This is a genomic window from Mesorhizobium sp. M1334, from assembly GCF_040317995.1.
In the GTDB taxonomy this organism is placed as follows: Bacteria; Pseudomonadota; Alphaproteobacteria; order Rhizobiales; family Rhizobiaceae; genus Mesorhizobium.
On the sequence record NZ_JAMYLM010000001.1, the window covers coordinates 622,522 to 731,170 of the forward strand.

At 63.2% G+C, this 108,649-nt stretch carries 94 protein-coding genes, 1 tRNA gene and 2 pseudogenes; 50 read left to right on the forward strand and 47 right to left on the reverse strand.

Annotation, left to right across the window (positions count from 1 at the left end):
* The first annotated feature begins 66 nt into the window (after positions 1–66).
* Together NKH17_RS02995 and NKH17_RS03000 are read left to right on the forward strand one after the other, a co-directional pair.
* Complete coding sequence (locus tag NKH17_RS02995; protein WP_352702454.1) at positions 67–657, forward strand: TetR/AcrR family transcriptional regulator; 591 nt, start codon at positions 67–69, stop codon at positions 655–657.
* A gap of 4 nt (positions 658–661) precedes the next feature.
* Complete coding sequence (locus tag NKH17_RS03000) at positions 662–1,579, forward strand: haloalkane dehalogenase (RefSeq protein WP_352897397.1); 918 nt, start codon at positions 662–664, stop codon at positions 1,577–1,579.
* A 23-nt stretch (positions 1,580–1,602) separates the two neighbouring features.
* Here the strand turns inward: NKH17_RS03000 and NKH17_RS03005 are convergent, their stop codons facing one another.
* On the reverse strand, positions 1,603–2,988 hold the full coding sequence (locus NKH17_RS03005; RefSeq protein WP_352970130.1) for an ATP-binding protein: 1,386 nt from the start codon (positions 2,986–2,988) through the stop codon (positions 1,603–1,605).
* A gap of 147 nt (positions 2,989–3,135) precedes the next feature.
* Positions 3,136–3,420, reverse strand: a pseudogene (locus NKH17_RS03010) (winged helix-turn-helix domain-containing protein); the annotation flags it as partial.
* 189 nt (positions 3,421–3,609) lie between these two features.
* Between NKH17_RS03010 and NKH17_RS03015 the strand changes: the two are divergent.
* From NKH17_RS03015 to NKH17_RS03030, 4 genes are all read left to right on the forward strand, one after another.
* On the forward strand, positions 3,610–3,891 hold the full coding sequence (locus tag NKH17_RS03015) for a DUF4242 domain-containing protein (RefSeq protein WP_254816139.1): 282 nt from the start codon (positions 3,610–3,612) through the stop codon (positions 3,889–3,891).
* 16 nt (positions 3,892–3,907) lie between these two features.
* Positions 3,908–4,423, forward strand: a complete 516-nt coding sequence (locus tag NKH17_RS03020; protein WP_352897401.1) for a hypothetical protein — start codon at positions 3,908–3,910, stop codon at positions 4,421–4,423.
* A gap of 108 nt (positions 4,424–4,531) precedes the next feature.
* Positions 4,532–4,834, forward strand: a complete 303-nt coding sequence (locus NKH17_RS03025; protein WP_352479869.1) for a YjiS-like domain-containing protein — start codon at positions 4,532–4,534, stop codon at positions 4,832–4,834.
* A 152-nt stretch (positions 4,835–4,986) separates the two neighbouring features.
* A complete protein-coding gene (locus tag NKH17_RS03030; protein WP_502901893.1) occupies positions 4,987–6,585 on the forward strand; it encodes a peptide chain release factor 3 in 1,599 nt (532 codons plus the stop codon).
* A 168-nt stretch (positions 6,586–6,753) separates the two neighbouring features.
* Here the strand turns inward: NKH17_RS03030 and NKH17_RS03035 are convergent, their stop codons facing one another.
* The gene (locus tag NKH17_RS03035; protein ID WP_254816135.1) at positions 6,754–7,227 is read right to left on the reverse strand and encodes a VOC family protein; all 474 of its coding nucleotides are present in this window, start codon (positions 7,225–7,227) and stop codon (positions 6,754–6,756) included.
* A gap of 289 nt (positions 7,228–7,516) precedes the next feature.
* Between NKH17_RS03035 and ilvD the strand changes: the two genes are divergently transcribed.
* From ilvD to NKH17_RS03050, 3 genes are all read left to right on the forward strand, one after another.
* Positions 7,517–9,361 (forward strand): dihydroxy-acid dehydratase, encoded by a 1,845-nt coding sequence (ilvD, locus tag NKH17_RS03040; RefSeq protein ID WP_352479867.1) that lies wholly within the window; start codon positions 7,517–7,519, stop codon positions 9,359–9,361.
* Positions 9,362–9,593: 232 nt separating this feature from the next.
* Positions 9,594–10,868 (forward strand): amidohydrolase family protein, encoded by a 1,275-nt coding sequence (locus NKH17_RS03045; RefSeq protein WP_352897405.1) that lies wholly within the window; start codon positions 9,594–9,596, stop codon positions 10,866–10,868.
* Between the two features lie 115 nt (positions 10,869–10,983).
* The gene (locus NKH17_RS03050) at positions 10,984–11,904 is read left to right on the forward strand and encodes a DMT family transporter (RefSeq protein ID WP_352479865.1); all 921 of its coding nucleotides are present in this window, start codon (positions 10,984–10,986) and stop codon (positions 11,902–11,904) included.
* Here the strand turns inward: NKH17_RS03050 and NKH17_RS03055 are convergent.
* The gene (locus NKH17_RS03055) at positions 11,901–12,803 is read right to left on the reverse strand and encodes a phosphotransferase (RefSeq protein WP_352479864.1); all 903 of its coding nucleotides are present in this window, start codon (positions 12,801–12,803) and stop codon (positions 11,901–11,903) included. The genes NKH17_RS03050 and NKH17_RS03055 overlap by 4 nt on opposite strands.
* Before the next feature lie 105 nt (positions 12,804–12,908).
* Between NKH17_RS03055 and NKH17_RS03060 the strand changes: the two genes are divergently transcribed.
* Entirely contained in the window at positions 12,909–13,541 is a 633-nt protein-coding gene (locus NKH17_RS03060; protein WP_352479863.1) for a class I SAM-dependent DNA methyltransferase, read from the forward strand.
* Positions 13,542–13,559: 18 nt separating this feature from the next.
* Here the strand turns inward: NKH17_RS03060 and NKH17_RS03065 are convergent, their stop codons facing one another.
* Complete coding sequence (locus NKH17_RS03065) at positions 13,560–16,013, reverse strand: GcvT family protein (RefSeq protein WP_352479862.1); 2,454 nt, start codon at positions 16,011–16,013, stop codon at positions 13,560–13,562.
* The gene (locus tag NKH17_RS03070; RefSeq protein WP_352479885.1) at positions 16,010–16,894 is read right to left on the reverse strand and encodes a phosphotransferase; all 885 of its coding nucleotides are present in this window, start codon (positions 16,892–16,894) and stop codon (positions 16,010–16,012) included. Before NKH17_RS03070 ends, NKH17_RS03065 begins: the two co-directional genes overlap by 4 nt.
* A 435-nt stretch (positions 16,895–17,329) precedes the next feature.
* Between NKH17_RS03070 and NKH17_RS03075 the strand changes: the two genes are divergently transcribed.
* The 7 genes from NKH17_RS03075 (at position 17,330) to NKH17_RS03105 (ending at position 24,867) form a co-directional block, all read left to right on the forward strand.
* Positions 17,330–18,106, forward strand: a complete 777-nt coding sequence (locus tag NKH17_RS03075) for a DeoR/GlpR family DNA-binding transcription regulator (RefSeq protein WP_352479861.1) — start codon at positions 17,330–17,332, stop codon at positions 18,104–18,106.
* Positions 18,107–18,172: 66 nt separating this feature from the next.
* On the forward strand, positions 18,173–19,099 hold the full coding sequence (locus NKH17_RS03080) for a LysR family transcriptional regulator (protein WP_254816127.1): 927 nt from the start codon (positions 18,173–18,175) through the stop codon (positions 19,097–19,099).
* 201 nt (positions 19,100–19,300) lie between these two features.
* The gene (locus NKH17_RS03085; RefSeq protein WP_352479860.1) at positions 19,301–20,455 is read left to right on the forward strand and encodes an ABC transporter substrate-binding protein; all 1,155 of its coding nucleotides are present in this window, start codon (positions 19,301–19,303) and stop codon (positions 20,453–20,455) included.
* A 190-nt stretch (positions 20,456–20,645) separates the two neighbouring features.
* Positions 20,646–21,644, forward strand: a complete 999-nt coding sequence (locus NKH17_RS03090; RefSeq protein WP_254816125.1) for an ABC transporter ATP-binding protein — start codon at positions 20,646–20,648, stop codon at positions 21,642–21,644.
* 14 nt (positions 21,645–21,658) lie between these two features.
* Positions 21,659–22,609: an ABC transporter permease gene (locus NKH17_RS03095; RefSeq protein ID WP_254816389.1), complete on the forward strand. Its 951-nt coding sequence runs from the start codon at positions 21,659–21,661 to the stop codon at positions 22,607–22,609.
* Positions 22,599–23,414, forward strand: coding sequence for an ABC transporter permease (locus NKH17_RS03100; protein WP_254816124.1), 816 nt, complete (start codon positions 22,599–22,601; stop codon positions 23,412–23,414). Before NKH17_RS03095 ends, NKH17_RS03100 begins: the two co-directional genes overlap by 11 nt.
* 25 nt (positions 23,415–23,439) lie before the next feature.
* Entirely contained in the window at positions 23,440–24,867 is a 1,428-nt protein-coding gene (locus tag NKH17_RS03105) for a gamma-aminobutyraldehyde dehydrogenase (protein WP_352897409.1), read from the forward strand.
* 44 nt (positions 24,868–24,911) lie between these two features.
* Here NKH17_RS03105 and nhaA read toward each other — a convergent pair whose 3' ends face one another.
* From nhaA to NKH17_RS03130, 5 genes are all read right to left on the reverse strand, one after another.
* Entirely contained in the window at positions 24,912–26,105 is a 1,194-nt protein-coding gene (gene nhaA / locus NKH17_RS03110; RefSeq protein WP_352897411.1) for a Na+/H+ antiporter NhaA, read from the reverse strand.
* Between the two features lie 93 nt (positions 26,106–26,198).
* A complete protein-coding gene (locus NKH17_RS03115; RefSeq protein ID WP_023676342.1) occupies positions 26,199–26,762 on the reverse strand; it encodes an ActR/PrrA/RegA family redox response regulator transcription factor in 564 nt (187 codons plus the stop codon).
* Positions 26,763–26,825: 63 nt separating this feature from the next.
* Positions 26,826–28,151 carry an ActS/PrrB/RegB family redox-sensitive histidine kinase gene (locus NKH17_RS03120; protein WP_352506958.1) on the reverse strand — a complete coding sequence of 442 codons (1,326 nt, stop codon included), beginning with the start codon at positions 28,149–28,151 and terminating at the stop codon, positions 26,826–26,828.
* A 100-nt stretch (positions 28,152–28,251) separates the two neighbouring features.
* Positions 28,252–30,834 (reverse strand): ATP-dependent helicase HrpB, encoded by a 2,583-nt coding sequence (gene hrpB, locus NKH17_RS03125; RefSeq protein WP_352970072.1) that lies wholly within the window; start codon positions 30,832–30,834, stop codon positions 28,252–28,254.
* A gap of 76 nt (positions 30,835–30,910) precedes the next feature.
* Positions 30,911–31,801: a DMT family transporter gene (locus tag NKH17_RS03130; protein ID WP_352897415.1), complete on the reverse strand. Its 891-nt coding sequence runs from the start codon at positions 31,799–31,801 to the stop codon at positions 30,911–30,913.
* Between the two features lie 27 nt (positions 31,802–31,828).
* On the opposite strand from NKH17_RS03130, the gene NKH17_RS03135 reads away from it, so the two are divergent.
* The 14 genes from NKH17_RS03135 to dhaK all read left to right on the forward strand — a co-directional run bounded on the left by NKH17_RS03135 (position 31,829) and on the right by dhaK (position 44,552).
* Positions 31,829–32,518, forward strand: a complete 690-nt coding sequence (locus tag NKH17_RS03135) for a PIG-L deacetylase family protein (protein ID WP_352897417.1) — start codon at positions 31,829–31,831, stop codon at positions 32,516–32,518.
* Positions 32,519–32,728: 210 nt separating this feature from the next.
* Complete coding sequence (locus NKH17_RS03140; RefSeq protein WP_352897419.1) at positions 32,729–34,060, forward strand: ABC transporter substrate-binding protein; 1,332 nt, start codon at positions 32,729–32,731, stop codon at positions 34,058–34,060.
* 128 nt (positions 34,061–34,188) lie between these two features.
* Positions 34,189–35,136, forward strand: coding sequence for a carbohydrate ABC transporter permease (locus NKH17_RS03145; RefSeq protein WP_352897476.1), 948 nt, complete (start codon positions 34,189–34,191; stop codon positions 35,134–35,136).
* Positions 35,133–36,083 carry a carbohydrate ABC transporter permease gene (locus NKH17_RS03150; RefSeq protein WP_254816115.1) on the forward strand — a complete coding sequence of 317 codons (951 nt, stop codon included), beginning with the start codon at positions 35,133–35,135 and terminating at the stop codon, positions 36,081–36,083. The genes NKH17_RS03145 and NKH17_RS03150 overlap by 4 nt, the downstream gene beginning before the upstream one ends.
* Complete coding sequence (locus tag NKH17_RS03155; protein WP_352649769.1) at positions 36,080–36,280, forward strand: hypothetical protein; 201 nt, start codon at positions 36,080–36,082, stop codon at positions 36,278–36,280. The genes NKH17_RS03150 and NKH17_RS03155 overlap by 4 nt, the downstream gene beginning before the upstream one ends.
* A gap of 3 nt (positions 36,281–36,283) precedes the next feature.
* Positions 36,284–37,396, forward strand: a complete 1,113-nt coding sequence (locus NKH17_RS03160; protein WP_352649770.1) for an ABC transporter ATP-binding protein — start codon at positions 36,284–36,286, stop codon at positions 37,394–37,396.
* Positions 37,389–38,402 (forward strand): ABC transporter ATP-binding protein, encoded by a 1,014-nt coding sequence (locus NKH17_RS03165; RefSeq protein ID WP_352897422.1) that lies wholly within the window; start codon positions 37,389–37,391, stop codon positions 38,400–38,402. The genes NKH17_RS03160 and NKH17_RS03165 overlap by 8 nt, the downstream gene beginning before the upstream one ends.
* A gap of 67 nt (positions 38,403–38,469) precedes the next feature.
* Positions 38,470–40,113 (forward strand): dihydroxyacetone kinase subunit DhaK, encoded by a 1,644-nt coding sequence (locus tag NKH17_RS03170; RefSeq protein ID WP_352897424.1) that lies wholly within the window; start codon positions 38,470–38,472, stop codon positions 40,111–40,113.
* Positions 40,114–40,194: 81 nt separating this feature from the next.
* Positions 40,195–40,797: a dihydroxyacetone kinase subunit DhaL gene (dhaL, locus tag NKH17_RS03175; RefSeq protein WP_352897426.1), complete on the forward strand. Its 603-nt coding sequence runs from the start codon at positions 40,195–40,197 to the stop codon at positions 40,795–40,797.
* Complete coding sequence (dhaM, locus tag NKH17_RS03180) at positions 40,794–41,183, forward strand: dihydroxyacetone kinase phosphoryl donor subunit DhaM (RefSeq protein ID WP_352479844.1); 390 nt, start codon at positions 40,794–40,796, stop codon at positions 41,181–41,183. Before dhaL ends, dhaM begins: the two co-directional genes overlap by 4 nt.
* Before the next feature lie 22 nt (positions 41,184–41,205).
* Entirely contained in the window at positions 41,206–41,508 is a 303-nt protein-coding gene (locus NKH17_RS03185; protein WP_023676329.1) for an HPr family phosphocarrier protein, read from the forward strand.
* Complete coding sequence (gene ptsP / locus NKH17_RS03190; RefSeq protein WP_352897428.1) at positions 41,492–43,108, forward strand: phosphoenolpyruvate--protein phosphotransferase; 1,617 nt, start codon at positions 41,492–41,494, stop codon at positions 43,106–43,108. The genes NKH17_RS03185 and ptsP overlap by 17 nt, the downstream gene beginning before the upstream one ends.
* A gap of 8 nt (positions 43,109–43,116) precedes the next feature.
* Positions 43,117–43,539: a hypothetical protein gene (locus NKH17_RS03195; protein ID WP_352479842.1), complete on the forward strand. Its 423-nt coding sequence runs from the start codon at positions 43,117–43,119 to the stop codon at positions 43,537–43,539.
* 26 nt (positions 43,540–43,565) lie between these two features.
* Positions 43,566–44,552, forward strand: coding sequence for a dihydroxyacetone kinase subunit DhaK (gene dhaK / locus NKH17_RS03200; RefSeq protein WP_352479841.1), 987 nt, complete (start codon positions 43,566–43,568; stop codon positions 44,550–44,552).
* 284 nt (positions 44,553–44,836) lie between these two features.
* On the opposite strand, the gene NKH17_RS03205 is transcribed toward dhaK, so the two are convergent.
* Positions 44,837–45,634 (reverse strand): DUF2259 domain-containing protein, encoded by a 798-nt coding sequence (locus NKH17_RS03205; RefSeq protein ID WP_352897430.1) that lies wholly within the window; start codon positions 45,632–45,634, stop codon positions 44,837–44,839.
* Between the two features lie 172 nt (positions 45,635–45,806).
* Between NKH17_RS03205 and NKH17_RS03210 the strand changes: the two genes are divergently transcribed.
* Positions 45,807–47,714, forward strand: coding sequence for a propionyl-CoA synthetase (locus tag NKH17_RS03210; RefSeq protein ID WP_352897432.1), 1,908 nt, complete (start codon positions 45,807–45,809; stop codon positions 47,712–47,714).
* 129 nt (positions 47,715–47,843) lie between these two features.
* The gene (locus NKH17_RS03215; RefSeq protein ID WP_352479838.1) at positions 47,844–48,608 is read left to right on the forward strand and encodes a metallophosphoesterase family protein; all 765 of its coding nucleotides are present in this window, start codon (positions 47,844–47,846) and stop codon (positions 48,606–48,608) included.
* 16 nt (positions 48,609–48,624) lie between these two features.
* Here NKH17_RS03215 and NKH17_RS03220 read toward each other — a convergent pair whose 3' ends face one another.
* From NKH17_RS03220 to NKH17_RS03245, 6 genes are all read right to left on the reverse strand, one after another.
* Positions 48,625–51,045, reverse strand: coding sequence for a polysaccharide biosynthesis tyrosine autokinase (locus NKH17_RS03220; RefSeq protein WP_352897434.1), 2,421 nt, complete (start codon positions 51,043–51,045; stop codon positions 48,625–48,627).
* 150 nt (positions 51,046–51,195) lie between these two features.
* On the reverse strand, positions 51,196–52,092 hold the full coding sequence (locus NKH17_RS03225; protein WP_352479836.1) for a UTP--glucose-1-phosphate uridylyltransferase: 897 nt from the start codon (positions 52,090–52,092) through the stop codon (positions 51,196–51,198).
* Positions 52,093–52,171: 79 nt separating this feature from the next.
* Positions 52,172–53,122, reverse strand: coding sequence for a glycosyltransferase family 2 protein (locus tag NKH17_RS03230; protein WP_352479835.1), 951 nt, complete (start codon positions 53,120–53,122; stop codon positions 52,172–52,174).
* Positions 53,112–54,062, reverse strand: coding sequence for a glycosyltransferase family 2 protein (locus NKH17_RS03235; RefSeq protein WP_352479834.1), 951 nt, complete (start codon positions 54,060–54,062; stop codon positions 53,112–53,114). Before NKH17_RS03235 ends, NKH17_RS03230 begins: the two co-directional genes overlap by 11 nt.
* Positions 54,062–55,054, reverse strand: a complete 993-nt coding sequence (locus NKH17_RS03240; RefSeq protein ID WP_254816099.1) for a glycosyltransferase family 2 protein — start codon at positions 55,052–55,054, stop codon at positions 54,062–54,064. The genes NKH17_RS03235 and NKH17_RS03240 overlap by 1 nt, the downstream gene beginning before the upstream one ends.
* Before the next feature lie 11 nt (positions 55,055–55,065).
* Positions 55,066–56,238, reverse strand: coding sequence for a glycosyltransferase family protein (locus tag NKH17_RS03245; RefSeq protein ID WP_352479833.1), 1,173 nt, complete (start codon positions 56,236–56,238; stop codon positions 55,066–55,068).
* A 302-nt stretch (positions 56,239–56,540) separates the two neighbouring features.
* Here NKH17_RS03245 and NKH17_RS03250 point away from each other — a divergent pair.
* A pseudogene (locus NKH17_RS03250) lies at positions 56,541–57,593 on the forward strand (polysaccharide pyruvyl transferase family protein); the annotation flags it as partial.
* A 222-nt stretch (positions 57,594–57,815) separates the two neighbouring features.
* Here NKH17_RS03250 and NKH17_RS03255 read toward each other — a convergent pair.
* The 8 genes from NKH17_RS03255 to NKH17_RS03290 all read right to left on the reverse strand — a co-directional run bounded on the left by NKH17_RS03255 (position 57,816) and on the right by NKH17_RS03290 (position 66,633).
* On the reverse strand, positions 57,816–59,279 hold the full coding sequence (locus NKH17_RS03255; RefSeq protein WP_352479832.1) for a lipopolysaccharide biosynthesis protein: 1,464 nt from the start codon (positions 59,277–59,279) through the stop codon (positions 57,816–57,818).
* Positions 59,276–60,445 carry a glycosyltransferase gene (locus tag NKH17_RS03260; protein WP_352970085.1) on the reverse strand — a complete coding sequence of 390 codons (1,170 nt, stop codon included), beginning with the start codon at positions 60,443–60,445 and terminating at the stop codon, positions 59,276–59,278. The genes NKH17_RS03255 and NKH17_RS03260 overlap by 4 nt, the downstream gene beginning before the upstream one ends.
* Positions 60,446–60,631: 186 nt before the next feature.
* Positions 60,632–61,711 carry a glycosyltransferase gene (locus NKH17_RS03265; protein WP_352479830.1) on the reverse strand — a complete coding sequence of 360 codons (1,080 nt, stop codon included), beginning with the start codon at positions 61,709–61,711 and terminating at the stop codon, positions 60,632–60,634.
* A gap of 31 nt (positions 61,712–61,742) precedes the next feature.
* Positions 61,743–63,074, reverse strand: coding sequence for a UDP-glucose dehydrogenase family protein (locus NKH17_RS03270; RefSeq protein WP_254816094.1), 1,332 nt, complete (start codon positions 63,072–63,074; stop codon positions 61,743–61,745).
* 85 nt (positions 63,075–63,159) lie between these two features.
* On the reverse strand, positions 63,160–64,026 hold the full coding sequence (gene exoK / locus NKH17_RS03275) for an endo-1,3-1,4-beta-glycanase ExoK (RefSeq protein ID WP_352897440.1): 867 nt from the start codon (positions 64,024–64,026) through the stop codon (positions 63,160–63,162).
* A gap of 131 nt (positions 64,027–64,157) precedes the next feature.
* Positions 64,158–64,559 (reverse strand): hypothetical protein, encoded by a 402-nt coding sequence (locus NKH17_RS03280; protein WP_352897442.1) that lies wholly within the window; start codon positions 64,557–64,559, stop codon positions 64,158–64,160.
* A 269-nt stretch (positions 64,560–64,828) separates the two neighbouring features.
* The gene (locus tag NKH17_RS03285) at positions 64,829–65,851 is read right to left on the reverse strand and encodes a glycosyltransferase family 2 protein (protein WP_352897444.1); all 1,023 of its coding nucleotides are present in this window, start codon (positions 65,849–65,851) and stop codon (positions 64,829–64,831) included.
* 452 nt (positions 65,852–66,303) lie between these two features.
* Positions 66,304–66,633: an exopolysaccharide production repressor protein gene (locus tag NKH17_RS03290; RefSeq protein ID WP_352897446.1), complete on the reverse strand. Its 330-nt coding sequence runs from the start codon at positions 66,631–66,633 to the stop codon at positions 66,304–66,306.
* 549 nt (positions 66,634–67,182) lie between these two features.
* Between NKH17_RS03290 and NKH17_RS03295 the strand changes: the two genes are divergently transcribed.
* Both NKH17_RS03295 and NKH17_RS03300 read left to right on the forward strand, forming a co-directional pair.
* The gene (locus tag NKH17_RS03295; RefSeq protein WP_352479827.1) at positions 67,183–67,860 is read left to right on the forward strand and encodes a sugar transferase; all 678 of its coding nucleotides are present in this window, start codon (positions 67,183–67,185) and stop codon (positions 67,858–67,860) included.
* 207 nt (positions 67,861–68,067) lie between these two features.
* Positions 68,068–69,279 carry a polysaccharide biosynthesis/export family protein gene (locus NKH17_RS03300; RefSeq protein WP_352807999.1) on the forward strand — a complete coding sequence of 404 codons (1,212 nt, stop codon included), beginning with the start codon at positions 68,068–68,070 and terminating at the stop codon, positions 69,277–69,279.
* A gap of 77 nt (positions 69,280–69,356) precedes the next feature.
* On the opposite strand, the gene NKH17_RS03305 is transcribed toward NKH17_RS03300, so the two are convergent.
* Entirely contained in the window at positions 69,357–70,628 is a 1,272-nt protein-coding gene (locus tag NKH17_RS03305) for an O-antigen ligase family protein (RefSeq protein WP_352897447.1), read from the reverse strand.
* A 329-nt stretch (positions 70,629–70,957) separates the two neighbouring features.
* On the opposite strand from NKH17_RS03305, the gene NKH17_RS03310 reads away from it, so the two are divergent.
* Entirely contained in the window at positions 70,958–71,710 is a 753-nt protein-coding gene (locus NKH17_RS03310) for an SDR family NAD(P)-dependent oxidoreductase (protein WP_254816087.1), read from the forward strand.
* A gap of 40 nt (positions 71,711–71,750) precedes the next feature.
* Here the strand turns inward: NKH17_RS03310 and NKH17_RS03315 are convergent, their stop codons facing one another.
* Both NKH17_RS03315 and NKH17_RS03320 read right to left on the reverse strand, forming a co-directional pair.
* On the reverse strand, positions 71,751–72,332 hold the full coding sequence (locus NKH17_RS03315) for a DUF1349 domain-containing protein (protein WP_352897448.1): 582 nt from the start codon (positions 72,330–72,332) through the stop codon (positions 71,751–71,753).
* A gap of 38 nt (positions 72,333–72,370) precedes the next feature.
* Positions 72,371–73,807 carry an aldehyde dehydrogenase family protein gene (locus NKH17_RS03320; RefSeq protein ID WP_254816386.1) on the reverse strand — a complete coding sequence of 479 codons (1,437 nt, stop codon included), beginning with the start codon at positions 73,805–73,807 and terminating at the stop codon, positions 72,371–72,373.
* Positions 73,808–73,984: 177 nt separating this feature from the next.
* On the opposite strand from NKH17_RS03320, the gene NKH17_RS03325 reads away from it, so the two are divergent.
* Positions 73,985–75,016: a hydroxyacid dehydrogenase gene (locus tag NKH17_RS03325; RefSeq protein WP_352800219.1), complete on the forward strand. Its 1,032-nt coding sequence runs from the start codon at positions 73,985–73,987 to the stop codon at positions 75,014–75,016.
* 25 nt (positions 75,017–75,041) lie between these two features.
* Here NKH17_RS03325 and NKH17_RS03330 read toward each other — a convergent pair whose 3' ends face one another.
* The 5 genes from NKH17_RS03330 to NKH17_RS03350 form a co-directional block, all read right to left on the reverse strand.
* Complete coding sequence (locus NKH17_RS03330) at positions 75,042–75,527, reverse strand: hypothetical protein (RefSeq protein ID WP_352687025.1); 486 nt, start codon at positions 75,525–75,527, stop codon at positions 75,042–75,044.
* Positions 75,528–75,630: 103 nt separating this feature from the next.
* A complete protein-coding gene (locus tag NKH17_RS03335; protein ID WP_352897449.1) occupies positions 75,631–78,462 on the reverse strand; it encodes a nitrate reductase in 2,832 nt (943 codons plus the stop codon).
* Positions 78,463–78,465: 3 nt separating this feature from the next.
* A complete protein-coding gene (gene nirD / locus NKH17_RS03340) occupies positions 78,466–78,795 on the reverse strand; it encodes a nitrite reductase small subunit NirD (protein ID WP_254816082.1) in 330 nt (109 codons plus the stop codon).
* A gap of 66 nt (positions 78,796–78,861) precedes the next feature.
* On the reverse strand, positions 78,862–81,312 hold the full coding sequence (nirB, locus tag NKH17_RS03345; RefSeq protein WP_352897450.1) for a nitrite reductase large subunit NirB: 2,451 nt from the start codon (positions 81,310–81,312) through the stop codon (positions 78,862–78,864).
* A gap of 19 nt (positions 81,313–81,331) precedes the next feature.
* Complete coding sequence (locus NKH17_RS03350; protein WP_352807992.1) at positions 81,332–82,633, reverse strand: MFS transporter; 1,302 nt, start codon at positions 82,631–82,633, stop codon at positions 81,332–81,334.
* A gap of 71 nt (positions 82,634–82,704) precedes the next feature.
* On the opposite strand from NKH17_RS03350, the gene NKH17_RS03355 reads away from it, so the two are divergent.
* Positions 82,705–82,989 carry a hypothetical protein gene (locus tag NKH17_RS03355; RefSeq protein WP_352807991.1) on the forward strand — a complete coding sequence of 95 codons (285 nt, stop codon included), beginning with the start codon at positions 82,705–82,707 and terminating at the stop codon, positions 82,987–82,989.
* Between the two features lie 281 nt (positions 82,990–83,270).
* On the opposite strand, the gene NKH17_RS03360 is transcribed toward NKH17_RS03355, so the two are convergent.
* The 5 genes from NKH17_RS03360 to NKH17_RS03380 all read right to left on the reverse strand — a co-directional run bounded on the left by NKH17_RS03360 (position 83,271) and on the right by NKH17_RS03380 (position 88,572).
* Positions 83,271–84,068, reverse strand: coding sequence for an ABC transporter ATP-binding protein (locus tag NKH17_RS03360; protein ID WP_352897452.1), 798 nt, complete (start codon positions 84,066–84,068; stop codon positions 83,271–83,273).
* Positions 84,069–84,079: 11 nt separating this feature from the next.
* Positions 84,080–84,976, reverse strand: coding sequence for a nitrate ABC transporter permease (gene ntrB / locus NKH17_RS03365; protein WP_352649802.1), 897 nt, complete (start codon positions 84,974–84,976; stop codon positions 84,080–84,082).
* Between the two features lie 79 nt (positions 84,977–85,055).
* Positions 85,056–86,372: a CmpA/NrtA family ABC transporter substrate-binding protein gene (locus tag NKH17_RS03370; RefSeq protein WP_352479815.1), complete on the reverse strand. Its 1,317-nt coding sequence runs from the start codon at positions 86,370–86,372 to the stop codon at positions 85,056–85,058.
* A 359-nt stretch (positions 86,373–86,731) separates the two neighbouring features.
* Positions 86,732–87,970 carry a CmpA/NrtA family ABC transporter substrate-binding protein gene (locus NKH17_RS03375; protein WP_352897454.1) on the reverse strand — a complete coding sequence of 413 codons (1,239 nt, stop codon included), beginning with the start codon at positions 87,968–87,970 and terminating at the stop codon, positions 86,732–86,734.
* A gap of 2 nt (positions 87,971–87,972) precedes the next feature.
* Positions 87,973–88,572: an ANTAR domain-containing response regulator gene (locus NKH17_RS03380; protein ID WP_023676288.1), complete on the reverse strand. Its 600-nt coding sequence runs from the start codon at positions 88,570–88,572 to the stop codon at positions 87,973–87,975.
* Positions 88,573–88,989: 417 nt separating this feature from the next.
* On the opposite strand from NKH17_RS03380, the gene NKH17_RS03390 reads away from it, so the two are divergent.
* Both NKH17_RS03390 and NKH17_RS03395 read left to right on the forward strand, forming a co-directional pair.
* The gene (locus NKH17_RS03390; RefSeq protein WP_352897456.1) at positions 88,990–90,045 is read left to right on the forward strand and encodes a branched-chain amino acid ABC transporter substrate-binding protein; all 1,056 of its coding nucleotides are present in this window, start codon (positions 88,990–88,992) and stop codon (positions 90,043–90,045) included.
* A 120-nt stretch (positions 90,046–90,165) separates the two neighbouring features.
* Positions 90,166–92,637, forward strand: a complete 2,472-nt coding sequence (locus NKH17_RS03395) for a PAS-domain containing protein (protein WP_352897478.1) — start codon at positions 90,166–90,168, stop codon at positions 92,635–92,637.
* 441 nt (positions 92,638–93,078) lie between these two features.
* On the opposite strand, the gene NKH17_RS03400 is transcribed toward NKH17_RS03395, so the two are convergent.
* The 3 genes from NKH17_RS03400 to NKH17_RS03410 all read right to left on the reverse strand — a co-directional run bounded on the left by NKH17_RS03400 (position 93,079) and on the right by NKH17_RS03410 (position 96,188).
* Positions 93,079–93,789 (reverse strand): serine hydrolase, encoded by a 711-nt coding sequence (locus NKH17_RS03400; protein WP_352970097.1) that lies wholly within the window; start codon positions 93,787–93,789, stop codon positions 93,079–93,081.
* A 44-nt stretch (positions 93,790–93,833) separates the two neighbouring features.
* Positions 93,834–94,202: a serine hydrolase gene (locus NKH17_RS03405; RefSeq protein WP_352897460.1), complete on the reverse strand. Its 369-nt coding sequence runs from the start codon at positions 94,200–94,202 to the stop codon at positions 93,834–93,836.
* Between the two features lie 486 nt (positions 94,203–94,688).
* Positions 94,689–96,188, reverse strand: a complete 1,500-nt coding sequence (locus NKH17_RS03410; RefSeq protein ID WP_352897462.1) for a helicase HerA domain-containing protein — start codon at positions 96,186–96,188, stop codon at positions 94,689–94,691.
* Positions 96,189–96,356: 168 nt separating this feature from the next.
* Here NKH17_RS03410 and NKH17_RS03415 point away from each other — a divergent pair, with 168 nt between their 5' ends.
* Together NKH17_RS03415 and NKH17_RS03420 are read left to right on the forward strand one after the other, a co-directional pair.
* A complete protein-coding gene (locus NKH17_RS03415) occupies positions 96,357–96,488 on the forward strand; it encodes a type 2 periplasmic-binding domain-containing protein (protein ID WP_352649808.1) in 132 nt (43 codons plus the stop codon).
* Between the two features lie 124 nt (positions 96,489–96,612).
* The gene (locus NKH17_RS03420) at positions 96,613–97,029 is read left to right on the forward strand and encodes a hypothetical protein (protein WP_352897464.1); all 417 of its coding nucleotides are present in this window, start codon (positions 96,613–96,615) and stop codon (positions 97,027–97,029) included.
* A 180-nt stretch (positions 97,030–97,209) separates the two neighbouring features.
* On the opposite strand, the gene NKH17_RS03425 is transcribed toward NKH17_RS03420, so the two are convergent.
* Positions 97,210–97,285 (reverse strand) — tRNA-Ala (locus tag NKH17_RS03425).
* Between the two features lie 163 nt (positions 97,286–97,448).
* A complete protein-coding gene (locus tag NKH17_RS03430) occupies positions 97,449–97,838 on the reverse strand; it encodes a TIGR02300 family protein (protein WP_254816066.1) in 390 nt (129 codons plus the stop codon).
* A 194-nt stretch (positions 97,839–98,032) separates the two neighbouring features.
* Here NKH17_RS03430 and aroA point away from each other — a divergent pair, with 194 nt between their 5' ends.
* The 3 genes from aroA (at position 98,033) to rpsA (ending at position 102,172) form a co-directional block, all read left to right on the forward strand.
* Entirely contained in the window at positions 98,033–99,391 is a 1,359-nt protein-coding gene (gene aroA / locus NKH17_RS03435; protein ID WP_352509789.1) for a 3-phosphoshikimate 1-carboxyvinyltransferase, read from the forward strand.
* A gap of 228 nt (positions 99,392–99,619) precedes the next feature.
* Positions 99,620–100,270, forward strand: a complete 651-nt coding sequence (gene cmk / locus NKH17_RS03440) for a (d)CMP kinase (RefSeq protein ID WP_352480697.1) — start codon at positions 99,620–99,622, stop codon at positions 100,268–100,270.
* Between the two features lie 204 nt (positions 100,271–100,474).
* Positions 100,475–102,172: a 30S ribosomal protein S1 gene (gene rpsA, locus NKH17_RS03445; protein WP_023676278.1), complete on the forward strand. Its 1,698-nt coding sequence runs from the start codon at positions 100,475–100,477 to the stop codon at positions 102,170–102,172.
* 106 nt (positions 102,173–102,278) lie between these two features.
* Here the strand turns inward: rpsA and NKH17_RS03450 are convergent, their stop codons facing one another.
* From NKH17_RS03450 to NKH17_RS03460, 3 genes are read right to left on the reverse strand one after another with little or no spacing between them, the layout of a single operon-like run.
* Entirely contained in the window at positions 102,279–102,986 is a 708-nt protein-coding gene (locus tag NKH17_RS03450; protein WP_352897467.1) for an SDR family NAD(P)-dependent oxidoreductase, read from the reverse strand.
* Positions 102,987–103,043: 57 nt separating this feature from the next.
* Positions 103,044–104,624 (reverse strand): 5-guanidino-2-oxopentanoate decarboxylase, encoded by a 1,581-nt coding sequence (locus NKH17_RS03455; protein WP_352897469.1) that lies wholly within the window; start codon positions 104,622–104,624, stop codon positions 103,044–103,046.
* On the reverse strand, positions 104,621–105,469 hold the full coding sequence (locus NKH17_RS03460; protein WP_352897480.1) for a dimethylarginine dimethylaminohydrolase family protein: 849 nt from the start codon (positions 105,467–105,469) through the stop codon (positions 104,621–104,623). Before NKH17_RS03460 ends, NKH17_RS03455 begins: the two co-directional genes overlap by 4 nt.
* 217 nt (positions 105,470–105,686) lie before the next feature.
* Between NKH17_RS03460 and NKH17_RS03465 the strand changes: the two genes are divergently transcribed.
* From NKH17_RS03465 to NKH17_RS03480, 4 genes are all read left to right on the forward strand, one after another.
* Entirely contained in the window at positions 105,687–106,496 is an 810-nt protein-coding gene (locus tag NKH17_RS03465) for an ABC transporter ATP-binding protein (RefSeq protein ID WP_352897471.1), read from the forward strand.
* A 55-nt stretch (positions 106,497–106,551) separates the two neighbouring features.
* Positions 106,552–107,346: a transporter substrate-binding domain-containing protein gene (locus tag NKH17_RS03470; protein WP_352741072.1), complete on the forward strand. Its 795-nt coding sequence runs from the start codon at positions 106,552–106,554 to the stop codon at positions 107,344–107,346.
* Between the two features lie 125 nt (positions 107,347–107,471).
* Entirely contained in the window at positions 107,472–108,203 is a 732-nt protein-coding gene (locus NKH17_RS03475) for an ABC transporter permease (RefSeq protein ID WP_352649813.1), read from the forward strand.
* The coding region (locus NKH17_RS03480; RefSeq protein WP_352691801.1) for an ABC transporter permease subunit at positions 108,203–108,649 on the forward strand (447 nt) is incomplete at its 3' end. The genes NKH17_RS03475 and NKH17_RS03480, both read left to right, overlap by 1 nt.

The following is a 108,649-nucleotide window of genomic DNA, read 5'->3' on the forward strand; positions in this document are numbered from 1 at the left end:
CTGCCAAGAGCGCGCGGTATAAAATATGCCTCTTGACTCTAATACGTACGTACGTATTGTCCCGGCATGGCTAGACATTCACTTCGCGAAAAGCTTCTCGACGCCGGTTTCAAAACCATCTGGAGTTCCGGCTATTCGGCCGCCGGCGTACGCGACATCGTCGCCGCGGCCGATGCCCGTCCGGGGTCCTTCACCAATCATTTTGCCTCCAAGGAGGCGTTCACCGGCGAGGTGCTGGACCGCTATTTCGCCTATGTGAGCGGTTTGGTGGAGCAGGCCCTTGCCCGGGACGGCACGCCCCCGGTCGGGCGCTTGCGCCGCTATCTCGAAATCATCACGTCGAAGCTGGAGGCGCATGATTGGGCACGGGGCTGCATGATCGGCAATCTCAGCCTCGAGACGGCGGCTCACAGTGAGGCGCTGAGGCTGCAACTCGTCGCCATTTTCGAACGCTGGCGCAAGCCCTTTGCCGAATGCATCGCCGAGGGCCAGGCGGCCGGCGATATCACCGACGCGTTCGATGCCGAGGATCTCGCCGATTTCCTTTTGAGTTCCTGGCAAGGCGCGATGCTGCGCATGAAGGTGGAGCGCAGTCCCGAACCGCTCGAGCGTTTCAAGAACATCGTCTTCAAAACAGTCTTCGCAAAAAGGAGCTGATCCGATGAACCCGAAACTCGAAAAGCGCAGAATGTTGCCGCGCTCGCAAGTCGCGGTACTCGATTCCACCATTTCCTATGTCGAGGCAGGCACGGCTGGCCCGACAGTACTCTTCCTGCACGGCAACCCGACGTCGTCCTACATCTGGCGCGACATCATCCCGCATGTGGCGCCATTCGGCCGCTGCATCGCGCCCGACCTGATCGGCTATGGCCAATCCGGCAAGCCGGACATCGACTATCGCTTCTTCGACCACGTCCGCTATCTCGACGCTTTCATCGAGACGCTTGGCATCACCGAGATGGTGGTCGTCGCGCAGGACTGGGGTACCGCGCTTGCCTTCCATCTCGCCGCCCGGCGGCCGCAGCAGATCCTCGGCCTCGCCTTCATGGAATTCATCCGCCCCTTCGAGAGCTGGGACGATTTCCACCAGCGTCCGCAGGCGCGCGAATTGTTCAAGGCAATGCGCACGCCTGGCATCGGTGAGAAGCTTGTTCTGGAAGACAATGTTTTCGTCGAAAAGGTGCTGCCGGCCTCGGTTCTGCGCACGATGAGCGATGCTGAAATGGCCGCCTACCGGGCGCCGTTCCCGACACCGCGATCGCGCAAGCCGATCCTGAGGCTGCCGCGCGACCTGCCGATCGAAGGCCAGCCCGCCGACGTCGCCGCCATCAGTGAGAACGACCATCGGGCGCTCCGGGCTTCTTCCTACCCGAAGCTGCTTTTCTCAGGCGATCCGGGCGCTCTCGTCTCGCCGCAGGCGGCACGGGAATTCGCGGCCGGCCTGAAGAACTGCCGATTGATCGATCTCGGACCCGGCGCGCATTATCTGCAGGAGGACCATGCCGAGAGGATCGGCGCCGCCATTGCCGAGTGGATTCCCGAGATAGCCTTCGAGAGCCATGCCGCCGAACCGGCGTGACGTTATCACGCCGCCGCAGCTTCTTACGCGGGTGCCTCTCTATTTGTGCCGCCGAGCAGCGCCTTCAAGGTTTCGTATCGGCGCATAAGCCGTGACGAATCGACTTTCCTTGCGACCGTCAGCACGGTGCCAAGTTCCAGTTCTGCGCCGGTGCGATCACCCAATTGAATGAGCAAAGCCGCAAGCGAGAGCCGGGCGTCGGCGGCATTAATCGCCGAACCGATCTCATTCCAGCGCGAGTATGCAACTTGCAGTTCTCCAATGGCCTCGGCCAAGCGGCCTTCCCGTATGAAAAGCTCGGCCTTGGCTTCCGAGGTGAGCGCCCGGATAGATGCCATCGGCCAGCGCTGTGGCTGGGTTTCCAGTTCGGCGATGACCTGCTTCGCGCGCTCCAGTCGATCCGTTCGTGCCGCCACCTTTGCCAGAGTGGCGAGAATCAAACCCCGACGCTGCAAGGTCGGCCAGGCGGACCCGATCAGGGACCGCTCGAGAGCGCTGAACGCGGCTTCTGCCTGTCCTTGCTCGAGCTGCAGCAATGCAAGGCCCGGCTGAGGGTCCCAGCCGACCGCATGGGCGCCACGATACGCAGCTTCCGCCTCGGTGAGGTCCCCTGCCGCAAGATGGATGTCGCCTAACACGCGCAACGCGTCGCCCATCGCCCAAGGCGCATCGAGCGCAAGTTGGTCGAGGGCGGTGCGCACCAATGCTTCCGCTTCCTTCAGCGTGCCGTGCACGCCGAGCACCTCGGCCCGATGCAACCGGCACGAGCCCGACAGATCCTCTAGCCCGTGGCCCCTGCACCAATTCTCGTAACCGAGGGTCCACTGGTTTGCTCTCGACCAGTCGCCGAAATTTCGGCAGGCCCAAAGGACGTTGCAATAGAGAATTCCGCCGACCACCGGATCGACGTCGCTGGACAAACCGAGGGCGGCGGCGGCGTCCTGGTCTTCCAGTCCGGATTGGGTGTCGCCAAGGCAAAGCTTGAAAAAACCACGATAGACAAGGCCGAGCGACTCCACGACCGGATCTTCCAGATGTTTGCCGACGACGCAGGCCTGCTCGGCAAACGCCAGCGCCTGTTCCGGTTCCGCGTCCGCGGCCTTGATCCGCGACCCCATCCAACACCAAAGGCCGTGCTCCCGGCTATCGGTGGCGGTGCCGATCAATGCTGCCGCGCGCTGATGCCAGCCCTTGGCGACGGCAAGCTCTCCTCGCTCTAGGTGGATCCGCGCAAGTGTGATTGCCGGAGCAGCGGCCCGCGAACCTTGCCCAGCAATGCTGTATGCCCTCACGGCACGCGTCAGCGGCGGGATGGCTTCGGCCGGCCGCCCCATGCATTCCAGAGCCAGCGCCCATTCCTCGAGATCGGCGGTGACCAGCTCGTCGGCAGTGTCCGCTTCGGCGAACAAAGCCGCGGCCTCATACCATTTCCTGGCCGAAGCAGCCGCCCGCGCGGCCAAGATCTGCAAGCTAGCGCTCGAATGCGCAGTCGACGGATCAGGGAGAGTCGGCGCTCGTTCCGAAACGGCTGGCGGATCGAGACACATCCGGTAGCCGAACCGCGGCAGGTTGCGCAGTGCCGTTTCCATGCCGCCCTGGCGAAGGATGCTGCGAGCCAGGCTGGCAACACGCTGCAGCGAGGCTTCGGTCACCGTGACGCCCGGCCACAGCGTTTCGAGCAACTCTTCCTTGCTCAAAGCCCGGCTCCGATGGCGCAGAAGAATGGCGAGGAAATCGAAGACCAGAGGTTGCGCCTCGATCTCCCTGCCGGCGAGGCGAAGACCGCGAGCTTCCTCGTTCAGCTCGAAGTCACCGAAGCAATACATCCCCATCGGCAGCATTCCTCCTACGACAATGGGCAAAGGATCAGAAGAAGATAAGAGCGGCGTAAGGACTGTTGGCCGCCCCTCCTGTCATTCTCCATGTGCCTGGCCGGCCAAGGAGCATTTTAGCTCAGCAACCCCGGGGATGTCATCGGCAGCGATCGGCCGTCCGGCGACATTTGAACCCAACACAAGGAAACTAGGAAAATGCATAAGTACATCATTGAAAGGGACATTCCGAAGGTCGGCACTTTCGAGCGAGAGCAGCTTCGCGAGGCATCCAAGGCTTCGAACGCTGTTCTTGCCGAACTCGGCCCGGAAATTCAGTGGGTGGAGTCGTTCGTTGCGGATGACAAAACGTTCTGCGTCTACCTCGCGAAGGACGAAGCGATAATCCAGCGCCATGCCAAGATGAGCGGCTTCCCGGCCACAAAGATCACACAGGTGAAGCGCCTGTTCGATCCAACGACCGCCTACGCTCAGGCCTAGCAGGGAGGGACGGATCGTGAAGCTCTTTTCAGATATTGTGCTCGCCGTGGCAATCTCGGCATTCTTCTGCGGCGCGGCGGATGCTCATGACATACCTGACCCGGTCCTCAACCGGTCGCGGGAGATGGCGGCCAAATACCTCAGCATCGAGGTCGCCAAAGCCGACGGTTACCAGCAGTTGTTCGAATGCACGATACATGACGAGCACGGCACGATGGGTGTACACTTCATCCATCCCGGTCGTGCCGGTGACGGCAAGCTGGTGCTCGGCGAGCCGGACGTGCTGACCTACGAACCTGAGCCCGACGGCTCCATGCAGCTCGTTGGCATGGAATATATAGTCTTCGAGAAGGACTGGAAGGGCAAGGGTGTTCCCGAGTTTCTCGGACGCACTCTCCAGCGCAAGACGACGGTGGGCGTTCATCCCGTGGACCCCTACTACGAGCTTCACGTCTGGCACTGGCGGCACAATCCGGCCGGCATGTTCGCCGACTGGAACCCTTATGTGAGCTGCGAACACGACATGTCTTGACTGGTGTTACGCAGCGCCCAGGAGGGCCATTGCATGGCTCTCCCAACATTCCGCGGCCGACATCTCGGAACCGTGTCTCCCATCCCTCGAACCACAGGAAATATTGCCATGCTGATCGGACATACAGAGCCGGATTTAATCGCCGATCATCCCGATAGTTCGCGGTTCGTCGCCGCAATCGTCGAAATGTGGCTCGCCGTTCCACGCGCCTTAGCCCGCATCATCCGCATCCGGCGTGACCGCGCATTGCTTTACGAACTGCCGGACTACCTGTTGCGCGACGTCGGCATAAACCGCTCGGAGATCCAGTCGATTACCTGGCTCGGCGGCAGGGGCGTCGGCCACCAGCCACCCTTACCAGAAGCAAATCATGGTAGCGTGGACATAGCGGGAGAGTATCTTCTCATCTGAACAGCCGCAATCTGTGCCGTTGGCTCGCTAGGACAGGGTCCTATTCGGTCGCAACGACAAACCGGCATGTCCCTTCGGCCGAGCCCATTAGCCCAAAACCGTCGACAGGCAGAGAAAGCGCTGCTAAAAGCCCGCGCCACAGACAGGATTCCATGAAATTGGCTGAATACATCGAACAAGCGGTATCGCGCCGCCGCACTTTCGCGATCATTGCTCACCCCGACGCCGGCAAGACGACGCTCACCGAAAAGCTGCTTTTGTTCGGCGGTGCGATCCAGCTTGCCGGCGAGGTCAAGGCCAAGAAGGACCGCATCCAGACCCGGTCCGACTGGATGAAGATCGAACGCGAGCGCGGCATTTCGGTGGTCACCTCGGTGATGACCTTCGAATATGAGGACACTGTCTTCAACCTGCTCGACACGCCCGGCCACGAGGATTTCGCCGACGACACTTATCGCACGCTGTCGGCGGTCGACAGCGCGGTGATGGTCATCGACGCCGCCAAGGGCATCGAGCCGCGCACGTTGAAACTGTTCGAGGTCTGCCGGTTGCGCGATATCCCGATCATCACCTTCGTCAACAAGATGGACCGAGAAAGCCGCGACCCGTTCGACATCCTCGACGAGATCGAGCAGAAGCTGGCGCTTGATACCGCACCGATCACCTGGCCGATCGGCCGCGGCAAGACCTTTTGCGGGACCTACCATCTGGCGCTGAATGCTGTGCGCAAGGGCGACGCTGAAAAGGAGCGCACGCCGGTCAACGGCCCCGATTCCAACCGTGTCGCCGGTCTCTTGCCGGAGAACGACCGGGAGGCTTTCATCGAGGAGCTGGAGCTGGCGCGCGAGGCCTGCCGCCCGCTCGATCTGGAAGCCTTTCGCGAAGGCCATCTGACACCGGTCTATTTCGGCTCGGCGCTGCGCAATTACGGCGTGCGCGACCTGATCGAGGCGCTCGGCGCCTATGGGCCGCCGCCGCGCGCGCAGGAGGCCGACACGCGCAAGGTCGAGGCGACCGAGGACAAGATGACCTCCTTCGTCTTCAAGATCCAGGCCAATATGGACCCCAACCACCGCGACCGTATCGCTTTCGTCCGCGTCTGCTCCGGCAAGCTCGAGCGCGGCATGAAGGCCAAGCTGGTGCGCACGGGGAAGCCGATGAGCCTGTCGGCGCCGCAATTCTTCTTCGCCCGCACCCGCGTCACCGCCGACGAGGCGTTTGCCGGCGATGTCGTCGGTATTCCCAACCACGGCACGCTGCGCATCGGCGACACGCTGACCGAAGGCGAGGAGATCCTGTTTCGCGGCGTGCCGAATTTCGCGCCGGAAATCCTGCGCCGCGTCCGCCTCGGCGACGCGATGAAGGCCAAGAAGCTCAAGGAGGCGCTGCACCAGATGGCCGAGGAAGGCGTCGTGCAATTGTTCTCGCCGGAGGACGGCTCGCCGGCCATCGTCGGCGTCGTCGGCGCCCTGCAGCTCGATGTCCTGAAAGAGCGGCTGAACTTCGAATACACACTGCCGGTCGATTTCGAGATGTCGCGCTTTTCGGTCTGCCGCTGGATCTCGGCCGACGACAAGGCCGAGCTCCAGCGCTTCATCGAGGCGCATCGCGGCGACATTGCCCGCGACCTCGACAACGATCCGGTGTTCCTCGCCCAGCACGCCTTCTCGCTCAACTACGAGGCCGAGCGCTGGAAGGCGATCCGCTTTGCGGCGGTAAAGGATTATCAGGTCCGCGACAAAGCGGCTTGATGCGCCCCTTCCCTTCTCCCCTTGGGGGAGAAGGTGTCGCCGAAGGCGACGGATGAGGGGTGTTCCAGGAAACACCAACGTCTCATTCCGTCCAGCATCCCTCAACCGTCTCGGCGCTTCGCGCCGATCCACCTTCTCCCACAGGAGGGAAGGCAAGACCGCGTTCGTTCACCCCCTGGCTGCCTCTTCGATCTTGGCGATGTCGATCTTGCTCATCTGCATCATCGCCTGCATCACCCGGCCGGCCTTTTCCCTGTCGGGGTCCAGCAGCAGCTTGGGCAACTGCTCGGGAACGACCTGCCAGGAGAGGCCGAACTTGTCCTTCAGCCAGCTGCACTGGCTGGGCTCGCCACCGCCGGCGATGAGCCTGTCCCAGAAATAGTCAACCTCTTCCTGCGTCTTGCAGTCGATGGAGAGCGAGACTGCCTGGGTGAACTTGAATTGCGGCCCGCCGTTGAGCGCCTGGAACTGAACGCCGTCGAGCTCGAATGAGACCATCAGCACCTTGCCCTCATTATCGCCGCTGCCCTTGGGCCAGCGCATCACGCTCAGCACCTTCGAATTCTTGAAGATGGAGATGTAATGGTTCATGGCCTCCTCGGCCTGGTCGTCGAACCACAGGCAGGGGGTGATCTTTTGCATTCTCTTGCTCCTCGGACTGGTTTTGGCTTTGTTTTCACTCGCAAAACGGCCGGCTGGCGATTGATGCCCGGCCCCGCCGTCTGCCTAAGGACGCTCGAGCGAGACCCGATCCGACAACACCTCTGACTTTTTTACGGCCTGGACCGGCTGCGTCTTTGGCTGGCGCTCGTTCCGCGCCCTGGCGCAGCGCAAAATTGTGGCCAGACCAGAGCTTGGCGTCTATAAGGCCTGCGGCTCAATTCCGGTTTTCCGCGCCTGTGCGGCGCGAGCAGACAGCAAGGACAGTTCAATGCCCGCCTACCGTTCCCGCACCACCACCCATGGCCGCAACATGGCCGGCGCTCGCGGTCTGTGGCGCGCCACCGGGATGAAGGATTCGGATTTCGGCAAGCCGATCATCGCCGTGGTCAATTCCTTCACCCAGTTCGTGCCGGGCCATGTCCATCTGAAGGACCTAGGCCAGCTGGTTGCCCGCGAGATCGAAAAGGCCGGCGGCGTGGCCAAGGAATTCAACACCATAGCCGTCGACGACGGCATCGCCATGGGCCATGACGGCATGCTCTATTCGCTGCCGTCGCGAGAATTGATCGCCGACTCGGTCGAATACATGGTCAACGCGCATTGCGCCGACGCCATGGTCTGCATCTCGAATTGCGACAAGATCACGCCGGGCATGCTGATGGCGTCGCTGCGCCTCAACATCCCGACCGTCTTCGTCTCCGGCGGGCCGATGGAGGCCGGCAAGGTGGTGCTCGCCGGCAAGAGCCAGGCGCTTGACCTGGTCGACGCCATGGTCGCGGCCGCTGACGACAAGGTGTCCGACGAGGACGTCAAGATCATCGAGCGATCGGCCTGTCCGACCTGCGGCTCGTGCTCGGGCATGTTCACCGCCAATTCGATGAACTGCCTGACCGAGGCGCTCGGCCTGTCGCTGCCCGGCAACGGCTCGACGCTGGCGACGCATGCCGACCGCAAGCGCCTGTTCGTCGAGGCCGGCCATCTGATCGTCGATCTCGCCCAGCGCTATTACGAGCAGGACGACGACACCGCGCTACCGCGCAGCATCGCCTCGAAGGGCGCCTTCGAGAACGCCATGACGCTCGACATTGCCATGGGCGGCTCGACCAACACCGTGCTGCACATCCTCGCCGCGGCACATGAGGGCGAGGTCGACTTCGCCATGGAAGACATCGACCGGCTGTCGCGGCGGGTGCCGGTGCTGTGCAAGGTGGCGCCGGCCAAGGCCGACGTCCACATGGAGGACGTCCACCGCGCCGGCGGCATCATGGCGATCCTCGGCCAGTTGGATAGCGCAGGGCTGATCAACCGCGACCTGCCGACGGTGCACACCGCAAGCCTCGGCGAAGCGCTCGATCATTGGGATATCTCCCGCACCTCAAGCCGGAATGTCCGCGACTTCTTCCTCGCGGCACCCGGCGGCGTGCCGACGCAGGTCGCCTTCAGCCAGGACCGCCGCTGGGACGATCTCGATCTCGATCGCGAGACGGGCGTCATCCGCTCGGCCGAACATCCTTTCTCAAGGGATGGCGGCCTTGCCGTGCTGAAAGGCAATCTCGCGCTCGACGGTTGCATCGTGAAGACGGCCGGTGTCGATGAATCGATCCTGAAATTCACCGGTCCGGCAAGAGTGTTCGAAAGCCAGGACGCCAGCGTCAAGGCGATCCTGTCGAACGAGATCAAGGCCGGCGATGTCGTCGTTATCCGTTATGAAGGCCCGCGCGGCGGCCCCGGCATGCAGGAAATGCTCTATCCGACCAGCTATCTCAAATCGAAGGGCCTCGGCAAAGCCTGCGCACTGATCACCGACGGTCGTTTTTCCGGCGGCACCTCCGGCCTGTCGATCGGCCACGTCTCGCCGGAAGCGGCTGAAGGCGGGCTGATCGGGCTGGTCAGGGAAGGCGACACGATCGAGATCGACATCCCCAACCGCACCATCAGGCTTGCCGTCGACGACGCGGAGCTCACCGCCCGTCGTGCGGCGATGGAGGCGAAGGGACCAACTGCCTGGAAGCCCGAGGAAAAGCGCAAGCGCAAGGTGACGACGGCCTTGCGCGCCTATGCGGCGATGGCGACAAGTGCCGCCAAGGGGGCGGTGCGGTACGTGCCGGAATAGGGCCTTTCCTTCTCCCCTTGTGGGAGAAGGTGGATCGGCGCGCAGCGCCGAGACGGTTGAGGGGTGCTGGACGGAGTGCAGGGGATGCCGAGCTGGAACACCCCTCATCCGACCGAGCTTCGCTCGGCCACCTTCTCCCACAAGGGGAGAAGGGAAAGCCGCGCCTGAAGGTTCCGCCTTGCGGTAGCACGCTGCATGGAAAGAAATGCCTTTTTGAACGAGGTGGCGATAGATGGATTTCGACCTTGTGGTGCGCGGCGGCACGCTGCCCGACGGCAGGATCGCCGATATCGGTATCGTCGGCGAAACGATCGCAGCGATAGAGCCCGAGCTGAACGTCAGCGCCGGCACGGCGATCGATGCCCGTGGCAATCTGGTCTCGCCACCTTTCGTCGATCCGCATTTCCATATGGACGCAACGCTTTCGCTCGGCATTCCGCGCATCAATGTCTCGGGCACGTTGCTCGAAGGCATCTCGCTTTGGGGCGAGCTGAAGCCGCTTCTGACCCATGAGGCGGTGCGCGACCGTGCGCTTGCCTATTGCGACTGGGCGGTGTCGATGGGCCTGCTCGCGATCCGAACCCATGTCGATGTTTGCGACGACCGCCTGCTGGCGGTCGAAGCGCTGCTCGACGTGAAGAAGACCGTTGCCCCCTATATCGACCTGCAATTGGTCGCCTTCCCGCAGGACGGCTTCTATCGCTCGCCGACGGCGCGCAGCAACACCATCCGGGCGCTCGACATAGGCGTCGATGTAGTCGGCGGCATTCCGCATTTCGAGCGCACAATGGCCGACGGCACGCGCTCCGTCACCGAGCTCTGCGAGATCGCGGCCAAACGCGGCCTGATGGTCGACTTGCATTGCGACGAGACCGACGATCCGCTATCGCGCCACATCGAGCAGTTGGCCTATGAGACGCAGCGGCTCGGGTTGCAGGGCAGAGTGGCCGGCTCGCACCTGACATCGATGCATTCGATGGATAATTACTACGTTTCGAAGCTATTGCCGCTGATTGCCGAGGCCGGCGTTTCGGCGATCCCCAATCCGCTGATCAACATCATGCTGCAGGGCCGCCACGACACCTTTCCCAAGCGCCGCGGCCTGACGCGGGTCAAGGAGATGCTGGCGCACGGCATCCGCGTCGGCTGGGGCCAGGATTGCGTGCTCGACCCCTGGTATTCGCTGGGCACCGCAGACATGCTCGACGTCGCCTTCATGGGCCTGCATGTCGCCCAGATGTCGAGCCCGGCCGAGATGGCGCGCTGCTTCGACATGGTCACCAACGTCAATGCCGCCATCATGGGCCTCAACCACCTTGGCCTGGCGGTCGGCAAGCGCGCCAGCCTGGTCGTTCTCGATGCCGGCAACCCAGTCGAGGCGCTGCGGCTGCGCCCAGAGCGTCTCTGCGTCATTGCCAGGGGCAAGGTGGTGGCCGAGCGCAGCCGGCAGGACACGCGGCTTTCGATCGCCGGAAGGCCGGGCACGGTGAACCGGCGCCACGCTTAGTCCAGCCGATTTCCGGCGCTGGTCTTACCGAATTCTCGATTTTCGCCTCGTCACGGCCGCAGCTTGCGACTACGACGCGGGTCACCGTACCCCACGGCGAGGAACCGGTAACGGAATGGCGCAGCCCGCAGCCCAGAATTCGACGATCAGGAACGTGCTGCTGGCCGGCATCCTGCTGATGCTCGCCGGCGACTTCCTGTTTGCGCTGAACGATGCGATGGGCAAGTGGCTGGTCGCCAGTTTTTCCGTCGGCCAGGTCGTGCTGATCCGCTCGATCGGCGCGTTTTTCATACTCGGGCCGATGATTGCACATCAAGGGGCGGCCAAGCTGTTTCTCATGGAGCGGCCGGAGCTGCAGCTGCTGCGCGTGGTGATGACGACGCTTGATACGGCGCTGTTCTACGCGGCGGTCGTCTATCTGCCGCTCGCCGATGTGATGAGCTTCTACATGGCCGGGCCGATCTACGTCGCGGCGCTGTCGCACTTTTTGCTCGGCGAAAGGGTCGGCTGGCGCCGCTGGGCGGCTATCCTGGTCGGTTTCTGCGGCGTGCTGATCATGCTGAAGCCGTCGTCGGCCGCGTTCTCGCTGTCCTCGATGTTCGCGCTCGCCGGCAGCATTTCCTTTGCCTTCGCCATCATCCTCAATCGGCGGCTGCGCGGCACCAGCGACACTTCGCTGGTCACCTGGCAAACCATCGGCACGCTGCTGGTCGGCGCTGCGCTGACCCTCGGCAGCTGGAGGACGCCGTCCTCGCTCGATTTCGGCGCCATGCTGCTTCTCGGCATCGTCTCCTGCGGCGCGCATCTGATGATCACCAGGGCGTTGAAGCTGGCGCCGGCCTCGACCTTGGCGCCGCTGCATTACAGCCTGCTGTTGTGGGCAGTGGTCTTCGGCCTCGCCTTCTTCGGCGATGTGCCTGGGCCGCGCATCCTGATCGGCTCGGCCATCGTCGTGCTGGCCGGCCTGTTCATCTTCCACCGCCAGAAGGTGGTCGACACGGTACCGCCCGAAAACGTACCGAAGGGTGTGAATTAACCCCGGCGCACCGCCGCGAGATGCCGCGAAAATTCCGGCATCTCCATCAGTGCCTTGCAGCGCGCAAACCGGCCGTCTGCATAGGCGCGAAAGTCGTCGGCCGGATTTTTGTTGGCAAGCTGGATCAGTCCCCACAGCGTCCACAAAAGGTCGCACATCGCCTTGTAGATGACGATGCGGGCGCGCTCCGCCGGTCTCGGCTCGCCGCCGAAATAGGCCAGCATCATTTCCTCGTCCTGCGCGGCGTCGAATTGCCCTTCGACGCTGAGGTCGCCGAGATCCCAGAGCGGATCGTTCATGCCGGAATATTCCCAGTCGACGATCCACATCCTGTCGCCCGTATCGAGAAAGTTTTCGCAGAGCGGGTCGCAGTGGCAGGCGACGATCGGCAGAGGTTGAGCCGCAAGTGCTGAGCGCACTGCCTCCGCCTCGCGGACCACATCGTGGTAGCCGGCAGGCAGCGCGACGTCCTTGGTTGACAGCACTTTCAGATAATCGTCGATCATCGCAAACAGCTCGAAGCGGAAGGGGAACACCGCGCCGGATGTGTGCAGCTTGCGAAAGGCCTTGCCGGCGCGTGCCGGGCTGCCCGCTCGGGTCTTGAATTTTTCCGGCGACATCGTCTCGGCGCCGGCGATGAAGCGGGTCACCAGCACGCCCGTCTCGGCATCGACATGCAGCACTTCCGGGCTGACGCCGGCCTTTGCCGCTTCCCGGGCCGCCACTGCCTCGTTGGCGCGGTTAATGTATTCCTCGGTACCCTTGCCGGGGATACGCAGGCAGAAATCCTTACCCCTGAAGACGAGGTTGGTCAGGCCGCCGAGCCGCTCCAGCGGGCCGTCATAGCCGGCCAGCATCGGAATGGCCGCAAGCGCGGCGCGTGCCTGCTCATCCGCCATGGCTTTCGCTCCTTTTCCCATCTTTATTGTCGCGACGACGGTTCCACAGTTTTCGCCGTTTGGCTATCATCGCGTAGCGGATCAATACCAGGCGACGGAACAGCAATGACGGACAGCAAACAGCAGAGCGCACTCGCCGCAGCCTATGCGGCGAAGCGGCCGGAAGACGTAGCCGCGCTCTACGACAGCTGGGCCGGCACTTACGACGCCGACATGTCGGCGGCCGGCTATCGCCATCCCACCATCTGCCTTGCCTTGCTGGCCCGCCATCTGCCGCGCGGCGCCGCACCTCTGCTCGATGCCGGCGCCGGCACCGGGCTCATCGGCGAGTGGCTCGCCATTACCGGTTATCCGCAGGTCGAGGCGCTCGACATCTCGGAAGGAATGCTGGCGCAAGCGGCGCGAAAGGGCGTCTATTCGGCGCTTCACTGCCTGGCGCTTGGCGGGCCGCTCCCCTTCGTGGATGATGCCTATGCCGGGATCATCTCAGCCGGCGTCTTCACGTCGGGCCATGTCGGAGCCGAGGGTCTGGACGAGCTGATCCGCATCTGCCGGCCGGGCGGAGTGATCGTGCTGACGGTGAAGAACACTCTGTGGGACATGGGTTTTGCCGCGCGGATCGCCGAGCTCGAGGCGCAAGGCATCGTCACCCGCGCCGAGGAGACGCCGCCCTATGTCTCGATGCCAGGCGAGGCCGATACGGTGCCTAGCCGGGGGCTGGTGCTCATCGTGAACTGAGGCTGAAATCGGAAGGCTCTACGCCTTCACCTTTACTCCTGCCGGATCGTAAAGCGGCTCGAGGTGAATCTTCGCCGGCGTCCGTTCCATTGCCACAACCAGCTCGTAGTCGCCGGAGGTGAGGAAATCATCGCTGACGCCATAGGCATTGCGCACATAGCCGTAGCCGATGTTCTTGCCGATGGTGTAGCCATAGCCGCCGCTGGTGAGATAACCGACCGCCTCGCCGTTGCGCAGGATGGTCTCGCGCCCGAGCAGCACGACGTCGGGATCGTCGACAGTGAAGCCGGCAAAGCGTTTCCTGAGCGTCGAGCCACCGAGCTTTTCAAGCGCCCGCCGGCCGAGGAAATCGGTGTTTTTCCTGAGCTTCACCGCCCAGCCGAGGCCGGCCTCCTGCGGCGTGTCGTTGGGCGTGATGTCGGCGCCCCAGGCGCGGTAGCCTTTTTCCAGCCGCAGCGATTCCAGCGCCCGGTAGCCGACCGGGCGGATGTCGTGGGTAGCGCCCGCCGCCATCAGCGCGTCGAAAACCTCGCCTGTCGCCGCGATCGGCGCATGCAATTCCCAGCCTAGTTCGCCAACATAGGTGACGCGCAGTGCCCGCACGGCGTGGCCGGCAATGGCGATCTCGCGAACATGGCCGAACGGAAAGGCGGCATTCGAGACGTCAGCATCGGTCACCGCCGACAGCACATCACGTGCGCGCGGCCCCATCAGCGACAATGTGCCGAAATCCTCGGTGACGTCGGTCAGCGTCACGTCGAACTCCCTGCCGATATGATCGGCAATCCAGGAGAAATCGTGCGTGCGGAACCCGGTGCCGGTGACGATGTAGAATTTTTCCTCACCGAGCCTCGCCACGGTCAAATCGGCCTCGATGCCGCCACGCGTATTGAGGAGCTGTGTGTAGGTCAGCCGGCCGACCGGCTTGGCGACGTCATTGGCGCAGATCCAGTCCAGCGCCTTCAGCGCGTCGGCTCCGGTCATTTCGTATTTGGCAAACGACGATTGGTCGAAAATACCGATCTTTTCGCGCACATGGCGATGCTCGTCGTCGACGGGTGAAAACCAGTTCTGCCGGCCCATCGAATAGACGTCCTTCGGCTCGATGCCTGCCGGTGCGAACCAGTTCGGCCGCTCCCAGCCAAGTTTCGAGCCGAACACGGCGCGATGTCTTTGCAGCCGCTCGTACAAAGGTGAGACGATGCGCGGCCGTCCGCTGACATATTCCTCATGCGGGAAGCCGATCGTGTAGTGCTTGCCGTACGCTTCCAGCGTGCGGTCGCCGACCCATTTCCGGTCGCGGTGCAGGTCGGAGAAGCGGCGGATGTCGACCACCCACAAATCGAGCGGCGCCTCGCCGTCGACGACCCATTGCGCCAGCGCCCAGCCGGCGCCGCCGCCGGACGCGATGCCGAAGGCATTGAAGCCGGCGCCGACGAACATATTGGGGCATTCCGGCGCCACGCCGAGGATGAAATTGCCGTCCGGCGTAAAGCTCTCCGGCCCGTTGATCATCTGCTTGACGCCGACATTGGCAAGCGCCGGGACGCGCTCGATCGCCTGGCTCATATGCTGCTCGAAATGATCGTAATCATCGTCGAACAGCCGGAACTCCCAATCGTCCGGCACATCGCCGCCGGGCAGACCGGTCGTCCACGCCTGCGGGTTCGGCTCGTAGCCGCCCATCACCAACCCGCCGACCTCCTCCTTGAAATAGGTGCGGCGATCGGGGTCGCGAATTGTCGGCGCGTCGGTCGCCAGGCCGACGATCCTCTCGGTGATGATGTACTGGTGCTTCACCGGCTGCAGCGGCACGTTGATGCCGGCCAACGCACCCACCTGCCGCGCCCATTGCCCGGCGCAGTTCACCACCTTGTCGCAGGCGATATCGCCCCTGTTCGTCCTAACCTTGACGATCCGGCCGTTGGTCAGTTCAAAGCCGGTGACCCGCACCTCCTCGAACAATTTTGCGCCATGCATGCGCGCGCCCTTGGCCAGTGACTGGGTGATGTCGGAAGGGCTTGCCTGACCGTCGGTCGGCAGCCAGGACGCGCCGACGAGGTCGCCGGTTTCCAGCAGCGGCCACATTTCCTTGACCTCGGCCGGCGACAGCAGATGCATGTCCATGCCGAAGCTCTTGGCCGTCGTTGCCAGCCGCTTATACTCGGTCCAGCGGTCGGCATTGGTGGCGAGGCGCAGGCAGCCAGTCATCTTCCAGCCGGTGGCGAGGCCGGTTTCGGCTTCCAGCCCCTTGTAGAGATCGACTGAATATTTGAGCACGCGCGTGATCGACGCCGACGAGCGTAGCTGGCCGACCAGCCCGGCAGCATGCCAGGTCGAACCCGAGGTCAGTTTGCCCTGTTCGAGCAGCACGATTTCGGCCTTGTGGTCGCGCGCCAGATGATAGGCCGTCGAACAGCCGATGATGCCACCGCCGATGACCACGATCCCGGCCTGGGCGGGCAAGGTCATGTCCGCGTCCCGTATTTTGTCCTGTAGTTTTCCAGGGCGGCTTCGAGCCGCGCCAGGTTTTCGTCGGCGTAGGCGGCGTAGTCGACGCCGGGCGCATCGAGGTAGAGCTCGGAAACCATGCCCCACATCGCCTCACGCAGCAGCGACGCGCATTGCATGGCGGCGTGCGAGCGCCGTATCGCCGGGTCCGGCTCCTTCATGAAATAGGCGGTCAGGAAGGCGAAGGATTCCTCGTCGCTCATGCCGGCGTTCGAAGCCGCACCGGCAAGGTCGAACATCGCGGTGTTGAAGCCGGCATATTCGAAGTCGATGAGCCACAGCCTGTGACCGTCGTCGATTATGTTGGCCGGCAGAAGATCGTTGTGACCGAAGACGATCGGCAGCAGTTTTTGCGCGCGCTCGAGCTCGTCCGCCAGGGTCAAAAGGCGTGGCAATTCGTCCAGCTTGCGGCTGCGGCCTTCCTCCAGCGTGCGCGCATAGTCGCGAATGACGTGGAATACCCAGAACATGAAGCCGGCGCCGGAGATGTGACTGGGCATCTCCCGGTGGAAGCCGCGCAGCAACGCGGCAACGCGGCCGAGATCAGCGCGCACGTCCTGCGCGACATAGGCCTTGGCGCCGAGATACTCCGTCACCATGACGCCGGGTCCGGTGTAGTGGACGGCCGGAGCGAAGCCTGCCGCGTGCGCTGCCCGCGCGGTCATCATCTCGCGCTCGCGAAAGACATGGTGGAACGGATAATCCTGGCCGATCCGCACGACGTGCCGCCCGGCCGCGTCCTTGACCAGATAATTGGCATTGCTCAACCCGCCCGGCAGCGGCGCGATATCGATGCCGCCGGTCCAGCAAGGCAGCGCACGGATGCGGTCTTCGACAGTCACGATCTCGTCCAACATCGGGTCAATTTTCCACGCATGTCACGGCTGGCCAGCGATGACAATCGGACGGAGGAATGGCGGCAACGCGAAGATCTCGTCGGTGCAGATCTCGGGATCGGTATCCCGCACCGCACCGACGAGCCCCTTTGTGCCGGGTTCTTCGACGCCGGCATCCGCCCCCGCGGATCCTGAATTTCGGTACCCTTGCACCCGACGATCTCCCGGGCATTCGGGCAGGCGATTTTTCGTGCGGCTCAGCCGTCGTCCTCCGTTCCGAGCCTGTCACGGCGATAATGTCGCGCCACGCTGGAGGCGTTGTCAACGCGAAATTGTGGTGTTTTCTGGTTTTTTGCCCGAATTTTGCTAAATTTCCTGGAGTTAGTGGCATTTATGCCGTAGAACCGGTCAATGGTGCAACAATCCGACCGGATGGAACTGATGCTCCACTCGAAGCGGCATGGCGAAATCCTGCGCCTCCTCAAGGAGGAAGGCACCGTTACCATTGCCAGCCTGGCTGATCGGCTGGGCGTCTCGCTGGAGACAGTACGCCGCGACGTCAAGCCACTGACCAGCGACGGTTCCATCCTCAAGATGCACGGCGCCGTCGGCCTGCCGTCGATTGCCGGCGAAGCGCCGTTCGAGCGGCGCATGCGCGAGAACGCCGATGCCAAGCGAGCTATTGCCCGCATGGTCGCCGCCACCATCCGCGACGGCGAATCGATCATGCTCGACACCGGCACCACCACCTCATTCCTGGCCCGGGAACTGCTCGGCCACCGGCGGCTGACGGTCGTCACCAACTCCTCCGACATCGCCCGCACACTGGCCACCGTCAACGGCAACAAGGTCTATATGGCCGGCGGCGAGCTGCGCAGCGATTCCGGTGCTGCCTTCGGCGTCTCGGCCATCGAATTCGTCAGCCGTTTTTCCGTCAGCCATGCAGTGATATCGACCGGTGCGGTCGATGCTGTCACCGGCGTCATGGACTATGATCTGGAAGAGGCCGAATTCGCCCGCATGGTGCTGTCGCGCGGTCAGCGTTCGCTTGTCGTCACCGACCACAGCAAGTTCGGCCGCCAGGGCCTTGTTCAGGTCTGCGGCTTCGGCGGCTTTTCCGAACTCGCCACCGACCGGCGGCCGCCGCACGACATCGCCGCCGCCCTCGTCCAGGCCGGCGCGCGGCTCAGCATTGCGGACGGCGGAAGCGAGGGCTGAGCTCTATCGGCAGATCGGCACCAGCACCCACTTCCCAGCGCCGCCTCTGCCGTGTTTAGTCCGGCCATGGCTTTCACCATCCGCCAATTGCAGTTCTTCATCGCCGTGGCCGAGCAGGGCACAGTGTCGGGCGCCGCCCAGAACCTGTCGATCTCGCAATCCTCGGTCACCGAAGCGATCAAGGAGCTGGAGCACGATCTCGGCGTCGAGCTGTTCGAGCGCCACCCGCGCGGCTTGAATATCACCCACAAAGGCCACCAGTTCCTGCGCCATGCGAGGAAGATCCTGGCCGACGTTTCCGATGCGCGCCGCGCCTTCTTCGGCGAACGGATCGCGGCAAGCGGGCGGCTGCAACTTGGCGTCACCTCGTTGGTCGCTGGCTATGTGCTTTCCGATCTTCTTGCCCGCTACCGCCGCGCCTATCCGGGTGTCGAGGTCTCGGCGATCGAGGACAATGGCGACTATCTCGAGCATCTGTTGATCGGCGGCAAGCTCGACATTGCCGTCATGGTCACCTCGAACCTGCGCGACCGCACCGCGCTGCAGTCCGAAATCCTCGAAGTCTCGGCCTACCGGCTGTGGCTGCCGCTCGGCCACCCCTTGGCCGGTGCCGACATCATCGGCATCGGCGACATCGCCTCGGAACCGCTGATCATGCTGACCGTCGACGAGATCGAGGAGAATACCGGAAAGCTGCTGACGGCAATCGGCGCCAAGCCGCATGTCGCCTTCCGCACCCGCTCGGTCGAAGCGGTGCGCAGCCTCGTCGCTACCGGCGCCGGCGTGGCGCTGCTGCCCGATCTCGTCTACCGGCCATGGTCGCTGGAAGGCGACCGCATCGAATCGCGCGATATTTCGGGGTCGTTGCCGGTCGTCCAGGTCGGCATGGTCTGGCGGCGCGGCTCCGGTCTGCCGCAGGCGGCGCGCGACTTCATCGGACTTGCCCAGTCGCAACGCATGGTGCGCCAACGGCCCGAGAAGATTGGCCGCTGATGTATCGGAAAAATCGATATCGGCTTTCTGATAAATGAATTTGCGAAACCGGAAATTTCGCAGCACTTTTCGGTCAGGGAACAAAGCTGCCGCCGGAGCACGGCCCTCAGAGCCGCGCATCCAACGTCTTTGAACGGGCGCATGATCTTCTTCCGAAAACCGAAACCGGTTTCGAGGTCATGCAAAAATGGGAGATCGACGATGAATTCATTGCTGAAATCATGCACTGCCTTGACGGTCGCGCTGAGCTTCTCCGGCCAGGCCATCGCCCAGGTCAAGGAGCTCGGCAAAGGCGAAGGCGAGGTCAATATCGTCGCCTGGCCGGGCTATATCGAGCGCGGCGAAACCGACAAGGCCTATGATTGGGTCACTTCGTTCGAGAAGGAAACCGGCTGCAAGGTCAACGTCAAGACCGCCAACACCTCCGACGAGATGGTCTCGCTGATGAACGAGGGCGGCTTCGATCTCGTCACCGCCTCGGGCGACGCTTCGCTGCGCCTTGTCGCAGGCAAGCGCGTCCAGCCGATCAACACTGACCTCATACCGAGCTGGAAGACGGTCGACGACCGGCTGAAGGATGCGCCCTGGTTCACCGTCGGCGGAGTCCATTACGGCGTCCCCTATCAGTGGGGGCCGAACGTGCTGATGTACAACACCGAAGTGTTCAAGGAGGCGCCGAAGAGCTGGAACGTGGTCTTCGAGGAAATGAAACTTTCCGACGGCAAGTCGAACAAGGGCCGCGTCCAGGCCTATGACGGGCCCATCCACATCGCCGATGCCGCCAATTACCTGATGGCCCACAAGCCGGAGCTCGGCATCAAGGATCCGTACGAACTGACCGAAGACCAGTACAAGGCCGCGCTCGACCTTCTGCGGGTCCAGCGTACGCTGGTCGGACGCTATTGGCACGACGCCGCCATCCAGGTCGACGATTTCCAGAACGAAGGCGTCGTCGCCTCCGGCTCCTGGCCCTACCAGGTCAACACGCTGATCGCGGCAAAGAAGCCGGTCGCCTCGACCATCCCCGAGGAGGGCGTTACCGGCTGGGCCGACACCACGATGATGGAGGCCGATGCTGCCCACCCGAACTGCGCCTACATGTGGATGGAGCATTCGCTGTCGCCGAAAGTGCAGGGCGACGTCTCCGCCTGGTTCGGCTCGCTGCCGGTGGTGCCTGCCGCCTGCAAGGGCAACGAACTGCTCGGCGAAGAAGGCTGCAAGACCAACGGCTACGACAATTTCGACAAGATCAAGTTCTGGAAGACGCCGGTCTCGAAATGCGCCACCCAGAACGACCAGTGCGTACCCTACTACCGCTGGGTGTCGGACTATATCGGCGTCATCGGCGGGCGGTGAGTTCGCCTCACCTACGAAGCCCGGCGCCGCCCGTCACCCTTACCCTCTCCCGGTGAAGAACGGGGGGCCGCCAGCGTTAGAGCGCCTCCCTTCTCCCCGTCCACCATACGGGGAGAAGGTGCCGGCAGACGGAAGAGGGGCGGCGCAACCGCATGAAAATTTAATGAGCCTGACAGATCAGGACAGCCCCATGACCTCCGCCGTTTCCTTCCAAAAAGTCTCCCGCCATTTCGGCAGCGTGCGTGCGGTCGACGCGGTCGATCTCGACATCGTGCCGGGCGAGTTCTTCGCCATGCTCGGGCCTTCCGGCTCGGGCAAGACGACGTGCCTGCGCCTCATTGCCGGTTTCGAGCAGCCGACGGCGGGTTCGATCTCGATCTTCGGCGAACGCGCCGAGGGCGTGCCGCCCTATCGCCGCAACGTCAACACCGTGTTCCAGGATTATGCGCTGTTCCCGCATCTCAACGTGCTCGACAACGTCGCCTATGGGCTGATGGTCAAGGGCATCGGCAGACCGGAGCGGCAAAAGGCGGCGGAAGACGCGCTGGCGCTGGTGCGGCTTCCCGGCTACGGGGCGCGTCGCCCTGGCCAGCTTTCCGGCGGCCAGCGCCAGCGCGTCGCGCTCGCCCGTGCGCTGGTCAACCAGCCCAAGGTGCTGCTGCTCGACGAGCCGCTCGGCGCGCTCGACCTCAAGCTTCGCGAAAACATGCAGGAGGAGTTGAAATCGCTGCAGAAGGCGCTTGGCATCACCTTCGTGTTCGTCACCCACGACCAGGGCGAAGCGCTGTCGATGGCCGACCGCGTCGCCGTGTTCAACGATGGCAAGATCATGCAGATCGGCACGCCGGAAGACATCTATCAGCGCCCCAAGACCCGCTTCGTCGCCGATTTCGTCGGCTCGTCCAACGTGTTGCCGCCGGATTTCGTCCAGCGCTATGCCGGCCAGCATCGCTGGGGCAGCCTGCGGCCCGAATCCATTCGCATCGGCCGGGCGGCCAAGGGCGACGGCGTTGCCGCCCGCCTGGTGTCGACCAATTATCTCGGCGCCACGACAAGACTGGCACTCGATGCAGAGGGCTTGCGGCTGCATGTCATCGTGCCGGCGGGTGCTGCCTTGCCCCGGGAAGGCGAGGCGGTGGCGCTCACCTTCAACCGCGAGCAGTTACATCTGATGGACGATCTCGGATGAGCCTGGACGCTGCCATGCCGCGGGCCACGGCGCCCGCCATCCTGCCGGGAAGCGGCGGCCTGCGTGGCGCGCTCTCCGACCTCTTCTGGCGCCGGCCGCAATTCCTGCTTCTGCTCATGCTGCTGCCGCCGGTCCTGTGGCTCGGCATCGTCTATATCGGCTCACTCTTCGCACTGCTTTTGCAGAGCTTCTTTTCGATCGACGAGTTCTCCGGCCTGATCAACCGGCAGTTCACGCTGAAGACTTATGGCGACCTGCTGCAGGCCGCCAATCTCGACATCATCCTGCGCACGGTGACGATGGCGGCGCTGGTGACGCTGGCGGCGGCGGTCATCGCCTTTCCCATCGCCTATTACGCGGCGCGCTATGCGCGCGGCCGTTGGAAGGCGCTGTTTTATCTCGGCGTCATGCTGCCGCTGTGGTCGAGCTACCTGGTCAAGATCTATGCCTGGAAGCTGATTCTCGCCAAGGAAGGCATCCTGACGTGGCTACTGGCCAAATTGCATCTTCTGTGGCTGCTCGACGCCTGGCTGTCGCTGCCGGTCGTCGGCGGCAACTCGCTGTCGGTCTCCTCAACCGGCACCTTCATCGTCTTCGTCTATGTCTGGCTGCCGTTCATGATCCTGCCGGTGCAGGCCGCACTCGAGCGCGTGCCGGGCAATTTGGTCGAGGCTTCGTCCGATCTCGGTGCCTCGCCCGGGCAGACCTTCCGCAACGTGCTGTTCCCGCTGGCGCTGCCCGGCATCGTCGCCGGCTCGATCTTCACCTTCTCGCTGACGCTCGGCGACTACATCATCCCACAGATCATCGGCACCTCGCGGCTGTTCATCGGCCAGGCCGTTTATTCGCAGCAAGGCACCGCCGGAAACATCCCGCTCGCCGCCGCCTTTACCGTGGTGCCTATCGTCATCATGGGCTTCTATCTCTGGGGCGCCAAGCGCATGGGGGCCTTCGATGCGCTCTGACCGTGGCCCATCCGCGCCGATCGGACTGAAGCTCGCTGCCACCGGCGGCCTGCTTTTCCTGCATTTGCCGATTCTGCTGATCTTCGTCTATGCCTTCACCACCGAGGAGAAGAGCTTCGTCTGGCCGCCGCCGGGCCTGACCACGCAATGGTTCGCCGTCACCTGGAATCGCCCCGACGTCTGGCAGGCGCTATCGCTGTCGGTGCGGGTCGCGGCGATCTCGACCGCCATCGCGCTGGTCCTCGGCACGCTGTGCGCCGCTGCCGTGTCGCGCACAAAATTCTTCGGCCGCGAAACCATCTCGCTGCTGGTCATCCTGCCCATCGCGCTGCCCGGCATCATTACTGGCATCGCGCTGCGCTCAGCCTTCGCGCTGGCCGAAATCCCGTTCTCGTTCTGGACAATCGTGCTCGGCCACGCCACCTTCTGCGTGGTCGTCGTCTACAACAATGCGGTCGCCCGTTTCCGCCGCACGTCCGGCTCGATGATCGAGGCGTCGATGGACCTCGGCGCCGATGGTTTCCAGACCTTTCGGCATGTCGTGCTGCCCAACATCGCAACCGCGCTGCTGGCCGGCGGCATGCTTGCCTTTGCGCTGTCCTTCGACGAGGTCATCGTCACCACCTTCACCGCCGGCCAGCAGCAGACGGTGCCGATCTGGATGCTCGAAGAATTGATCCGTCCGCGCCAGCGTCCGGTCACCAATGTCGTGGCCATGGTCGTGGTGCTGGTGACGCTGCTTCCCATCCTCGTTGCCTATTACCTGACCCGCGACGGCGACCAGATCGCCGGTTCGGGCAAATAATCTCGTTCATAAGGGAGAGACTTCCATGGACACGCAGATGCTGATCGGCTCGAAATTCGAAAAAGGCACCGAGACCGAGGAACCGATCCTCAACCCGAAGACCGGGGCGACCATACTCAATCTGCCCGAGGCCAGCCCCGGGCAGATCGAGGCGGCCGTACTTGCCGCCGAAAAAGCCTTCGTCACCTGGTCCCGCACAACACCGGCGCAGCGCGCCGGCTATCTCCTGAAGATCGCCGATCGCATCGAGGCTGCGGCAACGGATTTCGCGGCGCTCGAGGCGCTGAACTGCGGCAAGCCGATCAATGCCGTGCTCAATGACGAGATCCCGGCGATCGTCGACTGCTACCGCTTCTTTGCCGGCGCGGTCCGCTCGATGCCTGGCCAGGTCGCCGGCGAATACATTCCCGGCCACACCTCGATGGTCCGCCGCGACGCCATCGGCGTTGTGGCGTCGATCGCGCCGTGGAACTATCCGCTGATGATGATGGCCTGGAAGCTGGCGCCGGCGATTGCCGGCGGCAACACGGTCGTCTTCAAGCCGTCGGAACAGACGCCGCTGACCGCGCTGAAGCTGGCGAAAATCCTCGTCGAGATCCTGCCGGAAGGCGTCGTCAACGTCGTGCTCGGCCGCGGCGACAGCGTCGGCAACACGCTGATCAACCATCCGAAGGTCAACATGATCTCGATCACCGGCGACGTCGCCACCGGCAAGAAGGTGCTGCAGGCCGCCGCTAAATCGGTCAAACGCACACATCTCGAGCTCGGCGGAAAGGCGCCGGTCATCGTCTTCGACGACGCCGATCTCGGTGCGGTGGTCAACGGCCTGCGCGCCTTCGGCTATTACAATGCCGGCCAGGATTGCACCGCCGCCTGCCGCATCTATGCCGGCAAGAAGATCTATGACAAACTTGTCGCGGATCTCTCCGCTGCGGTCTCGACCATCAAGTATGATCGCCCCGATGATACCGAGAACGAGATCGGCCCGCTGATTTCGCGTCGCCAGCGTGACCGCGTCTCGAGCTTCGTCGAGCGCGCCTCGGAGCTCAAGCACATCGAGATCACTACGGGCGGCAAGCCGGGTGAGGGCTCCGGCTTCTTCTACCAGCCGACCGTCGTCGCCGGCGCGCTGCAGGAGGACGAGATCGTGCGCCGCGAAGTGTTCGGCCCGGTGGTCTCGGTCACCCGCTTTTCCGAAGTCGACGAAGCGGTGAACTGGGCCAATGATTCTGACTACGGCCTGGCGTCGTCGGTGTGGACCAAGGATGTTTCGCGCGCCATGGCGACGGCCGCCCGCCTGCAATATGGCTGCACCTGGATCAACACCCATTTCATGCTGACCAACGAGATGCCGCATGGCGGGTTGAAACAATCCGGCTACGGCAAGGACATGTCGCTATATGCGCTGGAGGACTATACCGCAGTCCGCCACGTCATGATTGCGCACGGATAGCGCCCTCGGGGAGACGGTGGCCTCAGGCCGAAGGCGCCACGCGATTATTCTTCCGCCTCCTCCGCCCCGCGCGCGGCCGGCGCAACCAGCAGCACAGCGGCGCCGAGGATCGCTGCGATGAAAGAGCCGGCGAGGATGCCGACCTTGACCGCGTCCTGCAGAGCGACGTCGCTGGCGAAGGCGAGCAGGCCGATGAACAGGCTCATGGTGAAGCCGATGCCGCAGAGCAGTGAAATACCGATCATGTGCAGCCAGCCGGCATTGACCGGCAGATCGGCAAATCCGAGCCGGATGGCAAGCGCGGAAGACCCGAACACGCCGACCAGTTTGCCGGCGACGAGACCCGCGGCGACGCCGAGCGTCAGCGGCTCGACCAGTGCGGCAGCGCTGAGACCGCCGAGCGAAACGCCGGCGTTGGCAAAACCGAAGATCGGGATGACGAAAAAGGGTACGATTTTGTGCAGGCCGTGTTCGAGCCGGTGCAGCGGCGAATGGTCGAGATCGTGGCCGCTGCCCGACGAGATCTTCAGCGGTATGGTGAGAGCCAGCGCGACCCCGGCGAGCGTCGCATGGACGCCCGATTTCAAAACCAAAACCCACAGCACGACACCAAGCACGATATAAGGCAGCAGCGTCAGCACCAGCATGCGGTTGAGCACCACCAGCAGCGCGATGACGGCGAAGGCGGCGCCGAGATAGGCGAGCGACAGGCCGCTGGTATAGAACACCGCGATGATGAGCACGGCGCCGAGATCGTCGATGATGGCGAGCGCGGTAAGGAATATCTTCAACGAGCCCGGCACGCGGCTGCCGAGCAGCGACAGCACGCCGAGCGCAAAGGCGATATCGGTGGCGGTCGGGATCGCCCAGCCGGACAGAGCGGCTGGATTGTTGCGGTTGATGGCGACGTAGACCAGTGCTGGCACCGCCATGCCACCGGCGGCGGCGATGCCGGGCAGCACGCGGCGCGGCCAGGTCGAGAGTTGGCCGTCGAGCATCTCGCGCTTGATCTCGAGGCCAACCAGCAGGAAGAACACCGCCATCAGGCCGTCATTGATCCAGTGCGAGACGCTGAGCGGTCCGAGATAGGCATGGAGGGCGGAGAAATAAGCTTCGGCCAGCGGCGAATTGGCGACGATCAGGGCCAGGGCCGCCGCAGCCATCAGGATGAGGCCGCCGGCCGCCTCGCTGTCGAGGAATTCGCGCAGCATGGAGACCAGCCGCTTTTCGTCCTGCATGTCGCCTCCGTCGTATCAGCGGCAAGGTCCGACGCACCGCCCAGCGATGATGCGCAAACGGCGCTGGCCGGGCAAGCCTGCAGTCAGAACCTTTTAGCGCGGCGCGCGCTTGGCGAGGATGCGTTGCAGCGTGCGGCGATGCATGTTCAGGCGGCGTGCGGTTTCCGAGACATTGCGGTCGCACATTTCGTAGACGCGCTGGATGTGTTCCCAGCGCACGCGATCAGCCGACATTGGATTTTCCGGCGGCGCGGCACGTTCGCCCGCCGTGCGGGTCAGGGCTGCAAAGATGTCGTCGGCATCGGCCGGCTTCGATAGATAGTCGATGGCGCCGAGCTTTACCGCCGTCACCGCAGTGGCGATGTTGCCATAGCCTGTAAGGATTATGGCGCGAGCATCGTCGCGCTTCTCGCGAATGGCAGCGACGACGTCGAGGCCGTTGCCGTCGGCCAGCCGCATGTCGACCACCGCATAGGCCGGCGGATTGGCGCGCGCCTTGGCAACCGCCTCCTCGACGCTCTCCGCCGTCTCGACCACGAAACCCCTGGTTTCCATGGCGCGGGCAAGCCGCGTCAGGAACGGCTTGTCGTCGTCCACGATCAGCAGCGAGGTGTCCTCGCCTTCGACCATTGCGCCAATCGTTTCGTCAGTACTCATCGTGCTGAAAATCCTGCTGCCTGATTTTTACGCAAATATAGTTTCGCAACGCTATTGTCCAATTTAGGCCGTGTCGAACATGGTGGCCGAAGCCTGCTCGGGATTAAGGAAGACGCTGCGCGGCCACGATATCTGCACGATAGCGCCCTCGCCGGGCTCGCTCGAATTGCGGAAATCGAGCGTCGCGCCGGAGCGTTCGAGCAAGGTCTTGGCGATGAATAGGCCGAGGCCGAGGCCGCCGCCGGCTTCGGTGCCTTGTCGGGTCGACATATAGGGTTCGCCGATACGGTCGATGATCTCCGGTGGAAAGCCCGGCCCGTCGTCGATGATCGAGAAGCTGACGGCGGCCTCGTTCCACCTCCAGCGTATGGTGACGTTCTTGCGGGCGAAGTCGACGGCGTTCTCGACCAAATTGCCGAGCCCGTAAATGACGCCGGGATTGCGCCGGCCCACCGGTTCCGGGCCGATGCGCTCGCCCGGCCGAAGCTTGATCGAAATGCCGAAATCGCGGTGCGGTGCCGTCACTTCCTCGACGAGCGAGGTCAGCGGCAGGCGCGAGAGGTGCACTTCGCTCTCGGAGGAAAGGCTGGTCAGGCGCTTCAGGATTTCGCGGCAGCGCTCGCTCTGCGAACGCAGCAGCTTCACGTCCTCGCCGTATTTCGGATCTTCGCCAAGCGCCTTCTCCATCTCCTTGGCGACAAGCGTGATGGTGGCGAGCGGCGTGCCGAGTTCGTGCGCGGCGGCCGCGGCGAGGCCGTCGAGGGCCGAGAGATGCTGTTCTCGCTGAAGCACCAATTCCGTGGCGGCAAGCGCGTTGGCAAGCAGCCGCGCCTCCTCTGCCACCCGGAAGGCATAGATCGCGGTAAAGGCGATGGAGCAGAACACCGCCATCCACATGCCGGCGACATAGATGAACGGCATCGCCAATGGCGCCCCCTCATGCCAGGGCAGCGGCAGGTGGTAGAAGACCAGCAGCGTCGCCGCCACGATCACCAGCGCACCGAGCAGAGCCGTCAATCGCAGCGGCAGCGACGTCGCGGAGACGACGACGGGCACGGTCATCAGCAGCGAAAACGGATTGGTAAGGCCGCCGGTCATGTAGAGCAGGCCGGCAAGCTGCAGGCTGTCGAAGGTCAGGATGGCAAAGGCCGAGAACGGGGTAAGCCGATGCGCCGCCGGATAGCGGAAGGTCAGCAACAGGTTCATCCAGGCCGAACAAGCGATCAGCGCAAAACACATGCTGACCGGCAGCGGAAATTTCAGCCCGTAGGCGACGACAAGCACGGTCAGGCTCTGGCCGACAATGGCAAGCCAGCGCAGCCTGATCAGCGTGTTGAGGCGCAGCCGCTGGCTTTGCTGGAAGTCGGGCGCGTGCAGAATGTTTATCATGGCGGGATTATAGAGGGGAAACCGCTGGAGGTCTTTCCGAAAACCGGGACCACTTTCCCCTGACGCGGACCTTCGGGTTGTGATCATGGTCCGGGAAGCATCAGGTACCGCGCGGCTTCGCGCGGCTGGTGGCGGCGGCGAGAAGCGGGTTCTCCGGCCAGACATGCCTGGGATAGCGGCCACGCATGTCTGCCCGCACATCGGCCCAGGAGCCGCGCCAAAAGCCGGGCAGGTCGCGCGTCGTCTGGATCGGCCGGTGCGCCGGCGACAGCAATTCGAGGGTCAGCGGCACAGTGCCGTTGGCGATCGCCGGATGCCGGTCGAGGCCGAACAGCTCCTGCACGCGCGCCGCCAGCACCGGCCATTCGCCGTCATAGCGGATCGGTAGCCGGCTGCCCGACGGCGCGTCGAAATGGGTCGGCGCCAATGTGTCGATCTTGCGCTGCAATTCGTGCGGCACCAGCGTCATCAGGCCTTGCGAAAGCACGCTAGGATCAATCGCCGTAAAGGCTGTGGCACCGGAAAGGAATGGCAGCAGCCAGTCGTCGAGGCGCTCGACGAGCGCGGCATCGGAGACATCGGGCCATGGCGCGCCGAGGCCGCGATGCAGCCATCCGAGCCGCTGCCGCAACGTCTCCGCCTCCCTGGTCCACGGCAACAGGGACAGGCCGTGTTCGCGCAAGGCGTCGAGGATGGCGCGATCCGCGTCGGCACCGGTCGGCGCCGGCAGCATGCGTTCGGACAACGTGATGGCCCCGAGGCGAACCGTTTCGCGCACCCGCACCGCGCGCCTGTCGCGGTCGAAGCGGACCTCGCGGCGCGTCCCGATCCTTTCCGCCAGCGCGGCACGGATATCGGTCTCATCGATGGCTGCCGCCGCGGTGATGCGGGCGTTCTGCGCCTTGCCCTGCAGGTCGGCGACGACGAGCCAGGTCTCGCCGGCCAGCGGATCGGAGGCGTCGAGCATGGCGCCCGAGCCGTTGGCAAGCACGAAGCGGCCACGCTCGCCGCGCGCCCTGGCTACCCGATCCGGCCAGGCATGGATGAGGAGCGAGCCAGCGGTGCTGCCCTCCCCCTTGAGGGGAGGGTTGATCCGCGTAGCGGATCGGGGCGGGGTCGGTTCGGGCACGCCATCGGCGATCCCGCCCCGTCTCCCTCGTCTCGCTGCGCTCGGCTCGTTCGCCGACCCTCCCCTCGAGGGGGAGGGTGAAGCCTGCTTTGCCAACCTCTCGGCCAGCTGCCGGGCAGCGGTGGCACGCGGCGATCTTTCGGCGTGAAAGCGCATCAGCCGCCGTTCGAGATCGGCACCCTCGCCGCCAAGGCCACGCTCGGTCAATAGCACGGCGAGCATCGCCGCCTCGAGCGTCTGTCCGGTCCTTGCCGCCTCGGCAACCATGTGGGCGAGCCGCACCGGTAACGCCAGCCTGCGCATCGAGGCACCGCCATCCGTCAGGCGTCCTGCCGCATCGACCGCATCGAGCGCACGCAGCAGCGCCCTCGCCTCGGTGAGCGCCGCAGCCGGCGGGGGATCGAGGAAGGACAGGCTGGTTGGATCGGCGACGCCGAACGCGGCGCAATCGAGCAACAGACCGGAAAGATCGGCCTCGAGGATTTCCGGCGGCGTAAAGGCCGGCAGTGCCGCCGTCTGCTCGGCCCGCCACAACCGGATGGCGACGCCGGGCTGCGTGCGCCCGGCACGGCCGGCGCGCTGGTCGGCGGAAGCGCGCGAAGCACGCACCGTCTCCAGCCGCGTCAGGCCGCTCGCCGGCTCATAGCGCGGCAGCCGCGACAGGCCGGAATCGATGACGACGCGCACGCCGTCGATGGTGATGGAGGTTTCGGCGATCGACGTCGCCAGCACCACCTTGCGGCGGCCGGGCGGCGCAGGCTTGATCGCCGCGTCCTGCGTCTTGTTGTCGAGCATGCCGTAGAGCGGCACGATATCGGTGTCGGCGCCGACCTTGCCGGCCAGCCGCTCCGCGGTGCGCTCGATCTCGCGCTGGCCGGGCAGGAAAGCGAGCACGCTGCCCTCCTCCCCGGCAAGCGCCGAGCGGATCGCCCTGGCCATCGCGTCCTCGATGGCGATGCCGGCCGGCCGCTCGTCATAGCGGATGTCGACCGGGAAGGCGCGGCCTGCGCTCTCGATCACCGGCGCGCCGAACAGCAATTTTGCGACACGCGCGCCATCGAGCGTCGCCGACATCACCAGCAATCTGAGGTCGGGCCTCAGCGCACTTTGCACGTCGAGCGCCAGCGCCAGCCCGAAATCGCCGTCGAGCGAGCGTTCGTGGAACTCGTCGAACAACACCGCCGCGACACCGGGCAGTTCGGGATCGTCGAGGATCATGCGGGACAGCACGCCTTCGGTGACGACGAGAATCCTGGTCTTTGCGGACGTGCGGTTTTCCATGCGCATGGCATAGCCGACGGTTTCCCCGGGCTCTTGGCCAAGCAATTCGGCCATGCGGCGGGCGGCAGCGCGGGCGGCGAGGCGGCGAGGCTCGAGCAGAATGATTTTTCCGGCGCCGAGCCATTCAGCGTCGAGCAGCGCCAGTGGAACCAAAGTCGTCTTGCCGGCGCCGGGCGGCGCCACCAGCACGGCGCTGTTACCATGGCTCAGCGCTTCATCGAGCGCCGGCAAGACAGCGGAGACCGGCAGGTCCGGCAAAAGTTTTGTGGTCATTGTGCTAATGCTGTGCAGCCAGTTGGCGCCGATCGCATATCAGCGGTGACGGTCGCGGCGCAACCTCGGCGCCGATTCAAAGCCTGGTCCGCGAAAACGGGTTCCAGCGCACCGTGCCGAGCCGCACCTCCTCGCGCACCATCGTCAGCAGGCCGGAACCGCCGACCACGGCGAGCCCGACCAGCGACAGAAAATCCGGATATTCTCTGAAGAACAACGCACCTAGAAGCACCGCCCAGACGATCTGCGAATAATGCGTCGGCGCGATACGGTTGGCCGGTGCGTATTTGACCGCCAGCAGATGCAGCAGCTGGCCGCCGGCGGTGAAGGCGCCGGCCAGCACCAGCCAGGCCCATTGCCTGCCATCCGGCAGCGAGAACGAGGTGGCCGCCGCACCGACGCCGTTGAAGAACAGGCCGTAGCCGATCAGCACGCCGAGCATCGTCGTGCGCTTTTCCTGAGCGGCGAGCGAACGCATCAGGATGACATTGGTGGCGGCCAGGAAAGCGATGATGAACGCCGCCAGATGACCAAGATGCAACTCGCGAAAACCAGGCCTGACGACCAGCATGACCCCGGCAAAGCCAGCGACGACCGCAAGCCACCGCCATGGGCCGACCTTCTCCTTGAGGACCAGCGTGGCCAGGATGGTGACGAACAGCGGCGCCAGGAAGATCAGCGCATAGACTTCCGCCAGCGGGATGGTGGTGAAGGCATAGACGCTGAGCACGCCCGACGCGATGCCGGCCCAGGCGCGGGCCTGTACCGCCCAGGGCCGGGTCGTGCGCCAGAAATCGCGCCAGCGCTCGCCTGGCGGCCTGGCAAAGAGCAGAAAGCAGCCGGCAAACAATGTCGAGAAGAAGCCGATCTCGAAGACGTTGAACTGCCCGCCCAGGCTTTTGACAACGGCGTCGCTGCACGAATAGCTTGCATAGGCGATGAGAGCGAGCAGAATTCCGTTGGGCACGTTTTTCCGTTTCCGGGAGAGATGAGAGTGAAGATATTGGCGCTTGGCGCGCATCCGGACGACATCGAGATCTTCATGTTCGGTACGATGGCGGCCTATGCCGCGCAAGGCGCAGAACTCTTTTTTGCCATAGCCACGGATGGCGCCAGGGGCGGCTATGGCGATCCGGCCGCGCTGGCCAACACGCGCCGCATGGAGGCGACGGCGGCGGCCGGCCTGCTTGGCGTGACGCCGCGCTTCCTCGACTTTCCCGATGGGGCACTGGTGGCGGATCCCGCGCTGATCGGAGCGCTGAAAGCACTGATCGGCGAGATAGGGCCGGATCTGGCGATCACACATGCGTCGAACGACTATCATGGCGACCACCGCGCGCTGTCGGATGGCGTGCGCATCGCAGCGTCATTCACGGTGCCCGTGCTGCATGCCGACACGTTCGGCGGCACCGGGTTTTCGCCAACGCACTACGTCGATACCTCCGGGCATTTCGATCTCAAGGCGGAGGCGATCCGGGCGCACCAGTCGCAGGATCCCGAGCGTTTCGTCGACGCGGCGCGCACGCAGAACGCCTTCCGCGCCGGCCAGTGCAACGGCCTAGCCGGATCATTCGCCGAGGCCTTCCGCTTCGAGCCGGTCTTCCCCTTCGCCGATATCCGCGCGCTGCTGCCGCCGGCCCCAGTGATCCGACCGGTGACGGTCAGCAACAAGACGGTGACCTAGGCAGGCCGCCGCAACTTCTCACGTTGGTTCCTATCCAGCATGCTGCGGTGCAGTAACGAATTCGCTTGCGTTGTTTAGTAAAAATTGCATCACTAAACAAATTACTAAACATCCGGGCGTTGCCGCCACTGTGTTTAGGCCCCGGAGGAGAGGGGTTTAGCGGGCTCTTGAAACCGTCATCCGGACGCGTTTCGCAAATGGGAGGAAGGCATGAAATCGACCTTTAAATTGACGTTGGGTCTGGCCTCGGCACTCGTTGCGTCGACAGCCGTTTCGAACGTCGCGCAGGCAGAAGATCTTACGCTTTGCTGGGCAGCCTGGGACCCGGCCAACGCGCTTGTGGAATTATCCAAGGACTTCACCAAGGAAACCGGCATCGGCATGAAATTCGAATTCGTGCCGTGGACCAACTATGCCGACCGCTTTCTCAATGAGCTGAATTCGCACGGCAAGCTGTGCGACTTGATCATAGGCGACAGCCAGTGGATCGGCGGCGCCGCCGAGAACGGCCATTACGTCAAGCTGAACGACTTCTTCGACAAGGAGAAGATCCGCATGGACGATTTCGTGCCGGCGACCGTCGTCGGCTATTCGGAATGGCCGAAGAACTCGCCAAATTACTGGGCGCTGCCGGCGATGGGCGATGTCGTCGGCTGGACCTACCGCAAGGACTGGTTCTCCAAGCCGGAGCTGCAGAAGGAATTCAAGGAAAAGTATGGCTGGGATCTCGGCCCGCCGACGACCTTCGACCAGCTGAAACAGATCGCCGAATTCTTCCAGAAGCGCGAGATCGACGGCAAGACCGTCTATGGCGCGTCGATCTATACCGAGCGCGGCTCGGAAGGCATCACCATGGGCGCCATGGACGTACTCTACAGCTTCGGCTTCCAGTACGAAAACCCGAAAAAGCCCTACGAGATGGAAGGCTTCGTCAACTCCGATAAATCGGTGAAGGGCCTGGAGTTCTACAAGGCGCTCTATGACTGCTGCACGCCTCCCGGCGCCTCGAACAGCTACATGGGCGAAGGTGTCGATGCCTTCAAATCCGGCCAGGTGGCGATGCACATGAACTTCGCCTTCACCTGGCCAGGCCTGCAGAAGGACGAGAATGTCGGCGGCGACAAGATAGGTTATTTCGTCAATCCCAAAGGTCCGGACGGCGACCAGTTCGCCCAGCTCGGCGGCCAGGGCATCTCGGTGGTCTCCTATTCCGACAAGCAGGAAGCCGCGCTCAAATACATCAAATGGTTTGCCAACAAGGACGTGCAGTCCAAATGGTGGTCGCTCGGCGGCTATTCCTGCCTCAACGCGGTCGTCAAGGATCCGGGCTTCCCGGCCAGCCAGCCCTACGCGCAGACCTTCCTCGACTCGATGGCCATCGTGAAGGACTTCTGGGCCGAGCCGAGCTATGCCCCGCTGCTGCAGGCATCACAAAAGCGCTTCCACGACTATGTCGTTGCCGGGCAAGGCTCGGCCAAGGATGCGCTCGACGGCCTCGTCAAGGACTGGACCGAGGTCTTCCAGGACGATGGCAAGATGTAACCGGGGCAAGATGTAACCGGCTCCTCCCGGGCCCATGACCGAACCGTCCCGTGCCGCCCTTGGCACGGGACACAGTTCAGATAAATTCCATTGTCGAGACGATCCAAGTGACCGAAGCAGGACTGACCATGCTCAATCGGACTGCGGACAGCGTTGCCCGGGCTAAGCCCGAGCCGTTGGCCCGCAAGGTCCGGGGCATCAGCGACAAGGGCCTCGCCTGGCTGTTCATCTCGCCGACGATCCTGTTGCTTCTAGCCATCAACATCTTCCCGCTGTTCTGGGCGATCTATCTGTCCTTCACCAATTTTCGCGCCAATCGTCCCAATGAGGTGGTGAAGAACCTTGGGCTCGCGAACTACAAACGCATTCTCGCCGACCAGGACATCTGGATCGCCATGCAGACGACGGCGCATTTCGTGTTCTGGACCATCCTGCTGCAGACGCTGATCGGCTTTACGCTGGCCTGGCTGATCGACCGCAAGTTCCGCGGGCACGCCTTCTGGACGACCATCATCCTGGTGCCGATGATGCTGTCGCCGGCGGTGGTCGGCAATTTCTGGCGCTTTCTCTATGAGCCGCAGATCGGGCTGTTCGCCTACGCCGTCTCGTTCGTCACCGGCATTCCGGCAACGCAGATCAGCATGCTCTCCAACGTGTCGCTGGCGCCATGGTCGATCATCATCGTCGACACCTGGATGTGGACGCCTTACGTGATGCTGATCTGCCTCGCCGGCCTGCGCTCGATCCCCGAATACATCTACGAAGCGGCCGAGGTCGACCGCGCCTCCAACTGGCGGCAGTTCTGGTCGATCACGCTGCCGATGGCGCTGCCCTTCATCATGCTGGCGGTGCTGTTCCGCGGCATCGAGAACTTCAAGATGTTCGACATGGTCAATTTGCTCACTGGCGGCGGGCCAGGATCGACCACCGAAGTGGCCTCGATCACGCTAAAGCGGCAGGCCTTCGAAAGCTGGCGGACGGGCTATTCCTCGGCCTTCGCCATCATCCTGTTCGTCGCGGTGTTCGGCCTGGCCAACATCTACGTCAAGGCACTGAACAAGGTGAAGCAGAGATGAGCCTGACGTCAGCCCATTCTGTTGTCGCACCCTCGGCCACGTCGAAGCGCGTCGCCGGCACGATCATCGTTGCCTACGCGCTGATCTCGATCGTGCCGCTGCTGTGGATCTTCGCCACCAGCTTCAAGACGCCGCCGGATTCGATCGCCTATCCGCCGAAGATCCTGTTCCAGCCGAGCCTCGAGGGCTACTGCAACTTGTTCTCGACCCGGACTCGGCAAACCCCGGAATACATCAACTCCCTGGGACCGGCGACGGGGGTCTGCGACGAGACGGTGCGCAAGCGCAACATGGTGATCGCCGGCCCGTCGAACTTCATGCCGCGCTTCGTCAATTCGCTGATCATCGCCTTCGGCTCGACCTTTTGCGCGGTGTTCCTCGGCACGCTGTCGGCCTATGGTTTTTCGCGTTTCAAGGTGCCGCTCGCCGACGACCTTCTGTTCTTCATCCTGTCGACGCGGATGATGCCGCCGATCGCCGTCGCCATCCCGATCTACCTGATGTATCGGGAGCTCGGCTTGTCGGACACCGCGCTCGGCATGATCCTGCTCTACACGGCGGTCAACGTGTCGCTGGCAGTCTGGCTGCTGAAAGGCTTCATCGACGAGATCCCGCGCGAATATGAAGAGGCGGCGATGATCGACGGCTACACCAGGCTGCAGGCGTTCTGGCGCACCGTGCTGCCGCAGGCGACCACCGGTATTGCCGCAACCGCCATCTTCTGCCTGATCTTTGCCTGGAACGAATACGCCTTCGCTGCGCTGCTGACCTCGGGCACGGCGCAGACCGCGCCGCCCTTCATCCCGACCATCATCGGCGAAGGCGGCCAGGACTGGCCGGCGGTCGCGGCCGGCACGACGATCTTCCTGGTGCCGATCCTGGTCTTCACCATCCTGCTTCGCAAGCAATTGCTGCGCGGCATCACCTTCGGCGCGGTGCGCAAATGAACCTGACAGTAAAACGCAAATCGCGCTGGCCTATCTGGGCCAGGCGCGGACTGATGGAAAACGTCGCCACGGCGATCATCGCCATCGGCTTCCTGATGCTGTTCCAGCCCTTCGCGCTGGCGCTCTACACCTATTCGTTCGTCACCATGCTGGCCGGCACGGCGATGTTCATCATCGTCTCGAAATTTCCGGAGTAGACGATGGCTGAGATCAGGGTCGAACATCTGAGAAAGGCATTCGGCGATTTCGTCGCTGTGCAGGATTCCAACTTCGTCGTCGAGGACGGCGAATTCTTCGTCATGCTAGGGCCGTCGGGTTGCGGCAAGACGACGACGCTTCGTATGATTGCCGGGCTCGAACTGCCGACCGGCGGCAAGATCCTGCTTGGCGGCGAGGACGTCACCATGCGGCGTGCCCGCGAGCGCGACATCGCCTTTGTGTTCCAGCTGTTCGCGCTCTATCCGCACATGAATGTGAGAAAGAACATCGGTTTCCCGCTGCTGGCGCAAGGCATGCCAGGCGCTGAAATTCGGGCCAGGGTGGAAGAGACGGCGAAGCTGTTGCGGATCGACCATCTGCTCAACAAATCGGTCTCCGGGCTGGCCGGCGGCGATCGCCAGCGCGTGGCGCTCGGCCGCGCCATCGTGCGGCGGCCAAAATGTTTCCTGATGGACGAGCCGCTCGGCACGCTCGACACCGAATTCCGCGACCTGATGGTCCATGAGCTGCGCGAATTGCACAACCGCATCCACGCCACCACCGTCTATGTCACGCATGACCAGATGGAAGCGATGTCGATGGCCGACAAGATCGCGGTGATGAACCACGGCGTCATCGAACAGTTCGGCACCCCGCGCGAGATCTATGACCGGCCGGCGACGATGTTCGTCGCCGACTTCATCGGCTCGCCGCCGATGAATTTCCTCGGCTTCGGCGGCGGCCTTTCAAAGGGCGCCAGGGAAGTTGTTGTGCAGGGCGCGAGGGTGGCCGTGCCGGAGGTGCGCGAGGATGTCGCGCCGGCCGAGATGGCGCTTGGCATCCGACCGGAGCACATCCGCTTCGACGACGCTTCGAAGCTGCGCGGAGCTATTTACGGCACGGAATATCTCGGCACCACCCAGATCGTGGCGGTGGAGACGGCAGACGGCATCATCAAGGCCAGGGTGCCGGCCGAAATCCGGCTCAATCCGGGCGATCATGTGGGCCTGGCGCTGAACAGCGCGCGGCTGTCACTGTTCGCAAAAGGATCCGGCCGTGCGGTGCGCACCGAAATCCATGACTCGGCCTCCCAGGGGAGAGCGCATCATGGCTGACGTTCACATCAAGGGCGTGACAAAGGCTTTTGGCGAGCATGTCGCCGTCGACAATCTCGATTTGCATATCGCCGACGGGGAATTCGTCGTGCTGCTCGGGCCGACCGGCGCCGGCAAGACGACAACGCTCAGGCTGATCGCCGGGCTGGAGCGTCCGGAAGCGGGCTCGATCCATATTGCCGGCCACGACACGACGACGCTGTCGCCGGCCGAGCGCGACACCGCTTTCGTGTTCCAGCAATATTCGCTCTATCCGCATCTGTCGGTTTACGACAACCTCGCCTTTCCGCTGCGCTCGCCGGCGAGGAAAATGCCGGAGGATCAGATCCGCCGCCGCGTCGAGGACGTGGCCAAGATGGTGCGCATCCACCACAAGCTGAATAATCGCTCGACCAAACTCTCGGGCGGCGAGATGCAGCGCGTTGCCATCGGCCGCGCTTTGGTGCGCAAGCCGTCGATCTACCTGATGGACGAGCCGCTGTCGTCGCTCGACGCCAAGCTGCGGGCCGATCTCAGGCTCGAGCTGAAGCGCATCCAGGCCGAACTCGGCGCCACCATGCTCTACGTCACCCATGACCAGATCGAAGCGATGACCATGGCCGACCGCATCGGCATCCTCGCCGACGGTGTGCTGGTGCAGATCGGTTCGCCGCGCACGATCTATTCTGAGCCGGCAAACCTTCACGTCGCGGCCAGGCTCGGCCAACCGGCAATCAATTTGTTGCCGGTCGGACTGCTGCCGGATGGCGGAGCGCCGGCGGGGACCAGGACAATCGGTGCGCGGACCGAACATCTCTCGATCGCGAAGGCGACGAACGGCCATGCCGACGGCGTCGTCGATTGGGTCGAGCATCTCGGCGACCAGAACCATCTGCACGTGACGGTGGGGACCAGGAAGCTGGTGACGCTGACCGACCCCGACACCGACCTGGCGCAGGGCGACAGGATAATGATCCGCTATCGCTCGCCGCTGTATTTCGGCGCCGATGGGCGACGGCTGATGTGAGCGCTGCGCGAGTGTTTTCCCGGCACCTTTCAACCGGCAATTTCGGGCACCGGAGTGGACCAATTCGATGAAGCATTTTTTCAATCACAGGGATACGATCGTAACTGAGGCCCTGGACGGCTTTCTCGGCACGACCGGCACCAGCGATCTCGCCCGCCTCGACGGCTATCCCGAAATCAAGGTCGTCCTCCGTGCAGACTGGGATAAGAGCAAGGTCAGCATCATCTCCGGCGGCGGGGCCGGGCACGAACCCGCGCATGCCGGCTTCGTCGGCATGGGCATGCTCACGGCGGCAGTATCAGGCGAGATCTTTGCTTCGCCGAGCGTGGAAGCAGTATTGGCGGCCATCCGCGCGGTGACCGGTCCCGCCGGGTGCCTGCTGATCGTCAAGAACTATACCGGCGATCGCCTCAACTTCGGCTTGGCCGCCGAGAAGGCGCGCACCGAAGGCTTCCGCGTCGAGATGGTGATCGTCGCCGACGACATCGCCCTGCCTGATATTGCCCAGCCGCGTGGCGTTGCCGGCACCTTGTTCGTGCACAAGATCGCCGGCCACATGTCGGAAGCCGGCAACGATCTGGCGACGGTTGCCGCTGCGGCGCGGGCTGCGGCGGCGGATATCGTTTCCCTCGGCATATCGCTGTCATCCTGCTCGATCCCCGGTCAGAGCCATGACGAAAGATTTGGCGCCGACGACGCTGAACTCGGCCTCGGCATCCATGGCGAACCGGGCGTTGAGCGGATTGCGGTGCAAAGTGCCGGAAGGCTGGTTGCGATCATGGCGGAGCGCCTTGCCGCGCGGCTCGATCCCGCCAGCGACTACGCCTTGCTGATCAACAATCTCGGTTCGGTGCCACCGCTGGAAATGTTGCTTGTCGCCAATGCGGTGTTGGCATCACCGCTGGCACGAAAGGTGACGCTGACGATCGGACCCGGGCAGCTTATGACCGCGCTCAACATGAACGGCTTTTCCTTGTCGCTGATCCGGCTCGATGCGCCGCGCGAAGCGGCGTTGCGGGCGCCGGTAGGTCCTCACGCCTGGCTGCCGGCAAGAGCCGTTCGGCAACCCAGCGTCGTGCCGATGGCCAAAGCCGCCGGCCAGGGCAACGCGTCGAAAGCCAGCCCGGACGCACGCACCGAGCGGCTGGTGGTCGCCATCTGCGAACGGCTGATCTCGCTTGAAGGCGCGTTGAACGGACTGGACGCCAAGGCGGGAGACGGTGACACCGGATCGACTGTGGCGGCCGGTGCGCGCAGCGTGCTTGGCCGCCTTGCGGCGCTGCCGCTCGCCGACCCTGCCGCAACGCTGGCCGCCGTGGGCGACATCCTGAGTGCCAGCATGGGCGGCTCTAGCGGCGTGCTGCTGTCGATCTTCTTCACCGCCGCCGCGCAGGCGCTGGAGTCTGGCGAAACGCTTCCCAAGGCGCTTCTCGCCGGCCTCGATCGGATGTCCTTCTATGGTGGAGCGAGGATGGGCGATCGCACGATGATCGATGCCTTGGAACCCGCCTTGAAGGCGCTGGATAGCGGCAGTCTGGAGGACGCGGCGGTCGCGGCGCGACGCGGCGCCGAGGCCACCGCTGCCATGCGCAAGGCCAAGGCCGGGCGGTCCGCCTATATTGGCAGCCAGCTCGACGGCGTGGTCGACCCCGGCGCCTTTGCCGTCGCCGAGGTCTTCACTGCCCTCGCTGCGTTGCTCCAACCCGCTTGACTGGGGAAAAGAATGCTTCAATTGCCGGATATGCAATTTTCTCGTACTGCCGGCAGCGCAGGGGCCAGGAGCATGGGTGATATGGCGGCAGCGGATATTTCCAGGCTGATCGAGGCGGCGGCAAACACCATCGCCGCCCATGCCGAAGAGCTGACCAGTCTCGATCAGGCCATCGGCGACGGCGACCATGGGCTCAACATGAAACGCGGCTTCGAGGCCGTGCGGGCCGAGGCCGGCGCGTTTGCGGCAAAGCCGTTGCCCGAAGCGCTGAAAGCGATCGGCACCAAACTGGTGATGACCGTCGGCGGAGCCTCCGGTCCCTTGTTCGGCACGCTGTTCATGGTGCTCGGCAAGGAGATTCCCGCCGCGCCGGATCGCGCCGATCTGGCGGCGGCCTTCGGCAAGGCGATTGAAGCAGTGGCCGCCAGAGGCAAGTCGCAGGCCGGGCAAAAAACCATGCTCGACGTGCTGCAGCCGGTACATGAAGCGCTCGTGCAGGGAAAGGCGGCAGCGGACATCGCCGAGATCGCCGACAAAGCGGCCGACGCGACCGTGCCGATGAAGGCGCTGCGTGGGCGCGCCTCCTTCCTTGGCGACCGTTCGATCGGTCATATGGATGCCGGCGCACGCTCGACCGCGCTTCTGGTGCGGGCCGTAGCCGAAGCAATCGAGAGGCGCGCATGAGCAATGTCGGCATCGTCATCGTCTCGCATTCGCCGCTGGTCGCCGAAGGCACCGCCGACATGGTGCGGCAGATGGTCGGCAACGAAGTGCCGCTTGCATGGTGCGGCGGAAACGGCCATGGCGGGCTGGGAACCAATGTCGAGGCGATCATGGGTGCCATCGACAAGGCCTGGTCGGAGGCGGGTGTCGCGATCCTCGTTGATCTCGGAGGTGCCGAGACCAATAGCGAGATGGCGATCGAGATGATCGGCGAACCACGCGCCCAGAAGATCGTCGTCTGCAATGCGCCGATCGTCGAAGGCGCGGTGATGGCGGCGACCGAGGCTTCCGGCGGCGCCTCGCTCAGGGAAGTGGTGGCGACGGCGCACGAATTGTCGCCGTCGTGAACGAACGGGAATTTTGACAAGCATGTCCGCAGCAGCCGAAGCCAGCGTCCTGATCACCCATGAGGTGGGGCTGCATGCGCGTCCTTCGGTGAAGTTCACCAAGCTTGCCAAGACGTTTTCGGCCGACGTCGAGATTGCGCTCGCCGCCAACGGGCCATGGTTCGACGCCAAGAGCATCGTCAAGGTGATGGCTGCGAAAGCGCCGAAAGGCACTGTCCTGCACATCAGAGCCAAAGGGGACGGCGCCGGCGAGGCGGTCGGAGCACTGGTCGAGCTGGTGCGCCGCGATTTCGACGAAGGCAAGGACCATGCCCGAACCGCTTAGGCTGCAGGGCATTTCGGCATCGGCCGGCTATGCCGAGGGGCCGCTGTTCGATCTGGACCAGGCTGCTGTGCGTTATGTCCGCAAGGCGACTGCCGCGGACGAGAAGGCGGCGCTTGAGGCCGCCATCTCCATTGCCGCGGGCCGGCTCGCGACATTGATCGAAAGCAGCGACAGCGAGGCGGCCGCCATCCTCGAATTCCAGCTCGCCATGCTGGAGGACGACGCGCTGACCGGCCCGGCCTTTGCGCGAATTGCCGAGGGCATGGCTGCTGATGTGGCTTGGCGAACAGCGCTCGACGCCGAGATCGCCGGCTATGAAACATCCGAGCAGGACTATTTCCGGGCGCGCGCCGCCGACATGCGCGATATACGCGACCAGGTGCTGCGCGCGCTGACCGGGGGCGGCGACATTGCCGCGCCGGCGGGTGCGATCTTCTACGGCGAGGATATCGCACCGACGCGCTTCCTCGAAACCGACTGGAGTGCAGGCGGCGGCATAGCACTTACGGCCGGAAGTGCCGCAAGTCATGTCGCAATGCTGGCACGCTCACGCGGCGTGCCCATGGTGGTGGGGCTCGGGCTCATGGAGCGTGGGCTGGCCAGGCCAGGTGCTTCGCCGGCTCACCTTACCGGAATCGCACTGCTCGATGCCGAACATGGCGGCATCGTGTTGGCGCCTTCGAAAGCGGAGATCGCCATATTCCGGCGATCGTCGTCGTCTTTCGCGGCGCATCGCGGCAAAGCGGCAGCCTATCTGACAAGGCCGGCGGCAACGAAGACCGGCATAGCGGTCCGCGTGCAGGTGAATATCGCCGATCCGTCCGATGTCGACAGCATCGATGCTGCGGCGTGCGACGGTGTCGGGCTGATGCGGACCGAATTCCTGTTCGGCAAGACGCTGCCGGGCGAGGAGACGCAATATCGCGCCTACCGCAAAGTGCTGGAATGGGCAGGCGAGAGGCCGGTGACGATCCGTACTGTCGATGCGGGCGGCGATAAGCCTGTGCCGGGCCTCACCGTCGAGGAAGGTAATCCGTTCCTTGGCCTGCGCGGCATCAGGCTGTCGCTGATGCGTCCGGAGGTCTTTCGTGTGCAGATCCGCGCCTTGCTACGTGCCGCCATGCACGGCAATTTGAAGGTGATGTTCCCGATGATCGCCGTTCCGGAAGAGTATGAACACGCCACCGCGCTGTTCGCGGAGGAGCAGGCTGACCTTTTGGCGCGCGGCATCGCGCACAAAATGCCGCCGCTTGGCATCATGGTCGAGGTGCCGTCGGTGGCCATCGCACCGGAGGCATTCGCCAAGGCCGCCTTCTTCTCGATCGGTTCGAATGATTTGACCCAATACGTGATGGCGGCCGCGCGCGACAATGCGTCGGTCGCACATCTGAATTCCGTCAGGCACCCGGCCGTGCTCCGGCTGATCGCCTCCGTTGCGGCCTTCGGCCGCGGGCATAATATCCCGGTCAGCCTGTGTGGCGATGCCGGCGGCGACCCCGCCTCGATCCCGGCGCTGCTCGAAACCGGCCTGCGTGACCTCTCCGTCGCTCCCGCCCAACTCGCGATGGCCAAGGCGGCCATCGCGGACGTTTCGATCTAGGCCCCGGCATGGCAGACAAGGCGTCGCAATCCGGCCCCGAAGAGGCGATCCGCGCCTACAAGACGATCCTGTCGCAGGTGATCGACCAGCGCCCGTCCGGCATGCGCCAGCGTCTCGCCGACGCGCTTGGCAAGCACCGCAGCTTCGTCACGCAGATTTCAAGCCCGGCCTACTCGACGCCGATCCCGTCGAAGCATTTGCCGGCTATCTTCTCCGTCTGCCATTTCAGCCCGGTCGAACGCGACCATTTCCTTGAGGCCTACCATCGGGCTCATCCGGGAAAGATGTCGCTGGCCGCAGGCATGCGCAAGACACGTCATGTCTCGCTGATCGTTCCCGATTTCGGCGACGACAAGCAGAACGCGGCGCTCGACCGGGCGGTCAACGATTTCATCCAGAAGATCACCAGCATCGCCGGCAAGGGCAGCTGACGCTGGGCTATTTCGGGAGAACAGCCATGAAGAAATTTCTGAATTCGGTCGATACGGTGCTGACCGAGAGCCTCGACGGCTTCGTTGCCGCGCATGCCGATATCCTGGCGCTTGGCGAGGAACACAAATTCATCCGCCGCAAGCTGCTCAAGCCGGGCAAGGTGGCGCTGATCTCCGGTGGCGGCTCGGGTCACGAGCCGCTGCATGGCGGATTCGTCGGGCACGGCATGCTGGATGCCGCCTGCCCCGGCCAGGTATTCACCTCGCCGACGCCTGACCAGATGATGGCGGCGGCCGAAGTCGTCAATACGGGCGCCGGCTGCCTGTTCATCGTCAAGAACTACGAGGGCGACGTGATGAATTTCGACATGGCCGCTGAAATGTCGGAAGGCGTGATGCAAATCGTGACCAATGACGACGTCGCGGTCGAAAACTCGTCCTACACCACCGGCCGGCGCGGCGTCGCCGGTACGCTGGTGGTCGAGAAAATCGTCGGCGCGGCGGCCGAAGAAGGCATGCCACTGGAGCCGTTGAAGGCGCTGGGCGAGCGCGTCAACGGCGCGACGCGCTCGATGGGCGTGGCGCTGACCAGTTGCACCGTGCCGGCGGCGGGCAGGCCGACCTTCGATATCGGCGACGGCGAGATGGAGTTCGGGGTCGGCATCCATGGCGAGCCCGGAAGGCGGCGTGACACATTGAAAAGCGCCGATGCCATCACCGACGAGATCTGTACCGCAATCCTGGGTGACCTGGGCGACGGTGCCAGAGGCCAGGCGCTGCTCTTCGTCAACGGCTTTGGCGGCACACCGTTGATGGAGCTTTACCTGATGTATAACAGCGCCCGCAAAATCTTCGAGAAGCACGGCGTCACGGTAACCCGGTCGCTGGTCGGGTCCTATGTTACCTCGCTCGACATGGCCGGCTGTTCGATCACGCTGAGCATGCTCGACGACGAGGCGGCTGTTTGGTGGGATGCACCGGTACATACGGCCGCGCTGCGCTGGGGCATGTAGCGGCGGAGAATGCCCCAGAAATAGTCGGTGATAGGACCGACATCGGCAACGCCGCGTACCGTCAGACAGTTGCCCTCCTCACCCTGCGTAAGATAAAGAATCTGCGGGTTTGGGGAGTTCGAGGATGCGTTACAATTGGGATCGGGCGCCGACGGGTTTCGAGCGCCATGGAAAGATGCTGGCAGCCGCCTTGCTGATCGCCGGCGGGATCGGACTTATGCTCGCTGCCCTCCCGCTTTAGGGACAACAACCTCGGGTAGCGGACTACTTCTCAGCGCGTTGCCTCAGTGCAGTTGGCCTGTCACGGCGAGAAAACGGCGGTCACGCCCTTCAAATCCCTGGCTGAAGCGCTGCACGAGCACGACAACCACGCCCGCTTTGCCGTCTGGGGCGAAGGTGTAGGATTCCGACAGGCTATAGGAGGTCGGGCAATTTCTCGAACTGGGTACGGTCTTGTCCTCGTGCAACACCTTGATCGGATGGCCGTCCTGGCCCTGCAGCGTCAGGCGAAAGCCGAGCGCCTTGCCGGTCGTCTCGCCCTGCTGCGCCCCGTCGAAACTCGCTGAACAATCCGCCGTGCTATCGGCAAGAATCTGCTCGAGCTGAATGGTCGAGATGCCAAGCTCGTCATAGGTCGGCGAAAGCCATTGTTGCGAAACCTGCTCGAGGCGCGCAATGTCGTTGTAGGCGACCATGTCCTCGGGAAAGGTGAACTTGTCGAAGCCAGTCCGTTCGCCACGCGGCGCTATGTAATATTTGGCCAGCAAGGGCGCCGCCTGCCCCGCGGCCTGTGCCCTCGCCTGCGCAAGTGTCAGCGTCGAATCCTCCGTCTCGTCGACGATGAGGATCGGCTTGCCGCCGACGAACTGATCGGTGCGGGTGTCGATGATATCGATCTCCGACCAGCCCGAATCCGAAGCACCAGCGTCGAGCGTGCCATACTGCTCGAAGGCGAAATAGTTGCCGTCGGGCGAAAAGCCGATGATACGCCGTGCCGCCGCATCGCCGGCCTGAGCAGCTGAAGCGAGCCCTACCGCCAGCGTCGCAACCGCGGCAAACCCAAGCTCGTATCGCAGTTTCATCGCGCCCTGCCCCCAATGTCGAAAATTCGGCCGATACCAGCCCCGCAGGCCACGACGGCCTTGCATTTGCGGCCAAGTTAGAACGACAGCAAACGAAACGCACAAATACATGGTTACACAAACCAGCATACGCTATTTCAAGGACAGCAAACATTCCTGGGGAGGAAGCTGGATGGCGTCACGCTACCATGAGGTTTATGACGGCTGGAAACGCGACCCGGAAAAGTTCTGGGCCGATGCCGCGGGCGCTATCGACTGGTTCTCGCCCTTCGAGACCGTGTTCGACGCCAATGCAGGTGTCTATGGCCGGTGGTTCAACGGCGCTTCCTGCAACACCTGCTTCAATGCCGTCGACCGCCACGTGGCGGGCGCCCGTGCCGACCAGATCGCGTTGATCCATGACAGCGCGATTTCGGGCACAATCAGGAAATTCACCTATGCCGAGTTGAAGCGCGAGGTGGTCGCGCTGACCTCGGTGCTCAAGAATCGTGGCATCCAAAAAGGCGATCGCGTCATCATCTACATGCCGATGGTACCGGAAGCAGCCTTCGCCATGCTTGCCTGTGCGCGGATCGGCGCCGTGCATTCGGTGGTCTTCGGCGGCTTTGCCTCGCATGAGCTCGCCACCCGCATCGACGACGCCAAGCCGAAGCTGATCATCTCCGCTTCCTGCGGCCTGGAGCCAGGGCGCGTCGTTGCCTATAAGCCGCTGCTCGACAAAGCGATCGAGATGTCGCGGCACAAGCCCGAAGCCTGCCTCATCCTGCAGCGCGACCAATTGCGCTGCGAGCTCAGGGAAAATCACGATATCGACTATGCCGACGCCGTGGCGCGTGAGCGGGCCGCCGGCGCCAATGTCGACTGTGTTGCGGTGCTTGCCACCGATCCGCTCTACATCATCTACACGTCAGGCACGACCGGCCAGCCGAAAGGCATCGTGCGCGACAATGGCGGCCATATGGTCGCGCTGAAATGGTCGATGGAAAACGACTTCGGCGTCAAGCCAGGCGAAGTGTTTTGGGCGGCTTCCGATGTCGGCTGGGTGGTCGGCCATTCCTACATCGTCTACGGCCCGCTGCTGCATGGCTGCACGACCGTGCTGTTCGAGGGCAAGCCGGTCGGCACGCCCGATGCCGGCACCTATTGGCGGGTGATTGACGAGCACGGCGTCGTCGCGCTGTTCACCGCGCCAACCGCATTTCGCGCCATCAAAGGACAGGACCCGAAGGGCGAATTCGTCCCAAAATACGACCTGTCCAAATTCCGAACTTTGTTCCTCGCCGGCGAGCGCGCCGATCCGGAAACCATCAAATGGGCGGAGCAGAAATTGAACGTGCCGGTGATCGACCATTGGTGGCAAACCGAGACCGGCTCGCCGATGACCATCAACCCCGCCGGACTGGGCCTGCTGCCGGTCAAATACGGCTCGCCCGGCGTGCCGATGCCCGGCTATGACATCCGCGTGCTCGACGATGCCGGGCATGAGGTCAAGCGTGGTACGCTTGGCAATGTCGTGGTGAAATTGCCGCTGCCCCCCGGCTGCTTGCCGACGCTGTGGAATGCCGACGAGCGGTTTCGCCAAGCCTATCTCGAGGAATTCCCCGGCTTCTACAAAACCGCGGATGCCGGCATGATGGACGAGGACGGTTACCTCTATGTCATGGCCCGCACTGACGACATCATCAATGTCGCCGGCCACCGGCTCTCGACCGGCGCCATGGAGGAGGTGCTGGCCGCGCATCCCGACGTTGCCGAATGCGCCGTCGTCGGCATTGCCGATGCGATGAAGGGCCAGGTTCCACTCGGCTTCGTCGTGCTGAATGCGGGCGTCGACCGCGATGCAGGGATCATCGAGAGCGAGGTGGTCACGCTGGTGCGCGAACGGATCGGTCCTGTCGCAGCCTTCAAGACGGTAGTGACGATCAAGCGCCTGCCGAAGACGCGCTCCGGCAAGATCCTGCGCGGCACCATGCAGAAAATCGCCGACAAGGAGGAATGGGTCATGCCGGCAACGATCGACGACCCGGCCATCCTCGACGAGATCACCGCCGCGCTGAAGGGCCGTGGCATCGGCCTGTAAGAACGCCGAAGCCGAGTTGCGTCCGGAGCTCCGGTATGGAACGACCGGTGCCAGACATGGTATCCACGCGCTGCGTCGCCATGTTGTTTCGAGATCGAGGCGCATTCACAGCCATACGGGACGCCATTCGTGACCTTGTTCCAGCGATCGAGAAACAGCCGGACCACGGCGCGCCAGCGGCTCGAGATCGATATCCGGGACTCAGTCGTCTATGCGATCGGCGACGTGCATGGCTGCTATAAGGAGCTTCGCTCCCTGGAGCAGAACATCCTGCTCGATTCTGCGTCTTTCGAGGGGCGCAAGCTCATCATCATGCTTGGCGACTACGTCGATCGTGGCCCGCAGTCGGCGCGCGTGCTCGATCATCTGCTGGCGCCGCCGCTCCAAGGCTTCCAGCGTATCTGCCTTGCCGGTAACCACGAAGTCGTGATGCTGAACTATCTCGACGGGATCATTTCGAGAGAGTCGTGGCTGGCGATAGGCGGCCTGCAAACGCTGTTTTCCTACGGCGTCGACCCGGAGCGCATGGCCGATCTCTACGGTTCAAACGAGGAGGTCGACAGGCGCATTCGAGAGATCATTCCCGCCGACCACGTCAGTTTCATGCGTGCGCTGCCGGTCATGGTCTGTTCGGCGAAATTCGTATTCGTTCATGCCGGCATCAGGCCGGGCATCGACCTCGCCGCACAAGACGAGGACGACCTGCTCAACATCCGCTCGGAGTTCTTCCAAGCCGCGCATCTTCTCGACCGCTATGTGGTGCACGGGCATACGCCGGTCGAGTTTCCGAAGCTCGAGGGACGCCGGCTTGGCATCGACACGGGCGCCTTCCAAAGCGGCCGGCTGACCGCAGTCAGGATCGCCGACAAACGCGCCAGGCTGATATTTTCCTGAGCGCGATATCCGTCGCTCAGGCAGCCGCCTTTGTGCGCGCTTCCGATTTTTCCAGATAATAGCTCGAATATTTGTCGAAGAATCTTTCGGAGCCGCCGATCGAGCCATACTTGGCCAGTTTCTTCAATTCGACCTTGTTCAGAACCGCGCCGACGATCTTCTTGGCGATATAGGGTTCTGAGCTCAGCACGGACTGCACCATTGCCCGGGGCGTGCGTCCCCACTCGGCGACCAGCACGAAACCGTCGACAAGCGGGGCGAAGGCCTTGGCGTCGACGACTGGCCCGAGCGGCGGCAGATCGACGATGATGTATTCGAAAGTTTCCTTGGCATTGTCAATGAAGCGCCGCATGCCGGCCGAAGACAGAAGCTCGCTGGTGTGCGAAAAATGGCCACGCAGGACGGCCGGGATGATCGCCAGCTTGGTCTGCCGGTCGATCTTGCCGACCGACTGCCAGGTCCGCCCGCTCACCACCGCTTCCATCAAGCCTTGCTCGGCCTCCATGCCAAGGCTGCGGCTGAGGCCGGGGTTGCGCAGGTCACCGTCGATCAGCAGCGTTTTCGATCCGTTGGCCGCAAGCAGCCCGGCAAGATTGGCGGCAACTGTCGACTTGCCTTCGCCGGGCAGCACTGAGATCACACCAATGACCCGGCTGCCCTGGCCTTCCATCACGACATCGAAGGCGATCTTGGCGTTGCGCAGTGTCTCGGAGAACATTGACGCCGGTGCATCGACGGTTACCCGCATGCGCGCACGTTTTTCGGCTGCCGACAATGTCTTGGAGGACTGGGATTTGGAGGACTTGGCGGTCCTGGTTTCGGCGGCCTTGACGTCGGCCTGACCGTCGTCGCGCTGGTCGTCCTTCCCAGCCTTGCCGATGACCGGCAGGTAGCCGAGGAATTTGAGGCCGACGCGGTCGCGCACATCCTCGCCGGTCCTGAAGAACCGTTCCCTGAATTCATTCAGGCCGCCAACCCCGGCCCCCATCATTATGCCAAGCGCCAGCGAAAGCCCCAGCACGATGGCCGTCCGCGGGGTTGCGGCCGACTGCGGCATCGTCGCATCGGAGATGACCCGGATCTTGCCGACCGGGAAGGATTGCTGCTGTGCAGCCTCCTCATAGCGGTTCAGGAATGTCTGATAGAGCGTCGAGAGCGCCGTCGCCTTCTGCTCCAGTTCACGCAGCTTGACCTGCGACTGGTTGTCGATGGAGCTCTTGCCTGCCGCCAAGGCGACATTTGCGCGGAGCGCGGTCTCGCGCGCCAGAGCGACCTCGTATTCGTTGCGGTAGCTTTCGGTGAGCTGCTTCAGCTCGCCGAAAATCTGCGCCGATATGTCGGCCTTCTCCTTGGCGAGCGCGACGGCCTGCGGATGTTGCGGGCCGAAATTGGCTTCGACATCCTGCTGCCGCTTGGCGACGGTGAGATAGCGGTTCTTGAGCGTCGTGATGACCGAGCTGCTCGGCTGGTCGTTCGATATCGCAGCGTCCTTGAACGCATTGTCCGAGCCGCTTTCGACGATCGACTTGTACTGCTGATAGCGGGCGCCGGCACGTGCGGTATCGGCCTGGGCGACGATCAGCTGGGTGTTGAGATCGGACAGTTGCTTGTCGCTGATCAGCTGGCCGTCATTGACGGCCAATCCATGTTCGGCCCTGAACTTTTCGACCGCCAGTGCGGCCGCCTGGGAGCTCTCACGAAGCTCGGTCAGCCGGCCTTGCAGCCAGACCGCCGCCCGCTCGGTCGCGTCGAAGCTGGCATCGAGCTGATCGGCGAGATAGGCGTCGGCATAGGCCTTGGTGATGGCGGTCGCAAGCGCCGGATCCGTCGCCTGGAAGGAGATGCTGATGACAAAGCTTCGGCCGATCCGCTCGGCGTCGAGTTGGTTCTGCAGTTTGAAGATTGCGTAGTCACGGGGCGACGACGATGCGGTGATCGCGTCACGCGTCGCAGCATCAAGCTGAGTGACGTCGGTCGTGCTAGCGGCGCGCTTGGGGCGGACAGACTGGATGATACCGCGTACAAAGCCTGCGACCTTCGACAGAGCCGACGTCGGAGGGTTCATGAAAGCGTCGTTCTGATCGAGCTTCAGCTTGTCGACGACCACCCCCGCCAGCCTGGCCGACTGCAGAATTTCGATCTGACTCAGAACGGCGGAGTCGGTCTGCATGCTGACCGACGCCGCCGAAATGTCGTCGACGACCTTGTTCAATCCTTCGTCGATCAGCACGCTGCTCGTCGCCACATAGGTTGGAGGCGTGGTCTGCAAATAGAGCACGCCGAGAAAGAGACCGATGACGGCACAGGCGGCAACCACTTTCGCCTGCCGCGCGGCCATGCCAAGCAGGCGCTCGATGTCGATGAAGTCTTCGGCGTTTGCCGCACTCGAAGCCGGCAATGGCGTCCTCTTCTCGACAGGAAAATTGGCATAGTTCATCTTCGGTCCAATTCTAGTTTGCAGGCGCTACCGCCTCGAAGGTCGGGACATAGGGTGCAAACCTTGCGCCGGACAGTGCGCGTTACGCGCGGCGCAACGGGCCTGTCCTGCGTCATCAGCCGCACCCACAATGCCTCGAAAAAATGGACATTATGCGGCTTCTTCCCGACGCTGATGCGACCGGACGAATTCCTGCAGCATATCGAAGATCTGGCCCTTCATGTCCTCCCGCGCCAGCGCGAAAGCGATATTGGCCTGGATAAAGCCCTCCTTCGAACCGCAGTCGAACATGCGGCCGTCGAAAGGCTGGGCGAAGAAGGCTTGCGTCTGTGCGAGGCGCACCATTGCGTCGGTCAGCTGGATCTCGTTGCCGGCGCCGCGTTGCTGGCTGCCCAGCAGCGAGAATATCTCGGGCTGCAGGATGTAGCGGCCGTTGATGTAAAAGTTCGACGGGGCGTTGGCCGGAGCCGGCTTTTCGACCATGGCCGTCACCTCGAAGCCAGTGCCGACATCCGCGCCGCGGCCGACAATGCCGTACTTGCTGGTCTCGGTCGGATCGCAACGCTCGACGGCAATGACGTTTGCGCCGGTCTGTGCATAAAGATCGGCGACTTCGGCGAGACAGCCGCGCCCGCCAAAGGACACCATGTCCGGCAAAAGCAATGCAAAGGGCTCGTCGCCGATGACTTCGCGCGCGCACCACACGGCATGGCCGAGGCCCTGCGGCGACTGCTGGCGGATGAAACTCGTCGCGCCGGCGACGGGAAGCAGGCTTTCAAGCGATTCAAGCTGCGCCTTCTTGCCGCTCTGCTCCAGGGTTCCGATCAGTTCAGGATGCAGGTCGAAATAGTCTTCGATCACCGCCTTGTTGCGGCCGGTGACGAAGACGATGTGCTCGATGCCGGCCTCAAACGCCTCGTCAACCGCATATTGCACGACAGGCCTGTCGACCACCGGCAGCATTTCCTTCGGCATGGACTTGGTCGCCGGCAGGAACCGCGTTCCAAGCCCCGCCACCGGTATGACTGCCTTCCTGACTTTTTTCATTGCATGTTCCTTCTGAGGAGATCGATTTCAACCTGTCGCAGGCGGCGAAAGCTGTCTTCATCCATTCGCCTGCAGCCCTTCACCTCCCCGCCACCACGGCAAACTGTGCCGCTACCCTTCGCAGCCGGACGGCGATCGGCATGCTCATATGCCGAACCGCCGCCGGATCGCTGAGCGCCGTCCATATCGCCTTGAGCGGCGATCGCGCCTTGATGTGCTGAACCAGAGACAGGAATGATGCCGCCCGGCGCAGGCTGCGAGCGCGCCTGGCGAACGCCACCTCGGCCGCAGCATCCATGGAATGGGTCGCGGCGAAGGTGGCATCGGCCCTGCGCATCGCCTCGACGTGATGAAGTTCGAGCACCCGGGAGATGGAACCGGTGCGAATGTGGTAGATATAGCCCGTGGTCGGCTCGACCACGCATTTGCCGCCTTTGGCCAGAGCACTGGCCAGGAGGATGTAGTCTTCGCCAATGATCAGGCTTTCATCGTAACGAAGCCCGTTCTCGTTCAGGAACCGGCGCTGGAAGATCGGCTTGAGGTAGCCGAGATTGAACCTCGATTCGAAGAGGACGTTGCCGCCGATGAAATCCGCCAGCGAGATTGAACCGAGCCCTTCCAGATAGTCGGCCGGGAACATCGTCTCTTCGGCAACGCCATCCTCGCGAACGACCTGCAGATTGTCGACCGCGATCTCGGCGCCCGCCTTCTCCGCGCGTTCGATCATGGTGCAAATTCGCCCGGGATAGACCGCGTCGTCGGAATCGAGGACCGCGACCCACCTGCCGCGGGCAAGTTCAAGGCCGGCGTTCCTGGCGCCGCCGGGGCCACGGTTTTGCTCAAGCGCGACCACGCGTACGATGCCTTCGGGGTAGGATCTCGCCAAATCGAGCGTCCGGTCGGCCGACCTGTCGTCGACGACGATAACCTCGACGCTGACATTGCGCTGGGCAATGGCGCTGGCGATCGCCCGATCGATGGTCGCCTCGGCATTGTAGGCGGCAATCACGAAGCTCACGTCAGGCTGCACGCTTGCCCCCTTGCTGCGGCGAAGACAGGCCGTATTGGCGGATTTCACGAACCCCGACGAGGCCGCTGACGACGCCGACATGCATAATGCCGCGAAGCAGGCTGCGGTTCCGGCGCACGGGGTCGATGGCGACCGGAATTGCCGACAGGAAACTGTAGGCGGCCTTTGCCGCGGCAATGCCGACCTGCTTGAGCCGGGCAAGGCCGTGTACATTGCGCCCCAGAAGATGACCGTGCGTCTGCCCGACGCGGAACCGGCGGCGGCCGAGCCAGTCGAATGCCGCCCTGGCAGGTGGCACCGCTTCGTCGACCCAAGCCTCCGGCGAAAAGGCGATGCGGCCGCCGGCCTTGACCATCTGGTCGAAGAATTCCGTATCTTCGCCGCCGGTCTGGCCACGTGCCAGGCTGAAGCGCCGCCCGCGCAGGCTCTCAGCCCCGATCCTGAGCAGGACGTTGCAGGTATAGCCGGTGCGGATCTCGCCGCGGACCCAGACCGGTAGGGTCGAGTGGAAATCGCCCTCGCGCATCCAGGCGGGCGCATCCGCCCGGTAACGGGCTTGCACCGGCCCGAGAACGGCCGCAGCACCAGTAGCTTCCGCCGTCGCCACCAGTTCGGCAAGCCAGCCGGCGGTGGCCGTCTCGTCGTCGTCGATAAAGGCGACGAAATCCCTCGCACTGGCATCGAGGCAAGCGTTGCGCGCGATCGAGATGTTGCGGGCCGGGGCGTGCCGGTAGGTCACCGGCAGCTTCAACTCGGCCGCCAGCCTGGCGACCAGCGTTTCGGCCGTCGGCGTATCGTCGTTGTCCGCAATGATGACACCGACGTCGAATCCCACGGGCATATCCATGGCCGCTATGGAGCGAAGCGTGTCGGCCAGCTCCGGCCGGCGAAATGTGCAGATGCAGATATCGATGCTTCGATTTTTTCTGACCGGCTCCATCACGCTACCTCGCGCTGCGGTCGCGGTGCGAGCAGTTGCAGCCAGAAACCGACCGACCAGCCGAAATGCATAACCATTGCCGAGACCCCGGCAAGCGCAATGTCGGGTTTGCGCTGGCTGACGGCGGTCCAAAAGCCGTAGCCGAGGCAGACCGACGCCCATAGCAAAAGCGGCACGGCCGCCAGCCAGTGGACGAAGGAAAAGGCGGCGAGAAGAACCACGGGGAACACCAGAAGCGGCACCATTTGCCGGATCTTCGGGATCATGCGGTGCTTGAGAACGTTCTTCGCCCGGCCACGGCCATAGCCGAGATACTGAAAATAGAGGCCCTTCAGCGAGGAGCGCGGGTAGTAGACCATCTGCGTCTTGCCGGTCATCCAGATGCGGTAGCCGGCCTGGCGGAGCCGATAGTCGAGTTCGGCATCCTCATTGTGGCTGAACGTCTCGTCATAGCCGCCGACCGCGGTGAAGGCCGATATCCGCATCAGCGCATGGTGGCCATGATCGACCCATTCCCCCGCCGAAAGGTGCCGGTGCTTGGAGCCGCCGGTGCCGAGCCTGGAATTCTGCGCCGCTGCCGCTGCTTTCTGAACCATGCCGCTGCCACTGGTCAGCATCGAGACGACGACCGAATCCGCGCCGGTGGCCTGCGCTTCTTCGATCAGCCGGTCGCAATAATCCGCGGGATAGCCGCCGTGCGCATCGATGCGAATGAGATAGTCGACGCCTTCCCCGAATCTGGCGACGGCGAGATTGATCGCCGCGCTCTGCAAGCGCTTTTCATTGTGCAGCAGGGTAACCCGCTGATCTTTTGCGGCGATATCCGCGACGATCGTCCTGGTGCCGTCCGTACTGCCGCCATCGGCAACGATGATCACGGCGCCCAGCCTCTCGGCCGCAGGGCGAAGCTCTCGAAGCAATGCGCCGATATGGGCCGCTTCGTTCAGGCACGGAACCACGATCATGCAGGATGGAATGTCGGTTTGCGTCATCGGCAGTCCTTCTATGCCAATGCTTCGGCAGCATATGGACCGGGAGCCGCAGTCAGCCCGCGGAGCTTTTCGACAAACGCCCGGCAATCGGCGCGGTCGTGGCTCCAGGTGCGCGGATTGCGGGCAAGAACACGCGCCCTCAATGTCTCGAATCGATGCTGCTCCATCGTGCCGACGGCGGCTTCGAGCGCCTCGGGCGTGGCTTCTGACAATAGAACCCCGATGCCTTGCCGGTCGAGGAACCGGCCGGTTTCGGTGGTTCCCATCGAAATCGGCACAGCTCCGAAGCGGCAGCCTTCATAGAGCCGGTTCGGCAGCAGCCATTCGGAGTTCAGGCCCTGCTCAAAAAAGTCTATGGCCCAGGAAAAGTGAACCTCGTGGTAGATCGCCGCCATATCCTCGGGATTGCGGTAGGGCCCGCCAAACGACAGCCAGGGTTCCGATTGAACAAAACCATGGAAATCGGGAAATTCGGACAGCGCCGGCCGGCCTCTGAGGACGATTTCAAAGCGGCCGTCGAGGCGGCGCGAAAATTCGGCCAGAAGCTCCAGGGAGCGACGGCAGCGGAGCGCACCGAACCAGCCGATCCGCCACGGCGGCGCAACGGGATTCTCCGCCGTAATGCGGTCGTCCAGCGAAGCTGCGGCCGGCTCGAAATGCTTGTTTTCGAGCAGTTCGACCGGGGCGGCAACCTGTCCGAACGGCTTGAAATAGTTGGCGATGAAGGCCGGAGAGCTGGTCACCAGAAGCTTAACATCCCTGGCCAGGAAGCGTTCCGCACCGCGCATCGCCCAGCCCAGCGGATCGTCGCGAAGCAGCAGGCGATGGATGTCCAGGCACTCGTAGACGATCGGCACTGTTGCCTGGAAAGCCGACCTGGCGCGGCGGGCAAGCGCCAGCATTTCCAGATTGCGCGCGATAATGAGGTCGGGCCGTGGCATTGAGCCCAGCTTCGAGCCGGTCGAGACCACCGCCTTCATGATCGCGGCCAGACGTTGGGCGAATCGGCCATCACGAGTCGGGCCGAGATCGACCGGCTGCAAGCCCTCGACATCAGCAACTGCGCTTGCCGTACGACGAAAGCCCGCCAGCGTAACCTGGGCGCCGCCTGCCTTGAGCATTATGATCCGCCGGCGCACTGCCGGGTCGGAGACGTCGTGTACCAAGTACAAGACATGCAGCATGAAAACTCGACCGCTGTTGGCCCGCCCGCGACGATGCTAGTACACCTCTTGCTGCATCGCAACATTTTTGGTTGCATCGTAGCAAAGATCCACGTTTTTTGTTGCACTGCAAAATCGATGGGTTAATCTCGCTCTGCTTGGGCCGCATGGACCGCGCGCTGGCCTGCCATCGGACTGCGCGCCAATAATCACGACGCGAGGACCATCCTTGGCGTGCAGCATTTTCGGCCAACCCGCCTGCAATTCGCCCCTTCGCGCCCGTCGATGGAAGCACGGGACTACTCACGAAATGAGGTCATTCCATGAAGATCGCGGTTGAAAACACCGTCTGCCTGAATACCGGGGATGCAGCGATTCTCCTGGCGATTCGCCATGTTTTCAAGACGATCGTGCAGGACGACATCCAGTTCTACGTCTTCGACAGCCAGCCGGAGGTGGCGGCGAGGCTCTACACGAAGAAGGACTATCCGGACCTCGAATTCCACAAGCTGCTGTCGGAATCGCTGTTCCGCTACAAATACGGCAGCGGGCTGAAGAACCTGTTCAAGCCGATCTACAATCGGCTCGTCCTCAATGCCCTGCGGCGGTTCGGCATCCGCGGCGTTGTCGGGCGTTTGTTCAGCTCAAGCAATCGCCGTGGTCTCGAGATCTACAAAGGCGCCGACCTCGTGGTCACGACAGGCGGAACCTATCTCGTCGAGACCTACAATCTGGAGCGGCGCCTCAATCAATTCAGGATCGACGCGATTCTGGGCAAGGACCCGGTCTTCTTCACACAATCGCTCGGCCCGTTCAACAAAAGTTACAATCGCCAGGAGTTGAGCCCGATCTTCGACCGGAGCCCGCTCATCCTGCTGCGCGACGAACGTTCGCGGGGCCACATTGTGGACATGGTGAAAGACCCCGGCAAATGCCACGTCGTGGCCGACGCCGTCTTTGCCCTGGCCGATACTGACAGGATCGGAACAATTCTGGCCTCCGGCCAGTCGGCGACCGTCACCGGCCGCGTCGCCATTTCCGTCCGTCACTGGAACTATGTCAGCGACGGCGAGGGCGGCATGCGCCGCTACATCGACTCGATCCGCGAGATCGCGACTATCCTGGTCAGGGACCACGCCAAGGAGGTCACCTTCGTCTCCACCTGCCAGGGCGTGCCGGAATACGCCCATGACGATTCCAAGACGGCGAGGGCGATCGTTGCCGAACTCGATCCGGAGATCGCCAAGCATGTCAGCGTGGACGCTTCGTTCCACACGCCGGAGCAATTGATGGCCCTGGTGAAAGGCTTCGACTTTGTCGTCGCAACACGCATGCATATGATGATCATGTCGCTCTGCGTCGGCACGCCGGTGCTGCCGATCGCCTATGAATTCAAGACCAAGGAGCTTGCCAAGCGGATCGGCGTCGCCGACCTGCTGCTCGACATCGATACGGTGACGCCCGAGGAAGCGAGCGAGAAGCTCGGCAGACTTACCGCCAATCTCGACCTCTATCGCAGGACGAGCCTTCAGGCAGTGCTTGAGGAGCATGCGTCGGCGATGTCGGCAGGTGAGCTTTTGAGGCCGGTGATCGCTCGCCTAGCGGGCGTTACGCATGGCGCTGGAAAGCGTGGTGAACAGGGCGCTGCGCGACTGGCGAAGGGCAAGCATGAGGACCAGGCCGATCGAATAGTTGAGGGCAACCGCCAGGACCACCGCGAGCAGGTCTGACTGACCGGTCAGCGATGCCGGCAACTCGCGGTACACGGACCAGGCAAGCAGCGACGATGCGATGAAAAGCCCCTGCATGATCAGGAAGTCGGCTGCGGTCACCGGGCCGACCCGGTGGACCAGGACGGCGAGCACCGGGACGCGCAGCACATAGCCGCTGATTGCATAGGCCGCCGCGACACCGACGGCCCCCCAGTGCAATCCGATGATGAAGGCGGCGACCGTCGTCAGCGACGAGTAGATGCCCCAGTGGAACATGGTCTTGGTCTTGCCCTGGCAGATGAAGATCCATCCCGTGGTGCTCGAGACGGACTGGATCAGGCTGGCGATGCCCAGCCAGGCGAAAATCGGCGCCACCGCCGCCCAGCGCTCGCCGAAGAGAAGCCCCACCACCTGGTCCGACGTCAGCGTCAGCGCCGCGATGCCGGGCATGGTGACGGCCGCCAGCATCCAGTTGGTTCGCACATAGATGTCGCGAAACCGCGCCTTGTCCTCATGGATGCGGCTCAGCAGCGGCACCATCACGCGTGTCAGTGGCTGGTTGATGTTCTGCAGCGGAAACAGCAGGAGCTTGTAGGCGCGGTCATAATAGCCGAGCTCGATCGCGCCCGAATATTTTCCGATCAGGATGTTGTCGAGATTGCGCGAGAAGAAGTTGGCCAGATTGAAGCCGGTCAGATTGGCGCCGAAGGACAATATGTCGGTATCGACCTTCAGGTCCGGCCGAGACGGCGTCCAGCGCGCCACCTGCCATGCCGCGGCCAGCGCGACAACAGCCGATACCGCCGGGCCGATGACCAGCGACCAATAGCCCAGTCCCGCATAGGCGGCGATTGCGGTAGTCGCAAGTCCGGCAGCGGCGGTAATCACGTCGTTCAGCGCGAGCTGGCCAAAGCGCAAGTGACGGTTCATCAGCGCCAGCGGCACCGCGGCGAGGCTGCCAAGCAGCAGCGGCAAGGCAGAGCCGATGGTGATCCCGACCATGCGTTGATCGCCGTAGAAGGCGGCGATGGCGGGCGCCAGGCATGCCACCATCGCGGCACTGCCCAGCCCGACCAACGCACTGATCCAGAACACCTGGTTGAGCTGCTCCGTGCTGATATCCTTGCGCTGGACCACAGCCTGCTGCAGGCCAAGGTTTTGAAGCAGCCCCACAAAGGCCACGATCGGACCGACGGAAGCCACCAGGCCGAAATCCTCGGGCACGAGCAGACGCGCAAGCACGATGACGGAGAGAAACTGGATCGCCATCTTGAAGCCTTGCGCGCCGATCGTCACCACGCCGCCGCGCAGGGCGACACGACCGAACTGGGGGGGCGGGTTGGCGTTCATGCCGGGCGCCTGGCTTCGGCCAGCTGGGCAACGATCTGCGCAAAACGTTCGTTGAGCACGTCCGCGTTGAAATCCTGCTCGATCTTACGGCGCGCCGCACGTGCGATGCGCTCGCATTTGTCCGGGTTCTCGGCAACCCAGACAAGCTTGCGGGCCAACGCCGCAACGTCTCGCTCCGGCGCGAGGAAGCCTGTCTCCTGATCTTCGATCAGTTCGGGAATGCCCGAGTGATAGGTGCTGACGACGATCAGCCCGGCGGCCATAGCCTCCATCAACGCCACCGGAATACCCTCGAGATCGCCGTCTCGCGCGGCAACGCTCGGCAACAGGAATACGTGGGCATCGCGCAGGCGCTGCTTGACCTCGGCGTGCGGACGCGCCCCGAGGAAAGTCACCCGGTCGGCAATGCCGAGATTTGCGGCGAGCTTCTTCAACTCTTCCAGCAATTCGCCGCCGCCAATCACCGCATAGACCCAGTCGCGCCGCGGCAGGCTGGCGAGCGCCCGAAGGGCGAATTCGATGCCCTTCTTTTCGGTCAGCCGGCAGACCGAGATGAAGGACAGTGTGTCCCGTTCCCAGGAACGCCAATAGTAGCCGATCTCACCGGGCCGCACGCCCATATGGTGAACCATGACTTGCGCCGGGGGTGCTCCGACGCCGATCAGGGCATCGCGGAAAAACGCGTTCACCGGGAGCTGGAGAACGCCCTTGTCGAAGACAACCTTGTAGCGCGTGAGCGTGTCGTCATGCAGCGGTTCCCCCACATCGCGGCCGTGGAATATGGTCACCAAAGGAGCGGAAATCCGGCCTCGTTTCATGGCGCGGGCGACGCGCATGCCGTTATTGCCGAAATGCGCGACGATCACATCGGCGTTCTGCAATTTGCTCGCAAAAGCGATGTCGACAGCGGTCGAGAGCTTATCCCAGAACCTGCCCGACCATTTCCTGAGCGTCGGGCGAAAGCGCCCCAGCCCGCCCCACCAGCAGACGACCTTGCCAGGGAGAGCCTGCCAGCGGCGATCGTCGGTGTTGCTGTCCTTGCCGAAGGACGTCTCGTTGCAGACGACGCCGACTTGCATGCCGCGCTCGAGGCACCCTTCTATCTGGTCAAGGACGAAGGTCTCCGACAAAGAGGGGAACTTATCAACTACGAAGCAAATCTTCATCGAATGGACGATCTTTCGAGGCCGGTCGGCGATCTGCTCGCACGGATGAGGGCTGACGCCCGTCGCCGCCGTGCGAGGCGCTTCAAGCGCTGGTGTTGTGCATGTTGTTGTCCCAAAGCCGCTCACACCCCGGTCAGGCGCAAAAGCGGGCTGTTGGGCGACATAAACGATTTTGGACGAAATGCATCAGGCGGCACGCTCCAGCGCGCCTTGCCTGGCGTTGTCGAGAACGCCGAGGAAGGTCGTGAACTGACTGTCGGGGTTCATTTGCGGCCGCTCCGAAAACAGCTGCGCCGCCGCCGACAGCCGATCGTACTCGGCCTTGTCGCTCCATAGTCGCCTGACCGCGGCGACCCAGTCGTCGAGCGGTGCGTCATAGTCGAGCACAACGCCGCCGGCGCCAATCGCTTCCGGCAGGCCGCCGCGGCGGGATCCGACGACTGGAATGCCGCTGCAATGGGCCTCGGATGCCACCCGCCCCCAAGCTTCTTCCCATTTGCTGGGCGCCAGCAGGATCTTGGTGCGGCCATAGACGGTCTTCATGTCGCTGGTGCGGCTTTCCAGCCTGACGTTGCGTAGCGGCGCGATGATCCGTTCGATCTGCGCCCGGTGGTCGTCGTCGAGCTTCCAGCTTTCGACGAACAGGAACGGGATTTCGGGGCATTGGCCGGCGATGCGCACGGCGAGTTCGAACCCTTTTTCATTGTAAGGATTGATCAGCGTGACGAATTCACCGGTGGTCGGCGTGCTGTAGAGCCCGGGATTGATGGTCGGCGGGATTACGGTCGAGTCGATGCCGAACTTTTCCTTATAGGTGCGCGCGGTGAATTCGGAGTTGGCTATATAAAGCGCCGAATGCAATTCGCGCAGGTCGCCGGCCAATTCGTGGAATTCGACGTTCCGCAGATAGACCACCAGCGGCACGCCGAGCGCCTGCAGCGCCTTTCCGATCGGCACCGATTTGTGGCACTGCACGACGGCGACATCGGGATCGAGCCGTTCGACGGCGAAGCGGGCCGCCTCCCAGGGAAACCACGCCCGCACGACAGGATAGCCGGGATAGCTGTCGATGACCGCGCGCTGGCGAAGGAGCTTCATCTTGGCGCGCGCCTTGAAACCGAACATGCCGTCACCGAACAGCGCCGCCAGCACCGAGGCGTCATGACCGTGCTCGCGCAGCTGCTCGACCAGATGGTGCGTGCTCGACTGAACGCCACCGCTGAACTGCGGTGTGTAGCCGTTGCCGCCTGCAAACAGAACTTTCATGGACCTGGCTCCTTGCTGGACCGCCCTAGCGTCACGCCGCCATTCTGCCGATGCTGTGGTATTCGATGCCGTGGCGGGCAATGACCTTGGGGTCGTAGAGATTGCGTCCGTCGAAGATGACGGGCCTGGTTAGCGCGTTCTTCAATGCATCGAAGGACGGCGCGCTGAAACTCTTCCACTCGGTCACGATCAAGAGCGCGTCGGCGCCTCGCAGCGCGGCCTCCTTGGTGCCGCACAGTTGCAGGTCGTCGCGCAGCCCGTAGATCGCCTGGCATTCCTGCATCGCCTCCGGATCATAGGCCTGGACATTGGCACCGGCGGCCCAGAGCGCTTCCATCAGCGTGCGGGCCGGGGCCTCGCGCATATCGTCGGTATTGGGTTTGAAGGCCAGGCCCCACAGCGCAAAGGTCTTGCCTTTGAGATTGCCCTTGAAATAGCGGTGCACCTTCTCGAACAGGACCGACTTCTGCTGGTTGTTGCGCTCCTCGACGGCACGCAGCAGCTTGGCGTCGAACTTGACGGCCTCGGCGGTCTTGATCAGGGCACGCACATCCTTCGGGAAGCACGAGCCGCCATAGCCGAGGCCCGGATAGATGAAGTGGTAGCCGATCCGCGGGTCGCTGCCGATGCCCTTGCGGACCTCCTCGATGTCGGCGCCCAGTTGCTCGGCCAGGTTGGCCATTTCATTCATGAAGCTTATCTTGGTCGCCAGCATGCAATTGGCCGCGTATTTGGTGAACTCGGCACTGCGCACGTCCATCACGATCATCTTTTCGTGGTTGCGGTTGAACGGCGCGTAGAGCTCGCGCATCACCGCCTCGGTGTCCTCGTTGCTGGTGCCGACGATGATGCGGTCGGGCTTCATGCAGTCGCTCACAGCGGACCCTTCCTTGAGGAATTCCGGATTGGAGGCGACGTCGAAAACCAGATCCTCGCGCCCGCGCGCCTTCAGCGTCTCGGCGATCCTGGCCTTTATTCTTTCGCAGGTGCCGACCGGCACGGTCGACTTGCCGACGACGATCTTGGGCGCGTCCATCTCACGACCGATGGCCTCGGCGACGGCCAGCACATATTTGAGGTCTGCCGAACCATCCTCGCCCGGCGGCGTGCCGACGGCGATCATCTGGATCTGTCCATGCTTGATCGCCGCGGCGGCGTCGGTGGTGAACTTGATGCGGCCGGCGGCATGGTTCTCCTTGACCATATTTTCGAGACCGGGCTCGAAGATCGGGACATGGCCTTGGTTGAGCCGTTCGACCTTTTTTGCATCGATGTCGACACAGACCACCTGGTGGCCGACTTCGGCAAGCACCGCCGCCTGTACAAGACCGACATAGCCGATTCCAAAGACAGTCAAATTCATTCGGTTTCATTCCTGTTCAAGGCTTCGGGCCTGTTCAAGCTTCGGTTTTCCGACCACCTTCGGCCCGGCCGGTTCAGATGCGCTTCTAGTTTGTGTTGCATGCCAGCGATTCCGGGAATTGACAGGGCTGGCCGAGCGCGGTGAATGCAACGCGATCCACCTGCATGGTGAGCTTGCGGCCCGGATCCGAGAACGGCCCCATCCAGCCCTTCATCGTATCGCTGCCCCACAGGCTGAAATAGATCCTTTGCGAATGGGTGGGCAGCTTCGCCGGATCGGTGATCTCGTGGACAAGCTTGCCGTTGACGTACCAGCGCAGCCGGTCCTTTTCCCAGACGAAGGCGTAGTCGTTGAAGGCCTTGTCGGTGCCGCCGGCGACGTCGACCAGTTTCTCGTTCTTGCCTTTGCCGGCTATGTAGGCGTTGACCTGAACCTTGGACGTGTCCTTGGTCAGCACCTCGAAGTCGATTTCATCATGCGGCTGCTTGTCGGCATCGCCGACGAAGCTGAAGAATGCCGCGTTGACGCCGGAGCCCGTGTCGGTCTTCATCCGCGCCTCGTAGGTGCCGTAGCCGAAGCGCTGCTTGGTCTGGATCTCGGCGCAGGCGAATTCGCGATCCTTCAGCTTGCGCTTCTCGAAACCGAGCGTCAGCATGCCGTCGGAAAGCCCGATCAGGTTTTTGGACCAGGTGCAGTTCTGATGCTTGCCGTTCGTCCAGCCGTCGGAAATGTACCAGCGCGCGCGACTGAGGCTGGTGAAATCATCGACAAAAGACGGCGCGGTTGGCAGATCCTGGGCACGGACGGGCACAAGGCCCGCAACCAGGCTGACGAGAACGATCAGCAGAAACGCGCCGTCTGAACGGAGCGGCCGCAGCTTGCCTGGGATCGGGCGCGTGAACGGGGTGCCGCGGGGTGCCGGGGCGGACGTGCTTTTAAGATCTGCATTCATATCAAAACTCACCTTGTGCTATGCGCCCCCAAAGCGATCGTTCGAACCGTGACGAAACAACCTGATCTTGACCTCTGTCGCTCCCAAGCTCCGTGTTGTGCCTAAACCATTGCGCCGACCCGGGTGTTCGCTCAGCCTGTGCCGGAATCGGCGGGCTTCACAAAATCAGTCCTGATGTCGGGACCGTTCTGCCGCTTCGGCTCGAAGATTTCATCCAGCGAATGACGGAGATCCTTCATCATCTGCATCTGGCGCGACAGCGCTGCGATGCGCCGCTCGCAATTCAGAATCGACCTGGTCAGTTCGCCGACTTCGGAAGACCTGCGCGAGGAGACCGAACCGTTCTCCATCGCCTCGACCAGAAAGGCGGCATTGGTGGCCGTTGTCCTGTAGCGGTTCTCAAGTCCGCTCTTCTCCGCCTCGATTTCGGCCGCGACCTGGTCCAGCAGCTTTGCCAAGCGATCGAGGCGCGAGGTGTCCGTCTGAGTGTCGCGCGCCGGATCTCTCGATCGGAAGCGAAAGATCGAGGCCATGTAGTCAGCGCCCCGTCATCGTCGAGCTGGTGAACGGCCTTAGAGCCCGTCCACATTCAAAAGACATTTCTTGCATCGTCCAGCTCCTCCGACAGGGTATGTCTCGGGCCAGTTCCGTTGGCCGTCCACAATTGCTGCACCGCAACATAGATTGCCATTCCCGGCGCCCATAGGCAACCACCTAGATCGTAAACTCATGAATCTCGTTGAAATGGTGCGAGCCGACCTAAGGGTAACGGAGTGGCTACTGCCATCGCACGTTGACGGGCCTAGCTATCGCTGGCCGTGCTGGTTCCGGCCATGAGGAAGCGCAGCGGCGGCACATGCTGACGCTTCGCGGCGAGGCCAGCGCGGCGAAACAGCGCATCCAGCTTGTCGGAGGCAACGCCGCGGACGACGGCTGTGAGGTTGGACGAGCCGGCCAAGGCGTAGGCCGCGGCCGGTGCCAACCCGCGCTCAGCCTTCACGTCTAAAAACTTCCGCAGCCGGTATTTGTCGCGGATGTGCCGCTCATGCCTTCTCAGCACAGCCTTCGATGCCTCCGGCAAACTGTCGATCGCAAGCAGTGCCAGGTCGGCATCGGCCAGATGCTTCAGGTCCTGGGTCTTGTGCCGTCCGCTCAGCGAATCGGCGCGCACGATCGCGCCGTAGCCACAGGATTTAATGACCTTGAAGCGCGCGCCATGGGCAACCGCGCGCGCATAGAGTTCATAGTCTTCACCCAGGCGCAGCTTCTCGTCGTAGCGCAGCCCATGCCGATCGAGGAAGGCGCGGCTGATCACTGGCTTGAGGAAGCCCAGTTCCCCTCGTTGCACACGGCGCCTGGAGATATTGCCGTCGACGAAGCCCTCGAAATCGAGGAATTCCGGCTCGGGCGAGAACGGTGGAGCAACGATTTTCGAAACGTCGGTTGCCGCGTCATCCCTGACAAGCATGATGTTGTCTGCGGCGAAATCCCAATCGGTGCTGGCGAACAGTCTGTGAAACCTGCCTTCGAAAAAGAAATCATCAGCGTCCAGAATGCTGATGAACGGCGACCTGGAACCGGCTATCGCGGCGTTGCGTGCAAAGGAGGGGCCGCGATTGACGTCGAAGCGGATGACGGAAAGGCGGCCCGTGCCGTCGCCGGCTGCGTGGGCGACTTTCGCCGTATCGTCGGTGGACGCGTCATCGACGACGACAACTTCCGCAACCTCAGGTTCGCGTAATGCCGATGCAATGGCAGCCGAGATTGTCCGCGCCGCATTGCGTGCGGCGATGATCACGCAGACCTGGAATGATGTCATGGACATGCCTCTCGTTTGCAGAAGTCGTTGCGGATTTCCTCGCCCCGTCAGCTCAATGCCCCACCGCCCATTCTGAAATGCATCGGCCCAAACGCCTATGCTGCAATTGCGAAGCAAGCATCGCCAAAATCATCGGCGCCGTCCAGTTTTTCATTTTGCTGGGTGTCATGGCCCGGTTGGGCAGGCGGCGAGCCTCAATCGGGATGGCTCCAGAAATGCACCGCTTGGCAGAGCCGTTCCTACACGCTCCAGAGCGCTCGACTGGCGGAAAACCAGTTGCTGATCCTCGCCGACCGGACGGCGGCGGCGCCGAGCGAGCGCGTCGAGGCCCGCAGTGTCAAGGAAACGAAAGAACAGGAATGCCGACTGCCGGTGTTGTCGAGGCGAGCAATTCGTCAGAGGACCGACGAGCTTAACCACAGGTCACATGGACATCGCAGACCCGGCCAGGCCCGAAATCAGTGAAGGCCTCTCCTTGCGCTGAATTTCTCGCCTTCGGCCGCCTCGTTCGAACTCAGCGTTCGTTCAGCGTCGCGAATTTTGTCGGCCGGGGTCGGGGCATTTCTGGCGACCATGGCAAAGACCAGTAGAAAATAACCCATTTGGATGACTATGGCACAGCCGACGACGCGAAACAGCGTCGTGCCGAGCGAGGCGCCGCCCAAATAGGACCAGACGATCACGATCGCCAGCGCAAAACACATTCCGATAATGAACTTTGGCAGTGACATACCCGATAGCCCATCCACCGGCTCGGGAAAAAATGTCGACAAGCCCACCCCGAGCACCTCCCTTAAACTCTGCGAGCTTATTTAGGTTGCCCGCTTCTGGCCGGTTGCTTCCGGCCTAGCCCAATCTGTCCATAGTCCGACAGAAACAATTTGCAACTCTATTAAGCCGCGCAATAGCCGGCAAGGGCAGCTGCGGAATAAATTTTAAACGAATCCTCGGGATCGACTCTGCCATGGTGCAATGCACACGTCGGCATCACCACTGATTGCCGGATATCGACTCGCTCCAGTAAGATTTATGATATCGACTAGTATTTTATTGCAACATCAGTCGTTACTTTGAAACTCTAAATGACGACAAAGCTCCACAGCAGGGTATAAATGAGCGATTCGCCTAAAACAGCCTCAAAATTGGACCAGCTTTTCCAAAATTGCCCATAATCCGTCTCTTTTGCGACATAAAGGCGAAATTTTGTGCAGGACGAGTTTATTATTTAGTCAGTTCATGACGCGACTATTACAGCCGTCTGGGAAATTGTGTGTTGCGCTGCAGCATTTTTTTGGTATCGTGCGATAAACCATCCGTTCAACGTATGGAGTTTACGCATGAGGGACGTAGCCAAGCCGGCCGATGCGGATTTTTCGCAGGCCGGTGTCGATTTTCCGCCACCGATCGGCGGCCTGCTCAAACGCAGCTTCGATATTGCCGGTTCGCTGATCGGCCTGGTCGCTCTCAGCCCGCTGTTCGTGATGATAGCGCTGCTTGTCAAGTTTTCCGATGGCGGGCCGATTTTCTATGGTCATAGCCGGATCGGCCGCGGAGGACGGATTTTTCCGTGCCTCAAGTTCCGCACCATGGTTCCAGACGGCGAGCGGGTGCTTGCTGCCTATCTCGCCGCGAATCCGGAGGCCAGCGCCGAATGGATCGCGACCCGCAAGCTGAAGAACGACCCGCGGATCACCCGCGTCGGAGCGGTGCTGAGGAAGCTCAGCCTCGATGAGTTGCCGCAGATCATCAACATCCTGCAGGGGGATATGAGCCTGGTCGGGCCTCGTCCCGTGGTGCGCGACGAGCTGGAGATTTATGGCAATTCGGCCGTCTATTACCTGAAATCGCGCCCCGGCCTGACCGGGCTATGGCAGGTCAGCGGACGCAACGACGTTTCCTACGACAGCCGCGTCGCGTTCGACAGGCACTATGTCGAGAACTGGTCGATGTTCGAAGACATTCGCATCATCATCAAGACCGTACCTGCGGTCTGGATGTCGCGAGGCTGCTACTGACGGCCGCTTGCTGGCCGTACATCGAGGAGCAGCTGTCCAGAATTCGGGCCCGGAACTCAGGCCCCTAACTCAGGCATCGGCAGCTCATCGGGCGGGGCAAACCAGATCGGAAACGCTCAGTTGAAAGCAGATATAATCGATATCTTTTGCACCGGCATTCTCTCCAGACGCATGCGGCGAGTACGGCTTTTGACGACTTGCCTTACAATGGCGACCGGCCTGACGCTGTCGCTAGCCCTGCCACAGTTTGCCTTCGCCGACGACTATCGCCTAGGAGCACAGGACAAGCTGACCATCCGCGTGGCGGAATGGCAGACCGTCGAAGGCACGTTCCGCGACTGGTCGGCCATCAATGGAGAATACACGGTCGGGCCCGCTGGAACCTTGTCGGTTCCCTTCGTCGGCGAGATGCCCGCATCCGGCAAGACGACTTCGGAGATCGCCGCATCGCTCGGCGAGGCGCTGCAGCGCAAGCTCGCTCTGGCCGACAGGCCGGAGGCTTCCGTCGAAATGGCGCAGTACCGGCCATTCTACATCTCCGGCGAGGTGCAAGCGCCTGGCCAGTATCCTTGTGTGCCTGGGTTGACCGTGCTGAAAGCGATGAGCATTGCCGGCGGAGCCCGGCGGACCCCGGAGAGCGGACAGCGCTACGATCGCGACCTGATCAATGCCAAGGGCAATTTCGACGTACTACAAGACCAATTGGTCCGGCTGACCGTCAAGCGCGCTCGCATCGAAGCGGAACTGGCGGACAAGCCGACATTCGCGGTGCCGAAAGAGGTGGCCGACGATCCGAAGCTGCCCAGCATCGTTGCCGATGAGACGGCGATCCTGGCGGCCGACCAGAAGAAACTCAAGCTGCGCTTGCAGGCGCTCGACGATTTGAAGGCGCTGCTGCAGAGCGAGATCGATTCGCTGCAGAAAAAGATCGTCAACCAGCAGAAGCAGGTTGATCTGGCGAAGGAGCAGCTCAACGGCATCGGCTCGCTGGCGCAAAAGGGCCTGGTCGTCAACACACGGGTTTTGAACTCGCAGCAAACCATCGCCGACCTTGAGGGCCAGATCCTGGATTACGAAACGGCGATTCTCACGGCCAAGCAGTCGATCAGCAAGGCCACCCAGGACGCCATCGATCTCGAGAACACTCAGAACTCCAGCCTCGCGACCGACCGGCAACAGACGGAAGCCGATCTCAACGAGGTGACGCTGAAGCTGAACATGGAAAAGGCCCTGATGTCCGAAGCCTTGTCGGGCAGCCCCATGCCGCAATTCTATGGCAACAACGAACCAGCGGCCTTGTCTTTTTCCCTGGTGCGGGTGGTCGACGGCAAGACCAGCGAAATCACCGCCGATGAAGACACGCCGGTGCTGCCAGGGGACGTGATCAAGGTCAAACCGGCGCCCCTGGCCATCCAGTAGCTTCTTTCCACCGGAGCGAAGCACCAACCCCGTGGGCAGCGGTCTGCGGGGTTTTTGCCGTTTGGGATCCGCCCGCTCTAGCCTCGCACGGCGTCCGGTTCCTCCAGATGGTCCACGGCGCTCCACCGGGAAGGAGCGACGGCCGGCACCCTCACCAGCTTGAAGTAGCTATAGTACAGCAGGAACGATCCCATGATGTAGGGATTGAGGGTCTCGACCTCGACGAAGGATCGGATGAACAGAAGCACCATGACGCCGGCAAGAATCACGGAGTCGGCCTGCCATGTCCTGAATATCAGCGCCGAGACGTGACCCCAGAGCGTGCGCAGGATAATCAGCGAAAGTAGCGTCGCGCCGACGAAGCCGAGTTCCACCAAGGTCTCGATGTAGGTGTTGTGGAAGTGGAAGCCGCTTCGCGCGGCGATGTAGAATTCGTTCCACAGCCGCTCGGCCTCGGAGAAGCCCTGCACCCAATAGGCGGCGTAGCCGACGCCGAGCATGGGCGATTGCTGCGCGGCATTCCAGCCCTGCTGCCAGAGGTAGGTTCGTCCGGTGAGCGTCGAATCCTTGCCGAAAAGGCCAAGGACAAAGTCCATCAGCCCGAGATTCAGCGCAATCACGGTGCAGGCGACCAGCCCGCCCGCACCGATCATGAAAATCACCCGGCGATGGCGGAGCGAAAGCACCTTGCCGATGGAAAGCAGGGCGACCAGAGCGAGAACCGCCGGGGTCGATGCCATCGAAGTGGCCGAATGCGACACGACCAGTAGATAGCCTGATAGAAGGACAATCGGTACGATCAACAAAAAGCTTGTCCGGCCCCGCCTGAGAAAGGCGAGGTAGACAACGCAGAAATAAATGCCAAGCGATGCGACAAAGCCGATCTGGTTCTTGGAGCTGAACGCGCCGACGAAATTGTACGTCCCATCGAGAACGTCGTAGGAATAACTCGCGACCTTGAGCGAGTAGAGCAGGACGATGAAAATCCCGATCAGGGCGCCTATGGTCAAGGTCCGGACGCTGACGGTGCGTGCGGCAATGTAGGCGCAGGCGATATGGGAACAATATTGGACGGCCGTCCTTGCCGTGGTGCCGGGAGCTGCCGACCAGAACACCGAGAAGCAGACATAGGTTGCAAAGGCCAGCGGAAGCCAGGCGCTGGAAGCGTGCCTTAATATCTTGCGGTAGTCGACCAGGATGAGCGGCAGCCAGACTGCATAGTAGGCCAGGATCATGGCCTGGCCGAAAATGGTCGAGTAGGAGAACGCCCAGATCGAGACGGCAACGGCAAAGCTGCCATAGACCGTGTTCTTGTCCGGATCGATCAACAGAGATTTTGGAATCTTCATCTCGGTATCGGTTTTCCGTCCTTGCGGCTCAATGCCGATTCATGGGCCCATTTCATGGGCCGATTCATCGGATCGATGGGAGCCTCCCCTGCAGGCGCTCGCATTGTGCAGTGCAATATAACGCATCCGGCGCCGCCTGTCACCCGAATGCCAACTGGGCGCGTCGTTCCTGCAGTTCTCGCAATACCGGACGAGACGATTTGGCCAGGAGGCAGTGCCGTCCAATTGCCCGGTGCTGGCCCATCACAAGCTGTTCTGAGGCTGCGAGTCCGCGCTTGAACTTGTCCGCCGTTGACTTCACATTCGCCGCCGATTGGGAGGAAGACGACATGCCGATGAGTTTCGCGGGACGATTTGCCGGACGATCCGCTGTTATCACCGGCGGCGCCTCAGGCATCGGCCTGGCCGTCGCGCAAAGGATTACTGACGAAGGCGGACGTGTTTCGGTCTGGGATCGCGATGCCGCCCAGATCGAGCAGGCCAAGGCCATTGTTCCAGGCCTGCACAGCGTCACCCTCGACGTCGCCGACCCCATAGCGGTCGAAGCCGCCGCCGGAGAGACGATCGAAGCGCTGGGCGCGGTCGATATCCTTGTCACCAGTGCTGCCATCACCGGGCCTAACATGACGACCTGGGAGTATTCCGTAGAGGATTGGCGCCGGGTCATCGACATCAATATCAACGGCGTCTTCTTCTGCAACAAGGCGCTGGTCCCGCATATGCTCGAACGCAATTACGGCAGGATCGTCAACATCGCCTCGATTGCCGGCAAGGAAGGTAACCCGAACGCCTCGGCCTACAGCACCTCCAAGGCGGCGGTGATCGGCATGACCAAATCGCTCGGCAAGGAATTGGCCAAGACCAAGGTGACGGTGAACTGCGTCACGCCGGCGGCTGTGCGCACCGCGATCTTCCAGCAGATGAGCCAGCAGCACATCGACTTCATGCTGTCCAAAATACCGATGGCGCGCTTCGGCGAGGTCGGGGAGGTGGCGGCGCTGATTTGCTGGATCGCCTCCGAGGAATGCTCGTTCACGACGGCTGCCGTCTTCGACGTCTCCGGCGGCCGGGCGACCTACTGAGGCCGGCCCGACGCAAACCGCCCGACGGCATCGCGGCGCCTCAGTCGTGAAGCTCCCGCGAGATCGGCGGGCCGATCGAAAAATCGCTGAATGTCACTTCGAAACCCTCGCGCTGCGGCGAACAGCACATCATGCCGACATCGACCGTTTTCGACGGCGGGACATAGGCAAGCCGCACCGGTTTCCAGTGCTTGTCGGACGCGTCCAGATACTGGACGCGGATCGTCTCGGCATGGCGGGTCAGGCGGATCCTGACCCCGTCGGGGTCGGCGGGAATGCTGGCCAGCGACCAGTCGGAGGCATCGTTGGTGACGACGACGGAAAAATACATCAGCCCGTCGGTGTATTCGATGCCGGCCTTGATCCAGTGCGTCTCGCTCAGGCGGACCATAAGCCCGGCCTGATCGTAAAGCACCTCATAGTGCCCCTTGACCGTGACTTCGGCGCTGAAATCGCCCTCGACCTCACGATAGAGGAAATGGCCATTGTCGCGCCAGAAGCCGTAGAACGTCTCGCGCCAGAAGTCGGTCTCCTTGCCGGTCCGTACATGCACCGTATTGTTGCCGAAGGCGTGGTGCGGCGGCGGATTGAGCCAGGTCAGGGCCGTATTCTCAGATGTCATCGATTTGCTCGCCTGCCTGGCTGGTCTGCCGTCTTTTCTTAGCCGGCAAACGTGTAAGCGGTCTTCACCGTGGTGTAGAACTCTGCGGCATAGCGGCCCTGCTCGCGCGGGCCGTAGCTCGATCCCTTGCGTCCGCCGAAAGGCACGTGGAAGTCGACGCCGGCCGTCGGCAGGTTGACCATGACCATGCCGGCTTCCGAATTGCGCTTGAAGTGCGTGGCATGCTTGAGGCTCGAGGTGCAGATACCGGAGGTCAGGCCGAACGGCGTGTCGTTGGCCACCGCCAGCGCCTCGTCATAATCCTTGACGCGGATGACGTTGGCGACCGGTCCGAAAATCTCCTCGCGCGAGATGCGCATGGCGTTGGTGGTTTCGGTGAACAGCGCCGGCTGCAAATAGAAGCCGCGGGTTTCACGATCGAGCCGCTCGCCACCGAAGGCAAGGTCCGCACCTTCCTGACGGCCGATGGCGATATAGTCTTCGTCCTGTTTGAGCTGGCTCTGGTCGACAACCGGCCCGATCTGGGTCTTGGCATCGAGAGCGTCGCCGACGACCAGCTTGGCCATGCGGTCCTTGAGCGCCTCGACGAAGCGGTCGTGGATGCCGTCCGTCACCACCAGCCGGGACGACGCCGTGCAGCGCTGGCCGGTCGAGAAGTAGGCACCGTTGATAGCGCAGTCGACGGCGACGGCAAGGTCGGCATCGTCGAGCACTACAAGCGGGTTCTTGCCGCCCATTTCGAGCTGGAACTTGCGCATGTGCTCGACGCTGGCGGCGGCGACGCGCTTGCCGGTGCCGACCGATCCGGTGAAGGTGATCGCGTTGAGGTCAGGACTGTCGAGCATGGCCTGGCCGACCACCGAACCTTTGCCCATGACCAGATTGAGCACACCCTTGGGCAGCCCGGCGCGGTGCAGGATGTCGACAATGGTCCAGGCGCTCTCCGGAACGAGTTCCGCCGGCTTGAAGACGATGGTGTTGCCGTAGGCCAGCGCCGGAGCGATTTTCCAAGCCGGAATGGCGATCGGGAAATTCCACGGCGTGATGATGCCGACGACGCCGACCGCTTCGCGGGTGATCTCGACGCCGACGCCGGGCCGCACGCTCGGCACCAGCTCGCCCGAAAGACGCAGCGTCTCGCCGGCGAAAAAATCGAATATCTGGGCGGCCCGCACGGTCTCGCCGATGCCCTCGACCAGCGTCTTGCCTTCTTCGCGCGCCAAGGCCCGGCCGATTTCATCTTTCCGCGCGGTGATCTCGTCCGACGTCTTCCTCAGCACCGCATGGCGGGCCAGCAGGCCCGATCGAGACCACGCCGGAAATGCCGCTTTCGCCGCCGCGATGGCCTGCCGAGCGTGCTCCGCGCCCCCCGATGCATATTCGCCGACCACGTCGTCGAGATTGGACGGGTTGATGTTGCGGGAGCCGGCATCGCCTACCCACTCGCCATCGATGAGGTTCTTTCGAAACGGGATCATGTCGCTGTCTTCCTTGTCGTCCTTCGATCGCCGTCTATCTGGACCACCGACCGCCGCACCGCAAGGCCGAAGAAGGCAAACTTCTCCTTCTCGACAGGCATGTGATAGGTGTCGGGGGCGGCAAAAGACGATTCTAGTGTGGTGCGACGCGGATCGCACGGGAGGTGAAGTATCATGTCCGACAGCGCCTTGCCCCTGGTGATCAGCGCACCCGAACCGCGCACGCTCGACCTGATCTTCACGCCGGCCGCGCTGGCGAACTTTCGATCGAAATACCGCATCGTCGAAACATCGCCCGAAGCGGTGGCGGCGCTGCCGGCCGATATCCTTGGCGAGGCGCGCTACATCGTCGGCCAGCCACCTATCGCGCCGGAGACGCTGGAAAAAATGAAGGCGCTGCGCTGCATCTTCAATGTCGAGAGCAACCTCATCAACAACATGCCCTACGAGACGCTGTTTTCGCGCGGCATCCATGTCGTCACCACCGGGCTGGTCTTTGCCGAACCTGTGGCCGAACTCGGCCTTGCCATGGCGCTCAACCTCGCCCGTGACATCGTCGACGCCGACCTCGCCTTTCGACAGGGCAAGGAGCGTTGGGGCGGCGACGGCAACCGGACGGCGCGGCTTCTTTCCGGCGCGGACGTCGGCATCATCGGCTTCGGCGATCTTGGCCGTGCGCTTAACCGGCTGCTGTCGGGCTTTCGCACGCGGACAAAAGCCTTCGACCCGTGGCTGCCGCCGTCGATCCTGATCGAAAACGGCGTCGAGCCGGCCTCTCTCGACGACGTTCTGTCGAACAGCGATTTCGTCTTCGTCGTCGCTTCGGTGACCAGCGAAAACCAGGGCTTCCTCGGCGCCGAGGCGTTTGCCAGGATGCGCAAGGGAGCCGCTTTCATCCTGCTCAGCCGAGCCGGCGTGGTCGATTTCCCGGCACTGATGGACGCCGTCCGCAGCGGCCATATCGTCGCCGCCAGCGATGTTTTTCCTGAGGAGCCGCTTGCCCAGGATCACCCGGTCCGCACATTGCCGGGGTTCCTGCGCTCCGCCCACCGGGCCGGTGCGCTCGACATCGCTTTCAAGCGGATGGGCGACATGGTGCTGGAAGACATGGACCTGGTCGACCGCGGCCTGCCGCCGATGCGTTCGAAGCGGGCCGAGCGTGAGACCGTTTCGCGAATGCGCTCAAAGCCGGTCGACAAGAATTAAGCCGCCTGCCGACGGTCGCACATGCTCAGACGGTGAAGGACCAAAACAGGCAGGCCAATGTTGCTGTGGCGAAGACGACGAAGAACAGGCTTCGCAACAGGATGTTGCGGCGCAGCTCGTTGATGAAGAGATGGCATCCGACGACGGCTGCGACAAACAGGAACCGCCAGTTCAGCAGTGCCGGGAGCACATCGCGCTGACCGAAGGCAAATCTGGCGGCGAGACATCCAACGATGACCGCAAACAACACGATGATCGTCCAGAAGATCGCATCGGCGGCATGTGTCAGGACGATGCCGGCGAGCCTGATCGGCAGAACCATCATCAGCAGTGCGCTGAGAAAGTAGACCGCCGCGAGCGGAATGAACGCCCCCGCATCGGCGACGTCGCTCAAGCGCTTGGCGCCGATCGCGCCATAGGGATAGCCATGCCTGGCCACCGCCAGGCTGAGCGCCATCAGCAAGGCCGTCAGCACGGCGGCAAGCGCGAATGAGGTCAGGGCTTTGCTCATGAGGCTCCCGTTCCGAGCGAATCGAAGTCAGAACGTTGGTAGCCCATGTTTTGTAAATTGCTAGTAAGCATCATGCAGCGGCGCGGCAGAGTTCCTCGGCGCATCACTCCGCAGCTTGCAGACGCCGCCCGTCGATAATGGTCTTGATCTCGGCGCGGCAAGAGCCGCAATTGGTGCCGGCGTGAAGGACGGCTCCGATTGCCGCGACGCTGGTACAGCCGCCGCGTACCGCTTCCGCGATCTGGTTGCCACCGACCCCGAAACAGGCGCAGACGATAGCACCGCGGTCGACGCTGTTGCCGCCCGGCCGCCCGGCGACAATCGCCAGTCGCGCCTGCCGATCGGCATGGTCAGCACCAAGTTGTTCGACCGCCCAGCCGCGCGACACCGCTACCGGCGTAGGCGCAAGATAGAGCGCGCCGACCAGCCGATTGCCTGCGAAACGGGCGAAGCGATGGTGCCTGCCGGCGATGTCGTGATAGGCGAGCGTCTCGCCTTCCATGCCTAACAGCGCGGCGGCCAATCCGGTCCAGTCGCGGCTGTCCTGCAGCGCAATTTCAAGCCGCCAGCCGGCGGGGCTGCGGGCGAGGCTCCAGTAATCGGCGTCGATCGATGCGGGCCGTTCGGCGAGCACGGCGAAGCCGAAGGCTGTGGCGGCGAACCGCTCGATGCGGGCAGCAACATTCTTCGAGGCCGGTTGGCCTGAAATCGCATCGGTCGTCGGCGCGACCAACGCATCGACGCGCGCGCGGGCGGAGAACTGATCGGTCCAGTGCATCGGTACGAATACAGAGCCTTGGCGTTGACGCACCGTCACCAGAGCGCGGACCAGCACCTCGCCATGGGCAGTCGAGACGCGGACGATCTCGGCATCGCCGATGCCGAAGTGCTGCGCATCCGACGGGTGAATTTCGACGAACGGTTCGGCCATGTGCTGCGACAAGCGCGGGCTCCTGCCGGTCCGCGTCATGGTGTGCCAATGGTCGCGCACGCGCCCGGTGTTGAGCACCAACGGGTAGTCCAGGCTGGTGCGGGTTTGTGCGGCTGGGCGGATGGCAATGAAGCGCGCCTTCCGGTCGGGCGTGTAGAAGCTGCCGTTGGCGAAGAAGCGGGTGCTTTTGTCCTCCGGCTGGCGCCACGCACCCCCCTCTGGCCTGCCGGCCATCTCCCCCGCAAGGGGGGAGATTGGCAGCTTTGGCGCCGGCTCTCCCCTTGCGGCATTGGAGATTAGCGAAGGCCGTGATGATAGCCGATCTCCCCCCTTGCGGGGGAGATGGCCGGCAGGCCAGAGGGGGGTGGCTTGGCTCGGCGCTGGCCACTGGAATGGCGCCAACTCCTCATAGGTCTCTGCATCCACATCGGCATAAGCGCCGATGTCGAAATCGCGAGCACTATCATTCTCGAATGCCGACAACGCCGCGTGCTCGGCGAAGATGTCGGCCGGCGACACATGCGAAAACGCCTCGCCAAAACCCATCCGCTTGGCGACTTCGGCGATGATCCACCAGTCGGCTCTTGCCTCGCCGGGCGTGGCCAAAAAGGCGCGCTGGCGCGAGATGCGGCGTTCCGAATTGGTGACGGTGCCGTCCTTCTCGCCCCATGCCGCCGCCGGCAGCCGGACATGGGCGTGGCGGACCGTGTCGGTCTCGCCCAGCACGTCCGACACCACGACAAACGGGCAGGCCTTGATCGCCGCTTCGACGGCATCGGCATCCGGCATCGAATCGACTGGGTTGGTCGCCATGATCCACAGCGCCTTGATGCGTCCGTCGGCCACCGCCTCGAACATCTCGACCGCTTTCAGGCCGGATTTTTCGGCGACGGCTGGCGCGTTCCAGAAGCGCTGCACGCGGTTCCGGTGCTCGGGGTTTTCGATCTCCATGTGGGCGGCCAGCATGTTGGCCATGCCGCCGACCTCACGGCCGCCCATGGCGTTGGGCTGGCCGGTCACCGAGAATGGCCCGGCGCCGGGCTTGCCGATGCGGCCGGTGGCTAGATGGCAGTTGATGATGGCGTTTACCTTGTCGGTGCCCGAAGACGACTGGTTCACGCCCTGGCTGTAGACGGTCACCGTCTTCGCCGTCGCGGCAAACAGACTGTAGAAGCGGGCCAGTTCATCCTCGCCAAGGCCGGTGGCCGCGGCGATGCCGGCCAAGTCGAGCGCCGAGGCGGCGAAGAGCGCTTGCCCGAAGCCGGTCGTGTGCGCCGTGATATAGGTGCGGTCCAACGCGTTGTGCTGGCCGAGATAGGCGAGCAGGCCGGTGAACAAAGCGACGTCGCCATCGGGCGCGATCGCCAGATGCATGTCGGCGATGTCTGACGTCATGGTGCGGCGTGGGTCGATCAGCACCACCTTCATCTCGGGCCGCTTTTCCCGGGCCGCGACGATGCGCTGGTAGAGCACCGGATGGCACCAGGCGAGATTGGAGCCGACCAGCACGATCAGGTCGGCAAGTTCCAGATCCTCGTAATTTCCCGGAACGGTGTCCGAGCCAAAGGCGCGGCGGTGGCCGGCGACGGACGATGCCATGCACAGGCGCGAATTGGTGTCGATATTGGCCGAGCCGATAAAACCTTTCATCAGCTTGTTGGCGACGTAATAGTCCTCGGTCAGCAACTGGCCGGAGACGTAGAGGGCGACCGCGTTGGGGCCGTGCTCGGCAATGGTTTGCGAGAAGGTCGAAGCGACAAGGTCGAGCGCTTCGTCCCAGCCGGTGCGGCGACCGTGGATTTCCGGATGAAGCAGCCTGCCTTCGAGATCGGTGGTCTCGGCCAGCGCCGAGCCTTTGGAGCAGAGCCGGCCGAAATTCGCCGGGTGGTCGGGGTCGCCACGAACGGTTATTTCACCGTCCGCGGCGACCTTCGCCAGCACGCCGCAGCCCACCCCGCAATAGGGGCAGGTGGTCCTCACCTCGCGCGCTTCATCAATCTGCATGGTTCACGCCGCGCGGCTGGCCAGCGCTTCCAGCGCAATGAACAGCCGCTCGCCGTCGATCCGCACCGCGATGGTGCGCACCGCGCCCTCGTCGGCGCCAAGCGCCTTGCCTGTCTCCAGCGAGATCACCCAATTGTGCAAGGGACAGGTCACAGCCGTGCCATGGACGATGCCCTGGCTGAGCGGCCCACCTTTGTGCGGGCAATGGTCATCGATGGCAAAGACCTGATCGTCAGCCGTACGAAAGACGGCGATCTTGCCTTCGGGCGTTGCCACGCAGCGCGCACCGCGACGCGGAATGTCAGACAGGGAGCCGATCGATACCCAATTCATGTGGCCATTCCTCTTTTGCGCGTATTCTTGTCCGAAAACCGCATTCCACTTTTCGGGGACACGCGCCTACTCCGCCGCCTGCGCAAAACCGACCGAAGCCATCGGCCGGAATTCATGCTTGTCCTTGCCGGAAGCACGTTCCGACCACGGGTCGACCTGCGCGAATTTCTGCGAAAAGACGAATCGGTCGAAATAGGCCTTGCGCTTCTCGCCATCGTCCATGATCTGACGCTTGATCTCGGCGATGCCGATGCGCTTGGCCCATTTGTAGATGCGCTCGAGATAGCGGCCCTGCTCGCGATACATCTGCGTCAGCGCCACGATATGCTCCAGCGCCTCGTCCTCGGTCTTGACCAGGCCAAGCACTTCGGTGCCCTTGATGTCGAGGCCGGCGGCGCCGGCGAAATGGATCTCATAGCCGCTGTCGACGCAGATCACGCCGACATCCTTGCAGGTCGCCTCGGCACAGTTTCGGGGACAGCCCGACACCGCCATCTTGACCTTGGCCGGCGTCCAAGAGCCCCACATGAATTTTTCGATACGGATGCCCAAGCCGGTCGAATTCTGCGTGCCGAAGCGGCACCAGTCCGAGCCGACGCAGGTCTTCACCGTGCGCAGTCCCTTGGCATAGGCGTGGCCGGAGACGAAGCCGGCCTGACCGAGATCGGCCCACACTGCCGGCAGGTCTTCCTTGCGGATGCCGAGCATGTCAATGCGCTGGCCGCCGGTGACCTTGACCATCGGAATGTCGAACTTGTCGACGACATCGGCGATGGCGCGCAATTCGGCGGCGTTGGTGACGCCGCCCCACATGCGCGGCACTACCGAATAGGTGCCGTCCTTCTGAATGTTGGCGTGGACCCGCTCGTTGATGAAGCGCGACTGATAATCGTCGGCGTATTCGTCGGGCCAGTCGCAGACGAGATAATAGTTGAGCGCCGGCCGGCATTTGGCGCAGCCGCAAGAGGTCTTCCACTCCAGCTCCTGCATGACGGCGGGAATGGTCTTCAGGCCCTTGGCCTTGATCAGCCGGCGGACCTCGTCATGGCCAAGCGAGGTACAGCTGCACATCGGCTGGACCGCCGCGGGGTTGTATTTGTCGCCGATGGTCAGCACCATGAGCTTTTCGACCAGCCCGGTGCAGGAACCGCAGGACGCCGACGCCTTGGTGTGGGCGCGCACATCGTCGAGCGAGGTCAAGCCCTTGGCCGTGATCGCGCCGGTGATCTTTCCCTTGCATACGCCGTTGCAGCCGCAGATTTCCGCATCATCCGGCAAGGCTGCAACGGCCGCCATAGGGTCCAGAGGGGGGCCTCCCTGGTAGGATTGGCCGAAGATGAGCGTATCGCGCATCTCGGATATGTCGGTCTGCTTCTTCTTGAGGTCATTGAACCAGGCACCGTCCGTCGTCTCGCCGTAGAGCACGGTGCCGATGATGCGGTCGTCCTTCAGCACCAGGCGTTTGTAGACGCCGGCGGCGGCATCGCGCAGCACGATCTCCTGGCGGTCCTCGCCCTCGGCGAAGTCGCCGAGCGAGAACAGGTCGATGCCGGTGACCTTGAGCTTGGTCGGCGTGTCCATATGGACGAAAGCCGCCGCCTCGTTACCAGCCAGCTGGCTGGCGGCGACGCGCGCCATCTCATAGAGCGGCGCGACCAGCCCGTAGACCTGGCCGTTGACCTCGGCGCATTCGCCGATTGCGTAGATGTCCGGGTCGTTGCTGCGCATGCCGGCGTCGACGACGATGCCGCGATTGACGGCAATGCCGGCTTCTTTTGCCAGCACCGCGTTCGGCCTGATACCCACCGCCATGACGACGAGCGTTGCGGGAATGACGGTGCCGTCGGCAAGCTCCACCCGCTCGACCTTGCCGTTGCCGGTGATCGCCTGCGTGTTGGCCTTGGTGATGACCTTGATGCCGCGCTGCTCGACGGCACGCTGCAGGAGATAGCCTGCGGCCGGATCGAGCTGACGCTCCATCAGCGTCGGCATGACGTGCAGCACGGTGACGTCCATGCCTTGTGAGTTCAAGCCCGCTGCCGCCTCAAGCCCAAGCAGGCCGCCCCCAATGACGACAGCCTTGGCCCGCGACTGGGCGGCAAGCATCATGGCCCGGACGTCGTCCAGATCGCGATAGGTGAGCACGCCCGGCAGGTCATGGCCGGGCACCGGAATGATAAACGGCACGGAGCCGGTGGCGATGACGAGTTTGTCATAAGGCTCGGTCACGCCATGATCGGAGGTGACGGTCTTTGCCTGCCGGTCGATGGCGACGATCTTGTGGCCCTTGTAGAGGGTGATGCCGTGCTTGATGTACCAGCCGTCGCCATGGATGATGATCTCCTCATAGGCCTTTTCGCCCGACAGAACCGGCGACAGCATGATGCGGTCGTAGTTTACGCGCGGCTCGGCGTTGAAGATGGTGACCTGGTAGCGCCCAGGCGCCTTTTCCAGGAGATGCTCCAGCATGCGCCCGGGGGCCATGCCGTTGCCGATGATGACGAGTTTCTCGGTCATGTCCTGATCCACTCCGCTCTCACTCAGCCGCGTAGGAAAGGCCTGAAGCTTCGGCAGACGCCGTGCGCTCCATCCGCCGGATGGAGAAATGCATCCAGGCAAAGCAGGTGGCGACGATGACGAAGAGCAGCATGAAGCAGCTGGACCAGACGCCGGTGAGGTCGTTGAGCACGCCGAAGGCGATTGGCAGGATAAAGCCGCCGAGCCCGCCAATCATGCCGACAACGCCGCCGACCGCGCCGACACTCTGCGGATAGTAAGCCGGGATGTGCTTGTAGACGGCGGCCTTGCCGAGGCTCATGAAGAAGCCGAGCACACAGGCAACGGCTATGAAGGCGAGCGGGCCGATCTCGAAATGGAAGGCGATCGGCCCGCTGATACCGCGCACGACGTAGTCTGCCGAGGGGAGAGACAGAACGAGAGTCGCGACGGCACTGACAGCGAAGGTGCAGTAGAGCACGGTGCGGGCGCCGATCCGGTCGGAAAGCACGCCGCCATAGGCGCGGAAAATACTTGCCGGAATTGAATAGGCCGCGCCGATCATGCCGGCGGTCGCAAGCCCGAAGCCGTAGACGCCGATCAGGTAGCGGGGCAGCCACAACGACAGCGCCACGAATGCACCGAAAGCGAAGAAATAATACAAGGCGAAACGCCAGACCTGCAGGTTCTTGAGCGGCGCGAATTCCTGCAAGAAGCTTCTCGCGGGTGCAGCCTTGCCGTCGCGGCGCTCGCGAATGACCGGATCGTCGCCGGTCGTGAACCAGAAGGCGGCGGCCATGACGACAAGTGCTGCCGCCCAGATCAGCGCGACCGACTGCCAGCCCCAGGAGAGAAGCACGAACGGTGCCAGGAACTTGGTGACCGCGGCACCGACATTGCCGACACCGAAAATGCCAAGCGCCGTACCCTGCTTGCCGGCCGGGAAGAAGCGCGAGACATAGGCGACACCGACGGCGAAGGAACCGCCGGCGAGCCCAACGCCTAGCGCGGCGGCCAGCATCTGCCCGTACGTGTGCGCAAACGCGAGCAGGAAGGTCGCGACCGCCGCCGCAAGCATGGTCGCGGTGTATACCAGCCGACCGCCAAAACGGTCGGTCCAGACACCGAGCACCATACGCACGAGCGAGCCGGTGAGGATCGGCGTGCCGACGAGCAGGCCGAACTCCGTCTCGTTCAGCCCCAGCTCCTGCTTTATGCGCACGCCGATGATTGAAAAGATCGTCCACACCGCGAAGCAGACGGTGAAGGCGATGGTGGACATCACAAGCGCCTGCCGGGGAGCAGTGTCCTGGCTGCGCGCGGCTGGGAGATTTGCGGTCATTTTCTGGCTCCGGTTTGCGGCGAGGGAGGCACCGCCCTTGGCTGTTCGTTCGCGACTGTCAGCGGCGCGGCATGGGCGAACTGGTTGAAACCGAGCTGTGCACGGTCACTTCGAAACCTTTGCCGTCAGTCTTGGCGCCAGCGGGAAAGAGCACGAGCGCGGCGGTGAACAGCGCGTTGCTGGCCAGAAAAATGGCGGCGCGTGAATTCCGCGAGGCACGCGCCAGTTCCGATCCGTTTCGTCATCGTCGTCTCCGGTTGGCGCCGCTTGGGACCAGCGCCGTCGATTGCGTCAAAACAAAAAAGCCGCCGGCCAGGTCTTCGCGTCCGGGATTCCGGGAGCGCGTGTGGACCTGAGCGGCAGCTTTGCCTGTGGCGCCCGCCATTGGACGCCGTGTCACTTGGCCCTTGCGGGCCCTACATTTTGGAAAGCAGGAAGCGTGCCAATTCGACAGCGCTCTTAATTATCGAATGAAATCAATATGAACCGCAGCCGCGCGACTTTTGACCAAGCTCGGCAGCGGATCAAAGATTAGTCAAAATGCCTTGCACAGCAGCATAATATTTGTGCAATGCGGTAGATTGCCTATTGCCGATGCAGATTTCCAATGATGATGACGCGTTTTCCCGTTAGGGCCTCACTCCGCGGCTTCGACGAAGCGGTGGCGTTCGTAGAGGAATTTCAGCACCGCCTCGCGGCAGCGCAGGAAGGTGCGGTCGGAGGAAAGCTCGATGCGCCGACGCGGCCGGGCCAGCGGCACGGGAAGAACCTCGCCGATGGTGGCCGCCGGCCCGTTGGTCATCATGACGATGCGGTCGGACAACAGCACCGCCTCGTCGACATCGTGAGTGATCATGATCGTCGTCGAGCCGAGTCTGGAATGGATATCCATCACCGCGTCCTGCAGATGCGCACGGGTCAGCGCGTCGAGCGCCCCGAACGGCTCGTCGAGCAAAAGAATCTTCGGCTCCATCGCGAGCGCGCGCGCAATGCCGACGCGCTGCTTCATGCCGCCCGAAATCTCCGCTGGGCGCTTGTCTTTCGCATGCGCCATCTGCACGAGATCGAGATTGCGCATGATCCAGTCATGCCGTTCGGCCCGGCTCTTTTTGCCGCCGAAGACCTTGGATACCGCGAGGTTGATGTTTTCGTAGACGGTCAGCCATGGCAGCAGGCTGTGGTTCTGGAACACCACGGCGCGTTCGGGACCGGGGCTGTCGACCTCCTTGTCTTCCAACAGAACCGCGCCGGCCGAGACCTTGGTCAGCCCGGCGATTAGATTGAGCAAGGTCGACTTGCCGCAGCCGGAATGGCCGATGATCGAGACGAATTCGCCCTTGTCGATGGTCAGTCTTATGTCCTTCAGGACCTCGCTGACCTGGCCGCCGCGCATGAAGGATTTGTCGATATGGTCGAGTTTCAGATAGGCCGTCATCGTCCCTCTCCTCACTTTGCCGTTGTGCCGCGGGTGACGAAGACGCCGACCGACGCGACCAGGCGGTCGAGGCAAAAGCCGGTGACGCCGATATAGGCGAGTGCGACGATGATGTCGGGCAGCCGCGACGAATTCCAGGCATCCCAGATGAAGAAGCCGATACCGACGCCGCCGGTCAGCATTTCGGCGGCGACGATGGCAAGCCAGGACAGACCGATGCCGATGCGCAAGCCGGTGAAGATGTAAGGTGCCGCGGCCGGCACCATGATCTTCACGAAGAATTCGAGCTGGTTGAGCCTGAGGATGCGGGAGACGTTGCGATAGTCCTCTGGAATGTTGCGGACGCCGACGGCGGTGTTGATGATCACCGGCCAGATCGAGGTGATGAAGATGACGAAGATTGCCGACGGGCTGGAATCGCGGAACGCCGCCAGCGACAGCGGCAGCCAGGCGAGCGGCGGTACCGTGCGCAGGATCTGGAACACCGGATCAAGGCCGCGCATCGCCCAGATCGACTGGCCGACCAGAGCGCCGAGCGCGACGCCGACGACCGCCGCAAGGCCAAAGCCGATGGCGACGCGCTGCAGCGAGATCAGCACCCGCCAGGCGAGCCCAATGTCCTGCGGGCCATTGTTGAAGAACGGATGGGCGATCAGGTCATAGGCCTCGTTCCAGACCTGGCTTGGCGGCGGTAGGCTGGCCGTCGGCGACGAACAGGCGACCTGCCAGACGACGAGCATGATGGCGACGACGATGACCGGCGGCACCAGCGTGCTGGCCAGCTTGCCTGCGATTGCGGCCGGATCGAAGCGACGCCGCGTCCTGGCGGTGAAGGCGATGATTTCGGCAGGCTTGGCAGGCGCGGGGAACGGCTTCACCTTGCGGTCCTTGATGGCTTGGATAGACATTTCTCGAACGTTCCTTTGGCGGCGACAAGGGCGCCGTTGCGCTTGCGGCGACAAACGGCGCGAGCGCCGTTTGCACCGTTCAGGCCGATGCCTTGATCTTCAGGCTGTCGAGATAGGCGGACGGGTTCTCCGGATCGAACACCTTTCCGTCGAAGAAGGTCTCGACGCCGCGCGATGAAGACGCCGGGATATCGGCCGCGGCGACACCAAGAGCCTTGGCCGCTTCGCGCCACAGATCCTCGCGATTGACCTGGGCGACCAGCGCCTTGATGTCGGTGGTCGGCGCGAACTTGCCCCAGCGGATGTTTTCGGCGAGGAACCAGCTGTCGTGGCTCTTGAAGGGATAGGACACGCCGCCCTGCCAGAACTTCATGTAGAGATCTGTGCCGTTGGCGACGCGGCCATTGCCGTAATTGATGTCGCCCTTGAGGCGGCCGATGATGTCGGCGGTCGGCACGTTCATCCATTGCCGCTTGCCGATGATGGCGGCCATCTCGTCCTTGTTTTCCTTGGCTTCGCACCATTGCTGGGCTTCCATGACGGCCATCAGGATCGCCTTGGTGGCGTTCGGATACTTGTCGATGAAGGCGGCGCGCAGGCCGAGCGCCTTTTCCGGATGGCCCTTCCATAGCTCGCCAGTGGTGGCGGCGGTGAAGCCGACGCCCTGGTGAACGAGCTGCTCGTTCCACGGCTCGCCGACACAGAACACGTCCATGTTGCCGACTTTCATGTTGGCGACCATCTGCGGCGGCGGCACGACGATGGTCGAGACGTCCTTGTCGGGATCGATGCCGCCGGCGGCCAGCCAGTAGCGCAGCCAGAGGTCGTGCGTTCCGCCCGGGAAGGTCATGGCGGCCTTGACCTCCTTGCCAGCGGCCTGTTTGGCGGCGAAGGCATCCTTCAGCCTGGAGGCGTCGAGGGCGACGCCGGTGGCGGCATATTCCTGGGCAACGGAAATGCCCTGGCAGTCGTAGTTGAGGCGCGCCACGATCGCCATCGGCAGCGGCTGCTTGTTTTGCGTCACCTTGCCGGTGTGCATCAGATAAGGCATCGGCGTCAGGATATGGGCGCCGTCAATGCCGTTGGCTTCGCCGCCGAGCACCAGATTATCGCGCGTCGCCCCCCAGGAGGCCTGCTTGAGCACCTCGACATCGGGCATGCCGAATTTCTCGAACAGGCCTTTCTCCTTGGCGATCATCAACGGTGCTGCATCAGTCAATGCGATGAAGCCGAGCTTGGCGCCCGTGACTTCCGGTACGGCGGTAGCCGCATAGGCGCCGGAGGGCAGCAGCGCACGCGCCGCGGCCAGCGTTGCCGCGGCGGCCGCGCTGATCCTCAGGAAATCGCGGCGGCTGATCGCCGTTTGGGCGGAATGGCTATTGGTGCTTTTCGTCATCGTCATCTCCGGTTGGGCGCGGCTTGGGATCGGCGCCGTCGATTGCGTGTTCGACCAAAACAAAAAAGCCGCCGGCCAGGCCTCGCGCGTCCGTCCATCCGGGATCGCGTGTTGACCTGAGCGGCAGCTTTGCCTGTAGCGCCCGCCATTGGACGCCTATTCCGTGACCCCGAGAAGAGTCTGCCTATTGCAACGCAGGAACCGTGCCAGTTTCGGAATGGATGATAAACATCAATGAGATCAACGGCATGCCAAAATCGTCGGCGCCCCGGCCCGCCGGGCGAGCAAGCCAAAGATTGTTCATTAGCGCAGTTGCACGCACATTTTTTGTGCAGTGCACAAGAATGGCGCCGAAATGATCAGACTTCGGCGCGCGCCAATTTCTGGCCGGCAATGTAGGCGTCGATCTCGTCGGGATCGAAGATCTGACCGTCGAAGAAACCATCGGGACCGAGCACCAGGCTTGCCCCCGCCGAACCGACCGGAGTCGCGGCCTTCAGCGCGCCCTCGACCTTGGCATTGGCACCGGGAAGCGCCACGCCAAGCGGCTTCAACGCCGAGCGGTAGAGATCGGGGCGGTAGCAGTCGCGGGCAATAGCGAGGTTTTCCGGCGTGTGCGCGACATGCCCCCAGCGCACCATCTGCGTGTAGAACCACAGCGCATGGCTCTTCCACGGGAAGTTCGCCGCCTTGTCGAAGGGCAGAAAGAAGTCGCCGACGCTCAGTTCGGCGCCGCCGCCGAGCGCCAGATGCCCGCTGAGGATCGGCATCTGAAGCGCCGGCGCCAGGCCGAGAAAGGCCGGCTGCGCCATCAGGGCCGCGAGTTCGCCACGGTTTGCCGGGTCCTGGCACCAGCGCGCCGCATGATGCAGCGCGCGCAGCAGAGCCGAAAGCGCGTCCGGCTCTCTTTCGGCCCATGCCTTCCGCACGCCGACGACTTTCTCCGGGCTGGTCTTCCAGATGGCCGCCTTGACCGTGGCGATATGGCCGGTGCCGGCGACGACCGCGGCGCTGTTCCAGGGTTCGCCGACGCAGTAGCCGTCGATCCTGCCGGCGGCGAGCGCGTCGGCCATGAATGGCGGCGGCACGATGACGATTTCGATTTCACGCGACGGGTCGATGCCGCAGGCGGCGAGCCAGTAGCGCAGTTCGTAATTGTGCCCGGAATGCGGATGGACGACGGCGAGGCGCAGCGGATCGCCGCCGCCATTCGCCCGTTCGCGGATCAGCGCGCCCAACGCCTTGCCGGCCCACGCCGGATCGAGATCGGGTTGGGCGCCGTGCGCGGCCATGCCGGCCCAGACGGCGTTAGAAACCGTCACGCAATTGCCGCCGAGGCCGAGCGAGAACGGCACGACGGTGTCGGAGGCGAGCGGCGTCAGCCCCAGATTGCAGGCGATCGGCATCGGCCCCAGCATATGCGCCAGGTCGAAATGGCCGATGGCGATGCGGTCGCGGATGTTGGCCCAGGACGTTTCCCGGTTGAGCGTCAGGTCGATGCCTTCACGTAGGGCGAAGCCGATTTCCTTCGCCGCGACAAGGATGGCGCTGTCGAAGAGCGGCATGAAGCCAACATTGATCCGGTGCTCGGCCGCCATTCTCAACTCTCCTCGGGATCCAGAAGCCCTGCCGCCGTCACCAGGCTCTGCGCGATTTCGGCGATCTTGCGGTTCTGGTTCATGGCTGTCTTGCGCAGCAGCGTGTAGGCCGCGTCCTCCGACAGGCCGCGCGACTTCATCAGGATGCCCTTGGCGCGATCGATCACCTTGCGGCTCTCCAACTCGCTGCGGGCCTCTTCCAGTTCGCGCGCCATGCGCGAGAAGGCGTTGAAGCGACTGATCGCCATATCGAGGATCGGCTTGACCCGCTCCTGGCGCAGGCCGTCGACGACATAGGCCGACACCCCGGCTTCCACCGCTGCCTCGATCGACGCCTGGTCCGAGCGGTCAACGAACATGGCGATCGGCCGCTTCACCACGCGCGAAAGCTGGAACATGTTTTCGAGCATGTCGCGGTTGGGATTTTCGAGATCGATGACGATGACGTCGGGTTCGATCTCGGCGATCCGCCGCGCGATGCCGGCGACGTCGTGGATGACCGTGACCTGCTGATGCCCTGCCTCCCGCAGTCCCGCTTCGATTATCGAAGCGCGGATGTGGTTTTCATCGATCACCAGGACAGTGAGGGATTTGCGGATCATGCCGCATTTTGCGCAGGCGAGGCGATTGTGCAATGCGGCATAGCGAGATTCACGGAAACAAAGCCGACGCCGCCTGAGGCACTGGACGCGACGGCCGGCGCGACGGACTTGACGCCGCGGGCACCGGCACCCGCCTGATCGGCACTGGCTGCCTGCAGGTCTTACCAGCGTAGGTGATCGGCTCAGGCGCCAAGATCCCGGCCTTCCTGGCCTGGCTCGGCACCGGCCTGACCTATGGCGTGCCCAACGCGTGCGCGATTCCGACCTCAGCGAACGAGTTATGACACGCCATTCCAGTGTATGATGGCTTCGCCAAATTGGGTGTGCGCTGCAATAGCAGCCCGAGACAGCCGCGCTTGCCGAAGGGGCTGTCGGCTCTGACGGGATTGGCGTAAGCTACCGACAGAGGATGCACGCATGCACCGCATCATCGCCATAGCGATCGCAGTTCTCGCGGCCGTATTCAGTTCCGCGCGGGCGGAGGTGCTGGTCGGGGTCTCGGCTGCGATGACAGGACGGCTTGCCTGGATCGGCGAGCAGGGACAGCGCGGCGCGGAGATGGCAGTGGCCGACGTCAACACGGCGGGCGGCGTGCTCGGCCAGAAGGTGAGGCTCATCTCGGTCGACGACTTCTGCGATCCCGAGCAAGCTGTGGCGGCCGCCAAGAAGCTGGTGGCTGACGGGGTCGTGCTCGTCGTCGGGCATTATTGCTCCGGGGCCTCGATCCCCGCATCAAAAGTGTACGAGGAGGCGGGCGTCGTTGAGATATCCCCAGGCTCGACCAATCCGCAGCTGACCGAACAGGGCCGTGCCAATGTCTTTCGCACCATTGGCCGCGACGACGCGCAAGGTTTCATCGCCGGCAACTACCTTGCCGATCACTGGGGCAACAAGAAGATTGCGATCCTCCACGACAACTCGACCTATGGGAAGGGTCTCGCCGACGAGACCAGGAAGCAGCTGAACAAGCGGGGCGTGACTAAGGCCGTTTACGACGCATACATTCCCGGGAAGGACGACTATTCGGCCGAGGTCGCTGCGTTGCAGACCGCCGGCGTCTCCGCCTTATATGTGGGTGGGTATCATGCCGAGGTTGCGCTGATTGCTCGCGCTGCACACGACAGTGGCTACACGGTTCAGCTCATATCCGGAGATGCTTTGGCGACTGAGGAATTTGCCCTGATCGCCGGCCCCGCGGCGGAGGGGACCCTCTTCACGTTCCCGGCCGACCCGAGGCGAAGCCCAGAAGCGGCCGCGGTCGTTGAGCAGTTCCGTGCGGAGAATTTCGAACCCGCCGGCTACACGCTGTTGAGCTACTGCGCGGTCCAGGTTTGGGCCCAGGCAGTCTCGAAGGCAGGTTCGCTGGAGCCGAAGGCCGTCATTGCGGCACTGCACGAACAGGAATTCGACACCGTCATCGGCCGGGTCGATTTCGACGACAAGGGCGACCTCACGAAACAGAGCTGGGTTTGATACGTCTGGCGCGGCGGGGAATACGTGCCGGTTGAATAGGGTTCGCTGATCGCCGGCGTGCCGGCTGAGATGTCTAGTCTGATGCAGACCAGTGTGGCCGGACTGTTCCGACTCGCCGAGATGCTTGAACGCCTCGGCATACGCGGCCGGCTGTTGCTCGCCTTTTTCGGGATCAGCGCCCTTGCGGTGCTGGCAACCGCTGCGGCGCTTTATGCCTTCCTCCAGGTTGGCGACGTCGTCGACCGAATTACCACGGATCGAGTACCGTCGGCGCTCGCCTCCCTCCAGCTGTCGCGTCAGGCCGAACGGGTCGCTGCTGCCGCGCCATCGGTGCTGGCAGCGACAAGCAGGGCTCAGCACAGCGAGGTGTCGGCTGCCGTCGCGCTCGAGATGTCCCGCCTCGAGGCCCTGCGCACGGACCTCCGGGATGCCACGCTGGGCACAGTGCATTTGGCCGAGATCGAGGAAGCCGCGATTGTTCTGAGGCGCAACCTGAAGGAGCTCGACTCTCTTGTTGTCGCCCGGCTCGACGTGGTCGCCCGCAAGGAGGAGCTCCTGAACCGCCTCGCCGCGACGACGACCGGAGCCCAGCGCCTTGTCGCCACTGGCATCCTAGTAATGGATTCCAGGCTCCCGCAATGGCGGGCGGTCGCGGCCGATACGTCGCTGTCGCCCGATCGACGCGCAGCGGCGATGGCCGAGCTGGTCCAGGCGATTGCGGCCTACATCCCCCAGCAGAAGGCGCAGCTGGAGATCTCGGCGGTCAACGACGCGCTGGTAAAGGTCGCGAACGCGCCGACGCCGGGCGACCTGGCGTTGATCCTTTTTCCGCTACGCCGTTCGCTCACTGCTCTTGAAAAGGTTTCCACGGAGATCGACGAAAAGCTGCGGACCCGCTTCCGGCAGCGTGTCGACGAGTTCAAGGGTTTGACCGACGGCGAGGACAGCATCCGCAAGGCGCGAGAGGACGAGTTTGCTGTCCTGGCACAGGGCGAAAGGCTTCTGGCCGAGAACAATCGACTGTCGCGCAATCTCACCGCTGGCGTCGATCGCCTGGTCGCCATGGCAGACCAGGAGATCGCTGCGTCCGGTCGCGAAGCCGCGCTCGTCCAGCGCTACGGCACCGCGGTTGTGCTCGGCTCCGCCTTCCTCAGCCTCCTGAGTTCGGTTCTGGTTGTCTGGCTCTATGTCGACCGCAGCCTCCTCGCCCGACTGGGGGCCGTGAGCCAAGGCATGCTCGCGATTGCGGGGGGCAACCTTCATGCGCCGCTGCCGGCGGCGGGCAGCGACGAAATCGGGCGCATGGCCCAAGCGCTGAGGCTCTTCCGGGATACTGCTGTCGAGGTCGAGGAAAAGAACCTGCGCGACGTTGCAGAAGCGCGTCAGCGGCTAGTCGATGCCATCGAAAGCATTTCCGAAGGTTTCGCTCTCTATGACAGAGAGGACCGGCTTGTCCTAAGCAACAGCCGCTACCGCGAACTGCTTTACGCTGGCCTGGAGACCGAGCTAACCCCTGGCACAGCATTCGAGGAGATCATTCGCCGATCCGCCGAGCGCGGCTACATCAGGGACGCCGAGGGGCGGGTCGAGGAGTGGGTTGCCGAGCGCCTGTGGCGACACCGCAATCCTGGCGAACCATGGGTGCAGCGGCGAGGCGACGGCCGATGGATCATGATCAGCGAGCGGCGGATCAGCGCCGGCGGCACGGTCGCCGTCTATTCGGACATCACCGAGCTGAAGCAAAGGGAGGAGAACCTCGCCGAGAAGTCCGCGGCCCTAGAGGCGCTTTCCAGCAAGCTGGCCAAATACCTGGCGCCGCAAGTGTACAGCTCGATATTCGCCGGCCGCCAAGACGTTAGAATCGCCAGCCAGCGGAAGAAACTGACAATATGCTTCTCCGATATCGCCGGCTTTACCGAGACCACTGACAAAATGGAATCCGAGGATCTCACCCAGCTCCTCAATCACTATCTGACGGAAATGTCGAAAATTGCTTCGGATCACGGCGCGACAATCGACAAATATGTCGGCGACGCGATCCTGATGTTTTTCGGCGACCCTGAGACGCGCGGCGTCAAGGAGGACGCGCTGGCGTGTGTGCAGATGGCTCTCACCATGCAAAAGCGGATGAGCGAACTTGCCGAAATCTGGCGTGACATTGGAATTGAGACACCGCTGCGCTGCCGCATCGGCATCCATACCGACTACTGCACTGTCGGTAACTTCGGCAGCGAGGACCGGATGGATTACACGATAATCGGCGGCGCCGTGAATCTCGCCTCGCGCCTGGAACAGGAGGCGCCACCGGGGACCGTCCTCATTTCCTACGAGACGTTTGCGCAAGTGAAGGACATGATCGACTGTGAGGAGATGGGGCACGTCCAGGTCAAGGGGATCGCCTATCCCGTCGCCACCTACCGCGTCATCGATCTGAAGGCCAATCTAGCGGGCGCTTGTCGCGCCGTTCGAACCGAGCTGCCGCACTTCAGTCTGGAACTTGAACCGGAGCTGATGTCCGCTGACGAGCGTGACGATGCTGCCACCGCGCTTCGAGACGCGCTGGATCGGCTTTCCTACAAGCCCGGGCAGTAGGGCTTGGTTCACAACGACCCTCCCATGGACGCAAGGGGTAGGATGTGGGAGGCAGCCTATTGGCGCTGTCGATGCGAAGGCCACAGAACGGTCGCAGTCAGTCTTTGAACTCGGGCGGAACGTCCGCATCGGAGCCGAGACTTAACATTCACGGCATCACTGGCAAGGTCCGGATATGGCGCTTTGCTGATGTTGAGCGACGTCAGTTTTCGCCTAAACCACCCCAATCCAAGAGGCGAGAGGCAGAACCTTGGCCGCCGCTTGAGCAGGCCGTGAGCAGCGATGAAGCGGGTCGGGCGCCGGCAAAGGTCGTCCTCAGGAGGGGGATAGCTAAGCGGTCGGCCAGCCGGTGTCGCGCTTGCCTTGCCACGAAACATGCCGTCCGTCAGGCCTCTCCACAGCGTTAATCATCGCGCACGTTCCCCCTGATCAGCGCGAAAATCAGCGTGGAGCGATCTCTGCGACGAGATCGTTCGTCGTCTTGACCCCCGCCATGAAGCCGGCGGCATTGAATTCGTTCATGACGAAGAAAGCGCCGACGCCGCGTGTCGGTGCAATCGCAACATAGAGAAACATCCCTTGCAGCCCGCCGCTCTTCTGGAGGATGAGCGGGCGATGCTCGTTGGGGAGCATGATGACCCATCCGAGACCCATGGCGTCCATCGGGCCGCCGTCATCCAGCCCCACCACCGACGCGAGCCCGTCCCGGTACAAAAAAGCCGCGTGGTTCAAAAGGCGGAACTCGGCGTCGGCCGCGGAAGGCTTGTTGTCGACATGCCAGTTCATCCAGCGCAGCAGGTCGTCCGCGGTCGAGTACAATCCACCGGCGCACTCCATGGCTGTGCTCGTCGGCACGATGGGCATGGCGCTGCCGTCGAAGTTATGGCCCTGCATCAGGCGCGGCTGGTCCTCCGGTCTTGGGTTGAAAACCGTGTCTTTCATGCCGAGAGGATCGAGGACACGCTCCCGCAGGACCTCGGCATAAGGCTTTCCAGAGACATTCGCGAGCGCCGCTCCGAGGAGGTCGTATCCGAAGTTCGAATAGAGAACGGCGGTGCCCGGCGCGAAGAGCAGCGGATTGTCCTTGAGGGCGGCAATCTGCGCCTCTTTGGTGTTCGTAGAGAAGGGGTCGGAGGGGGGCGGCTCGGCCACTGGCACCTCCCGCGGAAGGCCGGAAGCTTGCGCGACGAGATCGATCAGGCGGAGGGCGCGGCCATCCTTCTCCGGGAAGTGACGTCCCAGCCAAGGCGATCCTGCAGCCGGTCGGTGAGCTGTACCTTGCCGTCGATCGCCAGCGAGGAAAGCACGCTGCCGCAGAACACTTTGCTCACGGACGCGATGCGGAACATAGTGTCGCCGTCGGGCACTTTTTCACTCCCGTCGGCAATCTTGCCGAAACCGGCCAAGGCCGTCTCGCCGTTGCGCACGGCGCCGAAGATCAGGCCAGGCACCTTGGTGGAGAGATACAGGATCGTACCGTTGAACTGCACCGCTTCCGCCAGCAGCTTGTCCTCGGCATGCCCATGAGAGGGAACGGCTGCAATTGCCGTCAAGGCGATGGCCATAAGTCGGCGCGACCGAGACAAACGCATTGCCAACTCCTTTGATAAAGCTGCACAATAAAATCTTCGGAAAAGGGCCGCCGCGTAGTATCTTACCATCTCTCCAGAAGCAGGAGATGTCAACAGAACGCACCGAAGAGGGTAACCGGCGCCGGCAGCATAGTTTCGGCGGATATTTGCGCTACAGTCCTGCCGTATTTCTTGTCCTTCGTCAGTTGATCGGGGCTGATCTCTTCATTGGAAAACCGACCCGCGGGTAATTTAGAAGATATGTAAAGCGCCGTCGGCAGGAGTGCTGTAGCGTCGAACAACTTACAATAGGCGGATCTACGTCGCGCCGATCATCGTCGTATGGTGAAGACCGGGCAGAAGAGCTGTGGCGGGCCAGCGAGGCCCTATCTGCGCAAAAAAAGACTCGCCGCTGTACCTGCCGCTTAGTCATACATCGCCTTGATGCGTGGCATTCCCCTTGCGCGCTCGGCCGCCGCCTCACAGCGCCAAACTGCCCTGCTCCACCTCCGCCGCATTCGGATCGCCCGGCGCCGTCGCCCAGGCGAGCTCCACCAGCGTCACCGTCCGCCTTCCGGCCCCATCGAGTTGGCACACGATCAGCCCCTGTTCCTCGATATAGGTCAGCAGGCGCCGGGCGCGGCGTAGCGAGTGCGAGCCGTAGGCGCGGGCGACCGCCGCATCGCTCGGGCAGGGCCACCCCTCCTTGGCCGCGCGGGCGATCATCATGAACACGCCCTGCATATCCTCGGGCAGCAGCGAGGCGCGCGCCGAGACATCTTGCCAGGCGTCATCGTCGGCCATGTCGGAGCCGAGGCCGGCGCGGGCGCGCGTCAGCATGCGGCGGAACGCGGGCAGGTCCGGCACGACCGAGGCGAGGCCCTCTATGCGGCAGCGGACCACGAACTCCTGATAGAGCACGCCGATGACACGGAAGCCCGCGTCGGGTTGCGCCAGCACAGCGCGCAGCACCCGGTCGACACGCTCGCGCCGCTCCGCCAAGTCCTCGGCGCTGATCGGCGGCTCCACCGCTTCGGGGCGGATTTCCAGCGCCGCCGATTTTGCCGCCATCAGCTGATCGAGCAGGTCCGGCGACGACCGGCGCTGCGGCCGGACGGTTTCGGGCGGCGGGGCCGCCAGGATGATCGCGCGCGCGTCCTCCAGTCCCGATTCCGGCAGCGGCATCAGGCGCGGCGTCGCGTTGCGCGGGCTTGTATCGGTCGGGCCGATGCGCAAGCCGAGCGGACGGCGCGACAGCGCCGGGCCGAGCGCCATGAACTGCCCGCGCTCGAGGTCGCGAAAGGCTTCCGCCTGGCGCCGCTCCATGCCGAGCAGGTCGGCGGCGCGCGCCATGTCGATATCGAGAAAGGTCCGGCCCATGAGGAAATTGGAAGCCTCGGCGGCGACGTTCTTGGCAAGCTTGGCCAGCCGCTGGGTGGCGATGATCCCGGCCAGCCCGCGTTTGCGGCCACGGCACATCAGGTTGGTCATGGCGCCGAGAGAGAGCTTGCGCGCCTCGTCCGAAACCTCGCCGGCAACCGCCGGCGCGAACAGCTGCGCCTCGTCCACCACCACCAGCATCGGATACCAGTGATCGCGGGCGACCTCGAAAAGTCCGCCGAGGAAGGCGGCGGCGCGCCGCATCTGGTTCTCGGCGTCGAGCCCCTCGAGATTAAGCACCGTGGAGACGCGGTGGATGCGCGCCCGCTCGCCGGCGCTCTGCAGGCCGCGCTCGGTATGCTCCTCGGCGTCGATCACCAGATGGCCAAAACGGTCGCCCAGTGTCACGAAGTCGCCTTCGGGATCGATGATCGTCTGCTGCACCCAGGGCGCACTCTGCTCCAAGAGCCGGCGCAGCAGGTGGGACTTGCCGGAGCCCGAATTGCCCTGCACCAAAAGGCGCGTCGCCAGCAGTTCTTCAAGATCCAGCGCCGCCGGGGCGCCTGCGCTCGTGTGGCCCATCTCGATCGCAACCGTCATGTCTTCGACTCTCCTTAAGGAGAGGGCTTATCAACCGCATCACAGCCCGTCGAGCGCGCCATGGCCGACGCTCCGTGTTGCGCACAGGCTGGATGCTGCTGACGATCAGGGGATCGCACAGGATTGGAATGAAACGGGCCGTTTCGATTCGATAAGGAGGCGGTGCGGATGTTTCGCAGCCGTTATCCGGAGATCGAGGTGGATCTCATCGGGATGAATTCGCCATTGCTGGAAAGAGCACTCGCCGCCAGCGAGATCGACCTCGGCGTGCTGCATCCCCGCTCTCGACCCCGGAGCTGATCGTCCATGGCCTGCCCGACGAGCCGCTGGTGCTGGCGCTTCCGGCAACACACCGGCTTGCGGCACGCCTTTTACCCACTGTCGTGGCGCCATTCACGAAACGACGAACAACAAAGCTCTCATAATGACTGTATCGATCAATATTTCTGTCGAACGGAACATCCTGGAAAAACTCTCGTTGGGTATAGATCGCGATCCAGCGATGCAACTCGATGGAGACACTAAGATGATGAAAATTCTCTCTGCATCCCTACTTGCTATCGGCCTGGCCACATCTGCCATGGCACAATCAACCGGTTCGGGAACTGGCGGAACTGGTATGAACGGCAATACCGGCGTCGACACGGGCACCGCCGGCAACAGCGGCAACAACGGGACCAGTACCACTACGCCGAACCAGATCGATCCGAATGCAACGAACGCCACCACGCCGCAGACAAACGGTATGGGGGACCGCTGCAAGGATACGGCAGGCAACGACACCGACAACAACACCCCAAGCGGCGCCATGACGTCAGATATGCAGAACTGCAACAAGTAACGGAGTTTTGCTCAGCGGTCGTTTCAGCCCGCTGCCTGGTCCAGACCGGGCACGGGCTCACCATTTTAGACGGACGGCGAGCCGAGGTCGGCTAGCCATACATTTTGTCTCAGCTAGGTCCGCGACAGATGGCGGCCAGCCGGGACCGGCGGCCGTTCTGCTGATTTTCGCGAAGAGAACTGGTGGAGCCAATCGGAATCGAACCGACGACCTCTTGAATGCCATTCAAGCGCTCTCCCAACTGAGCTATGGCCCCACTCCGGCAGTTCGCCGGCGCCGTTTCCGGCGAAGAGATCCGGCGCGGTTTCTAGACCGCGCCGTTCGTGCAGGCGGCTTCTAACCCCGCCTTAAGTCAATATCAAGCCTTCAACGACCGCTTTTTCTAGGCGGCGCGGCGAAAGCCGGCGAATGCGGTTCGCTCAGACTTCGTCGTCGTCGTCGCCGACGCCGATCATGTCGGCAACGTCGTCGTCTTCTTCCTCCTCGTCGGCGAGGAATGTGTCATCCTCATCATCGCCAAGGTCGACGTCGTCCTCGTCATCGGCGAGATCGGGAAGCTCGTCGGCCTTGGCGTCCTCGTCCGCCTCTTCGAGCGAGACGACCTCGACGCCCTCTTCCTCCTCGGCGTCCACTTCCTTTTCGGCAACTTCCTCTTCTTCCTCGAGGGCGGCTATCTTGCCCTCTTCGAAATAGGAGCGCGGATAGCTCTTGCCCGTGTAAGGCGAGACGATCGGGTCCTTGTTCAAGTCATAGAATTTTCGACCTGTCTCCGGGTCGATGCGTTTGGTGCCAAGTTCGGGTTTTGCCACAGCAAGCCTCGTCGATGAAAGTTTGGTCCCCTTAACCAGAGTTTACGGCGCTGTCAAAGCGAAAAGCCGGCGTCCCAAAAAGCGTGAATTCGAAGGCCTGCGTACCAAGGGGATGACCATTTCGGTCCGCCATGATAGGAGACCGCGCAAACCAGAAGAAAATAGCCGGGCGCCGGCGTTTCCAGGAAAGAACCATGTCGCACGCTGCTGCCCCGAAACAGGCCACCGCCCGCAAATCATCTGGCCTTTCAGGTGCGGCACGGGTGCCGGGCGACAAGTCGATCTCGCACCGCTCGTTCATGTTCGGTGGCCTGGCCTCTGGCGAAACCCGCATCACCGGGCTGCTGGAAGGCGAGGACGTAATGCGTACGGGCGCTGCCATGAAGGCGATGGGCGCTCATATCGAGAAGCATGGCACCGAGTGGGTGATCCGCGGCACCGGCAATGGCGCGCTGCTGCAGCCGGAAGGCCCACTCGATTTCGGCAATGCCGGCACGGGCTCCCGCCTCACCATGGGCCTGGTCGGCACCTATGACATGGAAACCACCTTTATCGGCGACGCCTCGCTGTCCGGCCGGCCGATGGGCCGCGTGCTCGAGCCGCTGCGCCAGATGGGCGTGCAGGTGCTGAAGGCGACGCCTGGCGACCGCATGCCGATCACGCTGCACGGGCCCAAACACGCCGCGCCGATCACCTACCGCGTGCCGATGGCATCGGCACAAGTCAAGTCGGCGGTGCTGCTGGCTGGGCTGAACACGCCGGGCATCACCACCGTCATCGAGCCGGTGATGACGCGCGATCACACCGAAAAGATGCTCAAGGGATTCGGCGCCAATCTGTCGGTCGAGACCGACGAGCGCGGCGTGCGCCACATTTTCATCGAAGGCCAGGGCAAGCTCACCGGGCAGACCATCGCGGTGCCAGGCGACCCCTCCTCGGCGGGCTTTCCACTGGTGGCGGCGCTGATCGTGCCGGGCTCGGACATTACAATCGAAAACGTGCTGATGAACCCGACCCGCACCGGACTTCTGTTGACGCTGCAGGAAATGGGCGCGCGCATCGACATAATCGACCCGCGCAACGAAGGCGGCGAGGACGTCGCCGACCTGCGCGTGCGCTATTCCGAGCTGAAGGGCGTCACCGTGCCGCCCGAACGGGCGCCGACCATGATCGACGAGTATCCGGTGCTTGCCGTGGCGGCGAGCTTCGCCGAGGGCGAAACGCTCATGCTCGGGCTGGAAGAGCTTCGGGTGAAGGAATCCGACCGGCTGTCGGCGGTCGCCAACGGGCTAACGCTCAACGGCGTCGACTGCACCGAGGGCGAGGCCTCGCTTGTCGTGCGTGGAAAGCCGGGCGGCAAGGGCCTCGGCCAGCACCCCAACGGACAGGGCACCATCGTCCAGACCCATCTCGACCACCGCATCGCCATGAGTTTTCTGGTGATGGGGCTGGCGACGGAAAAACCTGTGACCATCGACGACCAGGCGATGATTGCTACGAGCTTTCCGGAATTCATGGGGCTGATGAAGGGGCTGGGGGCGGAGATCGAGTAGCTTGACGGCAATCGCAAACCTTGAAGATTGGGCGCCAACATCCTTCCCTTCGTCATCCTGGGGCGAAGCAAGGAGCGAAGCGACGCAGCGAAGACCTCACGAGCCATGCCGTGACGTCAGAGCATCGCAACGGTGCAGAATTCTGGTTCGCAGCATTCTTCGTCTGCGCCCTGGGATGACGAAGGCGCGGTGGCCTGTTGCCAAGCGGACAAAGGCGGCAGGCAGCCGATGAGCACCCCCTTCAGCATCGCCATCGACGGCCCCGCCGGCGCCGGCAAGGGCACGCTCGCCCGCAGGCTCGCCGATCACTACCGGCTAAACCTGCTCGACACCGGCCTTACCTATCGCGCGGTGGCGCATGCGCTGCTCCGGCTCGGCCTGCCGCTCGACAATGTTTCGGCCGCTGAAACCGCGGCCCGGCAGGTCGATCCGGCAAAGCTCGACCGCGCAGTGCTTTCGGCACACGCCGTTGGCGAGGCGGCTTCGAAAGTGGCAGTGATCCCGTCGGTGCGGCGCATCCTGGTAGAGAAACAGCGTGACTTCGCAAGAACACCGCCTGGCGCGGTGCTCGACGGCCGCGACATCGGCACCGTCGTCTGTCCCGATGCCGACGTAAAGCTCTATGTCACGGCCAGTGCCGAGGTGCGGGCAAAGCGGCGGCTGGATGAAATCGAGAGCATCGGCGGCACTGCCAATTTCGACGAAATCCTTGCCGATATCGTGCGCCGCGACGAGCGCGACATGGGACGCGTGGACTCGCCATTGAAGCCGGCTGTCGACGCGCACTTGCTCGACACGTCGGAAATGGCTATAGAAGCCGCGTTTCTGGCAGCACGGGCGATCATCGACGACGTCCTGGCCAAGAGAAACAAAGCCTGAGCCTGGGTTTTCCTGCCGCCGCCGATTGCCGGCGACAAAAAGAATTCCCATATCGGGCGTGAACCAGCCTGCCAGCATTCTTCATGCGCCGGAATTGCCGCTCAAAGGCGGCCAGGGCTTTTGCCCGGAACGCCGGCAGGCCAACGCAACGCTAACCCACGGCGCCGGCCCCGCGACAGATTGCGGGGCATTCCAGGAGAAACTATGTCAGTTGCAAATCCCACTCGCGATGATTTCGCGAGCCTGCTCGAAGAATCATTTTCCGCCGGCCATTCCGGCGAAGGCCAGGTCGTCAAGGGCATCATCACCGCCATTGAGAAGGACATGGCCATCATCGACGTCGGCCTCAAGGTCGAAGGCCGCGTGCCGCTGAAGGAATTCGGCGTCAAGGGCAAGGATACGACGCTCAAGGTCGGCGACACGGTCGAGGTCTATGTCGAGCGTATCGAGAACGCGCTTGGCGAAGCCATGCTGTCGCGTGAAAAGGCCCGCCGCGAAGAGAGCTGGGTCCGTCTCGAAGAGAAGTTCACCAAGGGCGAACGCGTCGAAGGCGTCATCTTCAACCAGGTCAAGGGCGGCTTCACCGTCGACCTCGACGGTGCCGTGGCTTTCCTGCCGCGCAGCCAGGTCGACATCCGCCCGATCCGCGACGTCTCGCCGCTGATGCACAACCCGCAGCCCTTCGAGATCCTCAAGATGGATCGCCGCCGCGGCAACATCGTGGTATCGCGCCGCACCGTGCTCGAGGAAAGCCGCGCCGAACAGCGTTCGGAAATCGTGCAGAACCTCGAAGAAGGCCAGGTGGTCGAAGGCGTCGTCAAGAACATCACCGACTATGGTGCGTTCGTCGACCTCGGCGGCATCGACGGCCTGCTGCACGTCACCGACATGGCATGGCGCCGTGTCAACCATCCGACCGAAATCCTCAACATCGGCCAGACGGTCAAGGTGCAGATCATCCGCATCAACCAGGAAACCCACCGCATCTCGCTCGGCATGAAGCAGCTCGAGAGCGATCCGTGGTCCGAGATCGGCACCAAGTTCCCGATCGGCAAGAAGATCAAGGGTACCGTCACCAACATCACCGACTACGGCGCGTTCGTCGAGCTGGAGCCGGGCATCGAAGGCCTCATCCACGTTTCGGAAATGTCGTGGACCAAGAAGAACGTGCATCCCGGCAAGATCCTGTCGACAACGCAGGAAGTCGACGTTGTGGTGCTCGAAGTCGATCCGGCCAAGCGCCGTATCTCGCTCGGCCTCAAGCAGACGCTGGAGAACCCGTGGGAGGCCTTCGCGCGCAGCCATCCCGTCGGAAGCCAGGTTGAGGGCGAGGTCAAGAACAAGACCGAGTTCGGCCTGTTCATCGGCCTCGAAGGCGACGTCGACGGCATGGTCCACCTTTCCGACCTCGACTGGACCCGTCCGGGCGAGCAGGTGATCGAGGAGTACAATCGCGGCGACATGGTCAAGGCGCAGGTGCTCGACGTCGACATCGACAAGGAGCGCATCTCGCTCGGCATCAAGCAGCTGGCCAAGGACACGGTCGGCGAAGCCGCGACGTCGGGCGAACTGCGCAAGAACGCAGTCGTCACCTGCGAGGTTATCGGCGTGAAGGATGGCGGTCTGGAAGTGCGGCTGGTCGACAGCGGCATCGAGACCTTCATCAAGCGCTCCGACCTCAGCCGTGACCGCGACGAGCAGCGCCCCGAGCGCTTCACCGTCGGCCAGAAGGTCGACGCCCGCGTCATCGCCTTCGACAAGAAGACCCGCAAACTGCAGGTCTCGATCAAGGCGCTGGAAATCGCCGAAGAGAAGGAAGCGGTCGCCCAATACGGTTCGACCGACTCCGGCGCTTCGCTGGGCGACATCCTTGGCGCCGCGCTGAAGAAGCAGGGCAGCTAAGCCAACACCGCGCTTCGCGCGGGTTATAAACGAAACAAAAGAGCCCCGCCGGAACGATCCGGCGGGGCTTTTGCTTGTGACCTTTTGCTTGTGACGGGCCGCAGGCTTAGGCCCTGCCGTAAAGCGGCACCAGCGTGCCGCTGATGGCCATGTTGGCCGGCGAGGCGAGATAGGCAATGGCCTCGGCGGCCGCTTCAAGGCTGACCCATCTGCTGAAATCTGCGTTCGGCATGTCAGCCCGGTTGGCCGGCGTGTCGAGCGTCGAGGGCGCCACGGCGTTGACCAGGATGCCGTTGCCCTTCAGCTCTTCGGCCATTGCCACGGTCATCGCGGCGACTGCCGCCTTGGCGGCGGCGTAGGCCACCTTGCCGGAGCCGCGCCGCGGGTCGAGCCCGGCTCGCGCGGTGACATTGACGATGCGGCCCGGCATGGAAGATTCCAGCATCGAGCGTATCGCCGCGCGGCAGCACAGGAAGGTGGTGCGGGCGTTGGTGTCCATCATCTCGGCGAAGGAGGCGGGCTCGATCTTCTCGACCGGCGCGGCGGTGAAGCCGCCGGCCAGATGCACCGATGCCCATAAATTCGGAACGCTGGCATAGAAGGCGTCGACCTTGGCAGGGTCGGCGAGGTCGACGTTATGCGCCAGCCTGACGCGGTCATGCGCCGGGAAAGGGAAATGTGCAGGCGCGGCAGCGTGAGCGTTGGGCACATGGCAGATCGCGCCCTGCTCCAGCAGGTTCCCTACGACCGCGCCGCCAAGGGCACCGGTGCCGCCGGTCACCACGATATGTCTGCCGTCCAGTGTTTCCGTCATATTCGACCGCTCCGTCATTGCGCGCCGCCGATCCGGAAGGTCGCGCCTTTCGCGCGATCACTCAACCGAAATCTCTATGACGTAAGGTCGTCCAGTCGCCCGCGCGCGCCCAAGCGCGTCCGCCAAGCCGCCGGCGCCGGAAATCCGCTCGGCGGCAATGCCGTAGGCTTCGGCCAATTTGCAGAAATCCGGCGGTGCCGGGGAGACGCCGACCGGCTCGACGCCGACGTCGAGCATCGAGGTTTCGATCTCGCGGTAGCCGCGATTGTTCCAGACGGCGAAGATCACCGGTGCCGCAGCGTCGAGCGCGGCGCCCAGTTCCGGCAGGGTGAACTGGAAGCCGCCGTCGCCGGTGAGGCAAACGACCGGCGCCTCAGGCCTGGCAAGGACGGCGCCGATCGCCGCCGCCGGCCCATAGCCGAGCGCGCCGAAGCCGGTGGCCGCGTTGAACCAGCCGGCCGGCCGGTCATGATCGTAATAGAGGTTGGCGGCGTAGACCGGCTGGGTCGAATCGCCGACGATGATCGCGCCAGGCAGCGCATCGCGGATCGTCTCGACGGCGCGCAGTTGCGCCTGCATAGCCGGGCCGATCTCGGCAAAGGCCGCTTGCCGCGTCGCGGCGGCGCGAGCGGCGCCGTCGACCGATTGCGCCTGGCCCGTGCCGAGTTCGGCACCCAGCGCCTCGAGCGCTGCACCGCAATCGGCCTGGATCGAAATCCGGGCCGGCCGGCGGGCAAGCTGGTCGGCGCCGATGTCGATGCGGATCAGGTTGGCAGGCAGGACAAAACCGCCGTCGCCATAGCCATCATAGTCGGTCGGACCGAATTCGGTGCCGGCGGCAATGACCAGATCGGCGTCGGCCATCAGCGCACGCACCGCCTTCAGGCTGGGGCTGGCCGGCACGCCAAGCGGATGGCGATAGAGCAGGCCGCGCGCATTGGCGGTCTGGACGACCGGCGCTCCCAACCTCTCGGCAAGGCGCTGCAACGGCGCTTCGGCCGCTTTGGCGCCGCCGCCGGCCAGGATAAGCGGCCGGCGGGTAGACGCGCACAGCCTTGCCGCCCGGGCAATTGCCGCCACATCCGGCTCGGGCGGCGCTGAATTCCGCAGCAGCGGCACGATGCCGTTGGCAGGCAGGCTCATGACATCGGTCGGGATCTCGATATGCACCGGACCCGGACGCGAGGATGAAAACAGCGCAAAGGCGCGGGCGAGCACGCCGGGCAGCTCGCCGGCCTCGGTGACACGGTGCGAAAACAGCGCCACCTTCTCCATCATGCCGCGCTGGTCTGGCAGTTCATGCAGATGGCCAAGGCCTTTGCCCAGCGTCGGTGTGGCGTTGACGCCCGAGATTACCAGCATCGGCACCGAATCGGCGCGCGCCTGGCCCATGGCGGTGATGGTGTTGGTCAGCCCCGGCCCGGTGATGACGAAGACGATGCCCGGCCTGCCGCTGGCGCGCGCATAGCCATCAGCCATGAAACCGGCGCCCTGCTCGTGGCGCGGCGTGACGTGACGGATCTTCGATCGCGCAAGCCCGCGATAGAGCTCGACCGTGTGTACGCCGGGAATGCCGAAGACTGTGTCGACGCCGTGCGCTTCGAGCAAGGTGATGAGCGCTTCGCCGATGGTCGTCATTGTCTTAGCACCGGGCGTGTGAGGCAGGTCGGGCCGCCCTCGCAGGCAATGCACAGCGCATCGGCCTCGAATGTCGAGACCGTACAGCCAGCGGCCTGCATGGCAGCCGCCGTCCTCGGAAAACCGGCAACGGCGATAACCTGGCGCGGCGCGGTCGGCAGGACGTTGAGGCTGAGCCCATTCGAGGCGAAGAATTCGTCGGCGTCGCCCTCGACCAGCCGAATGCCGCGTTCGCGCAGCATCTGGTGGAAGGCGACCGGCAGGAGGGGCGCATAGACCAGCGCCAGATCGTCGGCGAGCGGGCTGATCACCGACATCAGGTGCAGGCAGGCCTCCTCGCCTTGCCAGAGCGGCAGGTCGAAGCCGTAGACCTGGATACCCTTGGGCGAAAGCAGGTTGGAGAGCTGCTGGATGCCGAGCTGATTGGTGCGCACGCCGCGGCCGACGGCCAGCGTGTTTGCATCCACCCACACGCAGTCGCCGCCCTCGACCTGGCCGGGAGCCTCGATACGGCCAAGGATGGGGATGCCCATGCGCCCATAGGCTGCCTCGTGCAGGCCTGGCTCGGGCCGGCGCAGCGCCTTGCCCATAGCGAGGATAACCGCGCCGTGGTCGGTCATCAGCGAGGGATCGTGGGTGAAGACCGAATCGGCAAGCCCGTCATCGGCGTCGCTCAGCCATTCGATTTCGGCGCCTGAGACAGAAATCAGCCTGGCCAGCGCATCATGCTGGGCCGCCGCTTTTTGCGGATCGAAGCCGGGGCCATAGTGCCAATCCAGCGCTTCGGCCCGACGCATGGCGCTGGCGGCGGAGCGCATCAGCACGCGCTGCAGCGTCCCGGCCATCGACTGCGACCCGTATGCTTTGCCCACTAAATTCTCCTTAAACGCGCCCCTCCTGCCAATAGCCACTCGGCAGGCGGTGATCAATGGTCCAAAAACTGCGGTTGACGGAGGCAAGGGGAACGGTCCATCTTGAGAATCGGAACGCTGTCCAGTGACGGGTAATGGGTAAAAAATTCCAGCAAGGACTGCCTCGGTTGCTCCGCGGGGCGCCGCGACGATGACAGCGCCCGTCACCGCCCTGAAGCATCCGGCGCAAAACGGCGCTGCCGAAGCCATCCACGTCGAGAACCTGCACAAGAATTTCGGCAACCTGCACGTACTGAAGGGCGTTTCGCTGTCGGCGCGCGACGGCGAGGTGATCGCCATCATCGGCGGCTCAGGCTCGGGCAAATCCACGCTGCTGCGCTGCATCAACTGCTTGGAGAAGCCGACCAGCGGCATCATCCGGGTCAATGGCGAGCAGATCCGGTTGAAGGCCGACAGCCACGGCCACACCGTGCCCGCCGACCGCAAGCAGATCGAACGCATCCGCTCCAAGCTCGGCATGGTCTTCCAGAACTTCAATCTGTGGAGCCACATGACGTTGATCGAGAACGTCATCGAGGTTCCCGTGCATGTGCTCGGCGTCAAGCGCGATGTGGCGATCGGCGAGGCGGAAAAGCTGCTCGCCCGCGTCGGCCTTGCCGAAAAACGCGACGTCTATCCCGCTTATCTGTCGGGCGGCCAACAACAGCGCGCCGCGATCGCCAGGGCGCTGGCCATCAATCCGCGCGTCATGCTGTTCGATGAGCCGACCTCGGCGCTCGACCCGGAGCTGGTCGGTGAGGTGCTGAAGGTGATCGGCGACCTGGCGCGCGAAGGCCGCACCATGGTGCTGGTCACCCATGAGATGAAGTTTGCCCGCGAGGTCGCGACGCATGTCGTCTACCTCGATAATGGGCTGGTCGAGGAAGAAGGGCCGCCGGAACAGATCTTCGGCGCACCAAAATCCGAAAGGCTGAAGCAGTTTCTGCGCAATGTTGGATGACTTGCGAGAAAAGCAGACGGGAACGTCAAAGCAAAAAATGGGAGAACTGAAAGAAATGAAACCTTTTCTCAAAACGGTGCTCGCGGCCACGCTGATCGCATTGTCGGGTACATTTTCGGCAAGCGCCGAACAGATCAAGGTGGGATTTTCGCCTGAAGCCTATCCGCCGTTTTATTCGCAGGATGCCTCCGGCAAGTGGGGCGGCTGGGAAGTCGACATCGTCAACGCCATCTGCGGCGAAGCCAAGCTGGATTGCGTATTGACGCCGGTCCCATGGGACGGCCTTATCCCGGCGCTTAAAACCAAGAAGATCGATGCAATCATGAATTCGATGTCCATTACCGACGAACGCAAGAAGGAAATCGACTTCTCCGACAAATATTATAACACGCCGACCGCGGTGATCGGCGCCAAGGATCAGAAATTCGATGCGACGCCAGAGGGGCTGAAGGGCAAGATAGTCGGCGTTCAGGCCTCCACGGTGCACGCCGCCTACGCCAAGAAGCACTTCACCGACGCTGCGGAAATCAAGGAATACCAGACGCAGGACGAGGCAAATCAGGATCTCGCCGCCGGCCGGATCGATGCCACCCAGGCCGATTCGATCGCGCTCGACGCATTTTTGAAGTCGGATCAAGGCAAAGCGTGCTGCGACCTCAAGGGTTATGTCGCACCGGACCTGGAAGTGCTCGGGCCTGGCGTCGGCGCCGGCGTACGTCAAGGCGACACCGAGCTCAAGGATAAGCTCAATGCCGCAATCAAGGCCATCCGAGCCAATGGCAAGTATGCCGAAATCACCAAGAAGTACTTCGACTTCGACATCTACGGCGGCGAGTCGCAGTCCAACTGACGGCAGCGGCATCAAGCCGGGCAGGCCTAGCCGCCATCGTCGCGATGGCACGTCCGGCTTGATACATCATTGGCGCCTCAACCCGGAAGTCCAGGGGATATAAGCTGAGCGACGTTCTCGCCACCATGTTCGGAGCCAGTTCGCTGGAATTGCTGTCCTTCGAACCGCCGAACGGCAGGGGTCTCAGCCTTCTGCACGGGCTGGCAAACTCGGTCGGAATTGCCTTCGGTTCCTTTGGGGTCGGTCTTGTGATCGGTGTCGGCGGCGCCTATGGCAAGCTCTATGGCGGGCCAGTGGTCCGTGACCTGCTGGAAGTCTACACCACAGTGGTCCGCGCCGTGCCCGAGTTGGTCCTGATCCTGCTGCTTTATTTCGCTGGTACCGACCTCATCAACCAATTGCTTACCGCGCTCGGCTATGCCGCGATCGATATCAACGGGGTTGTCGCCGGCATAGGTGTGCTCGGTGTCGTGCAGGGCGCCTACTCCACCGAAGTCTTGCGCGGCGCCATCCGCGCCATTCCGCAAGGCCAGATCGAAGCCGCCCGGGCGTATGGAATGCCTCCCGGCCTGCTTCTCAGGCGCATTACGCTGCCGGCGATGCTGCCCTTCGCCATTCCGGGCTTGGCAAATCTGTGGCTGATCGCCACCAAGGACACCGCGCTTCTCGCGATCGTCGGCGTTAATGAACTGACCCAAACCACACGGACGGCAGCCGGCGCGACGAAGGCTTATTTCACCTTCTTCATGGCGGCGGGCGCGCTCTATCTCGTCCTGACCCTCGTCTCCAACATCGCTATCGGGCGCGTTGAGCGCTGGGCACGACGCGGCATGCCTTCGATCGCGGGATCGCATTGATGGCCGCCGAAACTCCGGTCATTGACGCCGCCGCACGGGCCTCGCTGTGGATGCAGCCGCACCGCATAGCGCTGATCCTGATCGCGCTAGTTGTCGTGGTGGCATCGATTTTCCTCATGCGCTGGGATTGGCTGCCGGCCTATCTGCCCCTGGCTTTGCAAGGCATATGGCGGACCATCTGGCTGCTTGTGGTAACGTCGGTGCTGGGCATCGCGCTGGCCATTCCCCTCGGCCTTGCGCAGGTGATCGGCCCGCCGATCTTGAGTGTGCCGGCCAAGGTGTTCTGCACGATTATTCGCGGCACGCCGCTGCTGCTCCAGCTCTGGCTGCTCTACTACGGACTGGGTTCGCTGTTTCCGCAATTTCCTTGGATACGCGAGTCGTTCCTCTGGCCCATTCTAAGGCAGGCATGGCCCTACGCCGTTCTTTCTCTGACGATCTCGTAT

What these genes read in the sequence shown, in the direction of transcription:
- NKH17_RS03415 (WP_352649808.1), top strand. Translation starts at nt 96,357, where the DNA reads ATGTTTCGCAGCCGTTATCCGGAGATCGAGGTGGATCTCATCGGGATG.
- NKH17_RS02995 (WP_352702454.1), top strand. Translation starts at nt 67, where the DNA reads ATGGCTAGACATTCACTTCGCGAAAAGCTTCTCGACGCCGGTTTCAAA.
- aroA (WP_352509789.1), top strand. Translation starts at nt 98,033, where the DNA reads ATGTCGCACGCTGCTGCCCCGAAACAGGCCACCGCCCGCAAATCATCT.
- NKH17_RS03220 (WP_352897434.1), bottom strand. Translation starts at nt 51,045, where the DNA reads ATGAACTATGCCAATTTTCCTGTCGAGAAGAGGACGCCATTGCCGGCT.
- NKH17_RS03185 (WP_023676329.1), top strand. Translation starts at nt 41,206, where the DNA reads ATGTCCGCAGCAGCCGAAGCCAGCGTCCTGATCACCCATGAGGTGGGG.
- exoK (WP_352897440.1), bottom strand. Translation starts at nt 64,026, where the DNA reads ATGAATGCAGATCTTAAAAGCACGTCCGCCCCGGCACCCCGCGGCACC.
- NKH17_RS03265 (WP_352479830.1), bottom strand. Translation starts at nt 61,711, where the DNA reads ATGAAAGTTCTGTTTGCAGGCGGCAACGGCTACACACCGCAGTTCAGC.
- NKH17_RS03315 (WP_352897448.1), bottom strand. Translation starts at nt 72,332, where the DNA reads ATGACATCTGAGAATACGGCCCTGACCTGGCTCAATCCGCCGCCGCAC.
- ptsP (WP_352897428.1), top strand. Translation starts at nt 41,492, where the DNA reads ATGCCCGAACCGCTTAGGCTGCAGGGCATTTCGGCATCGGCCGGCTAT.
- NKH17_RS03370 (WP_352479815.1), bottom strand. Translation starts at nt 86,372, where the DNA reads ATGACGAAAAGCACCAATAGCCATTCCGCCCAAACGGCGATCAGCCGC.
- NKH17_RS03065 (WP_352479862.1), bottom strand. Translation starts at nt 16,013, where the DNA reads ATGACCTTGCCCGCCCAGGCCGGGATCGTGGTCATCGGCGGTGGCATC.
- nirD (WP_254816082.1), bottom strand. Translation starts at nt 78,795, where the DNA reads ATGAATTGGGTATCGATCGGCTCCCTGTCTGACATTCCGCGTCGCGGT.
- NKH17_RS03325 (WP_352800219.1), top strand. Translation starts at nt 73,985, where the DNA reads ATGTCCGACAGCGCCTTGCCCCTGGTGATCAGCGCACCCGAACCGCGC.
- NKH17_RS03120 (WP_352506958.1), bottom strand. Translation starts at nt 28,151, where the DNA reads ATGATAAACATTCTGCACGCGCCCGACTTCCAGCAAAGCCAGCGGCTG.
- cmk (WP_352480697.1), top strand. Translation starts at nt 99,620, where the DNA reads ATGAGCACCCCCTTCAGCATCGCCATCGACGGCCCCGCCGGCGCCGGC.
- NKH17_RS03335 (WP_352897449.1), bottom strand. Translation starts at nt 78,462, where the DNA reads ATGCAGATTGATGAAGCGCGCGAGGTGAGGACCACCTGCCCCTATTGC.
- rpsA (WP_023676278.1), top strand. Translation starts at nt 100,475, where the DNA reads ATGTCAGTTGCAAATCCCACTCGCGATGATTTCGCGAGCCTGCTCGAA.
- NKH17_RS03255 (WP_352479832.1), bottom strand. Translation starts at nt 59,279, where the DNA reads ATGAACGCCAACCCGCCCCCCCAGTTCGGTCGTGTCGCCCTGCGCGGC.
- NKH17_RS03095 (WP_254816389.1), top strand. Translation starts at nt 21,659, where the DNA reads ATGCCGCGGGCCACGGCGCCCGCCATCCTGCCGGGAAGCGGCGGCCTG.
- NKH17_RS03145 (WP_352897476.1), top strand. Translation starts at nt 34,189, where the DNA reads ATGCTCAATCGGACTGCGGACAGCGTTGCCCGGGCTAAGCCCGAGCCG.
- NKH17_RS03375 (WP_352897454.1), bottom strand. Translation starts at nt 87,970, where the DNA reads ATGGCGGCCGAGCACCGGATCAATGTTGGCTTCATGCCGCTCTTCGAC.
- NKH17_RS03475 (WP_352649813.1), top strand. Translation starts at nt 107,472, where the DNA reads ATGTTCGGAGCCAGTTCGCTGGAATTGCTGTCCTTCGAACCGCCGAAC.
- NKH17_RS03055 (WP_352479864.1), bottom strand. Translation starts at nt 12,803, where the DNA reads ATGGCGGATGAGCAGGCACGCGCCGCGCTTGCGGCCATTCCGATGCTG.
- NKH17_RS03050 (WP_352479865.1), top strand. Translation starts at nt 10,984, where the DNA reads ATGGCGCAGCCCGCAGCCCAGAATTCGACGATCAGGAACGTGCTGCTG.
- NKH17_RS03045 (WP_352897405.1), top strand. Translation starts at nt 9,594, where the DNA reads ATGGATTTCGACCTTGTGGTGCGCGGCGGCACGCTGCCCGACGGCAGG.
- NKH17_RS03085 (WP_352479860.1), top strand. Translation starts at nt 19,301, where the DNA reads ATGAATTCATTGCTGAAATCATGCACTGCCTTGACGGTCGCGCTGAGC.
- NKH17_RS03080 (WP_254816127.1), top strand. Translation starts at nt 18,173, where the DNA reads ATGGCTTTCACCATCCGCCAATTGCAGTTCTTCATCGCCGTGGCCGAG.
- NKH17_RS03210 (WP_352897432.1), top strand. Translation starts at nt 45,807, where the DNA reads ATGGCGTCACGCTACCATGAGGTTTATGACGGCTGGAAACGCGACCCG.
- NKH17_RS03285 (WP_352897444.1), bottom strand. Translation starts at nt 65,851, where the DNA reads ATGTCCATGACATCATTCCAGGTCTGCGTGATCATCGCCGCACGCAAT.
- NKH17_RS03140 (WP_352897419.1), top strand. Translation starts at nt 32,729, where the DNA reads ATGAAATCGACCTTTAAATTGACGTTGGGTCTGGCCTCGGCACTCGTT.
- dhaL (WP_352897426.1), top strand. Translation starts at nt 40,195, where the DNA reads ATGGCGGCAGCGGATATTTCCAGGCTGATCGAGGCGGCGGCAAACACC.
- NKH17_RS03240 (WP_254816099.1), bottom strand. Translation starts at nt 55,054, where the DNA reads ATGACGCAAACCGACATTCCATCCTGCATGATCGTGGTTCCGTGCCTG.
- nirB (WP_352897450.1), bottom strand. Translation starts at nt 81,312, where the DNA reads ATGACCGAGAAACTCGTCATCATCGGCAACGGCATGGCCCCCGGGCGC.
- NKH17_RS03465 (WP_352897471.1), top strand. Translation starts at nt 105,687, where the DNA reads ATGACAGCGCCCGTCACCGCCCTGAAGCATCCGGCGCAAAACGGCGCT.
- NKH17_RS03115 (WP_023676342.1), bottom strand. Translation starts at nt 26,762, where the DNA reads ATGAGTACTGACGAAACGATTGGCGCAATGGTCGAAGGCGAGGACACC.
- NKH17_RS03295 (WP_352479827.1), top strand. Translation starts at nt 67,183, where the DNA reads ATGAGGGACGTAGCCAAGCCGGCCGATGCGGATTTTTCGCAGGCCGGT.
- ilvD (WP_352479867.1), top strand. Translation starts at nt 7,517, where the DNA reads ATGCCCGCCTACCGTTCCCGCACCACCACCCATGGCCGCAACATGGCC.
- dhaK (WP_352479841.1), top strand. Translation starts at nt 43,566, where the DNA reads ATGAAGAAATTTCTGAATTCGGTCGATACGGTGCTGACCGAGAGCCTC.
- NKH17_RS03355 (WP_352807991.1), top strand. Translation starts at nt 82,705, where the DNA reads ATGGGCGAACTGGTTGAAACCGAGCTGTGCACGGTCACTTCGAAACCT.
- NKH17_RS03150 (WP_254816115.1), top strand. Translation starts at nt 35,133, where the DNA reads ATGAGCCTGACGTCAGCCCATTCTGTTGTCGCACCCTCGGCCACGTCG.
- NKH17_RS03025 (WP_352479869.1), top strand. Translation starts at nt 4,532, where the DNA reads ATGCTGATCGGACATACAGAGCCGGATTTAATCGCCGATCATCCCGAT.
- NKH17_RS03225 (WP_352479836.1), bottom strand. Translation starts at nt 52,092, where the DNA reads ATGAAAAAAGTCAGGAAGGCAGTCATACCGGTGGCGGGGCTTGGAACG.
- NKH17_RS03100 (WP_254816124.1), top strand. Translation starts at nt 22,599, where the DNA reads ATGCGCTCTGACCGTGGCCCATCCGCGCCGATCGGACTGAAGCTCGCT.
- NKH17_RS03270 (WP_254816094.1), bottom strand. Translation starts at nt 63,074, where the DNA reads ATGAATTTGACTGTCTTTGGAATCGGCTATGTCGGTCTTGTACAGGCG.
- NKH17_RS03395 (WP_352897478.1), top strand. Translation starts at nt 90,166, where the DNA reads ATGCTTGAACGCCTCGGCATACGCGGCCGGCTGTTGCTCGCCTTTTTC.
- NKH17_RS03390 (WP_352897456.1), top strand. Translation starts at nt 88,990, where the DNA reads ATGCACCGCATCATCGCCATAGCGATCGCAGTTCTCGCGGCCGTATTC.
- NKH17_RS03105 (WP_352897409.1), top strand. Translation starts at nt 23,440, where the DNA reads ATGGACACGCAGATGCTGATCGGCTCGAAATTCGAAAAAGGCACCGAG.
- NKH17_RS03470 (WP_352741072.1), top strand. Translation starts at nt 106,552, where the DNA reads ATGAAACCTTTTCTCAAAACGGTGCTCGCGGCCACGCTGATCGCATTG.
- NKH17_RS03450 (WP_352897467.1), bottom strand. Translation starts at nt 102,986, where the DNA reads ATGACGGAAACACTGGACGGCAGACATATCGTGGTGACCGGCGGCACC.
- NKH17_RS03380 (WP_023676288.1), bottom strand. Translation starts at nt 88,572, where the DNA reads ATGATCCGCAAATCCCTCACTGTCCTGGTGATCGATGAAAACCACATC.
- NKH17_RS03015 (WP_254816139.1), top strand. Translation starts at nt 3,610, where the DNA reads ATGCATAAGTACATCATTGAAAGGGACATTCCGAAGGTCGGCACTTTC.
- NKH17_RS03165 (WP_352897422.1), top strand. Translation starts at nt 37,389, where the DNA reads ATGGCTGACGTTCACATCAAGGGCGTGACAAAGGCTTTTGGCGAGCAT.
- NKH17_RS03460 (WP_352897480.1), bottom strand. Translation starts at nt 105,469, where the DNA reads ATGGCCGGGACGCTGCAGCGCGTGCTGATGCGCTCCGCCGCCAGCGCC.
- NKH17_RS03075 (WP_352479861.1), top strand. Translation starts at nt 17,330, where the DNA reads ATGCTCCACTCGAAGCGGCATGGCGAAATCCTGCGCCTCCTCAAGGAG.
- NKH17_RS03000 (WP_352897397.1), top strand. Translation starts at nt 662, where the DNA reads ATGAACCCGAAACTCGAAAAGCGCAGAATGTTGCCGCGCTCGCAAGTC.
- NKH17_RS03245 (WP_352479833.1), bottom strand. Translation starts at nt 56,238, where the DNA reads ATGCTGCATGTCTTGTACTTGGTACACGACGTCTCCGACCCGGCAGTG.
- NKH17_RS03260 (WP_352970085.1), bottom strand. Translation starts at nt 60,445, where the DNA reads ATGAAGATTTGCTTCGTAGTTGATAAGTTCCCCTCTTTGTCGGAGACC.
- NKH17_RS03205 (WP_352897430.1), bottom strand. Translation starts at nt 45,634, where the DNA reads ATGAAACTGCGATACGAGCTTGGGTTTGCCGCGGTTGCGACGCTGGCG.
- hrpB (WP_352970072.1), bottom strand. Translation starts at nt 30,834, where the DNA reads ATGACCACAAAACTTTTGCCGGACCTGCCGGTCTCCGCTGTCTTGCCG.
- NKH17_RS03455 (WP_352897469.1), bottom strand. Translation starts at nt 104,624, where the DNA reads ATGACGACCATCGGCGAAGCGCTCATCACCTTGCTCGAAGCGCACGGC.
- NKH17_RS03235 (WP_352479834.1), bottom strand. Translation starts at nt 54,062, where the DNA reads ATGGAGCCGGTCAGAAAAAATCGAAGCATCGATATCTGCATCTGCACA.
- NKH17_RS03155 (WP_352649769.1), top strand. Translation starts at nt 36,080, where the DNA reads ATGAACCTGACAGTAAAACGCAAATCGCGCTGGCCTATCTGGGCCAGG.
- NKH17_RS03030 (WP_502901893.1), top strand. Translation starts at nt 4,987, where the DNA reads ATGAAATTGGCTGAATACATCGAACAAGCGGTATCGCGCCGCCGCACT.
- NKH17_RS03305 (WP_352897447.1), bottom strand. Translation starts at nt 70,628, where the DNA reads ATGAAGATTCCAAAATCTCTGTTGATCGATCCGGACAAGAACACGGTC.
- NKH17_RS03060 (WP_352479863.1), top strand. Translation starts at nt 12,909, where the DNA reads ATGACGGACAGCAAACAGCAGAGCGCACTCGCCGCAGCCTATGCGGCG.
- nhaA (WP_352897411.1), bottom strand. Translation starts at nt 26,105, where the DNA reads ATGCAGGACGAAAAGCGGCTGGTCTCCATGCTGCGCGAATTCCTCGAC.
- NKH17_RS03310 (WP_254816087.1), top strand. Translation starts at nt 70,958, where the DNA reads ATGCCGATGAGTTTCGCGGGACGATTTGCCGGACGATCCGCTGTTATC.
- NKH17_RS03170 (WP_352897424.1), top strand. Translation starts at nt 38,470, where the DNA reads ATGAAGCATTTTTTCAATCACAGGGATACGATCGTAACTGAGGCCCTG.
- NKH17_RS03160 (WP_352649770.1), top strand. Translation starts at nt 36,284, where the DNA reads ATGGCTGAGATCAGGGTCGAACATCTGAGAAAGGCATTCGGCGATTTC.
- NKH17_RS03405 (WP_352897460.1), bottom strand. Translation starts at nt 94,202, where the DNA reads ATGGCCATCGCCTTGACGGCAATTGCAGCCGTTCCCTCTCATGGGCAT.
- NKH17_RS03330 (WP_352687025.1), bottom strand. Translation starts at nt 75,527, where the DNA reads ATGAGCAAAGCCCTGACCTCATTCGCGCTTGCCGCCGTGCTGACGGCC.
- NKH17_RS03035 (WP_254816135.1), bottom strand. Translation starts at nt 7,227, where the DNA reads ATGCAAAAGATCACCCCCTGCCTGTGGTTCGACGACCAGGCCGAGGAG.
- ntrB (WP_352649802.1), bottom strand. Translation starts at nt 84,976, where the DNA reads ATGTCTATCCAAGCCATCAAGGACCGCAAGGTGAAGCCGTTCCCCGCG.
- NKH17_RS03300 (WP_352807999.1), top strand. Translation starts at nt 68,068, where the DNA reads ATGGCGACCGGCCTGACGCTGTCGCTAGCCCTGCCACAGTTTGCCTTC.
- NKH17_RS03410 (WP_352897462.1), bottom strand. Translation starts at nt 96,188, where the DNA reads ATGACGGTTGCGATCGAGATGGGCCACACGAGCGCAGGCGCCCCGGCG.
- NKH17_RS03280 (WP_352897442.1), bottom strand. Translation starts at nt 64,559, where the DNA reads ATGGCCTCGATCTTTCGCTTCCGATCGAGAGATCCGGCGCGCGACACT.
- NKH17_RS03195 (WP_352479842.1), top strand. Translation starts at nt 43,117, where the DNA reads ATGGCAGACAAGGCGTCGCAATCCGGCCCCGAAGAGGCGATCCGCGCC.
- dhaM (WP_352479844.1), top strand. Translation starts at nt 40,794, where the DNA reads ATGAGCAATGTCGGCATCGTCATCGTCTCGCATTCGCCGCTGGTCGCC.
- NKH17_RS03360 (WP_352897452.1), bottom strand. Translation starts at nt 84,068, where the DNA reads ATGACGGCCTATCTGAAACTCGACCATATCGACAAATCCTTCATGCGC.
- NKH17_RS03090 (WP_254816125.1), top strand. Translation starts at nt 20,646, where the DNA reads ATGACCTCCGCCGTTTCCTTCCAAAAAGTCTCCCGCCATTTCGGCAGC.
- NKH17_RS03420 (WP_352897464.1), top strand. Translation starts at nt 96,613, where the DNA reads ATGACTGTATCGATCAATATTTCTGTCGAACGGAACATCCTGGAAAAA.
- NKH17_RS03350 (WP_352807992.1), bottom strand. Translation starts at nt 82,633, where the DNA reads ATGACCGCAAATCTCCCAGCCGCGCGCAGCCAGGACACTGCTCCCCGG.